This window comes from Sphingomonas sp. ID1715 (genome assembly GCF_013044515.1).
GTDB lineage: Bacteria > Pseudomonadota > Alphaproteobacteria > Sphingomonadales > Sphingomonadaceae > Sphingomonas_B.
Genome location: NZ_JABEPR010000003.1, coordinates 327,563 through 436,565 on the forward strand (window position 1 = coordinate 327,563; position 109,003 = coordinate 436,565).

Sequence of the window (109,003 nt, forward strand, 5' to 3'; positions counted from 1 at the left end):
ACCCGCTCCTCGCCTCGCTGGAACGCAACCGGCTCGCCAATTATCTGCGCGTGATCGAGTTGCAGGACAGCGCCGCGCTCAAGGTGGCTGCCTGACCGGCGCTTCCCGGACAGGGTCCGGAAGCGCCGAGTCCGACCACGTTCAGCTTTGCTTGGAGCGCATCGCCGCACGAGTTAAGAGGGGCGCCATGGCCAGAGGTGCGCTCGACCAATTGACCGAAGCTCAGCGCGAATGCCTGCGCCTCGTCTACGCGCACCATAACTCCAAGGAGATCGCCGAAATCGTCGGCATCTCGCCATCGGCCGTCGACAAGCGGATCGAGCGCGCCGTCCAGATCCTCGGCGTCACGACGCGCTTCGTCGCCGCCCGGATGCTGGCCGCCGAGGAAGGCGTATCCGCATACGAACAGACCACATCCGAACCAATCGACCTTCCCACCGAGCGTTCCTCCAGTCGAACTGCCGCTGACGAGCCGTGGTGGCTCGTTCGCCGGCTGTTGGGCATTGCCCCTGCGACCGGGGGCGGTGACGAAGCGCGGAACCCGCTCACCAAGGCGCAGCGCCTGGGGGTGATCGTGGCACTGATCTTCCTCATCTCGATGTCGTCGATGGCGTTGCTGAACCTTGGGCAAACCCTGTCCAGCCTCGCCCACGCGCAACGGACCGCTCCCGCCCGGTGACGCCAAGGCGCCCGGCGCCGCGACGAGGGAGTGACGAGCATGCTGAAGCAACGACGCGAGGCGGTCGAACGGGTGGCCGCGGATTTCCGTAAGCTTGAGGCGGCAGCGGATATGGCTGCGTTCTTGGGCGCAGAGTGCCTGCGCACGATGATTGATGCGCGTGCCAAGGCCAATTTGCCGATCAACACCGGACTGTCGGAAATCCAGATGGTGATGGATGCGACGGCCGATCTGGTCCGCGTGCGTCAGAAGCTGATCGAGGCGCATGCGGCCCTGGCCCAGCTGCCGGCGAGCATTGGCGTGCGCAGCTTCGGCGACGAATCGGAATGCCCGCCCATGGCTTCGGCGGAACCGGCGCGTCCGGTGCATCTCAAGGTGGTGGCGTAAGGCAAAGGGGCAGGAGCGCGAGCGTGGAACGGGTTATCATCTTCAACCTCCTGCTCCTGCTCGCCTCCGGCTATGCCGTGTGGCGCGGCGGCGTGCCGGAGCGGATCGTCGGCATCTCGTTGCTGCTGGCGGGGCTGCTGACGCGGCTGGCCTATCAGCCGTTCGCGGAGCGGTTCGTCTCGGTCGACTGGGGTGTACTGGCGATCGACGTCGCGCTGCTGACGGTGTTGATCGCGGTGGCGCTCTACGCGGATCGGTTCTGGCCGCTCTGGCTCGCCGCGTTCCATGTGCTGGGCACCGGTGCGCATCTGGTGCGCGGCATGGACCACGGGATCGAGCCGGTCGCCTATGCGATCCTGCTGGCCGCCTGGAGCTATCCGATGATCGTGCTGCTTGTCCTCGGCACGGCGCGTCACGCGCGCCGCAGGCGCGTCGGGCCAGTCCGCGACTGGAGCGGGAGCCCGCCCTTGTCCTCCTAATCGGGAGATGACGCCATGAAACGGGAGACAAGGGGCTGGTCGGCGGTGGTGCGTCCGGGCGCGGTGCCAAAACTGATCGTTCGGGGCGAGGTATGCACCCATCCCTATGCGCAGGCTTTCCTGAAGGAAGGCCGGTCACGGGCGGGCGAGCCAGACATCCTGTGCCTCACACTGGCGGTTCTCGCAGACACGCCGCGCGCAGAGCTGAAGGAGTGGACGCGGGTGCGCTTCGAAAAGCCGCTGCTGGCGCGCGATTATGGGCAGGTGCGCATCGCCGGCACCGGCGCCTCGTTGCTGATCGACGTCCGGCAGCCGGTGGCGAATGATTGAGCTTCCCCTCACGTCGAGGGGCGGGCGTGGGTAGCGACTGCACTTAATAAGGGGGGCGAAACATCTGGTCCGCAGACGTCCGCTCGCAGCGCTACCCACCCCGATAGGTCAGGCCCGCTTCTTGGCGGCGATCCAGCTGTCGATCTTCTTTTCCAGCACCGCCATCGGCAGCGCCCCGGTCATCAGCACCTGAGCGTGGAACTCGCGCGGGTCGAACTTCGCGCCCAGCTCCTTCTGCGCCTTCGCCTTCAGCCGCGAAATGGTAAGCTGTCCGACCTTGTAGGCGAGCGCCTGGCCGGGGATGGCTATGTAGCGTTCGACCTCGGCGGTCGCTTCCGTGCGGCTCATCGACGAGTTGGCGAGCATATATTCGATCGCCTGATCGCGCGTCCAACCCTTGGCATGGATGCCGCTGTCGACGACCAGCCGCATCGCGCGCAGCATCTCGTCCTGCAGGCCGCCCATCCGCTGATAAGGGTCGGTCTCCATGCCGAGCTCCTTGTAGAGCGACTCGGCATAAAGGCCCCAGCCTTCGGCATAGGCGGTGTTGCCGCCGAAGCGCATGAACGCCGGCAGCTCGGTATTCTCGAAAGCCAACGCGATCTGGAAGTGATGGCCCGGCGCGCCTTCGTGCAGGTAGAGCGTCTCCATGCCGTTCAGTGAGCGCGACGGCAGGTCATAGGCGTTGAAATAGAAAACGCCCGGCCGCTTGCCGTCGGGCGAACCCGGCTCGTAGCTGCCGCCCGCCGAAGTCTTCTCGCGATAGGGCTCGTAATAGCGAATCTCGAGCGGCGTCTTGGGGATGGTCGAGAATTGCTCGCGGATGCGCGCGTCGACCCGCTTGCCGATGTCGTAATAGCCCTGGAGGTAGGACTCGCGGTCCTTCGGCTTGAACTTGGCATCGGTGCGCAGATATTCGAAGAACTGCGGCAGCGCGCCCTGGAAGCCGACCTTCGTCTTGATCGCTTCCATTTCGCCCTTGATCCGCGCGACCTCGGACAGGCCGAGGTTGTGGATCTGGTCGGCGGTCATCGGCAGCGTCGTGTTGCTCTCGATCAGATAGGCATAGAGCCGGTCGCCGCCCTTCATATGAACGAGCCCCTGGCCTTCGCGCGCGACGGGCAGATATTCGTTCTTCAGGAAATCGCGCAGGCGCACATAGGCGGGCAGGATCCCGTCGCGAATGATCGCGGCATATTCGGTCTTCAGCCGCGCCTGGTCGGCGGCTGAGATGGCGTCGGGGAAGTTCTTGGCCGGCAGGTAGAAGGTCGATCCCTCGACGCCTTGATTGATCTGCAGGTTCAGCTGATCGATGACATTGTTCACGATCAGCTTGGGCTGGGTGACGCCACTCGCCATGCCCTCCCGGAAGCGGACGATCGCCTGGTCGATACCGCGGATGTAATCGCGGTGCCGCTTCAGGTTGTTCTCGTAATCGGTGAGCGTCTTGAACGGCGCCGCGCTCTTGCCCGAGGCAAGGCCCGGATAGAAGACGTGGAAGCCGAAGAAATGGTCGATCGGCCGCACCGCGGTCAGCGGCAGGATTTCGGGCGACAGCCCCTTCAGCGTGTCCTTGGTCTGCCACTCGAACACGTCATAGGCGATCTGGTTGGTCGGGGTGAGCTTGGCGCGGTCGATCGCATGCAGCCGCTTCAGGTCGCTTTCGGCTGCGGCGCGTGACTGGTTGTAGTAATTGTCGGTGCCGAACTCGCCGAGCCGATCGGCATAGCGCATGTCGCCGCGGAACAGCGCCGACACGGGGTTCAGCTTCAGCTGGGCTTCGTCACTGTCGTGAAAAAGGGTCTTCAGCGCGACATTGGCGTCGGTTTGAGCGGCAGCCGCGGGTTGGGCGGGAGCGGCGGTCAGAGGCAGGGCAAGGGCAACGGAAGCGAGCAGCAGGGCAAGGCGCATCAGGGACTCCGAAATGAGGCTGTGTTGCACCTATAGGACAGCTTCGCTCCCGCCGAAACAAAATCTTCGTCACCCCCGCGAAAGCGGGGGCCCAGCTTGCCCGGAGAACGACTGGGTTCCCGCTTTCGCGGGAATGACGAAGAGAAAGGGTATCAGTAGAAGAAGTTCGGAATCACCTGCAGCACGCGGCCGTTGCGGGTGTTCACCAGCAATACGTCATTGCCATAGCGCACCCAGCGCTGCACGCCGGCGGCGGCAGGCAGACGATAGCGATACGGATTGGCGATCAGATAGCGCTGCCCGTAAAAGCCGCGGTTCAGCACCACCCCGACCCGGGCCGGGCGATAGGTCAGGCCGCGCGGCGCATAGTAGCGGGGCAGGGTGTAAACCTGGCGATTGTTGCGACGATAGTCGCGCCAATCCTCGCGCGCCTCACGACGGGCGTCGCGCAGGTCTTCACGCTGCTCGCGCACGTCCCGGCGATCGCCGTAACGCTGCGCCTCGCGAAGATCCTGGCGCTCCTGGCGGACACGCTCCTGGCTGCGGCGCGCTTCGCCATAGGTCTGCGCCCCGGCGCCGGCTGCGGGCATGACGGTTGCGGCGATCAGGGCCGACAGAAGAAACTTACGCATATTGTCCTCCTTTGCGATCTGGACGGCGTCGCTCTGACCGATTCGGCCTGAACGGGCCGCGAATCGCTTGGTCAGGCAACAGCAAGGTGCGAAGACGCTTTGCTTGCGCCCCCCGTTCCCTTTTGCTTTGGGAGCGAGCGATGACGGATATCGACCAGATCAAGGCCGAAGCGCTGAGCGCGATCGGGGCCGCGACCACGCTTGAGGCGCTGGATGCAGAGCGCGTGCGCCTGCTCGGCAAGCAGGGGCAGGTCACCGCCCTGCTCAAATCCCTGGGCGGAATGTCGCCGGAACAGCGGCAGAGCGAGGGGCCGCGGATCAACGGCCTGCGGGAAGCGGTCTCCGACGCGATCGCCTCGCGCAAGGCGGCGCTGGAGGGTGCGGCTTTGGAAGCACGGCTTGCGTCGGAGCGGATAGACCTCAGCCTGCCGGCGCCCGAACGGCCGCGCGGCTCCGTTCACCCGGTCAGCCAGGTGATGGACGAGCTGGCCGAGATCTTCGCCGACATGGGCTTCGCCGTCGCGACCGGGCCCGAGATCGAGGACGACTGGCACAATTTCACCGCGCTCAACATTCCGGAGACGCACCCGGCGCGGGCGATGCACGACACCTTTTATTTCCCCGGCCAGATGGACCGTGATGGAAGGCGGATGCTGCTGCGCACGCACACCTCGCCGGTGCAGATCCGCACGATGACCTCACAGCAGCCGCCGATCCGGGTCATCGCGCCGGGCCGCGTCTATCGCTCCGATAGCGATGCGACCCACACGCCGATGTTCCACCAGATCGAAGGGCTGGTCATCGATCGGGGCATTCACCTCGGCCATCTGAAATGGACGCTCGAGACGTTCCTCAAGGCCTTTTTCGAGCGCGACGACGTCGTGCTGCGGCTGCGGCCGAGCTATTTCCCCTTCACCGAGCCCTCGGCCGAAGTCGACGTCGGCTACAGCCTCAAGGACGGCAAGCGCGTGATCGGCGGCTCGGAAGGCTGGATGGAAGTGCTCGGCTCCGGCGTCGTCCACCCGCGCGTGATCCGCGCCTGCGGGCTCGACCCGGACGAATATAGCGGCTTCGCCTTCGGCACCGGCGTCGACCGGCTGGCGATGCTCAAATATGGCATGGACGATCTGCGCGCCTTCTTCGATGGCGACCTGCGCTGGCTCAGACATTACGGCTTCCAGGCGCTGGACGTGCCGACCTTGAGCGGCGGAGTGGGCGCATGAAGTTCACCCTCTCCTGGCTGAAGGACCATCTCGACACGGACGCGAGCCTCGACGAGATCGTCGCCACCCTGACCCGGATCGGGCTGGAGGTCGAGGGCGTCGAGAACCCGGCCGAAAAGCTCGCTGCCTTCCGCATCGCGAAGGTGTTGACCGCCGAGCGGCACCCGCAGGCGGACAAACTGCAGGTGCTCTCGGTCGATGCCGGCGACGGGCCGATGCAGGTCGTCTGCGGCGCCCCGAATGCGCGCGCCGGGCTGGTCGGCGTGTTCGGTGCGCCCGGCGCCTATGTCCCGGGCTCCGGCATCACGCTGAAGGTCGCGGCGATCCGCGGCGTCGAAAGCCGCGGCATGATGTGCTCCGCGCGCGAGCTGGAGCTCGGCGAGGATCATGACGGCATCATCGAACTTGCCGCCGACGCGCCGGTCGGCGCGAGTTTCGCCGCCTGGTCGGGCTTCGATGATCCCGTCATCGACATCGCCGTCACGCCCAATCGGCAGGATTGCATGGGCGTTCGCGGCATCGCGCGCGACCTGGCCGCGGCCGGGCTGGGCACGCTCAAGCCGCTCCGGGTGCCGGACGTCGACGGCGGCTTCGCTCCTCCTATCGAGGTGCGCACCGACGATCCCGAAGGCTGCCCCGCCTTCTACGGTCGCGTGATCCGAGGCGTGCGCAACGGGGCATCGCCCGACTGGCTGCAGCGGCGGCTCAAGACCGTCGGGCAACGGCCGATCTCGGCCATTGTCGACGTGACCAATTATGTGATGCTCGACCATGGCCGGCCGAGCCACGCTTATGATCTGGCGAAGCTGACCGGCGCCGTGGTGGCGCGGCGCGCCATGGCCGGCGAAACCGTGACCGCGCTCAACGGCAAGGACTATGCGCTGACGCCCGAAATGACCGTGATCGCGGACGATGCCGGCGTGCACGACATTGGCGGAATCATGGGCGGCGAGCATTCGGGTGTGGCGGACGACACCACCGACATTCTGCTCGAAGTCGCCTATTTCAGGCCGGAACGGATCGCGCGCACGGGCCAGGCGCTGGCGCTCACCTCGGACGCGCGCGCCCGTTTCGAACGCGGCGTCGATCCCGCTTTCCTCGACGATGCGGTCGCGATCCTGACCGGATATATTCTCGACATCTGCGGCGGCGAAGCGTCGGAAGTCGTGCGCGCGGGGAGCCCGCCGGCCGAGCCGAAGCTGCTGCGCTACGACCCGGCGTTGTGCGTTGCGCTCGGCGGGTTGAACGTGCCGGCCGAGGAGCAGCGCGCGATCCTCGAGCGGCTGGGCTTCGTCGTCTCGCCCGACTGGGACGTGACCGTGCCGACGTGGCGGCGCGATGTGGACGGCCCGGCCGATCTCGTCGAGGAAGTGGTTCGGATCGTCGGCATCGATCTGGTGCCCTCTACCCCGCTGCCGCGTGCCGATGGCGTCGCCAAGCCGACCGCCACGCCCCAGCAGCTGACCGAACGCCGCGTGCGGCGCACCGCTGCCGCGCGCGGGCTGAACGAGGCGATTACCTGGAGCTTCGTGTCCGAGCGACAGGCCGCGGCGCTGGGCGGCGGCGCCTGGACGCTGGACAATCCGATCAGCGAGGACATGAAGGTCATGCGCCCGTCGCTGCTGATCGGCCTGCTTAGTGCGGCGCAGCGCAATCTCGATCGCGGCGCCAAATCGGTGCGGCTGTTCGAGGTCGGTCGCCGCTACCTGGCCGATGCCGAGCGGCCCACGGTCGGCTTCGTTCTGGCCGGTGAACGCGGCGCCCGCGGCTGGCAGACGGGCAAGGCGCAAGCGTTCGACGCCTTTGACGGCAAGGCCGAAGTGATGGCGCTGCTGGACGCCGCCGGCGCGCCGGTCGACAATTTGCAGGTGATGGGCGACGCCTCGTCCGCCTATCACCCGGGCCAATCGGCGACCCTGCGGCTTGGTCCGAAGACCGTGCTGGCGGAGTTCGGCACCCTCCACCCCACGCTCGCGCGCGCCTTCGATCTAGAGGGCAGCGTCGTTGCCGGCGAGATTTTCCTCGACGCCATTCCGGCCAGGCGGGGTGCCGGGCGGATGCGGACACCCTATACGCCGCCGGCGCTGCAGCCGGTCACTCGGGACTATGCCTTTCTGGTGCCGGCAGAGCTGGCGGCCGGTGATCTGGTTCGCGCCATTCGGGGTGCGGACAAGGCGACCATCACGGCCGCACGGCTGTTCGATCTCTTCACCGGATCCGGCGTGCCAGAGGGGCAGAAGTCGCTCGCCGTCGAGGTGACGCTGCAGCCGGGCGAGAAGAGCTTCAACGAGGAGGAGCTCTCCGCGATTTCCGCGAAGATCGTGGCCGCTGCGGCGAAGCTCGGCGCGACCTTGCGCGGCTGACCCCTCTTTCGTCATCCCCGCGAAAGCGCGGACCCAGCCTTATTCCTTCACCACTGGGTTCCCGCTTGTGCGGGAATGACGAGGTAGTTCTTCAGGTTCGGGCAGCCCGCAGCGCGGCTCCGGCGGCGAAGGGGGCGCCGGCCACCAGCAGCAGCGACACTGCGGCCAGCAGCTTGAGCGCGCTGCCGCTGCCATCGGTCAGCGCGCCGGCGCCGAAGATCAGGACCGGCACGGCCAGCGGCAGCATCAGCAGTCCGCCGAGCGCGCCCGCACCGCGCAGACCTGCCGTCAGCGCCGCCGTGGTCAGCGCCAGCGCTGCCAGTGCCGGCGTGCCGATCGCGAGACCCAGTTCGAGACGGATCAGGGTGGGCGTGTCGACCCGCAGGAGCGCAGCGGCGGGCAGCACCGAGATCATCAGCGGCGGTCCGAAGCTCAGCCAGTGCGCGGCGAGCTTGGCGACGGCGATCGTTTCGTCGGAATGGCCCCGAACGGCGAGCTGATCGAGCACCCCGCTCAGCCGGTCAGGCTCGACGAGCCGATCGACGGGCAACAGGGCGGCGAGCAGCGCCGCCATCCACAGCACGCCCCCGCCCGTGCGCGCGAGCAGCTGCGCATCGGGTCCGACTGCAAAGGCGAACAGCGTGGCCACGAGGAGGAAGAACACCACCGGCAGCATCACGCCCCCAGCCCGCCAGGCCTGGCCCAGATCGCGGCGGACCAGCGCGATCATCAGCCCACCTCATGCCCGTTCGTATCGAGCGAAGTCGAGATACGCTTCTCGACTTCGCTCGAAGCGAACGGTTGTAGTGGGACGTTGTGAGAGTTGTTGAGTGATAGTGCCTGGTGCGTGGCCGCCAGCACGATCCCACCCTCCGCCTGATGCGCCGCGCAGGCCCGCTCCAGCCGCTCCACGGCTTCGGCGTCGAGGCCGTTGGTCGGTTCATCGAGCAGCCAGATCGGTGCGCCGCTGGCGATCACGCGCACCAGCGCGGCGCGCTTGCGCTGGCCGGTCGAGAGCATCCGCACCGGGACGGGAGCCAGATGGGCCAGGCCCATGGTCGTCATCGCGCCGGAGAGATGATGGCGTCGTCCATCCAATCCGGCCCAGAAACCCAGCGCATGCTCGAGCGGCCATTCGCGATCGAGCGCCAGATTCTCGTCGGCCAGCGCGACGGCTCCGCTCCGTTCGACCCGCCCCGCGAAGGCGTCCAGCAATCCTGCCGCGATCCGCAACAGGCTTGACTTGCCCGTGCCGTTGGGCCCGGTGACGATCGCCGCTTCACCCGCTGCCAGCGCAAAGCTGACCCCTTCGAACAGCAGCCGGCCGCCGCGCAGGCACGCGACATCGTCAAAGGCGAGCCGTGTCACCCGGCGGCTTCTTCCAGCGCGTGCATGTCCGCGTCCGACAGGCCGAAATGATGGCCCACCTCATGCACCAGCACATGGGTGACGAGGGCTTCCAGCGACACGCCGGTATCCACCCACTCGTCGAGCAGCGGGCGGCGATAGAGGTGGATCATGTCGGGCAAGGTGCCGCTATCGCTCGACGATTTGTCGCCCAGCGGACGCCCCGAATAAAGGCCGGTCAGTTCGAACGGATCTTCGATGCCGAGTTCGTCGAGCACCGCATCCTCGGCAAACTCCTCGACGCGCAGGACCACGTCGCCCAGATGCGCGCGGAACGCTTCGGGCAGCCGCTCCAGTGCGGCGCGGGCGAGCCGTTCGATCTGGTCCGCGTCCGGTGCGTAGCTTGCCTGCTCGGCCATGGCCGCTGCATAGGCGAGGCAGGAGGATGCGGACAATGGTCGAGCAGTTGAACGAGGCGGAGCGGGCAGCAGCGCTCGATGCACTGGGCGAATGGGACTATGACGAAGCGCGCGACGCGCTCACCCGCAGCTTCCTGTTCGCGGATTTCTCCGAAGCCTTTGCGTTCATGACCCGCGTCGCGTTGCTCGCGGAGAAATTGGACCATCATCCCGAATGGTCGAACGTGTGGAACCGCGTCGATATGCTGCTCACCACCCATGACGCCGGCGGCCTGTCGGAGCGCGACGTTCGGATGGCCAAGTCAGTGGAAATGCTGCTGCGTTCTTAAGGCTTTACTGACTCTTTGGCGGCAGTCTCGGCGACAATGAAAAAGGTCGCCCAAGTTCAAATCATGTGCGCGCAGCATCAGGAGTTGCGCGATGTCGCCCAGAAATATCGTCACGCCCTGGCCCAGGCCAGGCCGGAGCCACAGGCGCTCGCGGATTGTCGCTGGCGGCTGATGCGGCTGATCACCGGCCACATCGCCTATGAGAATGCCCATCTCTACCCGGCGCTGCCGGAGTGCGGCGCTCGCGCGGAGGCGCTCGGCAAGGAGATGGCGGCCGAACTCGGACAGTTGACCGCTCAGCTTCATGCCCATGTCCGGGAATGGACAGCGGAACGCATCGCGGCCGATTGGTCCGGCTATCGGGCAGCCGCAGAGGCGTTGATCGTCGCGCTCACCAAGCGGATCGATCGCGAAGAGCAGGAGCTTTATCCGCTCCTCACCTTCGCAAGGGCCGCCTAGCTTTAGCGAGTTTCACGCCGCATTGGCGATTCGCGCCACGGCGTTTCAGGCCAATGCGCTTTTCTCTCTCGCGAATGCGACTTGGCACGCCTCATGCAATCTCTCTGACATAGCCGGGCGGATGGTCCGACCGGCCGATCAGGGAGTTCTCAAATGTCCTATTTCGCTTCCAAGTTCGACACGGTCGCTTCGGTCGTCGCCGCGGTTGCCGTTGGTGTCATGTTCGTCGTCGCCGCAGTCGGCCCTGCCGCCGTCCCGATGGTTGCCTAAGCCCTCTCGTTCAGGAGTTAAGATCATGTCCGCATTCCGCCTCGATCGCGGCAACGCCAAGCTGATGGGCGTGTGCGCGGGAGTGGGAAATGCAACCGGGATCGACCCGCTACTGGTCCGCCTCGCGCTGTTCATGGCGCTGCTGATCCTTGGTCCGATCACCATCCTTGGCTATCTCGTCACCGCCTGGGCGGCGAGCTGAGGCTGGCGCGGCAAGCTCGGGGCGCTTAAGGTCGAGGCGCCCCGAAGCTTCCAAGGAGCCGCCCATGTTCCGTTCGATCCTCGGCCTGTCGCTGCTTCTGGTGACCAGTTCCGCGCCCGCGGCGCTCGCGCCCGGCGCTCCCGCACCCGATTTCACCACCCAGGGCGCGCTCGCCGGCAAGCCCTTCTTCTTCACGCTGAAGCAGGCGCTGAAGAAGGGGCCGGTGGTGCTCTATTTCTTCCCCGCCGCCTTCACCCCCGGCTGCACCGTCGAAGCGCACGACTTCGCCGAGGCCACGCCCGAGTTCAACAAGCTGGGCGCGACCGTGATCGGCATGTCGGCCGACACGCTCGACAAGCTGCAGCGCTTCTCGGTCGAGGAATGCCGCAACAAATTCGCGGTCGCGACCGCCACGCCGGCCGTGATCAAGGGCTATGACGTGGCGCTGCCGGTCCGTCCCGGCATGACCAACCGCACATCGTACGTGATCGCACCCAACGGCAAGATCGTCTTCGCCTACTCGGCGATGAGCCCGCAGGGCCATGTCTCCGGCACGCTGGACGCGGTCAAGAAGTGGCGGATCGCCCGGAAATAGGTTCAGCCGGCGGGACGATAGACGAGATGGGGGCGATGGCGCGCGATCATTGGGAAGATGCGGCCACCATGATAAGCGACCGTTCCGCACATCATCGTGCCTCCTTCGACGAGCTGACCGGTGAAGGTCACGTCCGCTTCGCGCGAAGCGACCACCAGCTTTACCGCCGTGCCGTCGACGGTCACGCTGCGGATCGCAAGGCTGTTGTTGGAATAGGGCGTCAAAGATCCGGCCCAGCCACCATCGATCGGCCCTATGGCCATATAGCCGCGCGACAGCTGCGGACCCGCGTCCATCACGAAATCCCAGAGCCCCTGCAGGTCCGGCGCCTTGGTGGGGGCAAAGGCAGCAAAACGCGCGCAGGGTTGGGCTGGCGCTTCCTGCCCAAGGGCTGGAGCGGTGACCAGGGAGGCGGCAAGAACAAGGAAACGCATCATCACTCCTTCATTTCAGTGCAGCCTTTGGTGATCGCCGGCGGGGCGTGCCGACAAGGTGCGCTTTCGTGAGCTGGAGAGTGTCTTTCGCGAACGGCGGCTGGATGCAGTTGGCGAAGCGCCAACGGCCCCAGTGGCTCCATCAGCTTGGCGCGGCCTTGCTGATCGGCATCATATTGGGGGTTTTGGGACCATTTGGTTCGTCGGCCGCAATGTCGCTGATCGAACGCTACGCCTTCTGGATCGCCAGCACGCTCGCTGGCCTGCTCAGTCTGCGGGGCGCGGAAGCTCTGCTCGGCCGGCGATTGTTCGCAGCGCGCTTGTGGCGGCCGGTAGTCTTGGCGGCCCTATCGGCGTTGCCGATGACCTTCTTCGTCGCCTGGATGTTCACGCTGCTGCAGCCGGGCCGCGTCTTTCCACCCGGCCGCCTGCTCGCCCTCTATCTCTGCGTGACGCTGGTGCAGTTCATTATCGCCCAGGCACTGAAGAGCGGTATGACTGCTCGTGCAGAGCCAGAACTGCCAACGCAGTCGCTGTTACACTCGCGCCTGCCACGAATGCTTGGAGATAAGGTGATCGCGTTGGAGGCGGAGGACCATTATCTCCGGGTGCACCGCCCGACGGGGTCGGAGCTCATGCTGATGCGCCTTGCCGACGCCGTTGCGGCGGATGACGGGCAGCAGGGAATGCAGGTCCATCGCAGCTGGTGGGTCAGTCGGGACGCCGTGCAGCGGTGGGAAGGCGGTCGGCTGCACCTGTCGAACGGCCTTGCCGTGCCGGTGGGCCGGACCTTTGCCGCCAGGGTGAGGGCCAGCTTCCCGCGTTAGTTCTTGACCGCCACCACGGCGTCGACCTCCACCGCGACGCCGAGCGGGAGGCTCGGGACGCCCACCGCGCTGCGGGCATGCTTGCCGAGGTCGCCGAACACCTCGGCCATCAGCAGCGAGCAGCCATCCGCCACCTTCGGCTGGTCGGTGAAGTCGCCGGTCGAGTTGACGAAGACGCCGAGCTTCACCACCCGCGCGACCCGATCGAGCGAACCGAGCGCCGCCTTCATCTGCGCGAGCAGCATGATGCCGCAGCTCCGCGCGGCATCGCGGCCGGCGTCCAGGTCCATGTCTTCGCCCAGGCGGCCGGTGATACGCTGGCCGTCTCGCTGCGACACCTGGCCCGAAATATAGAGAAGGCCGCCGGCTTCCACTGCCGGCACATAGGCCGCGACGGGGGCGGCGGGTTCGGGAAGGGTGATGCCGAGTTCGGCGAGACGCTGGTCGATGCTCATGCCGCCGTCCCAATCACCGGCATCGCGCTCCCGTCAAGCCCGGAGGTCAGCCGCGCGGCGATCCAGTGCCTGGCCTCCGCCCAGTCGTCGATGCGGACATGGGCGTCCGGCGCGGGCGGCATGATCGCGGCGAGCTCGGGTTCGGCGATCATGTGCAGCCGAAAGACCTGCGGCGCCGCCCGGGCGACCGAGTTGTGATGCAGCGCCAGATCGTCGACGAACACTGCGGCGCTAGGGCGATATTCCTCCAGTAGGGCGGTGACCGGCGTGCCCTTGCCGCCCTGGTTGCACAGCACCCGGTGCTGGATGCCGACCGCCTCCAGCTGAGCGATGCGCCGTTCCTGATGTTGGTCGAGCAGGTTGGTGAGCACGACGACATCGGCGATCTCCGCCAGATCGGCGAGCGCCTCGCGCGCGTGCGGCACCAGCGTCTGGCGGTGCATCTCCGTTTCAAAAAAGCCGTTCAGGAGCGGCCAGGTGCGGTCCCGCGCCAATATGTCACCGGTCTTGCGGTCGCGCACCGCGCGCGAATAGTCGCCGGCCGACAGGTCGAAGTCGACCTCATGCACTTCGTCGAGCCAGGTGCGGAAATGGCTGACCATGTGCAGCAGCACTTCGTCGCAATCGGTGATCAGCAGCGGTCGGTTCATTGCTCTAACTCCGCGCGCGCTGCGACCAGCGCGGCTGGGGTGCTGCCGATCGCCTCTGCGCAGGCGACCAGGTCGGGTTCATGCGCTTCGAGGAAGCCCAGGATGGCCGCCTGCACCTCAGGACGGTCGATACGGGCGCGCAGGTCATTCGTGGTTAACCCTGTCAGCCCAAGCAACCGCTCGGCGCGCCGCGAGTCTTCCAGGCACCAGGCGAGCGCCATCAGGGCCAGCGTGGCCGCGTCGTGATTTGGTCCGGGAGTTTGCATGGGCTATGTGGATAAGTTCGGGGGAAAGTTGTGAGGTGCTTGTGAGTAAGAAAGTGCTCGTTGTCGAGGACAACGAACTGAACCTCAAGCTCTTCTGCGACCTGTTGCGCGCGCACGATTATGTCGCCGAGCCGGTGCGCGACGGCCGCGAAGCCGTCGAGCGCGCACGCGAGTTTTCGCCCGACCTGGTAATCATGGACATCCAGCTGCCCAATGTCAGCGGGCTGGAACTGATCGAGACGCTGAAGGCCGACGAGCAGCTGAAGCCGATCCCGATCATGGCGGTCACGGCCTATGCCGGCAAAGGCGACGAGGAACGCATCCGCGCGGCGGGGGCGGAGGCCTATGTGTCGAAACCGATTTCCGTGAACCGGTTCGTCGAAAGCGTCGAGGCTTTGGTCTGATGATGTGCCCCTGCGGAAGCAGGGACCCAGAGTCCTTGTCCGCTGGGTCCCCGCCTTCGCGGGGATGACGAGCCTAAAGGCTCGTCACTTGATCTTGGCTTCCTTGAACTCGACGTGCTTGCGCGCGACCGGATCGTATTTGCGGAAGCTCAGCTTCTCGGTCTGGGTGCGCGGGTTCTTCTTGGTGACGTAGAAAAAGCCCGTGTCCGCGGAGCTGACGAGCTTGATCTTGACGGTGGTCGGCTTGGCCATGGCCCAACTCTCTTGATTTCGCGAAAAAGAAAAAGCGGCGTCGCCGCCGCTCTGTCAGCCGCGCCCCATGCCGCCAAGCGGGCGTCGAGTCAAGCCGCACGGCCTTAACGCAGCTTTCATCAAGCCGTGGCTAGGCTGCGCCGGCAGAGAGCTGGAGGGCCGGATGCAGCAGGATGGGATGAAGCAGGTGCGTGCCGATTTGTGCGAGCGCATCGACGGCCTGCGCGCCGCGGTGCCGTTCGGAACGGTCGCGGGGCTGTGCGACAAGGCGTCGGATCTTCGCCACCTCGCGCAACGCTACCAACTGCGCCCGATCGCCGATCTCGCCTGGAAGCTCGAAGGCCGCCTGGCGCGCGGCGAACGCGGCCCCGCCGTGATCGACATGCTGTCGCTGATGCGGGAAGCGAGCGAGTGCGGCCGCACCGACGCGCAGGCGGCCACCGCCTGGGCCGCCGCCGCATCCGTCCGACTCTCCTGATCCCTCTATTGAGCCGGCGCATTTCTTCTTCCATGGGAGGCGCATAGGCGCCGGGCAGGGGCCCGGCGCGCCGATAAGAGGCTGACCCATGCGCCGCCCATTGCTCGCTCTCGCTTTCGTCCTCGCCGCCGCTCCCCTCCACGCCCAGCCCGCCGAGGGTCCCAGCCGCACGCTGCAGGGCCGCGATCTGTTCAGCCTGGAAGTCGCATCGGACCCGCAGATCAGCCCGGACGGCTCGGTGATCGCCTATGTGCGGCGATCGAACGACATCATGACCGATCGCGCCCGGCCGAGCATCTGGCTGGTGGACACGCGCACGGGGAGCCAGTCCCCGCTGGTCGCGGGCGCCGGCTCACACTCCAGCCCGCGCTGGTCGCCGGACGGCAAGCGCCTTGCCTATGTCTCGACCGCCGAAGGTGGTGCGCCGCAGCTTTTCGTACGATGGATGGCGACCGGCCAGACCGCCCGTGTGACGGGCCTGCCGACATCGCCCGGCCAGATCGTCTGGTCGCCGGATGGAACGCGACTCGCCTATACGATGCTGGTGCCCGCCGACGCCCCGACGCTCGGCAAGCCGCTCAAGAAGCCCGAGGGTGCCGAATGGGCCAAGCCGCTCGAAGTCTATGACCGGGTCGTCTACCGCACCGACAATGGCGGTTATCTGAAGCCGGGTCTCACCCAGATCTTCCTGGTTTCGGCGGACGGCGGCGCGCCCCGCCAGCTGACCTTCGCCAAGGCGCCGATCGATGGCGGCATCGAATGGTCGGCTGATGGCCGCCGCATCCTGTTCAGCGCCAATCTGACCGACAAGTGGCAGCTGGAACCCACCGACAGCGAGTTGCAGGAGTTGGATGTCGACAGTGGCGCGATCCGGCCGCTGACCGACCGCCGCGGTCCTGACCAGAATCCGCTCGTCTCCCCGGACGGCAAGTGGATCGCCTTCACCGGCTACGACGATAGCGGCCGCGCCTATGAGGTGGACGAGCTTTATGTGATGCCGGCGGGCGGCGGTGCGGCGCGGGCCCTGACGCCGCGGCTCGACCGCTCGATCGGCTCGCCGGTCTGGGCAGCGGACAGCCGCTCCATCTTTGCCCTGCAGGACGACAAGGGCACGATGAAGGTCGTGCGCATCGGCCTCGACGGCTCGATCCGCACCGTGGCCGAGGGGCTGACCGGTTCGGGGCTCGACCGGCCCTATGCCGGCGGCGAGTTCAGCGTCGCGCGCGACGGCACGCTGGCGATCACGGCCGGCAATCCGCAGCGACCGTCCGACATCGCGGTTGTCCGTGGCGGCGGCACACGGGTGCTGACGCGGCTGAACCAGGAGCTGTTCGCCGGCAAGACGCTCGGTGAGGTGCGCAAGGTCAATGCCACCGCGTTCGACGGCAAGCCGATCGACGCCTGGCTGACGCTGCCGCCCACGCCCGCGGCGGGCGGCAAGCATCCGCTGATTCTCGAGATTCACGGTGGACCGCACCAGGCCTATGGCCCGGCCTTCTCGACCGACAATCAGCTCTACGCCAGCGCCGGCTATGCGGTGCTGTCGGTCAATCCGCGCGGTTCGACCTCCTATGGTGAAGCCTTCGCCAACGAAATCGACAAGACCTATCCGGCGCGCGACTTTGACGACCTGATGAGCGCCGTCGATGCGGCGATCGCGACCGGCCAGATCGATCCGAACAACCTGTTCGTGACCGGCGGCTCCGGCGGCGGTGTGCTCACCGCCTGGATCGTGGGCAAGACCGACCGGTTCAAGGCGGCCGCAACGCAAAAGCCGGTGATCGACTGGGCGAGCTTCTCGCTCACCGCCGACAATCCGGCCTATTTCACCCGCTACTGGTTCGGCAAGAAGCCGTGGGAAGACCCCCAGCTCTACTGGTCGCGCTCGCCGCTGTCGCTGGTCGGCAATGTGCATACGCCGACCTTGGTCGTTGTCGGCTCGGAGGATTACCGCACGCCCGTCAGCGAGGCTGAGCAATATTATTCCGCGCTCCAGCTGCAGGGCGTGCCGACCATGCTGGTCAAGGTGCCGGGCGCCAGCCATGGCGGCATCGCGGCCCGCCCGTCCCAGTCCGCAGCCAAGGCGGCGACGATCACCGCTTGGTTCGACCGCTACCGCAAGCCCGCTGCCGCAATGGCGCCCACCAACTAAAGCCGTTCGTATCGAGCGAAGTCGAGATACGCTTCTCGACTTCGCTCGAACTAAACGGAGGAGAGGGACGATGGACGAGAGCATCCGCCAACGCGCGATCGAGCTGTACGACGCCTATACCCATGAGGGTCGGGACCGCCGGAGCTTCATGCGCGACATGACCTTGCTGGCGGGAAGCGTCGCCGCGGCCGAGGCGCTGATCGCGGGCATTGCTGCCTCTCCGGCGGCAGCGGCGATCTTGGCTCCCGACGACAAGCGGCTGAAGACGCGCACAGAGCGCTGGGAAACCGCACCGGGTCGGCCGATGAGCGGCTATGTGGCCGAGCCGGCGGGCCGCAAGGCGGGCCCGCTGGTCGTCGTCATTCACGAGAATCGCGGGCTCAATGATCATATCCGCGACGTCGCGCGGCGGGTGGCATTGGAAGGTTATCTTGCCGTCGCACCGGACCTGCTTGCGCCGCTGGGTGGCACGCCTTCGGACGAGAACAACGCGCGCGAGATGATCGGTGCGCTCGATCTTGCCGCAACGGTCAAGGACGCGCAGTCGGCGTTCGCCCGCTTCTCCGGCGGACGAAAGTCGGGCCTCACTGGCTTCTGCTGGGGCGGCGCGATGGTTGACCGACTGGCGGTTTCCGGTGCGCCCGGCCTGGCCGCGGCCGTCAGCTATTACGGGCCGGCACCCGATCCCAGGGAAGCGGCGAAGCTCGCCGTGCCGCTGATGATCCACCTGCCCGAACTGGACGCGCGCGTCGCCGGCACGGTGCGGCCCTTCGTCGCCGCGCTCAAGGCTGCAGGCAAGCCGGTGACGCTGCATGAATATGCCGGCGCCAATCATGCCTTCAACAATGATACGTCCGCCGAGCGCTACAATGAAGCGGCGGCAAAGCTCGCCTGGCAGCGGACCATGGCCTTCTTCAAAACCCATCTGGTCTGATCGTTCGTTCCTGCTATGTTCTGATCGCGACTCGAACAGGGGAGAGCCGAGATGGCCGAGCTGACTTTCTACACCAACCCGATGTCCCGCGGCGCGATCGTGCGCTGGATGCTGGAGGAAGTCGGGCAGCCCTATGAGACGGTGCTGCTCGATTACGGCACGACGATGAAGGCGCCGGACTATCTGGCGATCAATCCCATGGGCAAGGTGCCGGCGATCAAGCATGGCGATGTGGTCGTCACCGAGGGCGCGGCGATCTGCGCCTATCTCGCGGATGCCTTTCCGGACGCGGGGCTGGCGCCGGCGCCAGGCTCGCCGGAGCGGGGGCCCTATTATCGCTGGCTCTTCTACGGTGCCGGCCCGGTGGAAGCCGCGGTGATCAACCATTCGCTCGGCGTGCAGATCGCACCGGAGAAGAAGATGATGGTCGGCTATGGCGATTACGACACGGTGGTCGATGTGCTGGACCGCCATTTCTCCGAACATGAGTGGGCGGCTGGCGATCGGTTCACGGCCGCCGACGTCTATCTGGGTTCGCAGGTCCTTTGGGGCACGCAATTCGGCACGCTGCCGAAGCGGGACAGCTTCGATGCCTATGCCGCGCGCCTGACCGGCCGCCCGGCGGCAGTGCGTGCGAAGGAGATCGACGCAAAGCTCCGCGAGCAGCCAGAGGGCTAGATCATCGCCCATCTGCTCCTATAGGCTAGGCCAAACAGCCAAAGGGGCATGGAGATGGAAAGCCTAGAACTGCGCTCGCTCGTCACCGAGGACGGCCAGCTGCGCATCAGCCTCGAACCGCAGGAGCTGGGGGAACCCGGTCCGGGCGAATTGCTGGTCCGGGTCGAGGCGGCGCCGATCAATCCGTCCGATCTCGGCCTGCTGCTCGGGCCAGCCGACATCGCGACGCTCAGGCTGGAGGGCGATGTCCTGACCGCGCAGGTGCCGCCGGAGCGCCTGGCCGGCGTCGCGTCGCGGCTTGGCCAGTCGCTGCCGGTCGGCAATGAAGGCGCTGGAACGGTCATCGCCGCCGGTCCCGACCAGCAGCAGCTGATCGGCCGCATGGTCGGCATGATCGGCGGCGCCATGTATGCGCAGCACCGCCGCATCGCCGCGCGCGACTGCATCGTGCTGCCCGAAGGCGCGACCGCTGCAGAGGGCGCGTCCCTGTTCGTCAATCCGCTGACGGCGCTCGGCTTCGTCGAGACGATGCGCAAGGAAGGGCACAAGGCGATCGTCCACACCGCCGCCGCTTCGAACCTCGGTCAGATGCTGGTGCGCATCTGCCTTGCCGACGGCGTGCCGCTGGTGAACATCGTCCGCAGCGCCGAGCAGGAGCAGCTGCTGCGCGGACTGGGCGCCGAGCATGTCGTCGACAGCAGCCGCGACGACTTCACCGCGCAATTGGAAGCGGCGATCGACGCCACCGGCGCGACCATCGCCTTCGACGCGATCGGCGGCGGCAAGCTCGGCAGCCACATCATGTCGGCCATGGAACGCGTCGCCGCGCGCAAGATGGGAAGCTATAGCCGCTATGGCTCGGACAGCTTCAAGCAGCTCTACATCTACGGCGCTCTCGATCTCGGCCCGACCGTCCTGAACCGCCTCTCCTTCGGCTTCTCCTGGAGCGTCGGCGGCTGGCTGCTGACACCGTTTCTGCAAAAGGCGGGCATGGAGACCAACATTCGCCTGCGCGAGCGCGTCGCCCGCGAATATAAGACGACGTTCGCCAGCCACTATACCGACACGATCAGTCTGCGGGACGCGCTCAAGCCGGAGATCGTCCGCGCCTATGAGCAGAAGCGCACGGGCTCGAAATATCTGATCGATCCGAGCCGCTGACCTTCCCGTGCCCCGGCGAGAGCCGGGGCACGCTCACTCTTCGCCTTGCTCCTGATCGCCGGCGCCGCCGTCTTTGGCAGTGCCGGCGGGCGCGGCGGGAAGTGCGCGGCGTTCGATCGGCCTCAGGCCGGCCGATTTCAGCCGCTGGTTGAGCGCCGGCAACTCGCCGAGCGCGCGGTCCAGTTCTGCCAATTGTGCGTCGAGCTGCCGCGAAAGGTCGGCAAACACCTGCTCGGTCGCGTCGGTCGGCCCGGCTTCGGCGCTTTCGACGGTGCCGATCAGCCCGGCCAGCTTGTCGTTCAGCATGATCGGGTAGTTGAGCGGGTCCTGGCGGCTGCGGTTCTGCACCTGGTACAGTCGCCCCTCGACCGCGCTCAGCTTGGCGTCGAAGGCGCCAAGGTCGCGCTTGAGTCCGGCATCATCGGCCTTTGCCGCCGCCGCTGCCGTCTGTTCCTTTACGCCGCGGATCAGCAGCACTGCCCGGTTCGCCTCGCCGACGCGCGCGGTAATGCGGCTGGCGAGGTCGAAGCGCCGCTGCAGGTCCGCCGGCGTCGTACCCGACACGCGCGGATCGGTGCGAACCTCGAACGGCTGGGTCTGCGTCGTCCCGTCGACCGTCAGGCGCGCCTGATACCGGCCCGGCAACGCCGCAAAGCCCCGGTTGCGGCTGGTCCACAGGATCATGCCCGGGAACTCGGTAAAGCCGGGATGGCGCATATTCCACACGAAGCGGTTCAGGCCCGGCTTCATCCCCGCCGTCGGTACCGGCGTGGGGCCATCGTCGTCATCATCGTCGTCCGGCTTCTTGGCCTCCTTCAGGTTGCCGGCAAAGCTCTGGATCGACTTGCCGTCCGGGCCGATAATGTCGAGCGCCAGCTTGCGCGGCGTCCTTGGCAGGAAATAGTCGATCGCGACGCCCTCATCGACGCCGCGCACCGCCGCCGACGGGGCGAACAGCCGCAGCCGCCGGTCATTGCCCGAGGCGAGCTGCCGCAGCACCCCGATATCGTCCATTACCCAGAAGGACCGGCCATGCGTCGCAATCACCAGGTCGCGATCTGTAACGGCCAGGTCGGAGACCTGCACGGCGGGCAGGTTGCGCTGCAGTTTGTGCCAGCGCGCGCCCGCATCGAACGACACCCACACGCCCCGCTCGGTGCCGAGGTAGAGCAGGCCCGGCCGCTTCACGTCCTCGCGGATGCTGCGGGCCATCTCATCGGCGGGAACCCCTTTCGAAATGTCCTGCCAGCTGCGGCCATAGTCGCTCGTCTTCAGCACATAGGGGCGAAAGTCGCCCAGCAGGAAGCGGTGGCCGGTCAGATAGGCGGTCCCGGCCTTGTGCGGCGAGTCCTCGACGGTCGTGATCTTCACATTAGCCGGTAGCGCGGCGGGGGTGACATCGGTCCAGTTCGCGCCGCCGTCGCGGGTCACATGCACCATGCCATCATCGGAGCCGGCCCAGATCACACCGCGTTCCAGGCGCGAGGGCTGCAGCGCGAACACGGTCGCATAGGTTTCGACGCCGGTCTGGTCGCGGGTGATCGGTCCGCCCGACGGGCCAAGGGTCGCCGGATCGTGCCGGGTCAGGTCCGGGCTGATCTTCTCCCAGCTCTGGCCCTGGTTGCGGGATCGCCAGACATGCTGCGAGGCGACGTACAGCGTGCCCGGCTCATGCGGATCGAACACGATCGGATAGGTCCATTGAAAACGCTCGGCAATGTCGCCGGCCGAATATCCCATCGGATTGTCCGGCAGCACGTTGACGCGGCGTTCCTGCCCGGTCGCATAATCGAACCGGTCGAGCGTGCCGCCATAGCTTCCCGCGTAAAAGATGTTCGGGTTCTGCGGGTCGTTGGCGACATAGCCGCTCTCGCCGCCGCCCGCGGCAAAGCCGTACAGCCCGCCGCCGAGCACGTTGATGTGCTTCCAGTCGCGCGACGGCACGCAGATCGTGGTGTTGTCCTGCTGTCCGCCGCAGGCGAAATAGGGGAAGTGGCTGCTGATCGCGACGCGGTAGATCTGCGCGGTCGGGTAGGTCTGCTTGGTCCAGCTGGTGCCGCCATTCACGCTCACATTGGCGCCGCCGTCGTTGGACTGGATCATGCGCTGGTTGTCGTTGGCGGCGATCCACAGGTCATGGTTGTCGCCGTGCGGCACCTTGATCTTGGTCTTGAACGTCTTGCCGCCATCGTCGGAGCGGTAAAAGTCGACGTTCAGCACATAGGCGCGGTCCTTGAGCTTCGGATCGGCGACGATGCGGGTGTAGTAGAATGCGCGCTGGCGCAGGTCGCGGCTGTCGTTGGTGCGGGTCCAGCTGGCGCCGCCATCGTCGGAGACGAACACGCCGCCATCCTGATGCTCGACGATCGCGTAGACGCGCTTGGCATCGGCGGGTGAGACGCTGACGCCGATCTTTCCGACCAGGCCGGTCTGCGGCATGCCCTTGGCGCGCGTCAGCTCGGTCCAGGTCGCGCCGCCGTCAGTCGTCTTGAACAGTCCACTGCCCGGCCCGCCCGAACTCATCCCCCACGGCTTGCGCCAGGCCTCCCACAGCGCTGCATAGACGGTGTCCGGGTTGTTCGGATCGATGGAGATGTCGACCGCGCCGCTGCGCGGATCGCGGTACAGTATTTTCTTCCAGCTCTTGCCGCCATCGACGGTCTTGAAGACGCCGCGCTCCTCGTTCGGCTCACCATAATGGCCGAAGCCGCCGACATAGACGATGTCGCAATCCTTGGGATGGATGCGCACGCGCGAAAAATTCTGGACGTCGGAGAGGCCGATCTTCTTCCAGGTCTTCCCGGCGTCCACCGTCTTCCACACGCCGTTGCCGGGCAGGATGTTGCCGCGCAGCTGGGTCTCGCCGGTGGTTGCATAGACCACGTCCGGATTGGCCTCGCACACCGCGACTCCGCCCATCGCCGCGGTATCGAGCTGGCCGTCCGTCACCGGCGACCAGCTATTGCCGCCATCTGTCGTCTTCCAGATGCCGCCGCCCGTCGCCGCGAAATAATATTCGTTCGGTCGCGCGACGCTGCCAGCGGACGAGATCGAGCGGCCGCCGCGGTTGGGGCCGATGTTCCGCCACTTGAGCGCGGTGAAATAGGCCTCTTCGCCCTTCGGCAGCGGCTCGGGCTTGGTCGCGGGATCGGCCGGCTTGGCGCCGGCGTCGACCGCCTTGGCCGGGTCCTGTGCTGCGACGGGTGCGGCGAGCAGCGCCAGTCCAACTATGACGAAACCGCTGCGCATTCACCTGCTCCCATTTATTTTCTCGTGGCGCCAATAGCATGCACCAAGTCGGCCGCAATGCTGCTTGCCCGCGATTGACTCGGGCGGAGCCGCATTCCAGCGTCTTCGAATGGCCGACCTTCCCCCGATTGCGCAAAACCCCGATATCCGCTTCCTGGGCAAGCTGCTCGGGGACGTGATCCGCCATTATGGTGGCGAGCGGCTGTACCGGCGCACCGAATATATCCGCAGCGCCTCGGTCGACCGGCACCGCGGGGCGGCGGAGGCGATCGACACCGGCCTCGAGGCCCTGACGCTCGATGACACGCTCGCCTTCGTGCGCGGCTTCATGCTGTTCTCGATGCTCGCCAACCTTGCGGAGGATCGGCAGGGCATCGCGTCCGAGCCTGATGCGGACGTGGTCAATACCGTCGCCCGCCTGCGTGAGCATGGCATTGGCAACGAGGCATTGTTGAGCCTGCTCGAGACGGCCCTGGTGGCGCCCGTGCTGACCGCGCACCCGACCGAAGTGCGGCGCAAGAGCATGATCGATCACCGCAACCGCATCGCCGAGCTGATGCGCCGGCGCGATGGCGGGGCGAGCGAAACTGCGACCGGCGATCCGATCGAGCAGGCGATCGCCCGCCAGATCGCCCTGCTCTGGCAGACCCGTCCGCTCCGGCGCGAGCGGCTTTATGTCGCGGACGAGATCGAGACCACGCGCGCCTATTTCCGCGATACCTTCCTGCCCGTGCTTCCCGCCCTTTATGCGCGATGGGAGCGCGAGCTGGGGCTGGTATTGCCGAGTTTCGTGCGCCCCGGCAGCTGGATCGGCGGCGACCGCGACGGCAACCCTTTCGTCACCGCCGACTCGCTGCGGCTGGCGATGGCGAGCGGTGCCGAGACCGCGCTCGGCCATTATCTCGACGCGGTGCACGCTCTGGGCGCCGAATTGTCGATTTCTTCGGCGCTCGCCGACGTCGAGCCGGCGGTGCAGATGCTGGCCGAAGCGAGCCACGACGATTCGCCCGCCCGCGCCGACGAGCCCTATCGCCGCGCCCTGTCCGGGATCTATGCCCGGCTGAGCGCCACCTATCGCGACCTGACCGGCAAGCTGCCACCGCGCGCGACCAGCCTGTCCGCCGAGCCATATGCCGCGCCTGCCGAGCTGCAGGCGGACCTGACAGCCATCGATCGCTCGATCTCCAAGGATGGCGGCGTGCTGGCCGGGACGGGCGCGCTCAGCCGGCTGATCCGCGCCGTCGACACGTTCGGCTTTCACATGGCGACGCTCGACCTTCGCCAGAACAGTGCCGTGCATGAGCGCGTCGTCGCCGAACTCCTGCACGCGGCCGGCGCCCATCAGGATTATGCCGCGCTCGGCGAGTCCGAGCGCATCGCCTTGCTGCAGCGCGAGCTGGCGACGCCGCGGCTGCTGGCGACGCCGTTCGCCACCTATTCCGACGAGACCCAGAGCGAGCTGGCGATCGTCCGCGCAGCCGCCGAAGCGCATCGCCGCTACGGCCCGGCCTGCATCCGCCAATATATCGTGTCGATGTGCAAGTCGGTCTCCGACCTGCTCGAAGTGCAGCTGCTGCTGAAGGAGGCAGGCCTGTACCGCCCGGGCGCGGCTCCCGCGATCATGGCAGTGCCGCTGTTCGAAACGATCGGCGATCTGGAGGCGGCGCCGGCGATCATGCGCGACTGGCTGGCCTTGCCCGGCGTCGCCGATTGGGGCCGGGCGCGCGGACGCCAGGAAGTGATGCTCGGCTATTCGGATTCGAACAAGGATGGCGGCTATCTGACCTCCGTCTGGTCGCTGCACCGCGCCAGCGAATCGCTGCGCGACGTGTTCGCCGAAGCCGGTGTCGGCATGCAGCTCTTCCACGGACGGGGCGGCGCGGTCGGACGCGGGGGCGGATCGTCGTTCACCGCCATCAAGGGGCAACCGCCCGGCACGGTGCAGGGCCGCATCCGCATCACCGAACAGGGCGAAGTGATCGCCGCTAAATATGGCACGCCGGAAAGCGCTGCCACGAACCTCGAGGCGATCGCCGCCGCGACCCTGTTGGCCTCGCTCGAACCCCCCACGCTCAGCAATGCCGACGCCGAGCGGTTCGAGGGTGCGGCCGAGCAGTTGTCGGGCGCAGCCTTCCAAGCCTATCGCGGCCTCGTCTACGAGACCGAAGGCTTCCGCACCTTCTTCCGCCAGATGACGCCGATCGCCGAGATCGCGACGCTCAAGATCGGCTCGCGTCCCGCCAGCCGCACCAAGTCCGACGCAATCGAAGATCTGCGCGCCATCCCCTGGGTGTTCAGCTGGGCGCAGGCGCGGGTGATGCTGCCTGGCTGGTACGGAGTCGGCAGCGCGCTTGAAGCGTTCTCGGATCGCACCCTGCTCCGCGACATGGCGGCGAGTTGGCCGTTCCTGTCGACCACGCTCGACAATCTTGAAATGGTGCTCGCCAAATCGGACATGGAGATTGCCGGCCGCTATGCCGGGCTGGTCGAAGACCGGGTGCGCGGCGACGCGCTGTTCGGCCGCATCCGCGACGAGTGGCGCCGCACCCATGACCAGCTGCTTGAGATCACCGGCCAGTCGCGGCTGCTGGCGCGCAATCCCTCGCTCGACACTTCGATCCGCCTCCGCCTGCCCTATATCGAGCCGCTCAACCTGCTGCAGGTCGAGCTGCTGAAGCGTCACCGCGCGGGCGAGCAGGACGAACGGATCGCCGAGGGCATCCAGCTGTCGATCAACGCCATCGCCACGGCGCTTCGGAACAGCGGTTAACCACCTACTCACCTTCGTCGGTCGAGCGATCCGGTTTACCGATGCGCGGCCGGAACAAACGTGCAGGCTGCGCGCTATGGCGGCGGGGAGCTATTAGATGCTGTGGATCGTCCTTCTGTCATCCATCCTGCTTGTCGCCGGATTGTTGCTGGTGGTTCGGTCGCGGCAGCGGAGGCCGGTGGTGCTTCCCGAGGCGCAGCCGATGCGGGCGACGCTCGAACGCCGCCTGCGCGAGGGACGCGGGTTCGATCTTTAGGATCGATGCCGGACGATCTGTTCGGGCCGGCCATTCCTGGCTTGGCGATCGCACCTGACCTGGTTGGCCGGGACGAAGAACGGCAGCTGATCCAGGCGATCGATGCGGCCCCGCTCGAACCTTTTCGTTTCCAGGGCTGGACGGGCAAGCGGCTGACTGCCTCTTATGGCTGGCGCTATGACTTCGACGATCGGAAGTTCGCTGAAACCGAGCCGCTGCCGGCGTGGCTGCTACCCGTGCGGGATCGCGCCGCGGCCGTTGCCGGCCTCGCCCCGCACGAACTGCCGCACGCATTGCTGATCCGCTACGATCCCGATGCCGGCATCGGCTGGCATCGCGACCGGCCGGTTTTCGAGCAGGTGGTCGGCATATCGCTGGGCGCGGCCGACACGATGCGCTTCCGCCGACGCGCGGGCACCAGGTTCGAGCGCCACATGCTCACGCTCGAACCACGCTCGGCCTATCTGCTGAGCGGGCCGGCGCGTTGGGAATGGGAGCACAGCATCACCCCCGCCGACCGCACCCGCTGGTCGATCACCTTCCGCAGCCTCAGGCGCTAGGTCGTCTTCCGTTCGTCATCCCCGCGAAAGCGGGGACCCAGAAGGTAAGAGAAGAAGCTGGGTTCCCGCGTGCGCGGGAATGACGAGGGTTTAGGTTCAGGCGCTAGCGATCCAATTGCCGTGAAAGCCGGGCGGCACCCGGTGAGGCACGCGGACGCTGGCCCGCGGCTCGCCTTCGAAATCCTGTGCATCGAGGATGACCAAGTCGGTCGTTTCGCCGGGGTAGTTGACGACGAGGCCGATCAGCCAGCCTTCGTCCTCGCCGGCCTCGGGGTGCGCCGGCACGAACACGAACTCGCCCGGATAGCGGCCCTCGCCAAAGTCGTGGACCTGCCGCGTGCCGCTTTCCAGATCATGCTTGTACAGCTTGGTCGAGCCCAGGAATTGGTCGGCCCGGCCCTCCGGCAGCGCCATCGTATAGGCATAGCGATAGGTCTGGCCGAAGCGCCGCTCGTCGGGACGCGGGAACTCCTGCGGGCTCGCGTCCACCACCCTGCGCTCGACGCGGTGCGCCGCCGGGTCGATGGTCCAGCGCTCGAAGCTGCTGGCGATGCTGTCCGGACCCTGGGTCGATCGGTCGAACATCGACTCGTGCGCCACGACGTCGACCACCACTCGCCCTTCCGGCAGGTCATAGGCATTGCAGGGATGGAAGACGTAGCAGGGATCCACGTCGCACCAGATGATGTCGTCCGCCGTTCCCTGCCGCGGCATCAGCCCCACGCGCGCGGGATGATCGGGGTTCCACGCATAGGGAAAGCTGTGCCCGGCGATCAGCTTCTTCATCGAAAAGGTGACCGGCAGGTCGAACACCAGCACATAGCGGGCTGTGATCGCGCAATCGTGGATGGAAGGTCCGTGCTGCACGGGGATCGGCTCGTCGCGCACCACCTTGCCCTCGGCGGAGACCACGACATGGCGAACGCGACCCGGATCGGTGCTCTCGTAGCAGATGGCGTGGTTCTCGCCGGTCAGCGGATCGAAATGCGGGTGGGCCGTGAAGCTGCCCGTCAGCGTGCCGTCGAACGGATTATAGGCCTGCTCGTCCAGGCCGGCGCCAAGCTCGACCGGGTAGCTGCCCGCCTCGACCAGCGCCCAGATGCGTCCGGCAATGCCGACGACGTTGGTGTTCACCGTATCGAAGCTGCCGTGGCGCGGTCCCGGTGCCGGCTCTACCCCGCGCAGCGCCGCCACCTGCTTCGAGCGGATCCAGCGATTGCGGTACCAGAGCGCACGACCGCCCTGCAGCGCCACGCCGTGCACCATGCCGTCGCCGGTGAACCAGTGATGGCTGCGCGCGTCGGGGGCGATCGGATTCGGGCCGATGCGCAGATATTGTCCGTCCAGCGCCGGCGGGATGGTGCCGGTGACCGCCAGTTCGGTGATTGTCTCTTCCCCCGTCATCGGCGTGTGAATACCGGTCAGGAATGGATGATCGTCGACGGGCGGCAGCCGCTTGCGGTTGAAGTCGGCCAGCGCGGTCACGCCTTTGGTCACGGTCGAGCGGATCAGTGTTTCTACGGAGCTTGCCACGGCGACTCTCCTGCGACAGATGTTGACGGCATCAACATACACCCAATGATAACAGTGTCAACATGACGAAAAGCAGCTACCATCACGGCGATCTCAGGCGCGCCTTGCTTGATGCGGGACTCGAGCTTCTGCAGACGCGGGAGGCTCATGACCTCTCCTTGCGAGAGGTCGCGCGCGCGGTCGGGGTCAGCGCCACGGCGGTCTATCGCCATTTCCCCGACAAAGACGCCTTGCTCGATGCGCTCGCGGCTGAAGGGCTCGGCCGTCTGGGCGCTGCGCAGTTCGAAGCGGCGCAGGCGGCGGGCGGCGGAGAGAAGGGCTTCGTCGCCACCGGCATCGCCTATGTCCGCTTCGCGCTCGCCAACCCGGCGCTGTTTCGCCTGACCTTCAGCGCCACTGCGGCGCGCAACATCCTCGCCCAACCGCCCGAGCATGTGCCGGATGCAATGGCGTTCCTGCGCCAGAATGCGCGACTAGCGGCCGAGCAGACCGGTCTCGACCCCCATGTGATCGCGGTGCGCGCCTGGTCGATCGCGCACGGCCTCGCGCTGCTGATGCTCGAACGTCAGGTCGAGGCCGACGAGGATCTGATTGAAGCGGTGATCAGCGCGGAGGTTCTGAAGCCGCGTCCCTCAGCCAGTCGCTGAACGTCGTCATTTCGGGCGTCGGCGTCCGCGACTTGAGGTAAGTCAGCCAATAGCTGCCGATATCGGCTTCGATATCGAAGGGGCGGACGAGCCGTCCCAAATCCAGTTCGCGCGCGAACATCGATGCGGGCGCCAGCGCGACACCAAGCCCCTCGAGCGCCGCATCGACCATCAGCCGCGAGGAATCGAACACGGGTCCGCGCAGCACCGGCGCCTGCAGACCGGCCGCGGCGAACCAGCGCGTCCAATCGTCGGCGCGATAGGACCGGAACAAAGTGCACGAGAGCAGGTCGGCGGGCTGGTTCAGTCTCTCCAACAATGCCGCGGCGCAGAGCGGCGTGACCGGAGCCGCCATGATCGGGTCGGCGGTGGTGCCGTGCCAGGCGCCGTCGCCGAAGCGGATCGCCAGATCCAGCCCTTCCTCTGCCAGGTCGACACGGTTGTTGTTGGTCGAAAGCCGCAGGTCGATATCGGGATGGACAGCACGAAAGCTGTCGAGGCGCGGCAGCAGCCAGCCGACCGCGAAGGTGCCGACCACCCCGACGCTCAGCACCGCGCGCGAGCTGCCGGTCAGGCGCTCGATCACTGCCGCGACCTCGTCGAGCGACCGGCTGAGCACCGGCAGCAAGGCGCGGCCCTCGTCGGTGAGCGCGAGCCCGCGCGGCAGCCGGTGGAACAACGCCAGGCCGAGCCGCTCTTCCAGCGCCTTGACCTGGTGGCTGAGCGCGGCCGGAGTCACGCGCAGCTCGATCGACGCATTGGTGAAGCTCAGATGCCGCGCCGCTGCCTCGAAGGCGCGGAGATTGTTGAGCGGCAGATAGGGTCGGATCATTCGGTCGTCGCCGTCTCCTTGGCCGCCTGGACGCGGAGCCTCGCCTCCGACCTGCTCAGGAATGCGCGACAGCCCTGTGGGTCGAAGAACGGGTTCGGCTTGCCCGGCTCCATCTGCGCGCGCTTTTCGGCCATGCCGTAATAGGAGGCATGGGCACCCAGGAACAGATCGCATGGCAGGGACCGCCAGGTCTCGAAGGAGCGGCGGAAATCCTCCATGATCCATGGATAGGCACGGTTGTCGGTCAGGCGATAGCCCGGCGCGCTCGCTCCGCAGATGAACAGCGCCTGCCGCACGTGGCCATCGGCCCGCACCGGCAACGTCCAGCTGGTGCAACCGCGCGTGTGTCCCGGCGTCAGGCGTGCCGTCATGCGGATGCGGCCGAGCGACAGCACTGCCTTGTCGCGCAGCAGCCCGTCAGCCTTGACCGGCGGGTAGGTCAGCCGGTCGCCGAACGCGAAGTCACCAGTGCCGCCCCGCTCCAGCAGCGCCGCATCCGGGGCGGAGGCGAGCAGCTTCGCGCCGGTTGCCCGCTTCAGCTCGGCCAGCCCCCCGGCATGATCGCGATGCGCCTGGCTGTTGATCAGGTAGCGAACGTGCTTCGGATCGAAACCGAGCTGCCGGATGCTGTCGAGGATCAGGGGCGCGCTCTGCGGCAGGCCTCCGTCCAGCAGGATCATGCCGGCCGGATCGACGACCAGATAGGCGGCAAGATCGGCGGTGCCGACATAATAGAGATTGTCCGCGATCCGGAACGGCGCGACGGGCGCGTTCCAGGCGCGCTCCTCCTCGCTGAGCGCGACGGGAGCAGCGGCGAGCAGCAGGGCGGCAAGCATCAGCGCACCGCCGTGTAGAAGCGCGCCGATTCTTCGAAGTCGATGATCGGCGCGCGGATGATCCCGTCGGCGAGCCGCTCGCCGCGGAGCGGATCGACGGCCTTGATGTCGTAATCGGGAGCGCCCGGATCGAGGCCGGAAATCACCACGTCGAAGGTGGTGGCGGGGCCGCTCTGCGGCACGAACCAGTGAATATTGTCGCGCTCCGAACACATGGTCGAGACTTGCCCGGCGCTCGCCACATAGTCGCGCGTCGGGCGGAGCAGCATCGCACCGTCTTCGTCGCCGACGCGGTCGAAGTTGCGGATGCGGACGGCGCCTTTGACGACCATATGCGCGGAGACCATGTGCCGGTGGCCATGCGGCGTGATCACATTGTGCGGCGCGAAGTCGAACAGGGCGACACCATAGGACAGTTGCCGCGGCTGCCCGTCATCGTCGAGGAACCGCACCACGCGCTTCGCCGGATCATTGGCCGATCCCTTGCCGCCGGGCATCATCCTCGACCGGGCGATCACAGCTGCCAGTTCGTCAGGGTCGACCGTATGCGCCAGCCGCTCCACACCCAAGCTCCAATCGGAGCCGGCGATGCGGCCCGCGGCGAGATCCTCGGCAAGCGCCTGCTGCTCGTCGATCCACCGCCCGATGCTGCCGGTCGCGGCGCGCGCTTCTCCCACCAGCGCGTAGACGGCAAAGCTCGACAGGATCGAAGCCAGTCCTTCGCGTCGCGTCAGCGGGTTCATCGCTTGTCTCCTTCGCCGCACAGTCTCGGCGAGGGCAGGCGGCCAGGCAAATGAGAAAAGCTCAGCGCAGCTTTTAGTGCGCGGCCTCCTTGTGTGGGATCAGATGCAGCACGCCGACGACGATGCCGCCGACCACCAGCCCAATGATGCCCGAGCCGATCGCGGTCACCAGCCACTCCACCAGTCCCTGCGCAACGGGAACGGCATGGCCCGCGCGCGCGGCGATCTCATGCAAGGCATGGGGCAGTGCCTCTAGCCCGAACTCCTCGAGGCCATGCACGATGATGCCGCCGCCGACCCAGATCATCGCCGCGACACCGACCACCGACAGGAAGTTCATCAGGATCGGCATGGCTTTCACCAGGCCTCGGCCCAGCGCCCGCATCGCGCCCATCCTGCCCTTGGAAAGGTGCAGGCCGATATCGTCCATCTTCACGATCAGGCCGACGGCGCCATAAACCGCGACCGTGATGCCGACGCCGACCAGCGCCAGCGCGGCGCCTTGTGTGACGAGCGGCTGGTCCGAGACTTGGGCGAGCGCGATCGCCATGATCTCCGCCGACAGGATGAAGTCGGTGCGCACCGCGCCCGAGACCATCTGCTTTTCGAGCTCGCTCGATTCGGTGCAGAGCGGATCGTCGACATCGCCGCCGCCATCGCCGCGCACCGCCCCGATCAATTTCTCCACGCCTTCGAAGCACAGATAGGTACCGCCGAGCATCAGCAGCGGCGTGATCGCCCATGGCAGGAACGCGGTCAGCAGCAGCGCGGCGGGCAGCAGGATGATCAGCTTGTTGAACAGCGAGCCCTTGGCGATCCGCGCGATAATCGGCAGCTCGCGATCGGGCGTGAAGCCATGGACGTAGCGCGGCGTCACCGCGGTGTCGTCGACGACGACGCCAGCGGCCTTGATCCCCGCCTTGCCGGCCGCCGCGCCGACATCGTCGATCGAGGCGGCCGCGATCTTGGTGATGGTCGCGACATCGTCGAGCAGGGCAAACAGACCGGATGCCATCAGAACAGCCCTTCCACGCGGCCATCGGCATCGAGGTGGATATGCTCGGCGGCTGGATGGCGCGGCAGGCCCGGCATGGTCATGATCTCTCCACAAATCGCGACGACGAACCCGGCGCCGGCGGCCAGCCGCACTTCCCGCACCGGCAGCACATGGCCAGTCGGCGCGCCGAGCAGGTGCGGGTCGGCGGAAAAGCTGTAGGCGGTCTTCGCGATGCAGACGGGAAGGTCGCCAAAGCCTGCCGTTTCCCAGCGCTTCAGCTGCGCCACTACGGACGGCTCCGCGACGACATCCTGGGCCCGATAGATCCGTGTCGCGACGGTCCTGATCTTCTCAAGCAGCGGTAGGTGGCTTTGGTAGAGCGGCGCGAACTGGGCTGCACCCTTGTCCGCGAGATCGGCGACCGCCTCCGCCAGCTCTGCCGCGCCGGCTCCGCCTTCGGCCCAGTGTCGGCAAAGAAAGGCATTCACGCCCTGGGCCGCGGCGGCATCGCGGATAACTTCAATCTCGGCGTCCGAGTCGGTGCCGAAGTGGTTGATGGCGACGACCAGGGGGACGCCGAACGCGTGCACATTCTCGATGTGCCGCACCAGATTGGCCGCGCCGGCGCGCACCGCAGCGACGTTCTCCTGCGCCAGATCGGCCTTGGCGACGCCGCCGTTCATCTTGAGCGCGCGTACCGTCGCCACGATCACCGCCGCGTCCGGCGCAAGTCGGGCCTGGCGACACTTGATGTTCATGAACTTCTCGGCGCCGAGATCCGCGCCGAAGCCCGCTTCGGTCACCACATAGTCGCTGAGCGCCAGCGCCGCGCGCGTCGCGATCACGGAGTTGCAGCCATGGGCGATGTTCGCGAACGGCCCGCCGTGGAGCAGCGCCGGCGTGCCCTCCAGCGACTGGACGAGGTTGGGCTTGATCGCCTCGGCGAGCAACGCGGCCATCGCCCCGTCCGCCTTCAGGTCGTGGGCGGTGACCGGCTGCTGGTCTCGGGTATAGGCGACAATGATGCGCCCGAGCCGCTGCCGCATGTCGTCCGCATCGCTGGCCAGGCACAGGATCGCCATCACTTCCGACGCGACCGTGATGTCGAAGCCGGACTCCCGCGGATAGCCGTTGCCGGCCCCGCCGAGCGACTGAACGATCTGGCGCAGCGCGCGATCGTTCATGTCCATCACGCGCCGCCACACCACGCGCCGCACGTCGATGCCGAGCGCGTTGCCCCAATAGATGTGGTTGTCGATCATCGCCGCGAGCAGGTTGTGCGCCGAGGTGATCGCGTGGAAATCGTCGGTGAAATGGAGGTTGATGTCGTCCATCGGCGCGACCTGCGCATGGCCGCCGCCCGTCGCCCCGCCCTTCATCCCGAAACAGGGGCCGAGCGACGGCTCGCGCAGGCAAAGGGCCGTCTTCCGGCCGGAGCGGTTCAGGGCATCGGCCAGCCCCACCGAGGTCGTCGTCTTGCCCTCGCCGGCGGGGGTCGGATTGATGGCGGTGACGAGGATCAGCTTGCCGCGCGGCTCCCGCGGCAGTGCATTCAGGTCGAGCTTCGCCTTGAACCTGCCATAGGGTTCGACCGCATCGGCCGCGACCCCTAGGCGGTCGGCGATGCTGCCGATTGGCTGAAGCTGCGCCGCCCGCGCGATCGCAATGTCCGACATCTGCATGAAAGGCGGGTTAGCGGCTCCGCCCCAAAAGAAAAGCGGAGGCTATTCCTCGCCGGTCTCGAGATCGCGCGCGACTTCGGGGCGGCGCAGGATCGCGTCGATATGGCTCGCCTCGTCGAAGCTCTCGTCCGCCAGGAACTTGAGCTGGGCGGAGAATTTCAGGTTCACCCGCTTCGCGACTTCGCCGCGCAGATATTTGACGTTGCGCTTGAGTGCGGCGAGCACTTCGCCTTCGTCGGCGCCCAGCAGCGGTTTCACGAATACCGTCGCGTGGCGCAGGTCCGGCGACATCCGCACCTCGGTCACCGACACGCTATGCGACGCCAGCACCGGATCATGCACCTCGCCGCGCATCAGCACGTCGCTGAGCACATGCCGCACCTGCTCGCCGACACGGAGCAGGCGAACGGATCGAGTTTCGGGGGTGGTGTGAGCGGGCATGCGAACCTTGAACAAATGGCCATGTTTTGCTATGTGCACTGTGTCACGATGTTGCTCTCTCAAGCATCATCTCCTGAGCCCGGGCGTTGCAGCGTCCGGGCTCAAATCGTTTAGGAGCCCGGCGTTGCAGCGCCGAGCTCCCCTGGTTACCTGCGCACGAGCTTGATCAGCTCGACCACAAGCGCGATCAAAGCAACGACAAACGTCATTGCCGCGATCACCAGTGTCACAATGTCATTTTCTCTCAATCATATCACCTCCTTTGGACGCGCAGTGGCGCGCCCGCTGGAGGTGATAGACCAGATCCTTGCTGTTGCTACAGCGTCCGCTCGCGCATCTCGACTTCGAAGGTTTCGAGATAGTCGCCGGCCTTGATGTCGGTGAAGTTCTGGCTGAACGTCACGCCGCATTCCAGGCCCGCGCGCACTTCGGCGACATCGTCCTTGAACCGCCGCAGCGAGGCGATCTCGCCATTGTAGATGATGACGTCGGCGCGCGTGATGCGAGCCTTGAGCGCCTTGCGGATGACGCCTTCGGTGACGAGCAGACCCGCCGCCTTGCCATGCTTGCCCGCCGAGAAGACCTCGCGGATTTCGGCGCGCCCGACGACATGTTCGATCGCCTCCGGTCCGAGCTGCCCCGCCATGCCGGCGCGGATCTCGTCCGTGAGGTTGTAGATCACGTCATAATATTTGAACGCGACGCCATCGCGGTTGGCGATCTCGCGCGCCTTGGCGTTGGGGCGGACGTTGAAGCCGATGATCGGCGCGCGGCTGGCCGATGCCAGGATCACGTCGCTCTCGGTGATGCCGCCGACACCCGAGGACAGCACCCGCACGCGAATATCGTCGGTGCCAAGCTTGCCGAGCGCACCGATGATCGCCTCGACCGACCCTTGCGTGTCGGCCTTCACGACCACCGGATATTCGATCGCCTGCTTCTCACGCAGCGCCGAGAACATCGACTCGAGCGAGGCCGGTGCTGACGTGGTCCGCTTCTGCTGGATCACGCCGGCGCGATAGGCCGCGACTTCGCGCGCCCGCGCTTCGTTCTCGACCACCGTCAGCTTGTCGCCCGCACCCGGCACGCCCGAGATGCCGAGCACCTCGACCGGAACCGACGGACCGGCTTCCTTCACATTTCGACCCTTATCGTCGATCAGCGCGCGCACCTTGCCGCTTTCCGCGCCAACGACGAAGATGTCGCCGACCTTGAGCGTGCCGCGATTGACGAGGATCGTCGCGACCGGGCCGCGGCCCTTGTCGAGCTTGGCTTCGACCACCGTGCCTTCGGCCTCGCGGTCCGGGTTGGCGCGCAGCTCGAGCAGCTCGGCCTGCAGCTGGATCTTTTCGATCAGTTCGTCGAGATTTTCCCGCTTCAGCGCCGACACCTCGACGTCCTGCACGTCGCCGCCAAGCTGCTCGACGATGACTTCATGCTGCAGCAGCTCCTCGCGGACGCGCTGCGGCTTGGCTTCCGGCTTGTCGATCTTGTTGATCGCCACGATCATCGGCACGCCGGCCGCCTTGGTGTGGTTGATCGCCTCGATCGTCTGCGGCTTCAGCCCGTCGTCGGCCGCCACCACCAGGATGACGATGTCGGTGATGTTGGCGCCGCGCGCCCGCATCTCCGAGAATGCCTCGTGGCCCGGCGTGTCGAGGAAGGTGACGCGGTCACCCGATGGCACCGTCACCTGATAGGCGCCGATATGCTGGGTGATGCCGCCGGCTTCGCCCGCGACCACGTCGGTGCCGCGCAGCGCATCGAGCAGCGAGGTCTTGCCGTGGTCGACATGGCCCATGATCGTCACGACCGGCGGACGCGGCTGCAGCGTTTCCGGTGCATCGACATCGTCGGTCGACTGGATGTCGATGTCGGATTCGGACACGCGCTTGATGCGGTGACCGAACTCGGTCACGAGCAGCTCGGCCGTGTCCTGGTCGATTGTCTGGGTCAGCGTGACGGGCATGCCCATCTTGAACAGCGCCTTGACCAGGTCGGCGCCGCGCTCTGCCATGCGGTTGGCGAGCTCGCCGACCGTGATCGCGTCCGGCACCACCACGTCGCGGACCTGCTTGGCCTGGGGCTGGCCATAGCCCGACATATGGGCGCGCTTTTCTTTCTCGCGCGCCCGCTTGAGGGCGGCGAGCGAACGGGCGCGGGCGCCTTCATCGTCAGACAGGGCGCGCGTAACGGTCAGCTTGCCCGACTGGCGGCGATCGTCGCCGCCACGCGGGCCAGGCCGGGCCGGACGGGCCGGCGGCTCGGGCCGGCGCGGCGCCACGACCGGGGTGAAGCGGCGCGGCGCGGGCGTGGTGCTGGCGCGCTCTTCGGGCTTCTGCTCGGCAGGTGCAGGCTCCGCCGCGGCCGGGGCCTCGGCAGCCGTGCTCGCCTCTGCGGCGGCGCGGCGTTGGTCTTCCTCCGCCTGGCGGCGCGCTTCCTCTTCGGCGCGGCGATTGTCTTCGGCGCGTTTGCGCTCTTCCTCGGTCTGCTGCTGGCGCTGCTGCTCGTCGCGGCGGCGTGCTTCTTCCAGCGCGTGCTGGCGGGCTTCCTCGGCTTCGCGCAGCAGCCGTTCCTGCTGCTCGCGCCGCTCGAGCGCCGTCATCGGACGCGCGGGCGCCGCCGGTGCGGGAGCGGCCGGCTTCGGCGCAGCGGCAGCAGGCGCGGGCGCTGCCGGAGCCTTGGCGACTTCGGGTTCCGGCGTCGGCGTCGGTTCCGCCTCGCCCGGACGGCCGAGCACGCGGCGGCGCTTCACTTCGACCACGACGGTGTTCGACCGACCGTGGCTGAAGCTCTGCTTGACCTTGCCGGTCTCGACCGTGCGCTTCAGGCCCAGAGGAGCCCGCGCGCCCAGTTTCGGCTTTTCCTTGTTGTCGATATCACTCATGAACCGTCGTCAGCCCTTCATCCGCAGCATCTGCCGCAGCGCCCGCGGGCGCAGCAGCGGCGATTGAACCTTGCGACACGCTTTCGCAAGGCCGATCGCCTGAACCAAATCCGATAAACCCGTGCCAGCGCGCGAGAACCTCGCCCACGCGCCTGGCAGCACCCTGATCGATCACCGCGATATGTACCACATTCTCGCGCCCCAGGGCAGACGACAATATGGTGCGCGGCGCCGCGATTACGAGCCCCTTGAGGCCGCTGCCTTCCGCGTCCCTGCCCATGCGCAAGGCCTGGTCGAGCTTGCGATTGCCGTCCTCGCCTGCATCGGCGGCGTGCAGCAGCAGATGGACCTGGCCTGAGCGCGCAGCATTGTCGATCCGGTCGGAGCCGGTGACGAGCGTGCTCGCCCGCGCCTCGAGCCCCAGCCGGTCGAGCGCGGCGCGTTCGAGCTGCTGCTCGATCTGATCGGGCAGATCGGCGGGGATCGTCAGGTCGCGCCGGCGAAAGCCGCGAAACAGCGCCGCCTTCAGCTTGCCATTGTCGAGCGCGGTGCGCAGCTCCGCCCGGCCGACGCCGATCCACGCGCCGCGTCCCGGCGCCTTGGCGCGCACGTCGGGCAGCACTTCGCCGTCGGGCGAGACGACCAGCCGGATCAGCGCCGCCCGGTCGGACTTGCCGCCGGTCAGCACGCATTTGCGTTCAGGGCCATCCTTGTCCGCCTTGACGGGCTTGGGCGGCAGCGCCGCCTTCACCCGCGCTTCCGCGGCGGACGGATGCTTCAGGCCGAGCTTCGGCCGCTCATTGGGAGGTTTCCGCAACGGCGTCCTCCCCTTCGAACCAATGGGCGCGCGCGGCCATGATGATCTCGTTGCCCTGCTCTTCGCTCAGGCCATAGTCGGCAAGGATGCCGCCCTTGTCCTCCTGGCGCTTGGGCGCGTCCTCGTTGCGGCGGCGCGGCTCCTGCCGCTTCTTGGCGACCAGCTCGTCGGTCGCGAGGTCGGCCAAGTCGTCGAGCGTCTTGATCCCTGCCTTGCCGAGCGTGACCAGCATCGCTTCGGTCATGTACGGAATGGTGGCGAGCTCGTCCTCGACGCCCAGGGCGCGACGCTCTTCGCGGTTCGCCTCATCGCGCCGCTCAAGCGCTTCCTGCGCGCGGCTCTGCAGCTCGGCGGCAAGCTCCTCGTCAAAGCCTTCGATCGAGGCGATCTCGTCCGTCTCGATATAGGCGACTTCCTCCAGGCTGGTGAAGCCTTCGGCGACCAGCAGCTGCGACAGCGTCTCGTCGACGTCCAGCTCGTTCTGGAACATCTCGGACCGCTCAGCGAATTCGCGCTGGCGCTTCTCGGACGCGTCGGTCTCGGTCAGGATGTCGATCGCCTTGCCGGTCAGCTGCGAAGCGAGGCGGACATTCTGGCCGCGGCGGCCGATGGCGAGGCTCAGCTGATCGTCGGGGACGACCACCTCGATCCGGTCCTCTTCCTCGTCGATGACGACGCGGCTGACATTGGCCGGCTGCAGCGCATTGACGACGAAGGTCGCGGTGTCCGGCGACCAGGGAATGATGTCGATCTTCTCGCCCTGCATTTCCTGCACGACCGCCTGCACGCGGCTGCCCTTCATGCCGACACAGGCGCCGACCGGGTCGATCGATGAATCGCGGCTGATCACCCCGATCTTGGCGCGGCTCCCCGGATCGCGGGCGGCCGCCTGGATGGTGATGATGCCGTCGTAAATCTCCGGCACTTCCTGCGCGAACAGCTTCTTCATGAAGTCCGGGTGCGCGCGGCTGAGGAAGATCTGCGGGCCGCGATTCTCGCGGATCACGCGCAGGATCAGCGCGCGGATGCGGTCGCCGACGCGCACCACTTCGCGCGGGATCTGCGCGTCGCGGCGGATGACGCCTTCGGCGCGGCCCAGATCGACGACGATATGGCCGAACTCGACGCGCTTGACGACGCCGGTGATGATCTCGCCGACGCGGTCCTTGAACTCTTCATACTGGCGCTCGCGCTCGGCCTCGCGGACTTTCTGGAAGATGATCTGCTTCGACGCCTGGGCCTGGATGCGGCCGAACTCGATCGGCGGCAGCGGATCGACGATAAAGTCGCCGAGCTTCGCATCCTTCTGCAGCCGCTGGGCGTCGGCGACGGACACCTGCTTGTAGATGTCGTCGACCTGCTCCACCACTTCGACGACACGCCACAGGCGCAGGTCGCCGTTCGACGGGTCCAGCTTGGCGCGGATTTCCATCTCGGCGCCGTAGCGGTTCTTCGCGGCGCGCTGAATCGCGTCTTCCATCGCCTCGATGACGATGGCGCGGTCGATCAGCTTTTCCTTCGCGACCGAGTCCGCGATCGCAATCAATTCGGCCTTGTTGGCGGAAACAGCGGCAGTTGCCATTCCAGTCTACCCTTCCACGTCGATCTTGTCGGCACCCTCGGCAGTGAGGGGCGCAGTTGCAGCGATAAGCTTGTTGGTGAGCGTCAGCTTGGCGGTCTTGATGCCGGCAAAGGGCAGGCGCGCCTCGCGCCCGTCCTTGGTCGCGACCAGCACTTCGTCGTCTTCGGTGCCGATCAGCTCGCCGGTGAATTGCTTGCGGTCGCCCATCGGCTCGGCGAGGGTGATCCGCGCTTCATGCCCGGCCCAGTCGCTGAAATCCTTGAGGCGGGTCAGCGGCCGGTCGATGCCGGGCGAGCTGACCTCGAGCCGATAGGCGGTCTCGATCGGGTCGGCGCTGTCGAGCACGTCGGACAGCCGGCGCGACAGATCGGCGCAATCGTCGATCGTCAGCTGCCGCGTGTCGGGCCGCTCGGCCATCACCTGCAGCGTCGGGTCCGACACGCCGCCGATCATCTGCACGCGCACCAGGTCGAAGCCGAGCGCTTTCGCCTCGGGTTCGATCAGTTGCGTCAGGGCAGCGATATCGGTCAACGACCAGTCCTTCATATGCACGAGCGTTCCGCGCCGGCGCCGCGTGGCACCAGCCTCAACTCCGTTACCGATGTCGAGGGAATAAGGGCGATATAGACCCTGGGGCGAAGAGTCACAAGGCCCGATTGGCGGGAACGCGACACGGCGCTGGGCCGTTGCCGACAGATCCAAGGTTCGGGAGAAGATAATGCGCCTGATGCTTGCTTCGGCACTGGCATCCACCCTGCTGATCGCCTGTTCCAGCCAGGCCCAGCCCGGCCCGGTGCAGGTCAGCGCGATCAGGCCGTTCACGGCCGAACCGATCGCCGACTTCGAGGCGCCCTGGGCGATGACCTTCCTGCCCGACGGCCGCATGCTGGTGACCGAGAAGAAGGGCGAGCTGCTGCTCGTCAGCGCCGACGGCAAGGAGCGCAGCACGATCGCCACCGTGCCGGTCGATTCGGCCGGGCAGGGCGGGCTGATGGACGTGGTGCTGCACCCGCGGTTCGCCCAGAACCGCCTCGTCTATTTGAGCGCCTCGCGCGCCGGTGAAGGCGGCAAGGGCGTGGTGCTGATGCGCGCCCGCCTGGTCGAGGATCCGAACATCCGCTGCGTGCGCGCGCCGTGCAACAATGCGCGGCTGGAAGGGCTGGAGACGATCTTCACCGCGACGCCGTTCGTCGAAGGAAACGGCCATTATTCCGGCCGCATCGCCTTTTCACCCGACGGCAAGCTGTTCTTCACCAATGGGGAGCGGCAGAAATTCACGCCCGCTCAGGACCCGAAGGCGACGCTCGGCAAGGTGCTGCGGCTGAACGACGACGGCACGCCCGCCGCCGGCAATCCGCTCGCGGCCAAGGGCTTTCACCCGGCGATATGGTCCTATGGCCATCGCAACCTGCTGGGCATCGCCTTCGACGCCAAAGGCAATCTCTGGGAGCAGGAGATGGGGCCGAAGGGCGGGGACGAGGTCAATCTGATCCTGCCCGGCCGCAACTACGGCTATCCGCGCGCATCCAATGGCAGCCATTACGACAATGAGCCGGTCGCCAATCACGACATCCCCGATCATCGGCCGGGCGACGGCTATGAAGCACCGAAGGTCTGGTGGAACCCGTCCATCTCGCCGGCTGGGCTGATGGTTTATTCGGGCAAGCTCTTCCCGCAGTGGAACGGCGACATCTTCATCGGCGCGATGAACAAGCCTGGCCTGATCCGCGTCGACGTGACCGGCACTAGCGCCAGGAAGGGCGACTTCTGGGACATGGACGGCGCCCGAATCCGCGAAGTGGAGCAAGGGCCTGACGGCGCGATCTATGTGCTGGAGGACGCGCGCGGCAGCTCGCAGGGAAGGCTGCTGCGGCTTACACCAACCCGGCGCTGAAAGAGGATTGCGCTTTTCGCGGAACCTTGGCCAAATCGCAGGCGTAATGAAGAGGAGGAGGTGACCGGACCGTGACGGCATCCAATGCCAAGTACACCATTGCGGAAATGCAGGAATTCGCGTCCTTCCCCGCCCGGACGCAGCGTTATATCCGAAGGTCGATCGGCATTGTCAGGGAACCCGATGCGGTCGACCGCTATTCGCGCGATCCCATCGAGCGGGTCTCCATCACCGTCCAGCTGCGCAATTATCAGCGCTTGCCGGAACTGCGGGAACGCGTGCCGGAGCGCACCGGACTCGAGGACGTTGAGAGCTTCATGGCGCCCCTGGTCGGCATCAGCGCCTTCGACCTGTCGCAGGACCGGCTGGAAAGCTTCCAGGCCTATCGCTTCCTTTATGAGCGGCTGATCGGCGCGACCGCCCGGCCCTGGCTGCTCGGCGCCTTCTGCGCCGCCGCGTCGCTGCCCCATATCCCGGGAGAGCGCCGCCGCGACCTGTTCCTGACGATCACCGAGAGCGCCGCCACCGCCCCCGGCTGGTCGCGCCGCGAACCGAGCTTCTACCCCGACTGGATCGACGCCGACGAGGCGGACCCGGACGAGGCGTAACAGTCCCTCCATCGTCATCCCCGCGAAAGCGGGGACCCAGCTTCTTCTGCCTTCTGTCCTGCCTTCTGGGTTCCCGCTTTCGCGGGAATGACGAGTGGACGTGGCGGGCCTACCGCCTCGACAGGGTCTCCAACCAGGCAAGCATCGGCACAAGCAGCGCGTCGCGGCTGATCTGTCCTCCTTCGTCCCGATAGGCAGCATAGGCCGACGCATGGCGCGAAAGGCCGTGATCGATGCCGGGCATCTCCACGAACGTCGCGGTGCCGGGGCGCAGCGCATTGACGGCATCGACGATCATCCGGTGCCCGTGGCGCGGCTCGAACTGCTCATGCTCGCCCCACAGCACGAGGATCGGCGCATCGATCCGGGTCCAGGCCGCGAGGAAGTTCTTTTCGGCCACCTGCCAGTGCCATTGATGCGGGCGGCCATAATGCGGCGGGTCCTCGACCGTTCCGCGCATCGATACCCAGACGCCTTTCAGGTCCGGCTGTTCGCGCTCGACCTGCTCCGGCAGCTTGCGGCCCAGCAGATAGGCCTGGTTGAAGCGGACGCTCTTGAGCACCCGGTCGTGCACCTCTTCCGCGGCGAACTTGCCCGACCGCTCGAAATAGAAGCGGTCGAAGTTGATCATGCGCTCGAGGTAGGTCAGCGCGCCGCCGCCTTGCACGACGACCCCGGCCACCCGCTTGCCCTGCGCCACCAGCGGCGCGGTGGTGGCGCCGAGGCTCGATCCGTAGATCACGATCCGCGTCGGATCGATCCACGGATGCCGGCTCAACTGGTCGAATGCCTCGCGATAGTGACGGACTTCCGTGTCGTAATCGAGCGCGGAGCAAGCCGGCCCTTCACTGTCCCCCGTCCCGGCGCGCTCCACCCGTATGAACGCATAGCCCGACCGCAGCGGCAATTGCCGCATCACCGATTGCGACTCCGGCGGAAGCTCGAGGCTGCCGCAGGACACGGCCTGGGTCATGAATATGGCCGGCAGCTTGCCCTTGGCGCCGGCCGGCCGGGTCAAGATGGTCCGCAGGCGATAGCCGTCCGAGACCTGGACCGCACCATATTCCGTTTCCAGGCCGGGCGTGGCCTCGAGCGGCTGGGCTTGCTTGCGCGGCAAGTCTCCTACGACCAGCGTCTGCGCGCCCGCTCCGCTCGCGATCAGCATCGCCAAAATAAGAAACCGCATCACCACCTCCGCCGCCGGTGCTGCACGGAGCAGGAGATGGACGCCAAGCCTCCCGTGACGAAGGGACGAAAATCAGGCGGTGAGTTCGGCGCGAAAGCGGGGGCCGAGCTTCAGCGAATGGCCGGTGTCGAGGATCAGGTCCGCCGTCCGCACCCGCGCCACTCGCCGGCGATTGACCAGAGTCGAGCGGTGGATGCGGACGAAGCCGTGCGGCTTCAGCGTCGCTTCGACTGCAGTCAGGGGCGCGCGCAGCAGCAGCGGCCGGTCGCCGCCATGCAGCTCGACATAATTGCCGGCCGCCGCCACCCAGGCGATGCGTTCGGGCGGGAGCGGCAGCGCGACCGCGCCGCCTGCGGTGCGCACCTCGTGCCGTCGCACCAGTATCAGCAGGGCAAAGGTGAGCGCCGCGCCCGGCAGCCGCCGCGCCAGCTCGAATGCGCCGAACTCACCCGCCAGCAGCAGCGACAAGACCGAACCGCCCAGCACCGCCAGCAGCGGCCGCCGCGACCTCTTGCCCGCCTCGAAGGCGAGCAGCCACGGCGCCAGGTTCACGACGCTCCACCAGATCGCCTGCCAAACCGATTCCGTCCGACCAGCCAGGAAGGTGTAGAGCAGGCAGTAGAGTGCATTGCCCGCGATCAGCGCCGCCATTGCCAAGGCAAGCCGGCGGGGCGACCAGGGAGAAGCGAGCGACTCGATCACGGCGGAACCCTAGCAGACATCGCACGCGTTATGATCGTTCGAGGAGACATGCATGCCGCTGACCAGTGACGCCGACATTGCCGAGCTGCTGGCCGGCACCCGTACCATCGCGCTGATCGGCGCGTCCGACCGGCCCAACCGGCCAAGCTGGGGCGTGATGAAGGCGCTGGTCGATCACGGCTATCGGGTGCTGCCGGTCAATCCGCAGATCACCGGCGAGCATGTGCACGGCGAATATGTCTGGCGCGAGCTCAGCCAGATCGGCGAGCCGATCGACATGGTCGACATCTTCCGCCGGCCCCAGGCCGCAGGCGAAGCGGTCGACGAAGCGATCGCTGCCGGCGCCAAGTCGGTCTGGCTGCAGATCGGCGTGATCAACCACGAGGCTGCCGCCCGCGCCGAAGCCGCGGGTTTGAAGGTCGTCATGGACCGCTGCCCCAAGATCGAACTTGCCCGACTCCGCGTGCCGCGGATCGCGGATTAAACTCAAGCTAGAAGGCAGAGAAGAAGCTCTCCTTCGCCCGCCGCAATTGGCGCCGGCATAGTCGCGCCATGGGGAAGAGCGTCTGGCTATTGCTGAGCATGATGGTTGCGGCACCGGCGGCCGCGCTACCGGTCGAGCTTTCGGGCAATATGCGGCACCGTGTCGAAGGCATTGCCAATCAGGTGCGGCCCGGCTTCGAACGCGACGAAGCGCTGTGGAACATCCGCACGACGCTGAGCGCCACTGCGGGTGACGGGCCGATCAAGGCGCAAGCCGAATTGGTCGACAGCCGGGTCTATGATGCCGGGCCGCGCACCGCCGCCGGCACCAATGAAGTCAACGCCGTCGAGCTGGTCCAGGCGTGGATCGTGGCCGATCTCGACAACCCCTTCGGCGCCGGCACCAAGGGCCGCGTCCAGGCCGGCCGCTTCCTGATCGACATCGGCTCGCGCCGGCTCGTCGCCAACGAGGATTACCGCAACACCACCAACGGCTTCACCGGCCTGCGCTCCGACCTGAGCGGCCGCGGCTGGTCGGCGACCCTGTTCTACACCCTGCCCCAGGTGCGCCTGCCCGCCGACCTGCCCTCGATCCGCCGCAACCGGGTCGAACTGGATCGCGAGAGTTTCGATCTGCGCTTTGCCGGCGCACTGCTCGGCACAGATGCGCTCGGCGGCGGCCTGAAGGCGGATGCCGGCCTGTACCGGCTCGACGAACGCGACCGCGCCGACCTGCCGACCCGCAACCGGCACCTGACCACGCTCAGCGCCCGTGTCTTCCGCGCGCCGGCGCCCGCGACCTGGCATTTCGAGGTGGAAGGCATCCGCCAGACCGGCCGCATCCGCGCGAGCGCCGCGCCGACGGCCGCGCAACTGCCGGTCCGCGCCTGGTTCGCCCACGCGAGTCTCGGCTACACCTTCGCGCATCCCTGGCAGCCGCGCCTGACGTTCGAATATGATCATGCGAGCGGCGACCGGCCCGGCGGCGCGTACAATCGCTTCGACAGCCTGTTCGGCATGCGTCGCCCGGACCTGGGCCCCGCCGGCCTCTATTTCGCGATCGGCCGCACCAACATCATCTCGCCGGCGCTGCGGCTGGAGGCGACGCCCAGCAAGCGGCTCGACGCCTTTATCGCCTGGCGCGAACTCTGGCTCGCCTCCCGCACCGACATCTTCTCGACCACGGGCGTCCGCGATCCTGCCGGGCGCTCGGGCCGCTATGCCGGCAGCGAGTTTGACGGCCGCGTCCGTTGGTGGGCCATCCCGCAGCGGCTGCGGCTGGAAGCCAACGCCACCTATCTGCGCAAGGGCCGCTTCCTCATCGCCGCGCCGAATGCACCTGTGGGCGGCGACACCCGTTATTATTCGCTGAACGGCTCGATCTTCTTCTGAAGACTTAGGCGGGCTGCAGCAGCCGCTCCCGGGCGATCTTGTCGCGCCAGACGAGCGGCGCGGTGTGGTGGACGCTCTCGCCCGTCGCATCGACGGCGACCGTCACCGGCATGTCCTTCACCTCGAACTCGTAGATCGCTTCCATGCCCAGGTCTTCAAAGCCGACCACGCGCGAGCCCTTGATCGCCCGCGCCACCAGATAGGCCGCACCGCCGACCGCCATCAGATAGGCCGCTTTGTGGTTCCGGATCGCCTCGATCGCGACCGGGCCGCGCTCGGCCTTGCCTACCATCGCCAGCAGCCCCTGCTGCAGCATCATCTCGGTGAACTTGTCCATGCGCGTGGCGGTGGTGGGGCCGGCGGGGCCGACCACCTCGTCGCGCACCGGGTCGACCGGCCCGACATAGTAGATGACGCGGCCCTGGAACTCGACGGGCAGCGGCTCGCCCCGGCTCAGCATGTCCTGGATGCGCTTGTGCGCGGCGTCGCGGCCGGTCAGCATCTTCCCGTTGAGCAGCAGCCGGTCGCCCGGCTTCCAGCTCGCCACCACTTCCGGCGTCAGCGTGTCGAGGTCGACCTTGATCGCTTCCTTGGAAGGCGTCCATTCGACCTTGGGCCATTCATCGAGGTTCGGCGGATCGAGATAGGCCGGGCCGGAGCCATCGAGATGGAAGTGCGCGTGACGCGTCGCCGCGCAGTTCGGGATCATCGCCACCGGCTTCGAGGCCGCGTGCGTCGGCCAGTCCATGATCTTGACGTCGAGGATGGTGGCGAGGCCGCCCAACCCCTGCGCGCCGATGCCCAGCGCATTGACCTTGTCGAAAATCTCGATGCGCAGCTCCTCGATCCGGTTCTGCGGCCCGCGTGCCTTCAGCTGGGCCATGTCGATATCGCCCATCAGCGATTCCTTGGCGAGCAGCATCGCCTTTTCCGCCGTGCCGCCGATGCCGATGCCGAGCATGCCCGGCGGGCACCAGCCCGCGCCCATTTGCGGCACCATCTCCAGCACCCAGTCGACGATCGAATCGTTGGGCAGCATCATCTTGAACTTGGATTTGTTCTCGGACCCGCCGCCCTTCGCCGCGACGGTCACGTCGACATGGGCGCCCGGCACCATCTCGACGCTCATCACCGACGGCGTGTTGTCGCGCGTGTTGGTGCGGCCGAACGCCGGATCGGCGACGATCGAGGCGCGCAGCCGGTTCTCCGGATGTAGATAGGCGCGCCACACGCCTTCATCGATCACTTCCTGCAGCGACCGGGAGGAATCGAGCACGCATTGCTGGCCCCATTTCACGAACACGGTGACGATGCCCGTATCCTGGCAGATCGGCCGATGCCCTTCCGCGCACATGCGACTGTTGGTCAGGATCTGCGCAATGGCGTCCTTGGCGGCCGGCGACTGCTCGGCCTCATAGGCCGCGCCCAGCGCCCGAATATAATCCATCGGGTGATAATAGGAGATGTACTGGAGCGCGTCGGCGACGCTCTCGATCAGATCGGCTTCGCGGATGATGGTCGTCATGGGCGTGCCCCCTCGCACAGGTCTCGCCCGCTTTTCTAGTGCGCCGAGCCGTTCAAGGGAATGCGAGCAAGATCCCGCTACGCCGCGGGACGATTGCCTTGATGTTGAGCGACCGGCAGCGGCGCCAGCCACGGCTCCCGCCGCGTGATCCACAGCTCATATTCGGGCGTGAACAGCCCCGGCTCGTCGAAGCTGCCGAGCGAGACCTCGACTTCCTCGCCGCCGCCGTCGCGGGCAATCACGCGGGCACCGCATGCTGGGCAGAAGAGCCGCTCATAGCCGGGCGAGCTGCGCCAGCCCTTCAGCTCTCCGGAGACGGACACCTGCTCCGATCGAAAGACCAGGAACGGATTGCACGCCGCGGCATGCGCCTTGCGGCAGGTCATGCAGTGGCACAGTCCTGCGCGGAGCGGCGCGCCCGTCGCGACGAACCGGACGGCGCCGCAGGCGCAGCCGCCGCTTGCTTCCGAATCCGCCATCGAGCCTCCGTCTTTGCGCTGCCGACACTTGGCCGAACGCAATCTCTGTAACGAGGTTGCGTCGAAAGGTGTCGGTCGGCGTTGAGCGGTGATGACCTCGCCCGTCCTCACCGGCATCCTCGCCAGCCTGATCGCCGGAGCAGCGACGGGCCTGGGCGGGCTCGCCCTCTGGTTCACCGGCAAGGCGACGGCCGAGCAGCAAAAGCTGATGCTGGGCTTTGCCGCGGGCGTGATGCTCGCCGCGTCCTTCTTCTCGCTGATCATCCCCGGCATCGAACAGGCGCAGCATCTGGGCGCGTCGCGTTGGGCGGCGGCGGCGACGGTGGTAGCGGCCGTTCTGTTCGGCGCCTTCACGCTCTCCTCCCTGCATCGGCATCTGCCGGTCGATCATCTGAAGCTGCTCGGCACTCCGGGCGTCGACCCGTTCGACCTGAAGCGCATCGGCCTGTTCGTCGTGGCGATCACCCTCCACAACTTCCCCGAGGGGATGGCGGTCGGCGTCAGCTTCGGCACCGGCGATTTCGGGGCTGGGCTGACCACCGCGACCGGCATCGGGGTGCAGAACATCCCCGAGGGACTGGCCGTCGCCGTCGCCGTGCTGACGCTCGGCCATTCGCGCCGCACCGCTTTCCTGATCGCGCTCGCGACCGGGCTGGTGGAGCCGGTCGGCGGCGTATTCGGCGCCGGGCTGGCGGCGGTGTCGGCCGCGCTGCTCCCATGGGGGCTGGGCTTCGCCGCCGGGGCGATGATCTACGTCGTTGCGACCGAGATCATCCCCGACACGCAGCGCCCGCAGCCCAGCGCCCGCGCCAGCCACGGCCTGATGATCGGCCTGGCGGCGATGATGTTCCTGGACGTGACGCTCGGCTAGCGACCGCGCCCGCGACGCCAAGGCCATAGGCCATCCGGCCTACTGTTATCGCCGTGTCGCTGGGCATAAACCGCACGCGGGCGCTTCGATCAGGATGACGTGGGGCCAGGCACTTATGCGCCGGGCTGGGGCCAAGTCATTGAAGGCGCGCCGATAAGGTCCACCGCCGCAGCTTTGCGGCCGATGTGAATAGGGGGAAATCCAATGCTGAAGTTCCGCAATGCCGCTTTTGCGGCAGGGGCTCTTTTTGTGTCCGTCAGCGCTCCGGCGATCGCGCAGGATGATGATGGCGGCCGCTGGTCGGTGACGGTGACGCCGCGCTACCAGCAGCTCTTCTTCTCGCCGTCGCCGGAGAATGGCGAAGTCAAGTCGATCCCCACCTATGGCGGGTCGATTGCCGTGCGCAATCCGGACGGCCGCTTCGGCGTCATGGGCACATTCATGACCGGCAAGAAGAACAACGGCTTCTACAATTACGAGGACGATGGCTTCTCGGGCCGCTACCGGTTCAATGTGAAGCGTGAGGAATATGCGCTCACATTCGAATACACGCCGTCCGAAACCGGCGTTTCGCTGCTCGCCGGCTACCACAACTTCCTGGCCCGCGAGAATGAGGCGCGGGTCGATGCGCCGGTCGGCGACTCAGAGGTCAACTCGTATCGCTACAAGATCGGTGCGGCCGAGGCGGGGTTCCGGCTGTCGAGCCGCCTGGGCGCGAACAGCCGCCAGTCCTTGTCGGCCCAGTTCCTCGTCGGCGTGGGCAGCGGCCGCTACCGCGTCAATGAAAAGGAAGTGATCGGCGGTCAGACCAGCACCAATGTCGGCAGCCGCAAGGGCACCGGCTATCTCGGCGACATCGCAATCGGCTACAACATCTTCCTGACCGACAATATCTCGCTGGGCGCGCGGGCACGCGGCTATGTGTTCTTCGTGGATGCAAAGGGTGCCGATCCGATCTTCGCGGCGGCGCCGGAGGCCAACCTCTCCGTCCGGTTCTGAGTACGGACCCTAGCCCGGAACTTGAAACGGAACCTTGGCCGGGTTCTTCTGCTTGGGAGGCCCGGCCAGGTAGATCGGTACGCCGATCGAGCCTTGCGACCATGGCGACTGCCTGCCGGCCGTCGCGCTGACCACGTCGCCCGTAGCGAGCGAAATGGCGTCATCCAGGCTGCGTCGTTCCGCGATTCGCTTTGCGAGCGACGACGCGAACGGGCTGTTGAGGTCGCTCTCGGCGACCGAGTCCGCCGCCACGTTCTGCGGATCGGTGGCGAACACGACCTTCACGCCGGTTCCCTGCAGGGAGAATGGCCGGACCGGCTGGGCAGCGGCCTGGGAGAGGTCGGCGACAGGCGTTGCCGTCAGGCTTTCCGATACGCGCCGGGCGGCTTCGGGGCTCAAGGCCCGGAAGGCGCGCGCTCCGTTCGGCGCTGCCTTGAGCGGTGAGCTCCGGCACGCGTCCAGAAAGAAGATCGACATGCGGGTGTTGCGGCGCACCGTGTCGACAAGGGACGAGAGGCTGAAGAAACTCTGGCCATCCGCGAGCAGGATGTAATTTTCTCCGCCGATCTCGAAGCCGTGCGCCGCGACATAGACCACGACGATGCTGTCCTCGCTCAACGAAGTGAGGAGCGCGGCGACGGCGGACTGCAGCCTGTCCAGCCGTGGATTTTCGACCAGGTTGACGGTGTTGAATTTCAGCTTTTCCAGCACAGTCTTGATGAGCCTGCCGTCCCCGGCCGTGTTCGGCAGAAACAGGCCCGGCTGATCGAAATAGTTCAGGCTGACGATCAATGCCCGCCGATCCTTCACGGTCTGCGACGTCGCCTGCGCGAGCGGCATGAGCGCGCCAAGACCCGCCGCAATCATCCCCCGTCTCGACAGCAGCAAAGCGACTCCCCCTCGATCGCGCATCCGGCACCTCGCAATGACCAGACCGCTCACCGCTATACTGCCTGATTCTCTTAGATAAAGATAACCTGCCGACCGCCAGGGCGGGGCGAGGCGCAGCATGTCCGGTCAGGCTTCCAGCAGGTGCCGAAGGTTGCCACCTGTTTGCCCGCGGCGAGGAATATCCACAGGAATCTTGGCGGCATTGTACGGCCTGCGTTCGCCCCATGCCGACCGCTCCGCCGCCATTTGCCAGACCTCGGAACAGCGGCGAAACGAATCTTTTCGGCGACGAACGGTTCGGCGCATCGGCCACTTAGCATCTTGCGTCGAATCCCGGGTTGGAACACAATCTGTAGCGTTCACGACGGGGGCTCACACAAGACGTGGTATTCACGTCCGCGCGACACCATATTGCGCGGGACGGCGGAGCCATGCCCTGTGGAACACGGGGACGGCTGCAAAGCGCTGCTCCGGACGAGCCCGCGAAGTGATAGAGATGGTGGCTTGCCCGAATCGAACAGATCGGGAACATGAGGGGCGCATTATGGATTTCAGGGATACGCAGGAGTCGAGCATGGGCACGACCACTCTCGAGGCGCCGGCCACCGCCGGAACCGGCAGCGGCAGCAGCGAAGTGCGCGCGCGCCCCTATGCGGTCGAGGTCGATCACAGCCGCGACGCGCTGCTCACCGATTTCGGCAAGGAGACGCTGAAGGACCGCTATCTGCTGCCGGGCGAATCCTATCAGGACCTGTTCGTGCGCGTCGCCTCGGCCTATGCCGATGACGCCGCCCACGCGCAGCGGCTTTACGACTATATCTCGAAGCTCTGGTTCATGCCGGCGACGCCCGTGCTGTCGAACGGCGGCACCGGCCGCGGCCTGCCGATCTCCTGCTACCTCAACTCGGTCGACGACAGCCTCGAAGGCATCGTCAACACCTGGAACGAGAATGTCTGGCTCGCCTCGCGCGGCGGCGGCATCGGCACCTATTGGGGCAGCGTGCGCGGCATCGGCGAGCCGGTCGGCCTGAACGGCAAGACCAGCGGCATCATCCCCTTCGTCCGCGTGATGGACTCGCTGACGCTGGCCATCTCGCAGGGCTCGCTGCGCCGCGGTTCGGCTGCCTGCTATCTCGACATCTCGCACCCGGAGATCGAGGAGTTCCTCGAAATCCGCAAGCCGTCCGGCGACTTCAATCGCAAGGCGCTGAACCTGCACCATGGCGTCCTTATCCCCGACGCCTTCATGGAGGCGGTGCGCGACGGCAGTGAATGGGTGCTGCGCAGCCCCAAGGACGGGTCGGAGCGCGGCAAGGTCGATGCCCGCGCATTGTTCCAGAAGCTGGTCGAGACCCGGCTGGCGACCGGCGAGCCGTACATCGTCTTCTCCGACCATGTGAACAAGGCGATGCCGCGCCACCATCAGGAGCTCGGGTTGAAGGTCTCGACCTCCAATCTCTGCTCGGAGATCACGCTACCGACCGGCCGCGATCACTTGGGCAACGACCGCACGGCGGTGTGCTGCCTGTCGTCGCTGAACCTCGAGACCTGGGACGAGTGGAACGGCGACAAGCAGTTCATCGAGGACGTGATGCGCGCGCTCGACAATGTGCTGCAGGACTATATCGACCGCGCTCCGCCCGAAATGGCGCGAGCCAAATATAGCGCGTCACGCGAGCGTTCGGTCGGCCTGGGCGTGATGGGCTTCCATTCCTTCCTGCAGGCGCGCGGCATCCCGTTCGAAAGCGCGATGGCGAAGAGCTGGAACCTCAAGATGTTCCGCCACATCCGCGCCAGGGCGGACGAGGCGTCGATGCTCCTCGCGACCGAGCGCGGGCCGTGCCCGGACGCGGCCGAGCGCGGCGTGATGGAGCGATTCTCTTGCAAGATGGCGATCGCGCCGACCGCGTCGATCTCGATCATCTGCGGCGGCACCTCGGCCTGCATCGAGCCGATCCCGGCCAATATCTACACCCACAAGACGCTGTCGGGCAGCTTCTCTATCCGCAATCCGTATCTGGAGAAACTGCTCGCCGAAAAGGCGAAGAACTCCGACGCGGTGTGGAACTCGATCCTGGAGAAGGGCGGCTCGGTCCAGCACCTCGACTTCCTCACCCAGGAGGAGAAGGACTGCTACAAGACCAGCTTCGAGATCGACCAGCGGTGGCTGCTCGAGCTCGCGGCCGACCGCACGCCCTATATCGACCAGTCGGCGTCGCTGAACCTGTTCATCCCGGCGGATGTCGAGAAATGGGACCTGCTGATGCTCCATTTCCGCGCCTGGGAGCTGGGCATCAAGTCGCTTTATTATCTCCGCTCGAAGTCCGTGCAGCGCGCGGGCTTTGCCGGCGGCGTCGAGGCCGACAACACGCCCGACCTGCGCCAGATCGAGGTCGAGGCCAAGGACTATGACGAGTGCCTGGCCTGCCAATGATCCCCCGGATCATTGGCCGCTCGGTCAGGCACTCTGGCCTGTCAGTGAGCGCGCCTGGCGCCTCTGATGCCAACGCCATAAGCCCGGTTCGGGCTGAGCTTGTCGAAGCCCTCCCTTTCTTCACCGCGAAGGTAAGGACCAAGAGAGGCCTTCGACGGGCCCAGGCCAAGCCGGGCGGAAAGTGTGGCGGTAAAGCCTTACAGCGCCGCGCCGCTCTCTTCTTCCTCGAACGTCACCGCGACGTCGGCGTTGGCGGAGAGGCGCACCTTGTCGCCTTCAACCTCGGCGACCAGCCCGCCCGAGATGAAGTGGTGGTGGCCGGCATGCTGCCCGCCCTGCGCGCCTTCGATGTCCGCGCTCGAATCCTTCTTGGTCAGCTTGATGCGGCCGCCTTCGACCTTGTCGACGGTGCCGACATGAACGCCGTCGGCGCCGATGACTTCCATATGTTCGCGGATCTGGCTGAGGTCGGTCATTCGCAGTCTCCTTCGTTTCGCACCCACAACGCACGACTCAAAAAATGGTCGCGCGCCCACCATATCGCATTCCAGCCGGAGTAACGCCGATGCCCCTCCTGTCCGCCTCCAAATCCTACAAGCCGTTCGAATACCCCTGGGCGTTCGAGTTCTGGAAGCGGCAGCAGCAGATCCACTGGATGCCGGAGGAAGTGCCGCTGGGCGAGGATTGCCGCGATTGGGCGCAGAAGCTGACCGATCACGAGCGCAACCTGCTCACCCAGATTTTCCGCTTCTTCACTCAGGCCGATGTCGAGGTGCAGGATTGCTATCACGACAAATATGGCCGCGTGTTCAAGCCGACCGAGATCAAGATGATGCTGACCGCCTTCTCCAACATGGAGACGGTGCACATCGCCGCTTACTCGCACCTGCTCGACACGATCGGCATGCCGGAGAGCGAATACAGCGCCTTCCTCCAGTATAAGGAGATGAAGGACAAGCACGACTATCTCAGCACCTTCGGCGTCGATACCGATGAGGATATCGCGAAGACGCTCGCCATGTTCGGCGGCTTCACCGAGGGGCTGCAGCTCTTCGCGAGTTTCGCGATGCTGATGAACTTCCCGCGCTTCAACAAGATGAAGGGCATGGGCCAGATCGTCAGCTGGTCGGTGCGCGACGAGAGCCTCCACTGCGAAGGCATCACCCGGCTCTTTCATGCCTTCGTCAAGGAACGCGACTGCCTGACCAAGTCGGTCAAGGAAGAGATTCTCGACGTCTGCCAGAAGACGGTGCGGCTGGAAGACGCCTTCATCGACCTGGCGTTCGAAATGGGCCCGGTCCCCGGCATGACGCCGAAGGAGATCAAGAAGTATATCCGCTACATCGCCGACTGGCGCCTGGGCCAGCTCGGCTTCGCGCCGATCTACATGATCGACGAACACCCCCTCCCCTGGCTCGCCCCGCTGCTGAACGGCGTCGAACACGCCAATTTCTTCGAGACGAGGGCGACCGAATATTCCAAGGCCGCAACGCGCGGGAATTGGAACGAAGTCTGGGATAATTTCGACCGGCGCAAGGCGGCGAAACTATCCGTGGTCGCGAACGAGGACGACGGCGGCGAAGACATGTTCGCGCGGGCGGGCGTGGCGGCGGAATAAGCCGTGACGAAGGGCATCGTACTCGAGCTACAACAAGAATGCCTCGACGCGAACGTTCGCGCGAGCGCCATTCTCCGTAAGGCGAAGGTCATAGCCGTGAAGCTGGAGCTGGACGATCTTTCTCACTGGATCGACCAAGAGCTGAATGGGTACGAGTGCTCCTTGAAAGAGCTTCCAGGCCATAGAAAGCTTGGGGGTTCACCAAAATTCTGGAATCCCTACAACGGCTGGTGTCCCATCATTCCACAAGACGAGTTTCTGTCAGAGCAACTGACAACAGCGTACGTTACCAATCCGATAGCTCAGCTGGAGGAATGGGTAGAAAAAGAGGGCGGAACATTACACTATAGGTTTCCCCACTTCATACAGGAGTTCCTGAGAAAGCATAGCGACTTCCCTTTCGAAGCCGTCATGCATATGTCCACGAGTCAGGTCGCATCGTCATTGGATTTTGTTCGGAACAAGGTTCTATCGTGGACGCTTGAACTTGAACGTATGGGAATAACCGGCATTGGTTACACCTTCAAGAACGAGCAGAAGCTTGAGGCCTTAGCTGTGACCAATCATATTTATGGTGGAAACATAGGCGTCCTGGGGAATGTGTCGGGAGACGCCAATAACTCGCATTTCATAAACTCCTCGGGTGTTGACGTGTGTCGTCTCAGAACCTTTCTGGACCAGATGACTCCTGCTGCGGCGGGGCTTGATGCAGATACACGCAAACAGGTTGAGCCGCTCTTGGGTGATCTACGGACTGAGGCCGACCGAGGACCCGAACGCGGCCGCGTCTCTAAACTCTTGGGCTCACTCAAAGCAGTTCTCGAAGGAGCGTCGGGTAACTTAGTCGCATCTGCCATGTTAGGAGCACTCAACGGCGGCATGGCCGGTTGACCAGACGCTTGGCGACCCCTAAAGATCTCGTTATGTTCTCCCAAGCCGACCCGCTCTCCGAAGCCGCAATCGACCTGCTCGCTTCGGCGCGGGGAAGGAAGTTCGGCACGATCCTCGCCGATCCGCCGTGGCAGTTTCAGAACCGTACGGGCAAGGTTGCGCCGGAGCATAAGCGGCTGTCGCGCTATGGCACGATGACGCTGGACGAGATTTGCGCGCTGCCGGTCGCCGACATCGCCGCCGATCCCTCCCACCTCTATCTTTGGGTGCCGAACGCGCTGCTGCCCGAAGGGCTGAAGGTGATGGACGCCTGGGGCTTTCGCTACATTTCCAACATCGTCTGGCACAAGGTGCGCAAGGACGGCGGATCGGACGGGCGCGGCGTCGGCTTCTATTTCCGCAACGTCACCGAGCTGCTGCTGTTCGGCGTGCGCGGCAAGAACGCCCGCACTCTCCCGCCCGGCCGCAGCCAGGTCAACCTGCTCGCCACCCGCAAGCGCGAACACAGCCGCAAGCCCGACGAGCAATACCAGATCATCGAGGATTGCAGCTGGGGCCCCCGCCTCGAAATGTTCAGCCGCGGCAAGCGCCGAGGCTGGACCGTATGGGGCAACCAGGCGGACGACGACTATAAACCGACCTGGGACACCTACAGCTACAATAGCGCGGTGGCGGACATTGCGGCTGAATAAGCCGTCTTCGTCACCCCGCACTTGATGCGGGTGCAGCTTCTACCCGCCAGTCGGCAAGGTAGAAGGATTCCGGATTAGGTCCGGCATCACGGCTAAGTGTAAGGTAGGCCGTCCCATGTTGCTTCCGTGGCGGCGACGATAAGGACCGGGCAGGACCCCATCACGCCTCGGCGCATCCGCATCTGCGCTTTGTCAAACGCAGTCACCGTAGAAGTAGTGAGATCAATCGGAAGCCTCGCCGACCTTTGTTCTGCCGGAAGGGTGCTCTGGTAATCTGACCAGATCCGCCGCGCCAAGTTCAACAGCGCCAAGCGATCCTTGGTGATGATCACGCCGGCGGAGATCACCCCAGCCTCAAACCATGAACGATAGGACGCCAAATCCCGATCCAGATTGCCATCCTTGGCATTCCATTCGACGTCGAGAACGATACGATTCTTGAAGTTGTCGACGAGATAACCCTCTTGGTAGACGGGCGGTAGCTCGCCAAGCTTCTCACCGCTTTTGAGGTAGAGAATGCCTCTCGTTTCTAGGTCGAGCCGAGTCTCACGCCATCCACGTTTTGCGAACTCCTCATCAATCTGTTCGGCTATATCGCCGCGGTTGCCACCTGCCTTCAGCCAGGAACTTGGGTTCAACCGATACGTCGAGAGCACATGGACAATGTCGGCCCATTCCTCCGGGCAGACTGCCTGCATGACCGCGGCGGCGGAGTTGGACTCCATGAATGCCCAATGGTCGCGCGCAGCTTGCGGGAGGACTGCGGGCAAATCGTAGGTGAATGTCTCGAACATGCGCGACGTGTAGCATAGGCCTGCGCGGCGGAAACCGGCTCCGCGCCAGGCTGTTCTGGCATCGTGCCCCACGTCACCTCCGAGGCGATCGCGCAGATCGAGTATGACGCGGCGTCTTCCACCCTGTTCGTGCGGTTCACCAGTGGCGAATGGTATGGCTATTCGGGCGTGCCGGCGCGGCTCGCCGCCGAGTTCCTCGCCGCCGGGTCGAAGGGGCGCTTCTTCCAGGAGCATGTCCGCGACCGCTTCGCGCACCAGGGCCCGCTCGACCCCGTGCGCTAACCGGACTGCCCCGAAAGCCAGGGGACCCGCCAAGCCCCTCCGCGTCTCCGCGCCTCCGCGCGAACCAACAAATCCCTGTCCTACACCGAACCAAACAGGTTAGCTCCCGACTCCCTACATCTACCGGAGAAGCGACATGGGCAGGCGGCGTGCGGCGCGGGATATGACCAATGAGGAGTTCGACGAATGGGCGCGGGCGACCGAGCGGATGGAGTCGATCGCCAAGGCCGCCGACGAGCCTGGCGGGCCGCGCCTCTCGCTGGTGCCGGCACCCGAACAGAATATCGCCTGGCCGACCGACCTGCTGCCCCCCGCCGGCAACGGGCAGGACGGCGCTCCGCCGGTCGCCGCCAAGCCGTTCGACGGCGTGCCGCTGGAGGACAGCCGGAAACGCCTCATGGGCTGGAGCGCGGAGCGGCAGCGCATCTTCCTTTCCTATCTGGCGGAAACCGGATCGGTTCATCTGGCGAGCGATGCCGCCCGGCTGTCGGCGCGGTCGGCCTATCGGCTGCGCGTGCGCTCGCCCGCCTTTGCCGCGGCCTGGGACCTGGCCGAGCGGCTCGCCGTTGGGCGGCTGTCGGCGCTCGCCTTCGACCGCGCGATCAACGGCCGCATGGAGCAGGTGTGGCATGAAGGCACGCTCGTCGCCGAAAAACGGACGCCCAGCGACCGCCTCCTGATGTGGCTGCTCGCCCGGCTCGATCCCAAGCGCTATGGTGCGCCATGGGAACAGCGTACCGACATAGATGTCGATCCGCAGGCCGAAGCGCGCGCCAGCTTTGCCGGTCATCTCGACGCGCTTACCGACGCGGTATCGACCGGCTGACGCGCACGCCATGGCCAGTGCGACCTTTTGTGACCATTCGCGGCGCCGCCGGCTCGAGCACCTCGAACATTCCGATTCCGTGCTAGGCTGGCCCGATGTTCGCGGTGGAAGACGTGCGGGCGCTGCTGGTCGCCGCGGCGCGAGAGGGGCGGGCGGTCTCCTATGCCGAGGCGCTTGCCTGCCTCGGCCACCGTTTCACCCGGCCGAAGATGCGCAGCCTCTGCAAGGCGCTCGATGCGGTCGACCAGGCGGGCGCGGCGGCGGGGGAGCCGGAACTCGCCGTGCTGGTGGTGCGCGAATCGGACGGCCTGCCGGGCCAGGGCTGGTGGGTCGGCTCGTCGCTGCGCTACGGTCATGACGGCGATTGGACCGGGCCGCAGGCGAAAGCGCTGGTGCGCGAACTGCAGGGCAGGGCGTTCGATTATTGGAGAGAGGGCTGATGTTCGAAGGCAAGAGGGTGTGGATCACGGGTGCGTCGTCGGGCATCGGCGCGGCGCTGGCGGCGGCGTTCGCCGGACGCGGCGCCCGGCTGGTGTTGTCCGGGCGCCGGCGCGACGCGCTCGCGGAGGTGGCGGCGGCGGTCCAGCCCGACGCGCTGCTGCTGCCCTTTGAGGCGACCGACTGGGCGGCACTGCCGGAGGCGGTCGCTGCGGCGGGCGATGTCGACGTGCTGGTCAACAATGCCGGTATCAGCCAGCGCAGCCTCGCCGTCGATACGCGGCCCGAGGTCTACAAGGCACTGGTCGAGACCGACCTGTTGGCGCCCATCTGGCTCACGCAATTGGTGTTGCCCGCCATGGTCTCGCGCGGGGAGGGCGGGCATATCGTCGGCATCAGCTCGGTCGCCGGACGGCTCGGGACGGTGCTGCGGACCGGCTATTGCGCGGCCAAGCACGGGCTGATCGGCTATCTCGATGCGCTCCGCGCGGAGGTCGAGCAGGCCTATGGGATCAAGGTGACGACGGTGCTGCCCGGATCGGTACGGACGCAGGTCGCGGCCAACGCGTTGCAGGCCGACGGTTCGGCGCGCGGCGATTCGGACGCGAATATCGATGCCGGCATGGACCCGGCCGAATGCGCGCGGCGCATCCTTGTGGGGCTGACGTCAGGCGCGCGCGAAATCATCGTGGCGGAAGGCGGCGAAGCCTTCGCGGCGCGGCTGCGCTTCACCGATCCGGAGCGGCTGTTCGATATGCTGGCGAAGGAAGGCGCCCGCCTGGCCGACGAGCGGGCCAGGGGTGCGCGGCCCGATCCAGCGCCGATCAGGCAGACTTTGGCTGCGGCGGATTGACCAGCACCGGCTCGCCACCCGCCGGCAGCAGCGCCACCTTGCGGGACCCGGACCAGAGCTCGCAGCTCACCGCCGGGTCTATCTTGCGGCCGATCGCCACCGCCGCGGCATCGTCTTCAGCGACGATGTCGTGCCGGCGCGCAATCCGGCCGTTCCGGTCCAGGCAATATAATTTGTAATCGGCCAAGGGCCAAACCCCCACTATCACCGGACCGTAACATCTCTCCGGCCGCCCGTCTGTCCTGCACCCGACATAGCTGTGACGCTCGCCACTGCGCCGCCGCTGCGATAGGCTAGGCGCAGGGCAACAGGGAGGACGGGATGATTGCACTCTTCGCCATCGGGCTGATGGCGGCCGCGGCGCCGCCGATGCCGCGCTGGACGCCGGCCGGGATGGACCATGCCGGGCGGAAGATCGAGATCGATCGGGCGTCGCTCAATTGGCGGTCGCTGCAGCGCGCCTGGTGGCGGGTCGCCTATCCGGAGCCGCGGCGGGACGGCACCGTCGAGGAACGGCATCTGGACCTGGTCGATTGCCGCGACGGCATCGCGGCGGTGATCCGCATCGTCTCGCTGGGCGCGGGCGGGCAGGTGCTCAACGAACAGGTCGATGGCGAGGATCTGGCCCTGCAGCGCCTGAGCCCGCCGACTCCCGATACCGCGGGCGAGACCGTCGCTCGCGAAGCCTGCCGGCTCCGCCCGCCGCCGCCGCCCCCGCGTAAGCCCGCTTCGCCGAGGCGGAAATAATCGGTCCCGATTTGGAACAAGGGTGCGTGCCGCGCATTTTCCATTCGAGAGCTTGAAGAACCCCCTTCCCCAAGCTCGATACCGCCCCGCTCAGGCCCTTCCCCCCGGTGCCTGGCGGGGCATTTTCGTTGTGCAGCCTTGAACGTGCCTAATGTCGGGAACCCGACATAAGGCGGAGCGTTGACGGGGCGTGATCAACGATGTCGTCTATCTCCGGCAGCAGGCCGAACGATGCCAGCGCCTCGCCTCCGGATGCACGGACGTGCAGACCGCCTATTCGTTGCGGATGATGGCAGAGGACTATGCGCAGCGTGCGCGCGAGGCGGAGGCGACTAAGCCGGCCGAGCTGATGCTGGTTCTGCCGACGCAAAGCTGAACTCAGATCGTCGAAACGTGCCGCGCCGGCGCGCTGCTCAAGTCCCACAACTCGCGCGCGCCGTCGCGTCGGAGGGCCGATGCGCGGCGCAGCGCCTCGCGATCGTCGCGCGCCTCGAAGTCGCGATGGCGCACGATCTCGCCATGTTTGACCGTGTACAGCCGGTACAGCCGATGCGCGTCTGCCAAGTCGCGGAACCCCTTCCCGCGTGGCTTTTCGCCGATCCAGCCTGAACCGCGGCTTGCTGCGCTGAATGCACCGCCGCCGATAAGGTTGTCGCCCTTTTGGTTGAAGCTATTGCGCCGTGCGGCCCGGCCCGATCGACGCGAGTCGCCGGGCACCTTCCCAGATTTCGGCGCCGAAGCCGTCGGGGCAGATCTCCGCCGAAGCCAGCGCCGCACGATCATCGGCCGCCAGAAAATCGTGCCGGTCCTTGATGCGGCCGTTGGGCCGCAGGCAGTACAGCCTGTACTCGCGCATTGCTTTAACCCCTGTCCGAACAGCGGGTTAGCCGATTCTTCGAATTGGGTCGTTGATGAGGATCAAGCTGCCCGACCTTGCGGACTCTACGGTGTGGGCGGCAATGAAAAAAGGGCTCCGCCGAATGGTCGGCGGAGCCCTCTCTCATTCAGGCCGTCGTTCAGGCGGTAACTTGAACGCGGCGATTGCTGCGGCGCGCGACGGCACCGAGTAGACCGAAGCCGCCCAGCATCATGGCCCAGCTCGCCGGCTCCGGCACCCCGGTGGGTACGGACACGTTGCCGAGCGTGAAGACCGGCGTGTTGGAGCCACCGGGCGCGCCAGTGGGGTTGTTCTTCGTGGTCAGGGTGAAGAACGCGTCCACGCCCAGGCCGCTGAAGGTCGAGCGCGCCGACAGGCCGTTGAAGTCGAGCGGCGCGAACGGGCCATCGACGTTGCGGAAGTCGGGGCCCACATAGGTGAAGACGAGGTTCACGAGATTGGGATCGTCGTTGTAGCCCGGCGTCACCGGATCGCTGGAGGTCAACTCGGTCGAGGCGACCACATTGGCCGACGGCGAGGTGATCGAACCGGCGATGTAGCCGGCGAAATCATAGATGACGAGCCGATCGCCGCTGCGCAGCCCTTCATCCGGGCCGAGCGTGCCCTGATAGCTGAAGGTCGTATTGTTCGGGCCATTGTTGGTGGTGCCCTGCAACGTGATCACCGCCGCATTGCCTGCACCCGCAAAGCCGACCGCAGCGGCTGCGGCCAAAAGGATTCTCTTCAAGACATTCACTCCCTGAGCAGAAACGCCACCCCAGCGGGAGCCAACCCACGGCCCCTTGCTCCACGCGTCCGAACGGAGCGAAGAAGGTCCGGTTGCATTGAAGACAAAGGATTTTTTCCGCCCGTCCCGGATTGGGACGGACGTATGAGTGCAAGCGGATCGGTCAGTTGATTGAGGTTAAGCGTCGCGCCGGAGAGAGCGGAAGGCAGCGACGCACGCAGGAAAGAGCGCGGAAACAAGGCCCGCGCCCCCTGGTCCCATTTGGGCTCGCACCAGCTGGCGCTTGCCGGCTCTCTGCCTAAGCTGCGCTCAGGCGCTGCGGCTCACTCGTAATCGCCGCCCATATTCTGGTTGCGCGGCGGCGCCGCGGCCGTGAGGCGCAGCGCCTCGGCCTGCTGCGCCAGCGAGCCGAGCTCGTCCACCGCATCGTCGTCGTCGACCTGCACGCGTTGCAGGCTGCCGACCAGCGTGTCGCGCAGGTTTTCGGGCTGGATCGTCTCTTCGGCGATCTCGCGCAGCGCGACGACCGGGTTCTTGTCCCGGTCGCGGTCAATGGTCAGTTCGGCGCCGCCCGACACCTGGCGTGCGCGCTGCGCGGCCAGCAGCACCAGATCGAACCGGTTCGGGACCTTGTCGACGCAATCCTCGACGGTAACGCGCGCCATTGAACGAGCCTTTGCTTTGTGCGGAAGTTCGGGAAGGCGGCGGACATAGGTGGCGCTGGCCGCCGAGTCAACTTGCGCGGACCGAGCAGCGGGCGCATGAGCGGTGGGTGGGCGGGTCAGGCGAGCAGTTCGAAGTCGAAGGCAATCGCCTGACCTTACTGATCGAGCCGGATGAGCGGCTGTTCGGCCTCATGTCGCTGATCGACGGCGCCAGCACCACACTTCGCCTGCTCTATTACACCTTTGCCGACGATCGCGCCGGCGGGCGGGTGCGCAACGCGCTGATCGCGGCGTGCGAGCGGGGCGTCCAGGTCAGCCTGATCATTGACGGGTTCGGCAGCGATACCGACGAAGGATTTTTGCAGCCGCTACGCGACGCCGGTGCCGATATCTGCCGCTTCCTGCCGCGCTGGGGCCGGCGTTACCTGCTGCGCAATCACCAGAAGCTGGCACTGGCGGACGGCACGCGGCTGATCGTCGGCGGGTTCAACATCGCCGATGGCTATTTCGCCGGTCCTGAGTCGGAGGGCTGGCGCGACCTGGGGCTGCTGGTCGAAGGGCCGGCGGCGCAGCGGCTGACCGGCTATGTCGACGCGCTGCTCGCCTGGACCAAGCGTCCGCAGCCGCGGATGCGCGAGCTGCGGCGCGCGCTGTCCCGCTGGAGCGAACCGGCGGGGCGCGTGCGCTGGCTCATGGGCGGGCCCACGCGGCGGCTGAGCCCCTGGGCGCGCACCGTGCGCCATGACATGCGGCGCGCGCGCCTGGTCTACCTGATCGCCGCCTATTTCGCGCCGAGCCCCGCGATGCTGCGCCGGCTCGACCGCGTCGGCAGGCGGGGCGACGCGCAGGTGATCACCGCCGCCAAATCGGACAACAGCACGACGATCGCCGCCGCGCGCTTCACCTATCCCGGGCTGCTGCGCAAAGGCGTCCGCATCTTCGAGTATCAGCCCTCGAAGCTGCACACGAAGCTCTTCATCATCGACGATGCGGTGCATATCGGCTCCGCCAATTTCGACATGCGCAGCCTGTTCCTCAACATGGAGCTGATGCTGCGGATCGAGGACAAAGCTTTCGCCGACGAGCTTCGCCGGCTATTCGCGCACGAGCGGGAGCAGAGCCGGGAAGTGACGCTCGCCGACATGACCGGCCTGGGCAGCGGCATCGCCCGCGCCCGCCAGGCGCTTGCCTATTTTCTCGTGTCCGTCGTCGACTTCACCGTGTCGCGCCGGCTCAACTTGCGGGGCGATTAGACCGGCGGTCGGTCAGGAGGAGAGGGAGCCGCCGCAGGAGCGTCTGGACAAGCTGACGTCGCCGCCGCCACGCGCCCCCGATCGCGGCGAAGCCCAGGATCATCATCGCCCAGCTCTGCGCTTCCGGAATTGCCGGCGGGCGGACGGGCGGCACCACGCCCCCGCCCCCACCCCCAATGCCGAAAATCAGACCGGCGCCGCGCTCCGGCGGCAGCTGGACATATTCGACCGGTGGCGACAGGTCGTACCGGGGAAAGTCCCCGATCGCGACCGGGCCGGGAGGAGCGATCTCATTCTCCAGAAAGGCGAGCGGCACGGCGCTCGGCGGGGGCGTAAGCAGCCGGGGCAGCGGCGCCGGCGCCGGGGCGCGCACGGCCGGCCGCCGTACGCGCGGCGCGGCGCGCACCACCGGGCGGCGCACGACCACGCCCTTGATCATCTCCGTCCGCACACGACGGCCGGGTGAACGCATCGCGATCCAGTCGGCGCCCTTTGCCGCCGCGGCGAACGCCGAAGCGCGCAGCGCCTGGAAGCTGCTTTCGACCGGTCCGGCCGGTGTGACGAGCGTCGCGGCCAGCACTGCTGCCGCAGTCAGGCTGGAGGCGCGCAGCCGCGCCCGCAACGTCGCATCCAGCGCCCGGCCGCGCCGGTCAACGAGGATCACGTCAGTCTTGTCGAGGCGATAGGCAAAGCTGCGCAACATAAGGCGTGTCTCGGGTGAAAACCGCACCACCCCCACAACGCCTCAGTCGCAGCCGCGTTGCGTCATTCGTTGCGCGCCCAAAATAGTCGCATCGGCGGAATGTTCACCCACTCGAAGCCGCGGTCGATCTCGGCGAAATGCGGCGCGATATAGTCGGCGACCTTAGCCGAGAATTGGTAGATCAGGAACAGGCCGCCGGGTTTGAGCACCGCCGCCGTCTCGGCAGCGATGCGGTCCCCGACGCCGTCCGGCAGGGTCGAGAAGGGCAGGCCGGACAGCACGTAATCCGCCTTTTCGTGACCGAAGTCGGCGACGATCCGCCCGACATCGGCCGCCGAGCCGCGGACCAGATGCAGCCTTGGATCGGCGATCTCCTGGCGCAGATGATCGATGAAATCGGGGTTGAGGTCGATCGCGATCAGCTCGGCCTCGGGGCCCAGCCGGTCCAGGATCGGACGCGTGAAGGTGCCGACGCCCGGACCATATTCGACGAACAATTTGACCTGCGACCAGTCCACCGGCCGCAGCACATGGTTCACCATCGTCCGGGACGACGGGATGACCGACCCGACCATCGCCGGATGCTTGACGAACCCCTTGAAGAAGAGCGCCAGCGGGTGGGTCGGCCGGCGGGGGCGGATGGCGCCGGCCTGTTCGCCGGCGGATGAGACGGGCATTCGGACCCTTTCTGTTGGTCGTTGCGGTTCCGTCGCAAATCCGACCGATGCTTGCAACGCTTTCAGCAGCGCCCAGTCTCTTCTATCGGCCGGTCATGGCCGAGGAGAATCCGCGCACGCTCAACCCGCCGACAACGCCGGCAGGCGGGGTTGGTGCCGCGCCGCCGTTCAAGCTGCTCTTCCTCGTCATGCTGACCATCGCCGCCGGCAACACCGCGCTGCAGTCGGTGCTGCCCGCGATCGGCCGTTCGCTGAAAGTACCCGACTCGGCCGTGGCGGCGGCATTTTCGGTGTCGGCGCTGGTCTGGGTCATCGCCGCGCCGATCTGGGCGCGCCGCTCCGACCGACAGGGGCGCAAGCAGATGGTGCTGCTGGGCCTGTTCGGCTTCTGCTCGTCCGTTTTTCTGTGCGGCGTGTTTCTCGCGGCGGGAATCGTCGGCTGGATCGCGCCGCTGCCTGCCTTTCTCTGCTTCATCGTCGCGCGGATGCTCTACGGCACGTTCGGCGCCGCCGCGCCGCCGGCCGCCCAGGCGATCGTCGCGATGGGGACGACGCGCGACGATCGTACCCGCGCGCTGTCGTTGCTTGGCTCCGCTTTCGGCCTGGGTACGATCCTGGGGCCGGCGCTGGCGCCCTTCTTCGTGCTGCCGATGGTCGGGCTCGCCGGCCCGGCCTTCGTCTTCTCGATCTTCGGCGTCGGCGTGCTGGTGGTCGCCTATCGCCTGCTGCCGAACGACGTGCCTGGCGGCATCGGACGCGGCGCGGCGACCAGCTACCCCTCGATCGGCGGCGAGCCGACCGGCGCCAGCGTGCGCGCGGCGACCGCCGAAGACCGCGGCAAGCTGCCGCTCACCGAAGCACGCATCTGGCCGTGGATGCTGGTGGGCCTGGTCACCGGCCATGCCCAGGCCATGGCCGGTCAGGCGATCGGCTTCCTGATCATCGACCAGCTCCACATCTCGGCAGCCCAGGCAGCGGCGGAGACCGGCATCGTGCTGATGACCGGCGCCTTCGCCGCGCTGCTCGCGCAATGGGGGATCATCCCCAATCTGCGCCTCACCCCGCGCCAGCTCGCCATCTGGGGGGCGCTGCTCGCGGCCGCCGGATGCGCCGCGATCGGCTTTTCCCATTCACTGCACATGCTCGCGGTCAGCTACGGCCTGTCGTCGCTCGGCTTCGGCTTTCTGCGGCCGGGCTTCACCGCCGGCGCGTCGCTCGCCGTGGGCATGAGCGAACAGGGCGCGGTCGCCGGCCGCACCACGTCGGTCAACGGCGCCTGCTTCGTCCTCGGGCCCTCGATCGGCGTCGGCCTCTACCAGTTCTGGGGTCCGCTGCCCTATGTGACTTCGGCCGCCGCCTTGCTGCTGCTCCTCCCCTATCTGGTGTTGCGGCTGAAGCGTTAGCCGCTATCGCCTCCATCGAACGGAGGACAGCGACATGGCACGGATCGGTTTCATCGGGCTCGGCAATATGGGCGGCGGCATGGCCGCGAACCTGGCGAAGGCGGGACACGACGTGCATGCCTTCGATCTGTCGGCAGACGCGCTCGACAAGGCGAAGACCGCCGGCTGCCTGCCCGTCGACAGCGCCGCCGCCGCCGCACAGGGCGCGGACGCGGTCGTCACCATGCTCCCTGCCGGCCGCCATGTCGCGCAGGTCTATGAGGAAGCGGTGTTCCCGGCGGCCGCGCCCGGCACCCTGCTGCTCGACTGCTCGACGATCGATGTGACCACCGCCAAGAAGGTGGCGGAGGCAGCCGTCGCCAAGGGGCTGGCGGCAGTGGACGCGCCCGTCTCGGGCGGCATTGCGGCCGCGGCGGGCGGCACGCTCACCTTCATGGTCGGCGGCTCGGCCGAAGCCTTTGCGCGCGCCGAGCCGATCCTGGCGCGGATGGGCAAGGCGGTGATCCATGCGGGCCCGAGCGGCGCCGGCCAGGCGGCCAAGATCTGTAACAACATGCTGCTCGGCGCGACGATGGTGGCCACCTGCGAAGCGTTCCTCCTCGCGCAGAAGCTCGGCCTTGATCCGCAGACCTTCTACGACATCAGCTCGGTGTCATCGGGGCAGAGCTGGTCGATGACGAGCTATTGTCCGCTGCCCGGCGTCGGCCCGGAGACGCCCGCGGACCGCGACTATCAGGGCGGCTTTGCGGCCGGTCTGATGCTCAAGGACCTGAAGCTCGCGGTGCAGGCGGCGGCCGATGCGGATGCGTCGGTGCCGATGGGTGCGGAGGCGATGGCGCTCTACCAGGCCTTCGCCAATGGCGGCGATGGCGGCCTCGATTTTTCCGGCATCATCCGCATGCTTGGCGGCATGCGCTGACCGGAACAGGCCGGGCGGCTCCCTCGTTGACGCCGAAACGAAGGAGCACGCCATGGCCAAGAAGCAGAAGAGCAAGAAACCGCAAGACAACAGCACGCTGATCGCCGGCATCGCGGCGGGTGGCATCGGCCTGTTGCTGGGCCTGTTCGTGCTCGGCAAGCGCGGGCGCGACAACACGCTGGGTGCGATCGACCGCGCTCTCGGACTGCCGAGCAACGCGGCCGGCGATGGCGGCAGCACCGCCGCCGACCTGTCGCTCGACCAGCCGCATCACGGCCCGGGCGACCGCGCGCCGACCGATTTCCGCCCCGACATGAGCGCCGGTGTCGATCCGCGCAAACGCGACGCCTTCGCCCCCGCGACCCTGCCCAACCCGAACAGCGCCGAACCGGCGATGTAGGGGGAGTAGGGAAGCGTCGAGAGGCGATTCGGCCGCGCTATTTGCGGCGGGCAGCGAGGATCAGCACGGCGATCTCGTCGTTCCGCGGGTTGATGAAGTCCAGCCGCACGCGCCCGTCGTCGAGCAGGCTGACGGTCGCCGGGACCGAGCTGTCGGTGAGCGCCCAGCCGGCGGGAAGCACCACGGCATTCATCGGCCGTCCGAACGAGCGATCCCAGATCAGCGTGTCGCCCTCGCGCCGGTAGCGCTCCGGATCGGTATAGGTCTCTGAGATGCGCAGGCGGCGGGTCTCGCCCGCCGCTGGGGCCTTGAAGTGGAACAGCACGGCTTCGGTGTTGGCGTCGGCATCGCGGGCATCGCCGCCTGCCTTCGCGATCGCCGCCGCTCCCTTCAGCGTTTCCGCGCGCAGCTGCTCGCCAGTGTCGAGATCGCGTGCCGAAGGGTTCGACACCCGGCTGCCGGCGCGCACGACGTTCGTGTACACGCCGACTCCCGGCCGGCTCTCGGTATAGTCATGGGTCAGGTCGAAGCTGTGCGTATCGGGATCGCGCAGATAATAGACGATCTCACGGCTTTGGGTCGCGCGTTCCTGCAAGCGCCCGGCGAGCCCTTCCTGCACCGGCGGAGCCAGCCTCGCTGGCCGCGCCTTGACGATCAGCGGCGCGGCCGCCGGACTGGTGTTCCAGAAACTCAGCTTGATGCGCCCGTCCGCCTCCTGCAGCACTTGCGAGGGATAATTGACCGAGATCGGTTCATAGCCGCGCGGCAGCACCACGGCGTTGCGCTTGATCCCGAGCGACCGGTCGAAAACGATCGTGTCGCCATCCATCCGATAGCTGTTCGGGTCGGTATAGGTCTTGTCGATCAGGATGCGCGCCTCGCCGTCCTGAGGGACCGGGCGCGCGAGCGTCACCCGGATATATTGCCCGTCGGCCCCGGCGTTCGGGACACCAGCTTGCCGCGCCACGTCGCCGCCGACGATATCGAAGCGCAGCGGCTTGCCCGTCGATCGGTCGATCACCCGCTCGTCCGTCGCGATGCTGCCCTTGCGGATCGGATTGAAGTAATGGCGGGCGCCGGCCGTCGTCGCGCTCACTTCATAGAGGATGCGGAACTGCCCTGAGCCCGGCGCGAGCAGTTCGTACCGGCTATAGGCGTCGCTCTCGGTCTGCCGAGGAGGTGCGGCAGCGCCGGTCAGGGCTGCCCAGAGCAGCAGGGGCAGGAAATGAACAGTGCGGAGAGCGGAAGCTGCGGTCATTGCCTGATTATTCAGGCGTGACCGCGAAAGTCCATCGTCGTTCCAGCCCCTCGACTTCGCTCGGGTCGAGCGCCACTGTGCGCCCATGATCCTGTGGCGCGACTTGCCGGACCGGCGTTACGACGTGATCCTCGCCGATCCGCCCTGGTCCTATTACGGCCAGCAGAACAAATGGGGCGCCGCGGCAAAATTCTACGCGACTGCGCCGGACGAGGCGATCGTGTCCCTGCCGGTGCCGGACCTGCTTTCCGATCGCGGCGTGCTCTTCCTCTGGGCGACGTCCCCGCGGCTTGATGTCGCGATGGCGTGCCTGGCGGCGTGGCAGCTGCACTTTCGCGGCGTCGCGTTCGTCTGGGTCAAGGCGCGCAAGGATGGCGGACCGATCGGCGCGCAGGGCGTGCGCCCGTCGATCGTCAAGCCGACCGCCGAATATGTGCTCGCCGCCAGCCGCATCGCCAAGGGGCGGCCGATGCCGCTCGGCGACGAAGGCGTGCCGAACGTGATCCTCGCCCCCAAGCGCGCCCACTCGCAAAAGCCGGAGCAAGTGCGCGACGCGATCGACCGGCTTTACCCCGCCGCGTCGAAACTCGAACTCTTCGCCCGCAGCGAGCGCCCCGGCTGGGACGCCTGGGGCAACGAAGTCGGCAAGCTCGACCGCGCGGCGGAGTAAGGCTCAGGCGGTTTGCACGGAAGAAGCGCGCCGCCGCAGCGTCACCCCCACCGAGGCGAAGCCTGCAATCAACAACGCCCAGCTAGCCGGCTCCGGCACCGCCAGCGGGTTGAGCAGCACGTCGACCCGCATACCGCCCTTTAGACCCCAGGCGATGATCTGGCCGCGATCATTGATGTCGAAGGCATTCTGAAAGGCGATGTCGGGCCGATCCGTCAGGGTGTTGAGATCGAGGACCGTGCCGCCGCCGAGCCACACCCACGCGGTTCTCCGCTCGATGAAGCTACCGTCGGGAAATCCTTTTAGATCATTGGCCGATCCGACCACGTCTCCGGCCCCGTTGAGGCCGCTTGCGATGACGCCAAGGTAATCCTCAAACGCGGCGCGCCGGATCAGACGATTGTCGGTCCCCCACACAGCGACTTCGGTTCGGTCGAAGAAGTCATCGTCGGCATAGCCGACCACGCCTGCGATCTGCCCCGCATCGTTGATGTCAACGGCAGTGACGTACACGCTTGTGGGATTGCTTCCGTCTACCTTCTCGAGCGGAAGGATGGCACCGTCGGCCGTCCAGCGGAACGCGGTGTCGATGTCGGCCAACACGGCATCGCCAGCGGCGTTCACGGCACGCGCGTCGCGGATGAAGCCGTCGCTGTTCACTTCCATGCCGGTCGCCGCCGACCAGCGAAAGGCGACGTTGCGACGGCTGTTGCCATTAGGCACCTGAAACGTGCCGACAACCACACCGCTGTCGTTCACGTCATTGCTGGCTGCGGCGCTACCATTCGCCGGCAGTGCGATAGTCGTGAGCGTGCCACCCGGCGGGATGATGAAGGGCAGGCTGGTGGCGCCGGTGCTGCCGCTGCGCGCCTGGCCGGCAATGGTGCCGTTGTTCGAAATGCTGCCGGCGGTCGACCGTGTGCCGCCCAGCCCGCCGAGCGCGCGATAGTCGCCCGCACTGGACCGATAATAGGCTTGGTAAGCATCGCCCTCGTCGCTGCCTCCGACAATCTCGCCAGCGTTGTTGAGCCCGAACGCCTGCATGTTCAGGCCCTCGGGCGTGGTGAGGACGGTCGCCGTGTAGCGCACCGCCGCGTCCGCCGGCAGGGCAAACGCCGCCAGCGCAAGGCCAAACCAAAGCTTCACTTGTGCAACCCCCCTGTTCTTTGCTCGCGACGCTAGCCAGCTTCACAGGCGTTCACAACAGGTTAGGCATTGGGCGCTGTACCGAAACGGGGCAGCGACCGACTAGGCGGCCTGATCCATACCGCCTAGGAACCCGCCTTTCGGGGCGGCGGTGATCCTCGCCCAAAGGGCGGCCATGTCGGGCGCCTCGACGCCGAAGCGTTCGCGGGCGACGCGGGCATAGGCGGCGGGGTCGGCGATCTCGCGCTCGCGCTTGCCGTTCGCGTCGATGATCGTGTGCACGCGGCCGACCACCACTTCCGTCGCCTCGGCGAAATGGCGTTGCAGGATGGCGTGGCGGACGAAGGGCGAGTTGCCGTCGGTCTGCAGAAACCCGCAGCGATCCTCCAGCAGCTCCGGATCGGTCACGTCGAGGTTGAAGTCCATCGATGGCGGCGGGGCGTCGGGATGGTTGCGGAATCGCCACCAGCCGCCGTCCAGCCGCTCGAAGGCGAAGCGGCGCCAGCCATGCTCGATCGGGCTCTCGACAACCGGCACGGGGGACATCAGCCCCATGGAAGGATCGGCGACATAGGGCTGGTCCAGTTCGACCACCGGCACCAGGTGATTGCCGATCGTCATGTCACCGGCCGCCTCGCGCATCACCGCGCCGGCCAGATGCCGCACGGTGAAGCCGATGCCCGCCAGCATCCAGGCGAACAGCCCGTTATATTCGTAGCACCAGCCACCCCGCGCGCGCCCGACGAGCTTGGCAAAGGCAGCGATGGGATCGCGCGTGACCGGCACGCCCAGTTGCACGTCGAAATTCTCGTACGGCATCGCCTCGGCGTGCAGCCGATTGAGTGCGGCGAGGGTCACGAAGTCGGCGCGGACCGGGCCGGAATAGCCGATCCGGCCCAAATAGGCGGAGATTTCGCTTTCGGTGGGCAGTCGAGGATCGGTCATAATGCCCAAGGGAGTGCCGCCGGTCGCGCGCCATGGCGAGCGGCGCGCGACCAAGCCTCACCCTGTCGAGACGGAGGCTATGCCTTGCGCCGGGCGGCGATCCATTCGTCCACCTGCCGCTCCATGATCGACAGCGGCAGCGAGCCCGAGCCGATCAGCAGGTCGTGAAAGCCCTTGATGTCGAACTTCGGGCCAAGCTCGCGCTCCGCCTTGCGCCGCATCTCCATGATCTTGAGCATGCCGATCTTGTAGCCGGTCGCCTGGCCGGGCAGCGTGATGTAGCGGCGCACTTCGGAACGGCCCTGGTCGGGCGAGGCGCGCCCGGTGTTGACCATGTAGTCGACGGCCTGGTCCTCGGTCCAACCCTTGGCGTGGATGCCGGTGTCGACGACCAGCCGCGCGGCGCGGAACAGCTCCGCCTCCAGCCGCATGAAGTCGCTGGCGACATCGGGATAGGCGCCCATTTCCTTGCACAAGGCCTCGGCATAGAGCGCCCAGCCTTCGCCGAACGCGACATAGCGCGCCGACTGGCGGAACTTCGGCCCGACGCTCTGCCGAACCTGGATGTCGCCCTGCATGACATGGCCCGGCACGCCTTCGTGGCACATCAGGTCCACGGTCGCGTCGGGGGACGGGTCGCTGGTGACGCCCAGCAGGTGGACATAGACGCGGCCCGGCCGCGAACCGTCGGGGCTGGGCGCCGCGGCGTGGGCGGCGCCGCCGGCGACTTCGCTGAACGAGGGCTCGCGCACCACTTCCATCCGGTGCTGCGGCAGCTGGTTGAAATATTTGGGCAGCAGCGTGCGGTTGCGCGCGATCGCCGCATTGGCGTTGCGCAGATATTCGGCGCGCAGTTCGTCCGTCCAGGGCACGGGGGGATTGCGACGCTCGCGATCCGCATAATAGGCGATGCGGTCCTTGAACCCGGCCTGCCTGGCGAGCGCATCCTGCTCGGCCTCGATCCGCGCCACCTCCTTCAGGCCGATCTGGTGGATCTGTTCGGCCGTCAGGTCGGTGGTGGTGTTGAGCTTGAGCGCGGCGGCATAATAGTCCGCGCCGCCCTTCAGCGACACGGCGCCCACCCGGCCGCTCGGCGCTGCGGCGAGATCGCCCTCCGCCCAGGCGATCACGCGCTGATAGGCGGGCTTGAGCGTCAGCAGCGCGGCGCGCGTATCGGCGAGCAGTGACTGCGCCTCGGCTTCGGTCACCTTGCCGCCGGACTGAAGCTTCGCGACCTTTGCCTGCGCGTCGGCCCAGAGCGGGGAGGGCGCGCCTTCGTCGAACGGCGCGCCGGTCGTGATCGCCTTGCTGCCGGCGATCACCCGTTCGATCTGGAACCTCGGCGCACGCACGCCGGCCGCGTCGGAGGTGCGGCTCTGCGCGATGGCCTCGTCGAGCACCGCTGGGATCGCCCGCACGCGCGCGGCATAGGCGCGCATGTCGTTCGCGTCCTGAACCGTGTGCGTGTTGATCAGGAAATCGGGCAGCCGCGCATGCGCCGAATAGAGGAAGGAATAGAAGGGCGGCGCATATTGCCGATAGCGGTAGGAAAGTTCGGCCCGGTCCAGTTCCAGGGCCCAGATGTCGTAATTGGTCTGCGCGGCTGGTGACAACTTCGCGCGGTCGAACTGCGCCTTCATCCGGGCGACGCTCGCCCGGCGCCATTCCAGCCGGCGCAGCGCCGCGGCGTCGCTGATGTCGTCGAGCCTGTCGCGCCCCTCCTTAAGCCCCAGCTGCGTCGCCAGTTGCGGCCGCTCGCGCAGCTCTTCGGCGAATTGCTGGTCGAGAAAGGCGTAGAGGCGGGCGTCCTCGGCGGCGGCCGGAGCGGCTGGTGCCGGCGCTTGCGCGGACAGGCTGAAGGGAGCGGCAAGCGACAGGGCAACGGCGCAGAGCAAGCTGGATTTCGGCATGGATTTTCCTCTCTCGCCCGGCTCTTAGCCGGCCCGGCGAGCAGGTAAAGCCGGGTTTTGGACCCTGCCGGGCTTCAGTGCATCTGCGCGCGGACCTTCTGACCGATGCCGTGGACCGGCACCTGGTGCAGGGTGCGGAAGCGCGCCTCGATCAGGCTGAACAGGCCGAAGGCGAGCAGGCCGATCGCGACGAGGACATCCCAGGGGTTGGTCAGCCAGGCCAGCGCCTCGGCCATGCCGCCCGCTTCGCTCGCCTTTTCGTCAAGGCCGGCGCGGACCAGGAAGAAGCCGCTGATCAGGAACACGAGACCGCGCGCCGCATAGCCTGCCCGGCCGGTCCAGCGGACCCAGTCCTGCCGCGCAACCTGTGGTTCGAGATGGTCGAGGAAGCTGCCCTTCCGCGCGCGATAGAGCTGGAACAGTCCGACGCCCAGCAGCACCAAGCCGCCAAGGACCAGCAGCACGCCGCCGCCGGGCAGCTGGAGCGCGGATTGCGCGCCCTGCTCCGCCCCGCTGCCGCCCTGGTCCGCGGTGCCCTGCATCAGCCTGATCGCCTGCCAGGCAAGGAACAGATGGACGATGCCGCTCGCACCCGCGCCGAGCCGCTCGCGCAGGCCCTTCCCGTCGCTGCCGTGCCGCTCGATGTCGAACGCCGCGTCCGACAGGCGCCAGATGCCGTAAGCGACGAAGCCTGCCGCCATCAGGCCGAGCAGGATGCGCCCGCCGCCTTCGCCCAGGGTCTGCAGCGCGCCGCTCGGGTCCTCGGCGCGACCGGTGGTCAGCACGAGCAGGGCGATAACGATGTAGAGCAGCCCGCGGGCGGCAAAGCCCAGGCGGGTGAGCGTCGTCAGGCGAGCGGCGATGTCGGCCATGATGTTCCTCCTGGCCGGTAGAGCGCGCGCGACGAGAGTTTCGTTCCCGTGATGACACAGGCAGCCTTGGTGGGCATCAATCCTCGACGAAGCTGAAGGCGCTCAGGCCCCGCTCGCGGTCGTTGAAGAGGAGCGCGCGGCCTGCCGGCGGTGCGCTGCGTTGCGGGCATTGCGGCCGCGTGCAGGCGCGGCAGCCAAGGCCGATCGGCGTCGCGGCGCCGCTCAGGTCCATGCCGCGGGCGAGAGCCAGGCTGCCGGCCAGGTCGGCGGCGAGGCCGAGACCGACGACGAACTCGGCGCCGACATCGCCGGCGCGGCGGCCCTGCGGATGGACCGTCCGCGCGAAGCTGAACCAGCGCGAGCCGTCGGTCAGTTCGACCAGATCGCGCTCGATCCGTCCGGGCCGGTCGAACGCATTGTGCAGTCGCCACAGCGGGCAGCGCGCGTCGGCCTCCGCCAATGGCGATGCACTCGCCCCGGCATAGCGCTTGCTCGCCTGGCCGGCGCGGTCGATCCGGATCATGAAGAAGGGCAGGCCGCGCGCGCCGACGCGCTGCAGCGTGGTCAGCCGGTGGGCGACCTGCTCGAACCCCGCGCCGAAGCGCCGCTGTAGCAGCTCGATGTCATAGCCGGTCGCCTCGCAGGCGCGCAGGAAGCGCGCATAGGGCATCATCAGCGCGGCCGCGAAATAGCCCGTCAGGTGGCGGCGATAGAGCCGCTCCGCCGCCCGCTCGGCAAAGGCCGCACCCTTGGCGAGCGCGTCGATCTCGGCGCGCGCTTCGATCGCGCCGAGCTGATAGGCGGCCTGAAAGGTGCGCGAGGCCGGGTCGAGCATCTCGGACAGCTGCAGCTGGCGCGCGTGCAGGTCGAGCCGACGCAGCGTATCCGGCATCACGTCGACCGGCAGGATGCGCAGGGTGAGGCTGTGCTTGACGCGCAGCCGCTCGGCGATCGCGGCGTAGAGCTCGCCCGCCGACTGGCGCAGTTCGTCGGCGAGCGCTTCGGCGGCAGCATCCAGGTCGGCGAAATGATTGCGCCACCGCTCGATCTCCGCGCGCGCAAGCGCGGTCGGATCGCTCGTGTCGGCGGCAATGCCGGGGCCGCCGCCCAATCGGTCATAGGCGCGAGCAAAGGCTTCGGCACCGCCCGGCGCGCCGGCCAGCCATTCCTCCAGTTCGGCGCGGTCGATCTCCAGATCCTGGAACATGGGATCGTTGAGGCGCCGCCGAATGGCTTCCGGTCCACCGCCAGGGCTGCCGGCGCTCAGGGTGCGGGGATCGAAATCGTAGAGTTCGGTGAGCTGCACCAGCACCTGCGCCGTCAACGGCCGCTGGTTGCGCTCGATCAGGTTCAGATAGCTGGCCGAGATGCCGAGCTGCTCCGCCATCGCCGCCTGCGACAGCCCGGCCTGGCGGCGGAGACGCCGCACCTGATGCCCCGCGATCAGCTTCGCCATAGGGGTACGTTAGGGGCGGACCGGCCGGCTGTGAAGAGTTTACAGGCGCACAGCGACTTTGGCTTATGGCGCTGGGACGGCCATCACTTCGCAGCCACGCCCATAGTCGACGCTGGCGCAGTTGGTAAAATAGATGGTCCGCCCGTCCGGTGACCAGTGCGGCGCCGTCGCCCGCCCTTCCGTGTTCGCGGTGAGACGGACATTGCCTCCATCCGCGTCCATCACGAAAATTTGGTAGTTGGAGCGGCGATTGCCGGCAAAGGCGATCCGCTTCCCATCCGGAGACCAGGCCGGCCAGCCCTCCCAGGCCGGATCGTTGGTCAGGTTGCGCAGGTTCGCGCCGTTCGCGTCGGCGACATAGACTTCGGAGTTCAGCTCGCCCGTGATCTTGCGGAAGGCGATATGCCGTCCGTCCGGGGACATCACCGGATAGGTGTTGATGCCGCCCGCGATCAGCGTCTTGACCGCGCCGCTCGCCACGTCGACCGAATAGATGGCGGCCTCGTTCTTGGCCGGCGGGCGGAGATCGTCGTCGGTGCAATAGAGGATGCGAGTGCCGTCCGGCGTCCAGCTGGGATGGATCGCATGCTGGGCCGGTGGCGTAATCGGCCGGCTTCCGCTTCCATCCGGACGCGTGACATGAACGATCTTGCGACCGCCCTCGATGCGAATGAAGGCGATCAGCCTGCTGTCAGGCGACCAGGCCGGGTCCTCGTGATCGGCGGCGCCATGCGTGATCTGCCGCTCATTGCCGCCGCCAGCGTCCATCGTGAACAGCTGCTCGCGCCCTTCCACGATCCGGATGAAGACCAATGCGCGGCCGTCGGGCGACGGCACCGCGTCCATGTTGACCGAATAGGTCACCTGATAGGCAAGGCCCGGACGCGGCTCCGCGGCGAGCAGTGCCAGCAAGAGGGCGATCATCGGCTCGCCTCTGCCGGAATGCGGGCGATATGGCCAAGCTGGGTGCGCGCATCCTCCTTCAGCTCGAAGACATAGATGCTCCCGTCTGCGGCGACGCTGGGCTGGGCGCGCGACCAGCCGTCATCGGGGGTCAGGCGCTCGACCGGACCGCCCTGCGGCGACACGCGGAAGATCTGGCCGCTGCTCGGCCGCCCGTCCCGCGCCGAGGCAAAGATGACGTGCCTGCCGTCGCGAGACCAGGTCGGCCAGCCGTCGAAACCGGGATCATTGGCCAGGTTGCGCTGCCCGCTACCGTCCATGCGGACGACGAACACTTCCGAATTGCGCGGGATCGGCTGCTGTTCCCAGTTGCGCCCGGACTGCGGCACGACCTTGCGAAAGGCGATCCAGCGGCCGTCCGGCGACGGGCTCGGATAGGTGCAGAGATCGTCGCACGCGAGGTGCAGGCGCAGGTCGGAGCCGTCGGGCCGGGCGCTGTAGATGGCGGTCGCCTCGCCGCCCTGCCGGGCGGGCAGCGGCGATGGCGCGTTGAAGAAGATGCGCCCGCCGTCCGCGCTCCAGTGCGGATGCGCCCAGTCGCCGGGCTGGAGCGTGATGCGGCGCGGGTCCTTGCCGTCGCTGCCCATCACATGGACCGCGGCGCCGCCTTCGGCCGTTCGCATGACGAAGGCGAGTTGCGTACCGTCGGGCGACCAGACGGCGCTGCCGGGATCGCCCTGGCCAGGATCGAAGAAGAGGCGCGGATTGCTGCCGTCCGCATCGGCCAGCCACAGGGCGGTGCGGCCGGAGCGGTTCGATGCGAAGACGAGGGTCCGGCCGTTTGGCGACAATGACGGGTAGGAGTCGGACACCGCCGTGACGGATATCGGCGCAGCGGCGAGCAGGAGCATCAGGCTGATCATCGGCCTGATGCTGGGTCGCGCCGGCTCCGCCAGTAAAGCGCTAAGGGACGAAGTGGCGAAGCGTCTCGCGGTAGCGGCTGCCGGTCGGCAGGCGGGTGCCGTCGTCGAGCAGCAGGGTCGGCGCCCGGCCCGGCTCGATGCGGCACACCCAACGTGGATGAACGAGGATAGAGCGGTGCACACGCACGAACCCCCGCCCGCTCAGCCGCGCCTCGAGCCGGGCCAGCGTCTCCCGCTCCATCCGCATATGCCCGCTATAGTGGAGCTCGACATAATTGTCGGCAGCGCGGGCGTAGCGCAGCCCGACGGCTTCGGCATCTGAGGCAGTTCGTGCCGCCGTCATATCCGGACGCTGTTCCCCGCGTCGAAGCAGCAGCAGGACGCCGAGCAGCAGCAATGCCGGGACTCGCCGCAGCATCTGCAGCGGCAGCGGCGCGGTCGCGGAACCCCAGATCAGCCGGTCCACGGCTTCCTCGATGCCGAGCGACACGAGCGCGGTCGCGGCCAGCAGCACGGCGAGGCTCCGCCAGCCCAGCGGAGCGCCGCGCCGCGCTTCTACCCGTTTCACTGCTTCGAACATCAGGAACCAGGGCAGCACGGCGCCCGCCGACCAGCCGAGCGCGCGTGCCCAGGCATTGGTGCCGCCCGACAGCAGCGCATAGCCCATGCAATAGGCCGCGCCGGCACCGAGCAGGATCGAGGCCGCCGCGAGCAGGGCTGTACCGCGCAGCGGCACGCGCCAAAGGCCTCCAATCTCTCCTGCAGCCATCCGTTCCGGCCCTTCAGCGATAATCAGTTGCACGCTTGCGATTAGCGTCTAGTTTCCGGCGCCATAAGAGCGCTCCTGCGCAGCGCTGGAAAGAGGATCGACACAGGCATGATTTTCGGGCGTATCAAGCCACTCGACGCCATCCTTGCCACCGCCGAGAAGAAATCGCTGCACCGCTCCCTGGGCGCGTTCCAGCTGACCATGCTCGGCATCGGCGCGGTGATCGGCACCGGCATCTTCGTGCTCACCGCCGAGGCCGCGCAAAAGGCCGGTCCCGGCATGATGCTGTCCTTCGTGATCGCCGGCCTGGTCTGCGCGGTCGCGGCGCTCTGCTATGCGGAAATGGCCGCCATGGTGCCGGTGTCCGGCTCCGCCTACACCTACAGCTATGCCGTGATGGGCGAGCTGGTTGCCTGGATGGTCGGCTGGGCGCTGATCCTCGAATATGCGATTGCGGCCGGCGCCGTGTCGGTCGGCTGGTCTGGATATTTCATCGGCTGGCTGCAGACGAGCTTCAACATCACGATACCGCTCGACCTCGTGCGCGGGCCGTTCGACGGCGGCATGATCAACGTGCCCGCCATGCTGATCGCGACCGCGGTCACGCTGCTGCTCGTCAAGGGCACGAAGGAAAGCGCGACCGTGAACGCGGTGCTCGTCGGCGTGAAGATCATCGCACTGACGATGTTCATCCTGCTGACCCTGCCGGTGATCAAGACCGGCCAATTCACCCCCTTCGCCCCGCTCGGTTTCGGCGGCATTTCGGCCGCGGCCGCCTCCATCTTCTTCGCCTATGTCGGCTTCGATGCCGTCTCGACGGCGGCCGAAGAGACCAAGAATCCGCAGCGCAACATGCCGATCGGACTGATCGGCTCGCTTGCCGTCTGCACCATCTTCTACATGCTGGTTGCTTCCGGCGTGATCGGCACGGTCGGCGCGCAGCCGGTCTATGGTCCGGGCGGTGAAGTGCTGTCGCCGGGTACTCCGGCATTGTCGCAGGCCTGCGCCGCGATCCAGGAACAGGCGGTCGTCTGTTCGAAGGAAGCGCTGGCCTGGACGCTGAAGTCGATCGGCTGGCCCTTCATCGGTTGGCTGGTGGGCGCCGCCGCGATCATCGCGCTGCCGTCGGTCATCCTGATGATGATGTTCGGCCAGACCCGCATCTTCTTCGTGATGAGCCGCGACGGCCTGTTGCCGGAGATGTTCTCGCGCGTGCACCCACGCTTCAAGACGCCGCACGTCATCACGCTGCTGACCGGGCTGTTCGTGATCCTGTTCGCGGCCTTCTTCCCGGTCGGCCTGCTCGCGGACGTGTCCAACTCCGGCACGCTGTTCGCCTTCGCCGCGGTCTCGATCGCGGTGCTGGTGCTCCGGCGGACCGATCCGAACCGGGCGCGGCCGTTCAGGACGCCGGCGGTGGCGATCATCGCGCCGCTGTCGATCATCGGCTGCGTCTATTTGTTCTTCAGCCTGTCGGCGGTGACGATCCAGCTGTTCATCGGCTGGGCGCTGGCCGGCCTCGTCGTCTACTTCCTCTACAGCCGCAACCGCAGCCACGTCGGCCGCGGCCTGACCGAAGTGCACGAGCCGGAGATCCACGACATCAACCCGCCGGTGCCGGGCACGCACTAAGGTCTTGTGCCCCGGCGAAAGCCGGGGCCCAGGAGTCACTTACGCGAGGCTGGACCCCGGCCCTCGCCGGGGAGCTCGTCAGGAACGAAGATCCGGCGGCACCGCTTCGCCGGTCAGGCGCGCGATCACCTCATCCAGCGGCAGCACTTCCTGCCGAGCGTCGGCGCCGAGCGGGCGGAGCGCAACGGTGCGCTCCTCGGCCTCGCGCTTGCCGACCACCAGCAGGTACGGGACCTTGGCCAGCGAGTGCTCGCGCACTTTGTAATTGATCTTCTCGTTGCGGAGATCGACCTCGGCGCGGATGCCGGCCTTGGCAAGGGCGGTGATCACGTCCTGCGCATAGCCGTCGGCGTCCGACACGATCGTCGCGACCACCGCCTGCACCGGCGCCAGCCAGAGCGGGAATTTGCCCGCATAATGCTCGATCAGGATGCCGATGAAGCGCTCGAAGCTGCCCAGGATCGCGCGGTGCAGCATGATCGGACGGTGCCGCTCGCCGTCCGCCCCGACATAGGAGGCGTCCAATCGCTCCGGCAGCACCGTGTCGGTCTGGATCGTGCCAACCTGCCAGGTGCGGCCGATCGCGTCGGTCAGGTGGAACTCGAGCTTCGGCGCGTAGAAGGCGCCTTCGCCGGGGAGCTCTTCCCAGCCAAATTCCGCCGTATTGCGCCCGGTCGCCGCCACTGCGTCACGCAGCGACTGTTCCGACCAGTCCCACATCTCGTCCGTGCCGAACCTTTTCTCCGGCCGCAGCGCGAGCTTGATCGCATATTTGTCGAAGCCGAGATCCTTGTAGACCCGATCGAGCAGGTCGCAGAACAAGGCCACTTCCTCGACCAGCTGGTCCTGGCGGCAGAAGATGTGCGCGTCGTCCTGGGTGAACTGGCGAACGCGCATCAGCCCGTGCAGCGCGCCGTGCGGCTCGTTGCGATGGCAGCAGCCGAACTCGGCCATGCGCAAGGGCAGGTCGCGATAGGATTTGATGCCCTGGCGGAAGATCAGCACGTGCGCCGGGCAGTTCATCGGCTTCAGCGCCATCCAGTCGGCGTCGTTCGACACGACCGGGCCGTCATCCTCGGTGTTCGGCACCTCGTCGGGGATGACGAACATATTCTCGCGATATTTGCCCCAATGTCCGGACTGCTCCCACTGGCGCGCGTCCATGATCTGCGGCGTCTTCACTTCCTCATAGCCGCCCGCATCCAGGCGCCGGCGCATATAGGCTTCGAGCTGCCGCCAGATCAGATAGCCCTTCGGGTGCCAGAAGATCGAGCCATGCGCCTCCTGCTGCAGGTGGAACAGGTCCATTTCCTGACCCAGCTTGCGGTGGTCGCGCTTGGCCGCTTCCTCCAGCCGCGTGAGATGCTCGGCCAGCTGCTTCTTGTTCAGCCAGCCGGTGCCGTAGATGCGGCTGAGCATCGCGTTCTTCTGGTCGCCCCGCCAGTAAGCGCCGGAAACGCGCGTCAGCTTGAAGGCTTGTGGGTCAAGCTTGCCGGTCGAGGCCAAGTGCGGGCCGCGGCACATGTCGAGCCAGTCGCCCGACCGATAGACAGTTAGCTCCTCATCACCGGGCAGTTCGCCCGCCCATTCGGCCTTGAACGTCTCGCCATGTGCGCGGAAATGCGCGATCAGCTGGTCGCGCGTCCACACCTCGCGGACCAGCGCCTCGTCCTTGGCGATGATGCGCCGCATCTCTTCTTCGATCGCCGGCAGGTCTTCCTCGGTGAACGGCCGGTCCTTGGGCGCGAAGTCGTAATAGAAGCCGTCGTCCGTCGCCGGGCCGAAGGTGATCTGCGTGCCGGGGAACAGGTTCTGCACCGCCTCGGCCAGCACATGGGCGTAGTCGTGGCGGACGAGCTCCAGCGCATCCGCCTCGTCGCGCGCCGTGATCAGCGCCAGTTCGGCGTCGCGCTCGATCGGCCGGGCAAGATCGCGCACTTCGCCATCGACGCGCGCCGCCAGCGCCGCCTTGGCCAGACCCGGCCCGATCGCCGCGGCGATCTCGGCCGCAGTGGTTCCGCTCGCCACCTCGCGCGCGGAGCCATCGGGAAGGGTGATGCGGATCATCTCGGACATGGGCGGGGCATGTAGCGGCCGCATCCGCCCGCCTCAAGGCGGCGCTCGCTTTAACCCGTTGTCAGGTCTCCCGGCCTTAGCCACAATGACGAAAGCGGGGGAAAGCCATGAATGATCAAAGCCATGAGTTCGCGATGGCTGCCCCGGCGAGCGCGTTTCGCTTCACCGGCACGTGGCGGGAATATCTGCCGATCGCGCTCACCAACCTGCTGCTGACGCTCGTCACCTTGGGCGTGTACCGTTTCTGGGCGCGTGCTCGGGAGCGGCGCTATCTGTGGAGTCGGACCGAGTTCATCGACGATACGCTCGAATGGACCGGCACCGGTCGCGAGATGTTCATCGGCTTCCTGATCGTGATGGCGCTACTGCTGCCCGCGCTCCTGTTCCTGCAGTTCGGCTTCCAGGCGCTGATCGTGCGGCAGCGCTTCGTGCTCGCCTTTTCGACCATGTTCCTGATCTATGGCGGCATCTTCTTCCTAACGGGCGTCGCGCGCTACCGGGCCCTGCGCTACCGCCTGTCGCATAGCTGGTGGCACGGCATTCGTGGCGGCGGCGAGCCCGGCGGCTGGCGCTACGGCTTCACCTATCTCTGGAAGATGGCGGCGGGCGCGAGTGCGGCCGGCATGCTGATCCCCTGGGCGATGACAAGCCTGTGGAACCAGCGTTGGCGGGCGATGAGCTTCGGGCCTTGGCGGTTCGAGGCGGATACGGACTTCAGCCCGCTGATGGGCCGGTGGATACTGATGCTGGTCAGCCCTTTCCTGCTGCTGTTCGCGGCCGCGCTGCTCGGCTTCATGGCTGTCGGTCTTGGCGCGGCGTCGGGAGCGAGCGGACAGACAGGCCAGGTGCTTGGCGTCATCATGGTCGTGCTTATGGTGCTCGGCATCTATATCGGCTTCGCCATCCTCGGGGTCGGCTATTGGGCGAAGTTCCTGCGCGAGGCGATCGGTCACACCCGGCTCGGCGGCCTGGAGTTCTCCTTCCACGCACGCTCCTGGGATTGGCTGAAGCTGTTCCTCGGCAATGTCGGGCTGGTGGTGGTGACGCTCGGCATCGGCATCGCCTTTCTCGGCTATCGCAACTGGGCCTTCTTCATCCGCCATCTGGAGGCGACGGGTACGGTCGAGCTGGACGATTTCACCCAATCGCAGACCGATGCGAGTGGGGACGCGGAAGGCCTCGCCAGTGCCTTCGACATCGGCGCGATCTGAGCGGATGACGCGCGCCTGGCTCTATGACGGCAGCTCCGGCGTGCGGCATGAAGTTGAGGTCGTGCAGGACGGGCCGGTGCTGCGCATCGACTACGCCGGTGCGCCGCTCGAGGATGTGATGCTCGACGAGCTGTCGGTTGCCGACCGCGGCTCGGCCGGCCTGACGCTGCGCCGCAGCGGCAATGCGGGCTGGCGGCTGAAGCTGCCGGCGCCGGTCGATCCCGAGCTGGACCGGCTCTTCCCTCGCGGCGGCGGCTATGGCGGCTGGATCGACCGGGTCGGGCTGCCGCGGGCGCTCGCCGTCTTCGTCGCGGGCTCGGCGCTCGTGCTGGCCGGCGGCTATTTCGCGCCGACCCTACTCGCTCCGCTGGTGCCGCCGTCCGTGGAGAAGGCCTATGGTGAGGCGCTGGTCGGGGATTTCGGCGGCAAATATTGCTCGACGCCGCTCGGCGATGCGGCGCTCAAGCGGCTGGTCGCCAGCCTGGATCCAAAGCCCGGAGAGCTGAACGTCCGCGTCGTCGATGCGCCGATCGTCAATGCCGCGGCACTCCCTGCCGGCAACATCGTGCTGTTCGACAAGCTTTTCGAAGTGGTCGAGAGTCCAGAGGAGCTGGCGGGCATATTGGCGCACGAAATCGCCCATGTCCGTCGGCGCCACATCACCGCCGCCCTGATCCGCGAGTTCGGCGTCGGCATCTTCGCTTCTGCACTCGGCGGCACGACCGCGGGCCGTGTGGACGGCTTCGTCGCCCTGACCTTCACCCGCAGGGCGGAGCAGGACGCCGACGCGACCGCGATCGCGACCCTGAACCGCGCCCATATCAGCCCGGCACCCACCGCGAACTTCTTCAGGCGGCTGAAGAAGGCGGAGACGGATCTCGGCCGGTTCGAGCCGGCCATGGCCTATCTGTCGTCACACCCGCTGTCCGGGGATCGTGCGCAGCGCTTCACGGAGGCGGCGCATAAGGGTGAGGCCTATCGGCCCGCGCTCAGCAGCCGGGAATGGACCGAGCTGCGCGCGATCTGCTCGAGCAGGCCGCCGTCGTAAAACTGAGGTGGCGTCAAAGGCCGATCGCATGACCGACCGCCGCGGCGGCCGCATGAATCCGGTCGCGCGCGTCCTCGCCCAGCATCTCGCAGGTAAGCGCATCGAATACCGGGCGCGAATGCCGGTGTGCGGCGATCACCATGCCGAGCAAGGTCGCTTCGTCATGGGTGAGGGCGGGGCAACAGGGCGGGGCGACGGCCACCGGATCGGGCCAGCTGGCGCCGACATGGGCGAGCAGCAGGTGCAGCGACCGCGCCGCCTGCAACGCGCCGAGCTGGTTCGCCGCGGCGTGGAGTGGACACATGCGGCCATGGCGCTGCGCCATCACCCATTTGCGCGTGGCGGAGATCAGGGCCGCCTCCTCGGGGGCGAGGTCGGCGAGGCGCGGCGGCGGCACGAACATCTGCTTGAGCATGGATGGGTCGTGCCATGTTCGCTTATTGCGATCAAGTCGCATTAGCAAAAACGGGACTGAGAGGCGGGTGCTGTCCTACACGGTCGAGCTGTGCTAGCAGTCACCGTGACTGTGCGCCGTCTCGGGCAGGGCGGTCGCGCAGGCATTCACGAGTCCAGTTTCTCTTCCGCGGGCGGGATCACATGTTCGGTAAACTTTTCCAGGACCATCCAAGCGAAGTCGGCGAAACCTATGGCGAGCATTTCGCTGCTGCCGGCGGTTTTGGGCTCCGCATGATTGCCGGCGGCATCGCATGCGTCGTGCATGCCATCGTCCCCGGCGTCTTCATCACTACCGGCAGCGGCACGGTGAAAAAGCTCTACGATCAGATGGTCGCCAAGCGCGCCGCCAAGCGCGATGCCAATATTGAGATGCGCTCGATCGAATATGTGATCTGACGGCCTCTTGGCCAGTGCGACCTTTCGTGACCATTCGCGCTCTATGACCGCATTCTTCGATCGGCCTCGAGGGGCCAAGCTCGCTTACTCGCTGCGGAGCGGCAGTACCCCGACCATCGTGTTCCTGCCCGGCTATGCGTCGGACATGCAGGGCGCCAAGGCGCTTGCCCTGGACGCCTGGGCGGCCGAGCATGGGCAGGCGATGCTGCGCTTCGACTATGCCGGATGCGGCGAAAGCGAGGGTCGGTTCGAGGATGGCACGCTGACAAGCTGGCGCGACGATGCGCTGGCGCTGGTCGACGGGCTCACGCAAGGACCGATCTTGCTCGTCGGATCGTCGATGGGCGGGTGGATCGGGCTGCTGGTCGCCGAGGCGCGGCCGGAGCGTGTCGCCGCTTTCGTCGGCATCGCCGCCGCGCCGGACTTTACCGACTGGGGCTTCACCCAGGACGAGAAGATGGCACTGCTCTCCAAAGGCCGGCTGGAGCGGCCATCGGACTATGGCGCACCACTGGTCACCACCCGTGCGCTCTGGCAGTCGGGCGAAGCGTTGCGGATGCTGCACCGGGAGATTGCCGTCGACTGTCCGGTGCGGCTGCTCCATGGCCAGCGCGACTCCGACGTGCCGTGGCACCACTCGCCGCATCTCGCCGGCAAGCTGCGTTCAGCCGATGTGCAGACGATCCTCGTCAAGGACGGTGATCACCGGCTGTCGCGACCGCAGGATCTGGACCTGCTCATCGCGACGGTCGCTTCCCTGATCGGGTGACCTCAATGCTCCTTTTCCTTCTCGCCCAGGCCGCGCAGCCCAGCTGCACGGATCAGATCGCCGCCGATCCGGTCAAGGCGGCGGAGACCGCCAATGGCTGGCATGAGCGAGGCGGCGGTGCGCTCGCCCGGCAATGCGCCGCGCTCGCCTATGTGGCGCAGGAACGTTGGGCCGAAGCCGCCACGGCGTTCGAGCAGGCGGCGCGGGAAACTAGGCCTGAGGAGCAACTGGCGTCCGCCAATCTCTGGGTGCAGGCCGGCAACGCCCGTCTCGCGGGCGCCGATCCGCACGCGGCGGTGACGGCCTTCGATCGGGCACTGGTTGCTGGTCAGCTGAGCGGCCCGGCCAAGGGCGAGATCCGGCTGGACCGCGCGCGCGCCAATGTCGCCGCCGGTGACACGGCGGCCGCCCGTGCCGATCTCGAAGAAGCGCTGCGGCTGGTGCCGGAAGACCCGCTCGCCTGGCTGCTTTCCGCGTCGCTTGCGCGGCGGATGGACCAGCTCGACCGGGCTCAGGCCGATATTGCCGAAGCGGCCAAACGTTCACCGGACGATGCGAGCGTCGCGCTGGAGGCGGGACGGATCGCGCTGGCGGCGGGCTCCCTTCCGGCGGCGCGGCTGGCATTCGCAGCCGCGATCAAGAACCAGCCCGGCAGCGAAGCCGCCAAGGCAGCACAGGCGGAGCTTGACCGACTCGGCGCCGGAGCGGCAGCGCCTGGCAGATGACCAAATATCTCCACACCATGATCCGGGTCACCGATCCGGAGGCCACCATTCGCTTCTTCGAGCTGATCGGGCTCAAGGAAGTGCGCCGCTTCGACAATGAAGCGGGGCGGTTCACGCTGATCTTCCTCGCCGCGCCGGGACAGGAGGGCGTCGCCGAAGTCGAGTTGACGCACAACTGGGACGACCAGGAATATGGCGGCGGGCGGAACTTCGGCCATCTCGCCTACCGCGTCGACGACATCTACGAGACGTGCCAGCGGCTGATGGACGCGGGCGTGACCATCAACCGCCCGCCGCGCGACGGCCATATGGCGTTCGTGCGGACGCCGGACGGCATTTCGATCGAACTGCTACAGGACGGCCGACTGGAACCGGCCGAACCCTGGGCGTCGATGCCGAACACCGGCAGCTGGTAGGTCACCGCAGATAGAAGTCGATCGTCGTCACGACCCGCACCTTCTGGAACGGCGAGGAGCCCGCATTGCCGCCGCCCTCGCCATCGACATCGCCGTCGCGCGCGCCGATCGAGAAATAGCCTTGGGTCGCCGACTTGATGCCGCCGACATCGGTGCCGCTGTCCTTGGCGAATTGCTCCGCGCTCTGCCGGGCGCTGCGCGTTCCTTCCGCGATCATTTGCGGCTTGATCGCGTTCAGCTTGGTGAAGCTGTAGACAATGCCGCTGCCTTCCTCGAGCGCGACGCCGGCGCGGATCAGGTCGGCCTGGCGGGCGAATGCGGCGCGGGCGCGCATCACGTCGGTGGTGCGCAGCTGCAGGCGGCGGCGCACGGTCACGACATTCTGCTGGCGATTGGAATCGAAGAACTGGTTCACGCTGGCGCCGGTGTCGCTGACCGCATTGGCCGGAAAGCCGGCGCGGGCGAAGAAGGCGCGTACTGCGCGGCTCTTCTCGTCGATCGCGCCTTGCACCGGCCCGAGTTCGGTACCTGTCTCCGAAAAGGCGATGGTCCAGGTCGCGAGATCGGCGGTGACATTGCGTTCGGCGAGACCGCGGACGGTCACCGATCGTTCCGCCATCCTGGCGCGGCGGAGTCCATCGCCGAGCAGATAGCCGCCGCCGACCAGGCCGGTCGACAGCAAGGCGGCGGAAACAAGCAGGACCGTCGGACGGCTGACCGTTGCGGCGGCGTTCATGATGTGCGTTCCTCCGGGCTCGACAGCAAGTGCGCGCAGTCTGCGATGGGTACGATGAACCGTGGCTTTACGACGACGAACGGAATTTTTTGATGATCGAAGTGGTGCGCGTGCCGGCGCTCAGCGACAATTATATCTGGCTGGTGCACGAGCCGGCCTCGGGCGAGACGATGGTCGTCGACCCGGCGGAGGCCGCGCCGGCGCTGGCCGCAGCCGACGCGCGGGGCTGGCGCATCACCCAGATCTGGAACACCCATTGGCACCCGGATCACACCGGCGGCAACGCCACGATCAAGGAAGCGACCGGCTGCCTGATCACCGGTCCGGCCGCTGAAGCCGGGCGTATCCCGACGCTCGACCGAATGGTGGCAGGAGGGGATCGCGTGCGGCTGGGCGCGGTGGAAGCCGAAGTGATCGAAGTGCCCGCGCACACCGCGGGGCATATCGCCTATCATTTCCCGACGGAAGCCAAGGCGTTCGTCGGCGACACGCTCTTCGCCATGGGATGTGGACGCCTGTTCGAAGGCACGGCCGAGCAGATGTTCGCCAATATGCAGCGGCTCGCGGCGCTGCCCGAGGACACGCAGGTCTATTGCGCGCACGAATATACGCTGTCGAACGGCCGCTATGCGCTCGTGGCCGAGCCCGACAATCAGGACATCGTGCGCCGTATGGCGGAAGTCGAGGCGGCGCGAGCGCGCGGCGAAGCGACGGTCCCGACCAGCATCGCTCTCGAAAAGGCGACCAACCCGTTCATGCGTGCACGCGACGCAGGCCAGCTCGCGGAAAGACGTGCCGCCAAAGACACTTTCAAGGGGTGAAAGCGTTCAGCCGCAAGGAAGGACCCGAGACGATGCGCAACAGCCTGAGCATTTCCCTGATCGGCCTCGCCGCCGCCCTGATCGGCACCGCGGCGATCAGCCAGACCGGAGACCGCGCCACCGAGCGCGACCTGAAGCTGATGGACACCTGGCTCGCGGGCAAGCAGCCGGGCCGCCCGACCAGCTGCATCCCCAGCAGCCAGATCCGCTCGACCTATTATGTCGGAGGCCGCACCATCCTCTACCGGATGCGCAACGGGACCGTGTACCGCAACGAGCCGCCCGGCGGCTGCCCGGGCCTCAACAGCAACCTGGCGCTGGAGACGCGGAACCCGACCGGCCTGCTGTGCAGCGGTGAGATCGCCCATGTTCGCGACTACAGCCAGGGCTATTCGCCGGGCAGCTGCGCGCTGGGTGAGTTCGTGCCGTTCCGGAAGGTGCGCTAGCCCTTGTAGAGCGCGTCCAGCCGCGCGCCATATACCTGCTTCAGCACGTGCCGCCTGATCTTGAGTGACGGCGTCATCTGCTCGTTCTCGATCGAGAAGGGCTCGTCGGCGACGATGATACGGCGCACCTTTTCGATGACCGACAGGTCCTTGTTGACGCGGTCGACGGCAGTCATCAGCGCGGCCTTGTACATCGGATTGTCGGCGAGCGCGGCAAAGTCGCATTTATAGTCGTTGGCGATCGCCCATTCCGCCGTCCATTCCGGGTCGGGCACGATCAGGCCGACCAGATACGGCCGGCGGTCGCCATGAATCATCGCCTGCAGGATCTCGGGCTGCAGCGTCAGCATGCCCTCGACCTTTTGCGGCGACACATTGTCGCCCTTGTCGTTGACGATCAGGTCCTTCTTGCGATCAGTGATGACGATCCGGCCCTTCTCGTCGATATGGCCGATGTCGCCGGTGTGCAGCCAGCCCTCCTGCAGCACGCGCTGCGTCTCGGCATCATTCTGCCAATAGCCGTGCATCACCAGCTCGCCGCGGCAGAGGATTTCGCCATCTTCGGCGATCTTCACTTCGACGTCCTTCAGCGGCGGACCCACCGTATGCATGGCGATGCCGGCGGCGGGCCGGTTGCAGCTGATCACCGGCCCCGCCTCGGTCTGGCCATAGCCCTGGAGCAGCGTCAGCCCGAGGGAGTGAAAGAAGATGCCGATCTCCGGGTTGAGCGGCGCGCCGCCCGAGACCATCGCCTTCATCCGCCCCCCGAACCGCTGGCGGATCTTGGGCCGGAATAGCGCATCGAGCAGCAGATCGACCGGCTTGTCGCGCCAGCTCTTGCGGCCCTCCAGATCCTTGGCGCCGATGCTGAGCGCCTGGTCGAGCAGCTTGGGCGCGAGGCCGCCCTGCTTCTCGATATTCTTGACAATGCGCGCGCGCAGCACCTCGAACAGGCGCGGCACGACGACCATGATCGTGGGCCGCGTTTCCTCGATATTGGCGGCGAGCTTCTCCAACCCTTCCGCATAATAGATCTGCCCGCCCAGCCCGATCGGCAGATACTGGCCGCCCGAATGCTCATAGGCGTGGGATAGCGGCAGGAAGCTCAGGAAGACTTCCTCGCCCCAGCCGAAGTCGTCGCGGATGATCTCCACGCAGCCTTCAACGTTCTTGAGGATGGCGCCGTGATGCTGCTGCACGCCGCGGGGCGCACCGCCGGTGCCGCTGGTGTAGATGATGCAGGCGAGGTCGCCGCGCTGCATCCGCGCCGCCGATTCTTCGATCTCGGCGACACTCGCGGTGGCGGCGAGCAGGTCGTCCCAGCGGTGGAAGGACACGTCGCCGCCCTGGGGCAGCTTGACCGAGTCCAGCGAGATCACATGGCGAGTCGTGTCGCAGCGGAGCACCGCCGGCAGCAGGGTCCTGGCGAGCTTTTCGGTCGAGACGATCACGGCGGCCGAACCGCTATTCTCCAGAATGTGGAGATGATCGCGCTCGGTATTGGTCGTGTAGGTCGGCACGGTGACGCAGCCGGCAGCCATGATGCCCAGGTCCGCGATGCACCATTCGGGCCGATTCTCGGACACCAGCATCACACGGTTGCCGGCCTGCAGGCCCAGTTTCCTCAAGCCCGCCGCCAGCGCCGAGACGCGCCGGGCGGTCTCGGCCCAGCTGATCGATTGCCATTGCCCGTCCTGCTTGCGCCACAGGAAAGGCTTGTCGCCTTCCTCGCGCGCTCGCCTGAAGAACATGGTGACCAGGTTCGGATATTGCTCGAACTGGCGCATCGTTTCCCCTCCTGCCGCTTTTGCGGCTTATTCCTTCAGCGCCGCGCCTTCGCTGCGGCGGTCGGCCCCGCCGATCCACTGGCCATCGCGCCATTCGACGGCATTGCCCTTGAGCGGCAGCGCGCGCGCGGCAACCTTGTGTCCCCTGGCCTGCAGCGCCGGGATCATCGCTTCGAGCGCCGTGCCCTGCTCGACCGCGACGCCGTCGCCCATCGCGACCAGCTGCGGCGAGATGATCGCCTCTTCGACCGGCAGGTCCCAGTCGATTACCGCAATGATCGTCTTGGCAACCTGCGCGATGATGGTCGCGCCGCCGGCCGCGCCGAGCGCGAGACGAACATGCCCGTCGGGCGCATAGACGATGGTCGGCGACATCGCGCTGCGCGGCCGCTTGCCCGCCTCCACGCGGTTGGCAACCGGCGCGCCATTCTGTTCGGGCGCGAAGCTGAAATCGGTCAGTTCGTTGTTGAGATAAAAGCCGCCGACGGTCAGCCCCGATCCGAACGGACCTTCGATCGTGGACGTCATTGTCGCCACGTTGCCTGCGTGATCGACCGCGACCATGTGCGAGGTTCCGGCAGGCTCAGGCGACAGGGCCGGCGTGACCGCACGCGCGCCGGGCGGCGTACCGGCGACAGCCTTGGCGATGCGGCCATCTTTGCTGATCAGGGCGGAGCGCGAAGCGAGATAGGAATCGCTCATCAGCCCTTCGGCCGGCACGGGCGTGAAGTCGGGATCGGCCATGTACGCGTCGCGATCGGCGTAAGCGAGCCGCTGCGACTCCGCGATCAGGTGCCAGGCCTCGGGATTGTCACGGCCGAGCGCGCGCAGATCGAAGCGTTCGAGCTGCTTCAGTATCTCGAACATGGTGACGAAGCCGGAGGGCGGACCCATGCCGCAGATGCGGTGACGGCGATAGGTTCCGCACAGCACCGGGCGCTCTTTGGCCTCATAGCTGGCAAGGTCGCCGGCAGTCATTTGCGACGGATTCTTGGCCGCACTGCGGACCGTTTGCACCAGCGCCTGCGCGGCGGGCCCGACATAGAAGCTGTCGGGTCCCCGCGCGGCAATGGCTTGAAGGCTTGCCGCGAGATCGGGATTGCGCACCGTCTCGCCCGCCTTGCGCGGCTCACCGTTCGGCCCGAAGAAATAGCTGCGGCCCCAAGGCGTGAAGCCGGCGCCCCGGCCCCGCGTGTCGAGGAACTCGGCCATGCGCGGCGTGATCTCGAAACCATCGCGCGCGAGGCGAATAGCGGGCTCGAACAGCCTGGCCCAGGGCAGCTTGCCGTGCACGCGATGCGCCATCGCCCACATGCGGATATTCCCCGGCACACCGACGCTCTTGCCGCCCGGCACCGCCTCGCCAAAGGGCAGCGGCTTGCCGCTGGCGTCGAGGAACAGCGCCGGCGTCGCTGCCCCCGGCGCGACCTCGCGGCCGTCATAGCTCGTGAGCCGGCCCGTCGTGCCGTCATGCACGACGAGAAAGCCGCCGCCGCCAATGCCCGAGGATTGCGGCTCGACGACGGTGAGCGCGATGCCGGTGGCGATCGCCGCATCGACCGCGCTGCCGCCCTGCCGCAGCATCTCCTGGCCTGCCGCCGCGGCGCGCGGATCGGCTGCCGAGACGGCACCGCCCCCAGTCGCACCGGATGCGCTTGGCGGAGGAGATGAGGCAGTGGCGCAGCCGGCGAGCAGGGCCAGCGGCAACAGCGACTTGAGCAGGCGGGCGATCATCGCGGCGACACTAGAGCGCTCGCGCCGAACCTCAAGCGCCGACCGCTTCGGCGACATTGGCAAAGCCGTCGCGGCGCAACCGTTCCGCCAGCCCGCGCGCGATGCGGCGCGCCAATCCCGGTCCTTGATAGACGAGCGCCGAATAGAGCTGCACCAGCGACGCGCCGGCGCGGATACGGGCATAGGCCTCGTCCGCGCTCCCGATGCCGCCCGCCGAGACGAGCGGCAGCTTGCCGCCCGTCGCCGTGCGAAAGTCGCGCAGGCGCTGGACCGAGAGGCTCGCCAGCGGCGCGCCCGACAGGCCGCCGGCCTCTTTGGCATGCGGCGATCGCAGCGGCGGGCGCGAGATGGTCGTGTTGGCGACGATCAAGGCGTCGACTCCGCCGTCGATGGCGACACGAGCGATCTCGTCGATCTCGGCCGGTTCGAGATCGGGCGCGACCTTCAGGAACACGGGCCTGGGCACCGGCAGCGCCGACATGACGCCGTCCAGCAGTTCCTTGAGCGCGGCGCCGGTCTGCAGCGTGCGCAGCCCCGGCGTGTTCGGCGAACTGATGTTGATGGTCAGATAGTCGGCCAATACCGCCATGGCGCGGGCGCCGGATGCATAGTCGGCGATGCGATCGGCCGAATCCTTGTTCGCGCCGATATTGACGCCGATCGGTCCTGCGCGGCGGGCTAGCCGCTTCAGGCGATCGAGCGCCTGCGCCTGGCCGCCATTATTGAAGCCCATGCGGTTGATGACGGCGGCATCTTCGGCGAGCCGGAACAGGCGCGGGCGCGGATTGCCCGCCTGGGGCAGCGGCGTCAGCGTGCCGACCTCGACGAAGCCGAAGCCGAAGCCCAGCATCTGCGCCGGCACCTCCGCATCCTTGTCGAAGCCGGCCGCGAGCCCGACCGGATTAGGAAAGCTCAGACCGGCGAGTTGGGTGTGCAGCAGGGGATCGGTTTCGGGCCGACCAAGCGGCGGCGTCATTTTCAACGCCGCGATTGCCAATCGGTGCGCGCGCTCGGCATCGATCTGGAACACGAATGGGCGGAGCAGCGGATAGAGCGTCACGCCGCCGCACTAGCATGCGCGCGCGGGGTGGAAAGCCTCGCGCTCCGCCTCTAGGGTCGAGATGAACGAGATCGAGGGGCCCTGATGAGCGAGAACGCGAACGTCCAGTTTTCGGAGCGCGAGGCGCTGCTGTTCCACTCGGCGGGGCGGCCCGGGAAGATCGAGATCGTCGCGTCGAAGCCGATGGCCACGCAGCGCGACCTGTCGCTCGCCTATTCGCCGGGCGTGGCCGTGCCGGTGCGGGCGATCGCCGACAATCCCGGCTGCGCCTATGATTATACGGCCAAGGGCAATCTCGTCGCGGTGATCTCGAACGGCACCGCCATCCTGGGCTTGGGCAATCTCGGCGCGCTCGCGTCAAAGCCGGTGATGGAAGGCAAAGCGGTGCTGTTCAAGCGCTTCGCCGATGTCGACTCGATTGATTTGGAGCTGAACACCGAGGACCCGGAAGCCTTTATCAACGCGGTGGCGCTGCTGGAGCCGAGCTTTGGCGGCATCAACCTGGAGGACATCGCCGCGCCGGCCTGCTTCATCATCGAGCAGGCGCTGAAGGAGCGGATGAACATTCCGGTCATGCATGACGACCAGCATGGCACGGCGATCATTACCGCCGCCGGCCTGATCAACGCCTGCTATCTGACCGGGCGCGAGTTGAAGGACGTGAAAGTGGTGGTGAACGGCGCCGGCGCGGCGGCGATCGCCTGCACCGAGCTGATCAAGGCGATGGGCGTGCGCCACGACAATGTGCTGATGTGCGACCGCAAGGGCGTGATCTATCAGGGCCGTACCGAAGGCATGGACCAGTGGAAGTCCGCCCATGCCGCCGTCACCGATCGGCGTACGCTCACCGAAGCGCTGGAGGGGGCCGACGTGTTCCTGGGCCTTTCCGCCGCCGGCGCGCTGAAGCCCGACATGGTGATGAAGATGGCGGCGCGGCCGATCATCTTCGCCATGGCCAATCCGGACCCGGAGATCACGCCGCCCGACGCGAAGGCCGCGCGGCCGGATGCGATCGTCGCCACCGGACGGTCGGACTATCCGAACCAGGTCAACAACGTGCTGGGCTTCCCCTTCATCTTCCGCGGTGCGCTGGATGTGCGCGCCACCGCGATCAACGACGAGATGAAGATCGCGGCTGCCGAAGCGCTGGCGGAGCTCGCCCGGCAGCAGGTGCCGGAGGAAGTGGCGGCGGCTTATGGTGGGCGCGCGCACAGCTTCGGCGCCGATTACATCATCCCGGCGCCCTTCGACCCGCGGCTGATGGAGATCGTGCCCGCGGCCGTCGCGAAGGCGGCGATGGATACCGGGGTTGCGACCAAGCCGATCCTCGACCTGACCGCGTATCGCCAGTCGCTGAAGGCACGGCTCAATCCGACCACGTCCGTGCTGACGCTCGCCTATGAGGCGGCGCGCGACAACCCCAAGCGCGTGCTGTTCGCGGAAGGCGAAGAAGAGCCGGTCCTGCGTGCGGCCATCCAGTTCCGTGATGGCGGTTATGGCACGCCGGTGCTGGTCGGCCGCGAGGATGTCTATGACAGGCTGAAGGCGCTGGGCGTCGACGATCCGCACAGCTTCGAAGTGCATAACAGCCGCAACTCGCCCCTGGTGCCGCAGATGGCCGAGCGGCTCTACGAGCGGCTGCAGCGGCGCGGCTATCTGATGCGCGAATGCGAGCGGATGGTGAACCAGGACCGCAACGTCTTCGCGTCCCTGCTGCTCGATCTCGGCGAAGCGGATGCTATGCTGACCGGCACGACGCGCACCTACGCCCAGTCGCTGCGGGAGATCCGCCGCGTGCTCGATCCGGAAGAGGGGCGGACGCCGTTCGGCATTCACATCCTCGTCGGTCAACACCACACGGTGTTCATGGCGGACACCACCGTCAACGAACGTCCGACCGCGTCCGAGCTGGCCGACATTGCCGAGCAGACCGCCGCCGTCGCGCGCCGCATGGGGCATGAACCGCGCGTCGCCTTCCTCAGCTATTCGACGTTCGGCAATCCGGCGGGCGAGTTCCTCGAGAATATTCGTGCCGCCGTCGCCTTGCTCGACCAGCGTGGCGTGGGCTTCGAATATGAGGGCGAGATGTCACCCGATGTCGCGCTCAACCCGCGCGTGCTGGCCAATTATCCGTTTGCGCGGCTGTCCGGCCCGGCCAATGTGCTGATCATGCCGGGCCTACAATCGGCGAACATCTCGGCCAAGCTGCTCCGCGAACTGGGCGGGGATTCGGTGATCGGACCGATGCTGGTAGGCATGGAAAAGCCGGTGCAGATCGCGACGATGGCGACCCGCGCGTCGGAACTGGTGACGCTCGCGGTGCTCGCCGCCAGCGGCATCGCGCGGTAGCTTCTGTTCTCCTGCGAAGGCAGGAGTCCAGGAGTCGTGGGCCCCTGCTTTCGCAGGGGAACTGCTGTCCTTCAAAAGTCCGGAAGCACCTGGTCGGCGACGCCCCAGCCGGTCAGCGCCTTGCTGTTCGCTCGCTCGAGCAGTTCGGGGCCGTCCAGGACGGTCCAGCGCGCGGCGGTGTCGAGGTCCTTCAGTTCCTCCCAACTGACGGGCGCGGCGACGGGGGCGTTCGGCCGGGCACGGGCGGCATAGGGCAGGATGGCGGTCGCGCCGCGCTGGTTGCGCAGATAGTCGATGAAGATGCGGCCCTTGCGCTTGGCCTTTGACATATTGGCGAGGAACCGGTCGGGCTCGGCCTCCGACAGCGCCAGCGCAAAGCGGTGTGTGAAATCCTTGACCTGCGGCCATTCCGCCCTGGGGGTGAGGGGGGCGATGACATGCACGCCCTTGCCGCCCGACAGCATCGCGAACGTGACGAGGCCGAGGTCGCCGAGATAGCGCTTGAGGTCGAGTGCCGCCTTCTTGACCTGCTCGAAGCCCAGATCCTCATCCGGGTCGAGATCGAACACCATCCGATCGGGCTTTTCGTAATCGGTGACCAGGCTGCCCCATCCATGGAACTCGATCGTCCCCATCTGCACGCAGGTGAGCAGGCCTTCGGCTGAATCGACATAGAGATAATCCTCGGTCGATCCGTTCTTCTCGCGGACGGGAACATGATGGACATGCGCGCCGAAGCTGCCAGCGTCGTGCTTCTGGAAGAAGCATTTCCTGGCGCGGCCTTGCGGGCAGCGCACCAGGCTGATCGGACGATTGGCGAGCCACGGCATCATGATGCCGGAGACCTGCGCATAGTAGGTGGCGAGCTGGCCTTTGGTGATACCGGAATCGGGATAGATGACGCGTTCGGGATTGCTGATCTTGACCGATAGCTCAGGCGCGGGGGGCGGGCTCTTCGGCTTCTCGGGCACGACCTCTGCCGGCTTCTTGTCCTCGCGCAAGGCGATGAAGCTGCCGTGCCGCACGACATTGTCCGCAGTAAATTCGGTGAAGGCAACTTCCGCGACCAGCTCGGGCTTGACCCAGCGTGCGCCGCGTACGGCCGCGCGCGGCGCCTGGACCGGCGGCCTGTCGGTCGCGAGCTTTTCCAGCCTGGCGCTGATCTCCTCGATCAGCCTTGCATTGAAACCGGTGCCGACCTTGCCCGCATAGCGCAGTTCCCCGCCTTGATGGAGACCGAGCAGCAGCGAACGAAAGCCGCGGCCGCGCGCCTCGCTCGGCGTCCAGCCGACGATCACGAACTCCTGCCGCTGGATGCATTTGACCTTGAGCCAGTTCTGCGCGCGCTTGCCGAGATAGGGGGCATCCGCGCGCTTGGAGACCACGCCTTCATAGCCTTCGCGGCACATCGTCTCGAACAGCTTCTCCCCTTGGCCGATCACATGTTCGGCATAGGCGATCGGCCCGTCGGAGGGGATGATCGGGCGCAGCAGCTCCTTCCGCTCCAGATTGGTCAGGCGCGTCAGGTCCTCGCCGTCGAGCGACAGCAGGTCGAAGGCGAACATGACGAGGTTCTTGCCGCCCCGCTTCAGCGCATCCTGAAGCGCGGAAAAGCTGGGCTTGCCCGCCTGATCGAGCGCAACGACCTCGCCGTCGATCAGCGCGGAACCGACATCCAGTGCCGCACCTGCTTCGGCGACGCCGGGGAATTTGTCGGTCCAGTCCAGGCCGGAGCGCGTGAAGACCTTCACCTTGCCGCCGCCAATGGCGAGCAGCACGCGATAGCCATCATATTTGACCTCGTGCAGCCAGGCGGAGCCGGTGGGGACGGTGTCGACCAGGGTGGCGAGCTGGGGGGATTGGAAGGGGGGCAGTTTTCCCGATCCTCCCCGGGACGGGGAGGGGGACCGCGAGGCGGAGCCTCGTGGTGGAGGGGGCCCCGCGCTCTGCGGCCGGCGCCGAGGGCCCCCTCCACCAGGCTTCGCCTGGTCCCCCTCCCCGTTCCGGGGAGGATCTTTGCCCGCAGCAATCTCTTCCATCGTGCGGCCGGTGGACACCGAGGTCAGGCAGCGATCGACCAAGTCGCCCGAGCCGCCGGCATAATCGTCGTCGATCTTGCGGAGCAGCCAGTTTTCGGTGCGCTCCTTCGGCCGCGGCTTGAGGCGGATCAGCAGCCATTCGCCTTTCATCCGCTCGCCGTGGAGGATGAAGTGGAGATGGCCCTTCTCCAGGTCCCTGGCGCTCTTGCCCTTGATCGGTTCCCAGGTGCCGCGATCCCAGAGCATCACGGTGCCGCCGCCATATTCCCCCTTTGGGATCGTGCCTTCGAAGGTCGCGTAGGAGAGCGGGTGATCTTCCGTGCGGACGGCGAGGCGCTTGTCGTCGGGATCGAGGCTCGGGCCGCGCGTCACCGCCCAGCTTTTCAACACGCCGTCCACTTCCAGGCGCAAATCCCAGTGCAGACGCGTCGCGTCATGCTTCTGCACCATGAAGCTGTTGCCCGCGGCCTTGGCGACCTTGCCGGCCGGTTCGGCGGTCTTGGTGAAGTCCCGCTTGGCATTGTAGCGGGCGAGCGGATCGCGGGCGTTCGTCGCCATTCAGCGCCTCATCCCGACGCCCGCTTCTTCGCGGGCGCGCGGCGCGGCGGCGGCTTCGCGGCAGGCGACTTGGCGGCGGGCTTGCGCGCTGGTTTCTTCTCTTCCGCCTCGCCGCTCTGGGCGCCGGGCTTCTCGAGCGATTTCTTGAGCGCCGCCATCAGGTCGACGACGTTCGAACCGCGCTTGGGCGTATCGTCCTCGGGCTCCGGCTTCACCTTGCCGCCCTTGGCCTTCAGCTTCTTCTGCACCAGATCCTTCAGCGCATCGACATAGCGGTCGTGGAACTGGTCGGGTTTGAAAGGCGCCGTCTTCTTGGCGATCAGCGTTTCCGCGAGGTCGAGCAATTCCTCGTCGGGCTGGGCGTCGCCAATGTCCCGGAAATAGCCCTGCGCCTTGTTGACCTCGTCGGAATAGCGCAGCGTTTCCAGCACGATGCCGCGTCCGCACGGCTTCAGGCTGACGATATATTCGCGGCCCCGCAGCGCCAGTTGGCCGAGCCCCACTTTCTTCGTCCGCTTCAATGCCTCGCGCAGCACGATGAACGCCTCTTCGGCCAAGTCGTCGGCTGGAACGACATAATAGGGCTTTTCGAAATAGAGCACGTCGATCTCGTTGGCGTCGACAAATTGCGTCAGCTCCAAAGTCTTCTTGGAGTCGAGCTTGACCGCCTCGATTTCCTCGTCCTCGAGCAGGACATAGGAGCCCTTCTCATATTCGAAGCCGCGCTTGATCTCTTCCGGATCGACCGGCCCGATGCCGGGCGCGACCTTCTCATATTTGATCCGCTTGCCGGACGGCTCGTGGATCTGGTTGAACGAGATCTGCGCGCCGCTCTTCGTCGCCGAATAGATCTCGACGGGGATCGAGACGAGCGCGAGGCGGATCTGTCCCTGCCAATAGGCGCGTGCGGCCATGTGTCACCTTCGTTGCGAGGCCGATTCAAATCTCCAGCACGAGAGTCGTTCCCTTGGATCGGCGCGGGCCCTAAAGCCCTTTCATGACCGACCCGTTCGACCTGTTTCGTGCCTGGTATGACGAAGCCCGCGGCACCGAGCCCAACGACTCGAACGCGATGGCTCTGGCGACCGCCGATGCTGAGGGGCGGCCATCGGTGCGGATGGTGCTGCTGAAAGGCCATGATGCGCGCGGCTTCGTTTTCTACACCAACCGCGAAGGCCGCAAGGCGGCCGAGCTTGCGGCGAACCCGCACGCCGCCTTGCTGTTTCACTGGAAGTCGCTGCGCCGGCAGATCAGGATCGAAGGCGCGGTCGCCCATGTCTCCGACGAAGAGTCCGACGCCTATTTTGCATCGCGCAGCCGGGACTCGCAGCTGGGCGCCTGGGCGTCCGACCAGTCGCGGCCGCTGGACGAACGCGCGACCTTCGAACGGCGCTTCGACGAAGTGTCGCGGCGGTTCGAGGGCAAGACCGTGCCGCGGCCCCCGCATTGGGGCGGCTATCGCGTCGTGCCGGAGCGGATCGAGTTCTGGCTGGATCGCGCGCACCGGCTGCACGAGCGGCGCTTGTTCGTCCGCGACGGCAGCGGCTGGCGCGAAGGCCTGCTCTATCCGTGACCGACGCGCGGCTGAAAGAGCATGGCGACCAGACCACGCGCGCCGCGCTGGCGAGCGTGTCGATGGCGCTCTTCCTGCTCGCGCTTAAAGGCTATGCGGCTTGGCGCACGGGATCGGTGGCGATGCTCGGTTCGCTGGCCGACACGGCGATCGACCTCATGGCGTCATTGCTGACGCTTTATGGCGTCCGGCTGGCTGCGACTCCGCCCGACCACCATCATCGCTTCGGCCATGGCAAGGCGGAGGCGCTCGTCGCGCTGGCACAGGTGGCGCTGATTGCGGTGTCGGCGACCGGCATCATGTGGCGGGCGGTCGAGCGGCTGCGAACCGGCGGCGAGACGGCGCAAGCGGAGCTCGGCGTGGGCGTGTCGCTGCTGGCCATCGCGGCGACCTTCCTGCTCCTCGCCTATCAGCGCCGCGTGATCGCGCGGACCGGATCGGTCGCGATCAAGGCCGACAACATCCACTATCAGTCGGACCTGGCGTTGAACGGCAGCGTGATTGCGGCGCTCGCCCTCGATCATTGGGCCGGGCTGCGCGGCGCCGATCCGCTGTTCGGCATCGGCATCGCCTTATGGCTTGCTTATGGCGCCTGGCGCGCCTCTGCGCACGCGCTCGACCAGCTGATGGATCGCGAATGGCCGGAGGAGAAGCGCCAGCGCTTCGTCGAACTGGCCAATGCCCAGGCGGGATTTCGCGGCATTCACGATCTGCGCACGCGGACCAGCGGCAGCCATGATTTCGCCCAGTTCCACGCCTGGGTCGACCCGTCGATGACGATCGCTGAGGCGCATGAGATCGTCGAAGCGGCGGAAGCCGCGCTGGAGCGCGCCTTCCCAGGTGCCGAGGTGCTTATCCACCTCGATCCGGAGGGGCAGGTCGATCGCGCGGGCGCGCATGACGAGGAATTGAGGGAGACACCCGAGACATGAAGCTGCCGTTCGTCCAGATCGATGCCTTTGCAGACCGGCCCTTTGGCGGCAATCCGGCGGCGGTGATACCGCTGGAGGAGTGGCTGCCCGACGCCGTGCTGCAGTCGATCGCGCTCGAGAACAACCTGTCCGAAACGGCCTTCACCGTCCCGGCCGAGGGCGACGCCGATTATGAGCTGCGCTGGTTCACCCCGGCCTGCGAAGTCGCGCTCTGTGGTCACGCGACCTTTGCCTCGGGCCATTATCTGCTCGGCGATCGGGACGCGGTGCGGTTCCGCACGCGCAAGGCGGGCGTGTTGACGGTCAGGCGTGCCGGCGACGGCTATGCGATGGACCTGCCGGTTACCGCCATGTCTGCACAGCCCCGGCCGGAGATCGCGGCGGCGCTCGGCGTACCGGATGCGCCGACTTGGGCCTCTGCGACCGATGCAGCGGAAGAAACAGTCATCGTGTTGCTCGAAGACGAGACGGCGGTGCGAGCCCTGCAGCCCGATTTTCGCGCGCTCGGCCGGCACCATGTCATGGCCGTGCCGACTGCGCCTGGCACGGACACCGATGTAGTCAGCCGCGTGTTCGTGCCGAGCTTCGGCATCGACGAGGACCCGGTGACCGGCTCCGCCCATGCAGCGCTGGTGCATTTCTGGGCCGCCCGGCTCGGACGCCCCAGCTTCACCGCCTTTCAGGCGAGCGCAAGGGGCGGTCGGATCGACTGCACGCTCGACGGCGGCCGGGCCGTGCTGGGCGGCCGCTGCGTCACTGTGATCGAGGGCAGCTTCCTGCTTTGAATGACCAGCCGGCAGAAGAGCCGCTCAAGCGCGACATCGGCTTTCTCGGTTCAGCCTTCCTGTCGTTCAATGGCCTGGTGGGCGCCGGCATCTTCGTGCTGCCGGGAACGCTGTTCGACCGGTTCGGCGGCTTCAGTCCCTTGCTCTTCCCGCTGTTCGGGCTGCTGTTCCTGGTCATCGCCGTCCCGTTCGCGCGAGTGACGGCGCATCATGCGAAATCGGGCGGTCCGGTCGCCTATGCCGCACCCTTCGGACCCTTTGTCTCGTTTCAGGCCGGCTGGCTCTATTATGTCGCGCGCGTGGCGGCCCTGGCGGCCAATGCGACCGTGTTCGCGACCTATCTCGCCAGCTTCTGGCCCTGGATCGGAAGCGGCCCCGGCCGCGCGAGCGCGATCGTGGCGATGGTGGCGGTTACCAGCTGGATCAATGTCATCGGGGTCAGGCGCGCGATCCGCTGGCTGGACCTGCTGACCTTGCTGAAAGCCGCGCCGCTGCTGCTGCTCGCGCTCGCCGCGCTGGCCAGCCGCCCGCCGTCGGTCGCGATCGTCTCGCCTGCGCTGTCCGAGCTGGAAGCGGCTGCCTTGCTGATCCTCTATGCTTTCGTCGGGTTCGAAAACAGCGTTGTTTCGGCCGGTGAAACCCGCGAGCCTCGCCGGACCATTCCGCGTGCGCTGGTGACGACCGTCATCGCAACCGCCGCGCTCTACACCCTGGTCCAGCTTGCCTATGCCACCTGGATGGCGCCCGGTGCGGGCGGAGAGGCTCCGCTGGTCGCGCTTGCCGGGCGTGTGGCGGGGCCCGCCGGGGCAGCGATTCTCACCGCCACCGTCGTGTTTTCGCTGATGGGCAATATCAGCGGCGGCATCACGAGTGCGACGCGGGTCACCTACGCGCTTGGGCGTGACGGCCTCGCGCCGGCATGGTTCGCGCGCGTGGGGCGGCATGCGACGCCGGTCAACTCGATCCTGTTCATGGGGTTGCTAACGACGCTGCTCGCGCTCAGCGGCAGCTTCGTGTGGCTCGCGGTCGTGTCCACTCTCGCGCGGATGTTCGTCTACGGCCTCGCGATCGCGTCTCTGCCGAAGCTGGAGGGGTTCCGCCCTCCCATATTGGCGCTTGCCGGCGCTGGCCTCGCGGTCTGCGCCTGGGCGGCCGCCCAGTCGAGCGCGCAATCCTGGCTGACGCTGCTCGCCCTGACAGGTTCGGGCATCGTCCTGTTCCTGATCAGGCGACGCTGACGGCGCTGCTGTTCATTTAGGGTTAAACAAATTTTTGCCGCGCGTGAACCGGACGCAGGGGCGCGTGTTGTGACGCTCGGGTGATCTGCCACGTCAGTCAGGCAGAGGCTCGGGTCGAAACTGCGGGAAGCGTCCCGTGCAGGGAGTGTAGCTTATGAAAAAATGGGTCTTGGCCGCGGCGGCGGCCGTCGGTCTGGCGGGTTCCGCCAACGCCGCGGTGATCACGCTGGAGAGCATCAGCACCAATGGCGCCAACGATTACACCTTCAATTATCAGGGTACTTTGGGTCCTGATGAAGGTCTGCGCACCGGCGACCGGCTCGTGATTTTCGACTTTGCCGGCTATATCGCGGGGTCGGTCTTCGCGCCGAGCCCCGGCGTGACGGCCTCGGTTGAGTTCACCAGCCCGACCGCGCTCGTTACCCCGGGCTTCGACGACGATCCCAACGTCGTCAATCTTGTCTTCACCTATACGGGGCCGGACATCCGCAATACCGGCGGACCGTTCGTACCGCTGGACTTCAACGGCCTGGGTGCCCGTTCGACGCTCGGCGGTCGCGCACGTGACGCGTTCTTCACGCTGACGACGAAGAACAACCCGGACGGTATTCCGGGCGGGTCCAATACGCCGGTTTATACGCTCGGCAACGTTTCGGTACCGGCGCTGGGCAACAACCCGGACGCAATCCCGGAACCGGCGACCTGGGCGATGCTACTCGGCGGCTTTGGCCTGCTGGGTGCGGCGAGCCGCCGTCGCCGGCGCATGGCAGTCACGCTGGCCTGATCGGACCGTAGATCGGAGCCGCCGGAGACATTCGGCGGCTCCGCTTCTGCAATCCAATCTTAACGGTCTTCGGCTAGCCTGCCGGACATGAGACGGGCTTTGCAACTGACGATCGCGCTGTCGCTGACCCTCGTCTGCGACAAGGCCTTCAACCATGGCGAACTGGCAACCAAGCTGTTTGCCCAGACGTCGGACGCCGAATATTGGGTGGTCCGCGCCAGCGAACACGCGGCGCACAGCGTCAGCGGCTTCTGAGGGCTTCCCGCCCTATTGAAGCCCCGCAGAAGCGGCCATTTCGCTTTTGTTTCGGGGTTCCCCTGCCTATATAATCGGCATGGCAACTCCTCCCAATTCGAACTCCTACGGCGCTGAATCGATCAAGGTGCTGAAGGGCCTGGACGCAGTGCGCAAGCGGCCGGGCATGTATATCGGCGATACCGACGACGGCTCCGGCCTCCACCACATGGTGTTCGAGGTGTCGGACAATGCGATCGACGAAGCGTTGGCCGGCCATTGCGACCTGATCCTCATCCAGCTGAACCCGGACGGCTCCGTCTCGGTCGAGGATAATGGCCGCGGCATCCCGACCGACATCCATCCGGAAGAAGGCGTGTCGGCGGCTGAAGTCATCATGACGCAGCTTCATGCCGGCGGTAAGTTCGAGAACACGTCCGACGACAATGCGTACAAGGTGTCGGGCGGGCTGCACGGCGTCGGCGTCTCGGTGGTGAATGCACTCAGCGAGTGGCTGGAGCTGACCGTGTGGCGCGACGGCAAGGAACATTGGATGCGCTTCCGCCACGGCGATGCCGAGGCGCCGCTCAAGATCGTCGGCGATGCGCCGGAGGGGAAGAAGGGCACGCGCGTGACCTTCCTGCCGAGCCCCGAGACGTTCAAGATCACCGAGTTCGACTTCGACAAGCTCGAGCATCGCTATCGCGAGCTCGCCTTCCTGAACTCGGGCGTGCGGCTCCGCCTGGCCGATGCCCGGCACGAGGAACGGGTGGAGCACGACCTTTTCTACGAAGGCGGCATCGCGGCGTTCGTGAAGTATCTGGATCGCGCCAAGACGCCGCTTTTCCCCGATCCGATCGCCATTTCGGGCCAGCGCGACGCGATCGGCATCGACATCGCGCTCGAATGGAACGACTCCTATTACGAGAACGTCCTCGCCTTCACGAACAACATCCCGCAGCGCGATGGCGGCACGCACATGGCGGCGTTCCGCGCGGCGCTGACGCGCACGCTCAACGGCTATGCGGAACGCTCCGGGCTGCTGAAGAAGGAGAAGGTCAGCCTCACCGGCGACGACATGCGCGAGGGGCTGACCGCGATCGTGTCGGTGAAACTGCCCGATCCGAAATTCAGCTCACAGACCAAGGACAAGCTCGTTTCATCGGAAGTGCGCCAGCCGATGGAACAACTGATGGCCGACAAAATGGACGAGTGGCTGGAGGAGAATCCGCAGCACGCCCGTGCCATCGTGCAAAAGATCATCGACGCGGCGGCCGCCCGCGAAGCGGCCCGCAAGGCGCGCGAGCTGACCCGGCGCAAGGGCGTGATGGACATCGCCTCGCTGCCCGGCAAGCTCGCCGACTGCCAGGAACGCGATCCGGCGAAGTCGGAGCTGTTCCTGGTCGAGGGTGACTCGGCCGGTGGTTCGGCCAAGCAGGGCCGCGACCGACATTACCAGGCGATCCTGCCGCTGAAGGGCAAGATCCTGAACGTCGAGCGCGCGCGCTTCGACCGGATGCTTTCGTCGAAGGAGATCGGTACGCTCATCCAGGCGATGGGCACCGGGATCGGCCGCGACGATTTCAACATCGAGAAGCTGCGTTATCACAAGATCATCATCATGACGGACGCGGACGTGGACGGCGCCCATATCCGCACGCTGCTGCTGACCTTCTTCTACCGGCAAATGCCGGAGATCATCGCCAACGGTCACCTCTACATCGCCCAGCCGCCGCTCTACAAAGTCGCGCGCGGCCGGTCCGAGACTTACCTCAAGGACCAGGCGGCAATGGACGAGTATCTGATCGGCGCCGGCGTCGAGGCGATGCGGCTGGAGACGGCGGAAGGCACGCGCTTCGGCGACGATCTGCGCGCAGTGGTCGATCACGCCCGCCGCATGCGTGCGCTGATGGCCTATGTGCCGCGCCGCTACGACCCGACCATCATCGAGGCGCTGGCGATCGGCGGTGCGCTTGCGCCGGACACGAGCCCCGAGGCAAAGGCTGCGGCGATTACGAAAGTCTCGGCCTGGCTCGACGCCAGCGACCCCGACGCGCGCTGGACCGGACGGGTCGCGGCCGAAGGCGGCTATCACCTCGAGCGACTGTGGCGCGGCGTGACCGACCATCACATCGTCGAGGCCGCATTCCTCGGCTCGGCCGAAGCGCGCAAGCTCCACACGCTGTCGCAGGAACAGGCCGAGACCTATGCGTCACCGTCGCGGCTCGTGTCAGTCAAATCGGCTGCTGCCGAAGACGGAGAAGACGCGCCGGCCGATCCGAAGGGAACTGCCGTGAACCGTCCGTCCGAGCTGCTGGAGGCGATCTTCGCCGCTGGCCGCAAGGGCCTGTCGGTGCAGCGGTACAAGGGGCTGGGCGAGATGAATGCCGAGCAGCTGTGGGAGACCACGCTCGACCCCGATGTGCGCTCGCTGCTCAAGGTGGAGATCGCGCAAGCCGATGTCGCTGACGAGATCTTCACGCGGCTGATGGGCGATGTGGTCGAGCCGCGCCGCGAGTTCATTCAGGAAAATGCCCTGAGTGTTGCCAATCTGGACGTATGACGAGGAGAGCGACAATGCGGTGGGCATTGAGCATTGCAGCGGGTGCGGCGCTGGCCGCCTGCACACCATCGGCTGACGACCTGAACGCCAACAACCAGGCGGCTGCCGCGGCTCCAGCGAAGGACGGCACGGACTATGTGGCGCAGGTCCGCGGCATGACGCCCAAGCTGCGCCAGGCGACGTTCCTCAGGGCGATCCGAGATGCGCAGCAAGCCTGTCAGCAAGTGGTCGCCGAGCAGCCCGTGGACGATGCCGAGGGCGATCCCGCCTGGACCGCGGTGTGCGAGGACGGCCGCGGCTGGCTGATCGCGATCGCACCAAACGGCAATGCGAAGGTGACGGGGCCGGTCCCCGCGAAAGCGCCCGCCCCGACCCGCTGATCGGAAGATCGACTAGGCGGCCTGCGCCTGGTTGGCAGCTTCGATCTCGGCGGCCTTCGCCTCGACCAGGCGCACGATATGGTCGATCATCCCTTCATCGCTGACGTGATGATCGGTGACGCCGGACAGATAGACCATGTGCTTGCCCGCGCCGCCGCCGGTCAGGCCAATATCGGTCTCGCGCGCTTCCCCAGGTCCGTTCACGACGCAGCCGAGCACCGATAGCGACATCGGCGTGCGGATGTGCTGCAGCCGCTCCTCGAGCTTCTCGACGGTGCGGATCACGTCGAAGCCCTGGCGCGCACAGCTGGGGCAGGACACGATACGTACCCCGCGGTTGCGGATTCCCATCGCCTTCAAGATTTCGAAGCCGACGCGGACTTCCTCCTCCGGCTCGGCCGAGAGCGAGACGCGGATCGTGTCGCCGATGCCGAACCAGAGCAGCGAGCCGATGCCGATCGCGCTCTTGACCGTGCCCCCGATCAGCCCGCCCGCTTCGGTGATGCCGAGGTGAAGCGGACAGTCCACCGCTTCGGCCAGCTGCTGATAGGCGGCGACGGCCAGGAACACGTCCGACGCCTTCACCGCCACCTTATATTCATAGAAATCATGGTCTTGGAGCAGCTTGATATGGTCGAGCGCGCTTTCGACCAGTGCTTCAGGGCAGGGCTCGCCATATTTTTCGAGCAGGTCCTTCTCGAGGCTGCCGGCATTGACCCCGATGCGGATCGCACAGCCATTGGCCTTGGCGGCGCGCACCACCTCTGCCACGCGCTCGGACGATCCGATATTGCCCGGATTGATGCGCAGGCAGGCCGCTCCGGCGTCGGCGGCTTCGAGCGCGCGCTTATAGTGGAAGTGGATGTCGGCGACGAGCGGGACGCGGGCAGCGCGCGCGATCTGGCGAAAGGCCGTGGTGCTTTCGACGTCGGGGCAGGACACGCGGATGATGTCGGCCCCTGCTTCCTCGCAGCGCCTGATCTGGTCGATCGTCGCGCGCGCGTC

115 protein-coding genes (2 of these 115 cut by a window edge) are annotated in these 109,003 nt (G+C 66.8%); 61 read left to right on the forward strand and 54 right to left on the reverse strand.

The window, feature by feature from the left end; all coding sequences use genetic code 11:
* The 5 genes in view from HJG53_RS10745 to HJG53_RS10765 are tightly spaced (at most 56 nt apart) and all read left to right on the forward strand, a layout consistent with a single transcriptional unit that may run on beyond the window.
* Window positions 1-95: the end of a class I SAM-dependent methyltransferase gene (locus tag HJG53_RS10745; protein ID WP_171130360.1), read on the forward strand. Its footprint begins 724 nt before the window's first position; only the last 95 of its 819 coding nucleotides appear in the window; the start codon falls outside the window, past its left edge; it ends in the stop codon at window positions 93-95.
* A gap of 56 nt (window positions 96-151) precedes the next feature.
* Window positions 152-679: a helix-turn-helix transcriptional regulator gene (locus HJG53_RS10750; protein ID WP_171130362.1), complete on the forward strand. Its 528-nt coding sequence runs from the start codon at window positions 152-154 to the stop codon at window positions 677-679.
* A 39-nt stretch (window positions 680-718) separates the two neighbouring features.
* Window positions 719-1,066 carry a hypothetical protein gene (locus HJG53_RS10755; protein ID WP_171130363.1) on the forward strand — a complete coding sequence of 116 codons (348 nt, stop codon included), beginning with the start codon at window positions 719-721 and terminating at the stop codon, window positions 1,064-1,066.
* Between the two features lie 23 nt (window positions 1,067-1,089).
* The gene (locus HJG53_RS10760; protein WP_171130365.1) at window positions 1,090-1,545 is read left to right on the forward strand and encodes a hypothetical protein; all 456 of its coding nucleotides are present in this window, start codon (window positions 1,090-1,092) and stop codon (window positions 1,543-1,545) included.
* A gap of 15 nt (window positions 1,546-1,560) precedes the next feature.
* Window positions 1,561-1,875: a hypothetical protein gene (locus HJG53_RS10765; protein WP_171130367.1), complete on the forward strand. Its 315-nt coding sequence runs from the start codon at window positions 1,561-1,563 to the stop codon at window positions 1,873-1,875.
* A gap of 108 nt (window positions 1,876-1,983) precedes the next feature.
* Here the strand turns inward: HJG53_RS10765 and HJG53_RS10770 are convergent, their stop codons facing one another.
* Together HJG53_RS10770 and HJG53_RS10775 are read right to left on the reverse strand one after the other, a co-directional pair.
* The gene (locus HJG53_RS10770; RefSeq protein WP_171130369.1) at window positions 1,984-3,786 is read right to left on the reverse strand and encodes a DUF885 family protein; all 1,803 of its coding nucleotides are present in this window, start codon (window positions 3,784-3,786) and stop codon (window positions 1,984-1,986) included.
* 152 nt (window positions 3,787-3,938) lie between these two features.
* Window positions 3,939-4,418 (reverse strand): RcnB family protein, encoded by a 480-nt coding sequence (locus tag HJG53_RS10775; RefSeq protein ID WP_171130371.1) that lies wholly within the window; start codon window positions 4,416-4,418, stop codon window positions 3,939-3,941.
* 140 nt (window positions 4,419-4,558) lie between these two features.
* Between HJG53_RS10775 and pheS the strand changes: the two genes are divergently transcribed.
* Both pheS and pheT read left to right on the forward strand, forming a co-directional pair.
* Window positions 4,559-5,641: a phenylalanine--tRNA ligase subunit alpha gene (pheS, locus tag HJG53_RS10780; protein ID WP_171130373.1), complete on the forward strand. Its 1,083-nt coding sequence runs from the start codon at window positions 4,559-4,561 to the stop codon at window positions 5,639-5,641.
* A complete protein-coding gene (pheT, locus tag HJG53_RS10785; RefSeq protein WP_171130375.1) occupies window positions 5,638-8,004 on the forward strand; it encodes a phenylalanine--tRNA ligase subunit beta in 2,367 nt (788 codons plus the stop codon). Before pheS ends, pheT begins: the two co-directional genes overlap by 4 nt.
* Before the next feature lie 91 nt (window positions 8,005-8,095).
* Here the strand turns inward: pheT and HJG53_RS10790 are convergent, their stop codons facing one another.
* From HJG53_RS10790 to HJG53_RS10800, 3 genes are read right to left on the reverse strand one after another with little or no spacing between them, the layout of a single operon-like run.
* A complete protein-coding gene (locus HJG53_RS10790) occupies window positions 8,096-8,734 on the reverse strand; it encodes a heme exporter protein CcmB (protein ID WP_171130377.1) in 639 nt (212 codons plus the stop codon).
* Window positions 8,734-9,372 (reverse strand): heme ABC exporter ATP-binding protein CcmA, encoded by a 639-nt coding sequence (gene ccmA, locus HJG53_RS10795; protein ID WP_171130380.1) that lies wholly within the window; start codon window positions 9,370-9,372, stop codon window positions 8,734-8,736. Before ccmA ends, HJG53_RS10790 begins: the two co-directional genes overlap by 1 nt.
* The gene (locus HJG53_RS10800; protein ID WP_171130382.1) at window positions 9,369-9,770 is read right to left on the reverse strand and encodes a metallopeptidase family protein; all 402 of its coding nucleotides are present in this window, start codon (window positions 9,768-9,770) and stop codon (window positions 9,369-9,371) included. Before HJG53_RS10800 ends, ccmA begins: the two co-directional genes overlap by 4 nt.
* Window positions 9,771-9,805: 35 nt before the next feature.
* On the opposite strand from HJG53_RS10800, the gene HJG53_RS10805 reads away from it, so the two are divergent.
* The 4 genes from HJG53_RS10805 (at window position 9,806) to HJG53_RS10820 (ending at window position 11,625) form a co-directional block, all read left to right on the forward strand.
* Window positions 9,806-10,099: a 4a-hydroxytetrahydrobiopterin dehydratase gene (locus HJG53_RS10805; protein WP_171130384.1), complete on the forward strand. Its 294-nt coding sequence runs from the start codon at window positions 9,806-9,808 to the stop codon at window positions 10,097-10,099.
* Window positions 10,100-10,135: 36 nt separating this feature from the next.
* Window positions 10,136-10,558 (forward strand): hemerythrin domain-containing protein, encoded by a 423-nt coding sequence (locus HJG53_RS10810; RefSeq protein ID WP_171130386.1) that lies wholly within the window; start codon window positions 10,136-10,138, stop codon window positions 10,556-10,558.
* A gap of 295 nt (window positions 10,559-10,853) precedes the next feature.
* Complete coding sequence (locus HJG53_RS10815) at window positions 10,854-11,030, forward strand: PspC domain-containing protein (protein ID WP_171130388.1); 177 nt, start codon at window positions 10,854-10,856, stop codon at window positions 11,028-11,030.
* A 64-nt stretch (window positions 11,031-11,094) separates the two neighbouring features.
* Window positions 11,095-11,625 (forward strand): peroxiredoxin, encoded by a 531-nt coding sequence (locus HJG53_RS10820; RefSeq protein WP_171130390.1) that lies wholly within the window; start codon window positions 11,095-11,097, stop codon window positions 11,623-11,625.
* A 2-nt stretch (window positions 11,626-11,627) separates the two neighbouring features.
* On the opposite strand, the gene HJG53_RS10825 is transcribed toward HJG53_RS10820, so the two are convergent.
* Entirely contained in the window at window positions 11,628-12,059 is a 432-nt protein-coding gene (locus HJG53_RS10825) for a hypothetical protein (RefSeq protein ID WP_171130392.1), read from the reverse strand.
* A gap of 104 nt (window positions 12,060-12,163) precedes the next feature.
* Between HJG53_RS10825 and HJG53_RS10830 the strand changes: the two genes are divergently transcribed.
* Window positions 12,164-12,886, forward strand: a complete 723-nt coding sequence (locus tag HJG53_RS10830; RefSeq protein WP_217352757.1) for a LytTR family DNA-binding domain-containing protein — start codon at window positions 12,164-12,166, stop codon at window positions 12,884-12,886.
* Here HJG53_RS10830 and HJG53_RS10835 read toward each other — a convergent pair.
* From HJG53_RS10835 to HJG53_RS10845, 3 genes are read right to left on the reverse strand one after another with little or no spacing between them, the layout of a single operon-like run.
* Window positions 12,883-13,341, reverse strand: coding sequence for a RidA family protein (locus HJG53_RS10835; RefSeq protein WP_171130395.1), 459 nt, complete (start codon window positions 13,339-13,341; stop codon window positions 12,883-12,885). The genes HJG53_RS10830 and HJG53_RS10835 overlap by 4 nt on opposite strands.
* Window positions 13,338-13,991 carry an HAD family hydrolase gene (locus HJG53_RS10840; protein ID WP_171130397.1) on the reverse strand — a complete coding sequence of 218 codons (654 nt, stop codon included), beginning with the start codon at window positions 13,989-13,991 and terminating at the stop codon, window positions 13,338-13,340. The genes HJG53_RS10835 and HJG53_RS10840 overlap by 4 nt, the downstream gene beginning before the upstream one ends.
* Window positions 13,988-14,257 carry a DUF3572 family protein gene (locus HJG53_RS10845; RefSeq protein WP_171130399.1) on the reverse strand — a complete coding sequence of 90 codons (270 nt, stop codon included), beginning with the start codon at window positions 14,255-14,257 and terminating at the stop codon, window positions 13,988-13,990. The genes HJG53_RS10840 and HJG53_RS10845 overlap by 4 nt, the downstream gene beginning before the upstream one ends.
* A gap of 41 nt (window positions 14,258-14,298) precedes the next feature.
* Here HJG53_RS10845 and HJG53_RS10850 point away from each other — a divergent pair, with 41 nt between their 5' ends.
* Window positions 14,299-14,661 (forward strand): response regulator, encoded by a 363-nt coding sequence (locus tag HJG53_RS10850; protein ID WP_171130401.1) that lies wholly within the window; start codon window positions 14,299-14,301, stop codon window positions 14,659-14,661.
* An 84-nt stretch (window positions 14,662-14,745) separates the two neighbouring features.
* Here the strand turns inward: HJG53_RS10850 and rpmG are convergent, their stop codons facing one another.
* On the reverse strand, window positions 14,746-14,913 hold the full coding sequence (gene rpmG, locus HJG53_RS10855; protein WP_046348982.1) for a 50S ribosomal protein L33: 168 nt from the start codon (window positions 14,911-14,913) through the stop codon (window positions 14,746-14,748).
* A gap of 163 nt (window positions 14,914-15,076) precedes the next feature.
* On the opposite strand from rpmG, the gene HJG53_RS10860 reads away from it, so the two are divergent.
* The 5 genes from HJG53_RS10860 to HJG53_RS10880 all read left to right on the forward strand — a co-directional run bounded on the left by HJG53_RS10860 (window position 15,077) and on the right by HJG53_RS10880 (window position 20,316).
* Complete coding sequence (locus tag HJG53_RS10860) at window positions 15,077-15,391, forward strand: hypothetical protein (RefSeq protein ID WP_171130403.1); 315 nt, start codon at window positions 15,077-15,079, stop codon at window positions 15,389-15,391.
* A gap of 88 nt (window positions 15,392-15,479) precedes the next feature.
* On the forward strand, window positions 15,480-17,543 hold the full coding sequence (locus HJG53_RS10865; protein ID WP_171130405.1) for a S9 family peptidase: 2,064 nt from the start codon (window positions 15,480-15,482) through the stop codon (window positions 17,541-17,543).
* 70 nt (window positions 17,544-17,613) lie between these two features.
* Window positions 17,614-18,477, forward strand: a complete 864-nt coding sequence (locus tag HJG53_RS10870; protein WP_171130407.1) for a dienelactone hydrolase family protein — start codon at window positions 17,614-17,616, stop codon at window positions 18,475-18,477.
* A 51-nt stretch (window positions 18,478-18,528) separates the two neighbouring features.
* Window positions 18,529-19,155 carry a glutathione S-transferase family protein gene (locus HJG53_RS10875; RefSeq protein ID WP_171130410.1) on the forward strand — a complete coding sequence of 209 codons (627 nt, stop codon included), beginning with the start codon at window positions 18,529-18,531 and terminating at the stop codon, window positions 19,153-19,155.
* 54 nt (window positions 19,156-19,209) lie between these two features.
* Window positions 19,210-20,316 (forward strand): zinc-binding dehydrogenase, encoded by a 1,107-nt coding sequence (locus HJG53_RS10880; protein ID WP_217352759.1) that lies wholly within the window; start codon window positions 19,210-19,212, stop codon window positions 20,314-20,316.
* A 33-nt stretch (window positions 20,317-20,349) separates the two neighbouring features.
* Here HJG53_RS10880 and HJG53_RS10885 read toward each other — a convergent pair whose 3' ends face one another.
* Window positions 20,350-23,565 (reverse strand): glycosyl hydrolase, encoded by a 3,216-nt coding sequence (locus HJG53_RS10885; RefSeq protein ID WP_171130414.1) that lies wholly within the window; start codon window positions 23,563-23,565, stop codon window positions 20,350-20,352.
* Between the two features lie 109 nt (window positions 23,566-23,674).
* On the opposite strand from HJG53_RS10885, the gene ppc reads away from it, so the two are divergent.
* From ppc to HJG53_RS10900, 3 genes are all read left to right on the forward strand, one after another.
* On the forward strand, window positions 23,675-26,335 hold the full coding sequence (gene ppc, locus HJG53_RS10890; protein ID WP_171130416.1) for a phosphoenolpyruvate carboxylase: 2,661 nt from the start codon (window positions 23,675-23,677) through the stop codon (window positions 26,333-26,335).
* Window positions 26,336-26,432: 97 nt separating this feature from the next.
* Window positions 26,433-26,591, forward strand: a complete 159-nt coding sequence (locus HJG53_RS10895) for a hypothetical protein (RefSeq protein ID WP_171130418.1) — start codon at window positions 26,433-26,435, stop codon at window positions 26,589-26,591.
* A 5-nt stretch (window positions 26,592-26,596) separates the two neighbouring features.
* Window positions 26,597-27,151: an alpha-ketoglutarate-dependent dioxygenase AlkB gene (locus HJG53_RS10900; RefSeq protein ID WP_171130420.1), complete on the forward strand. Its 555-nt coding sequence runs from the start codon at window positions 26,597-26,599 to the stop codon at window positions 27,149-27,151.
* A gap of 96 nt (window positions 27,152-27,247) precedes the next feature.
* Here the strand turns inward: HJG53_RS10900 and HJG53_RS10905 are convergent, their stop codons facing one another.
* The gene (locus HJG53_RS10905; RefSeq protein WP_171130422.1) at window positions 27,248-28,684 is read right to left on the reverse strand and encodes a carotenoid oxygenase family protein; all 1,437 of its coding nucleotides are present in this window, start codon (window positions 28,682-28,684) and stop codon (window positions 27,248-27,250) included.
* A 62-nt stretch (window positions 28,685-28,746) separates the two neighbouring features.
* On the opposite strand from HJG53_RS10905, the gene HJG53_RS10910 reads away from it, so the two are divergent.
* Entirely contained in the window at window positions 28,747-29,331 is a 585-nt protein-coding gene (locus HJG53_RS10910) for a TetR/AcrR family transcriptional regulator (protein WP_171130424.1), read from the forward strand.
* On the opposite strand, the gene HJG53_RS10915 is transcribed toward HJG53_RS10910, so the two are convergent.
* The 10 genes from HJG53_RS10915 to rimP all read right to left on the reverse strand — a co-directional run bounded on the left by HJG53_RS10915 (window position 29,288) and on the right by rimP (window position 40,679).
* Window positions 29,288-30,163 (reverse strand): LysR family transcriptional regulator, encoded by an 876-nt coding sequence (locus tag HJG53_RS10915; RefSeq protein ID WP_171130426.1) that lies wholly within the window; start codon window positions 30,161-30,163, stop codon window positions 29,288-29,290. The two genes, HJG53_RS10910 and HJG53_RS10915, sit on opposite strands and share 44 nt — an antisense overlap.
* A complete protein-coding gene (gene bla, locus HJG53_RS10920; protein ID WP_171130428.1) occupies window positions 30,160-30,999 on the reverse strand; it encodes a subclass B3 metallo-beta-lactamase in 840 nt (279 codons plus the stop codon). Before bla ends, HJG53_RS10915 begins: the two co-directional genes overlap by 4 nt.
* Entirely contained in the window at window positions 30,999-31,742 is a 744-nt protein-coding gene (locus HJG53_RS10925; protein ID WP_171130431.1) for a hypothetical protein, read from the reverse strand. Before HJG53_RS10925 ends, bla begins: the two co-directional genes overlap by 1 nt.
* A 73-nt stretch (window positions 31,743-31,815) precedes the next feature.
* Window positions 31,816-32,757, reverse strand: coding sequence for a DUF808 domain-containing protein (locus HJG53_RS10930; RefSeq protein ID WP_171130433.1), 942 nt, complete (start codon window positions 32,755-32,757; stop codon window positions 31,816-31,818).
* Window positions 32,757-34,421 carry a formate--tetrahydrofolate ligase gene (locus HJG53_RS10935; protein WP_254447682.1) on the reverse strand — a complete coding sequence of 555 codons (1,665 nt, stop codon included), beginning with the start codon at window positions 34,419-34,421 and terminating at the stop codon, window positions 32,757-32,759. The genes HJG53_RS10930 and HJG53_RS10935 overlap by 1 nt, the downstream gene beginning before the upstream one ends.
* Before the next feature lie 42 nt (window positions 34,422-34,463).
* The gene (gene rbfA, locus HJG53_RS10940; protein WP_171130435.1) at window positions 34,464-34,862 is read right to left on the reverse strand and encodes a 30S ribosome-binding factor RbfA; all 399 of its coding nucleotides are present in this window, start codon (window positions 34,860-34,862) and stop codon (window positions 34,464-34,466) included.
* Window positions 34,863-35,178: 316 nt separating this feature from the next.
* The gene (infB, locus tag HJG53_RS10945) at window positions 35,179-37,749 is read right to left on the reverse strand and encodes a translation initiation factor IF-2 (protein ID WP_171130437.1); all 2,571 of its coding nucleotides are present in this window, start codon (window positions 37,747-37,749) and stop codon (window positions 35,179-35,181) included.
* Entirely contained in the window at window positions 37,742-38,500 is a 759-nt protein-coding gene (locus HJG53_RS10950; protein ID WP_171130733.1) for a DUF448 domain-containing protein, read from the reverse strand. Before HJG53_RS10950 ends, infB begins: the two co-directional genes overlap by 8 nt.
* Before the next feature lie 46 nt (window positions 38,501-38,546).
* Window positions 38,547-40,148 carry a transcription termination factor NusA gene (gene nusA, locus HJG53_RS10955; RefSeq protein WP_171130439.1) on the reverse strand — a complete coding sequence of 534 codons (1,602 nt, stop codon included), beginning with the start codon at window positions 40,146-40,148 and terminating at the stop codon, window positions 38,547-38,549.
* A 6-nt stretch (window positions 40,149-40,154) separates the two neighbouring features.
* Window positions 40,155-40,679 (reverse strand): ribosome maturation protein RimP, encoded by a 525-nt coding sequence (gene rimP, locus HJG53_RS10960; RefSeq protein WP_171130441.1) that lies wholly within the window; start codon window positions 40,677-40,679, stop codon window positions 40,155-40,157.
* Between the two features lie 187 nt (window positions 40,680-40,866).
* On the opposite strand from rimP, the gene HJG53_RS10965 reads away from it, so the two are divergent.
* Window positions 40,867-42,042, forward strand: a complete 1,176-nt coding sequence (locus HJG53_RS10965; RefSeq protein ID WP_171130443.1) for a PQQ-dependent sugar dehydrogenase — start codon at window positions 40,867-40,869, stop codon at window positions 42,040-42,042.
* Window positions 42,043-42,149: 107 nt separating this feature from the next.
* Window positions 42,150-42,650 carry a hypothetical protein gene (locus HJG53_RS10970; RefSeq protein WP_171130735.1) on the forward strand — a complete coding sequence of 167 codons (501 nt, stop codon included), beginning with the start codon at window positions 42,150-42,152 and terminating at the stop codon, window positions 42,648-42,650.
* Between the two features lie 109 nt (window positions 42,651-42,759).
* Here HJG53_RS10970 and HJG53_RS10975 read toward each other — a convergent pair whose 3' ends face one another.
* Both HJG53_RS10975 and HJG53_RS10980 read right to left on the reverse strand, forming a co-directional pair.
* Window positions 42,760-43,836, reverse strand: a complete 1,077-nt coding sequence (locus HJG53_RS10975; RefSeq protein WP_171130445.1) for an alpha/beta hydrolase — start codon at window positions 43,834-43,836, stop codon at window positions 42,760-42,762.
* A gap of 72 nt (window positions 43,837-43,908) precedes the next feature.
* Window positions 43,909-44,538, reverse strand: coding sequence for a LytTR family DNA-binding domain-containing protein (locus HJG53_RS10980; RefSeq protein ID WP_217352760.1), 630 nt, complete (start codon window positions 44,536-44,538; stop codon window positions 43,909-43,911).
* 52 nt (window positions 44,539-44,590) lie between these two features.
* Between HJG53_RS10980 and HJG53_RS10985 the strand changes: the two genes are divergently transcribed.
* Both HJG53_RS10985 and HJG53_RS10990 read left to right on the forward strand, forming a co-directional pair.
* Window positions 44,591-45,022 carry a CoA-binding protein gene (locus tag HJG53_RS10985; protein ID WP_171130447.1) on the forward strand — a complete coding sequence of 144 codons (432 nt, stop codon included), beginning with the start codon at window positions 44,591-44,593 and terminating at the stop codon, window positions 45,020-45,022.
* A 98-nt stretch (window positions 45,023-45,120) separates the two neighbouring features.
* A complete protein-coding gene (locus tag HJG53_RS10990; RefSeq protein WP_254447683.1) occupies window positions 45,121-46,413 on the forward strand; it encodes an alginate export family protein in 1,293 nt (430 codons plus the stop codon).
* A gap of 4 nt (window positions 46,414-46,417) precedes the next feature.
* On the opposite strand, the gene HJG53_RS10995 is transcribed toward HJG53_RS10990, so the two are convergent.
* Both HJG53_RS10995 and HJG53_RS11000 read right to left on the reverse strand, forming a co-directional pair.
* A complete protein-coding gene (locus HJG53_RS10995; RefSeq protein ID WP_171130451.1) occupies window positions 46,418-47,938 on the reverse strand; it encodes a fumarate hydratase in 1,521 nt (506 codons plus the stop codon).
* Between the two features lie 77 nt (window positions 47,939-48,015).
* Window positions 48,016-48,417: a GFA family protein gene (locus tag HJG53_RS11000; protein ID WP_171130453.1), complete on the reverse strand. Its 402-nt coding sequence runs from the start codon at window positions 48,415-48,417 to the stop codon at window positions 48,016-48,018.
* Between the two features lie 91 nt (window positions 48,418-48,508).
* Here HJG53_RS11000 and HJG53_RS11005 point away from each other — a divergent pair, with 91 nt between their 5' ends.
* Window positions 48,509-49,288, forward strand: coding sequence for a ZIP family metal transporter (locus HJG53_RS11005; RefSeq protein ID WP_171130455.1), 780 nt, complete (start codon window positions 48,509-48,511; stop codon window positions 49,286-49,288).
* 204 nt (window positions 49,289-49,492) lie between these two features.
* Window positions 49,493-50,287: a hypothetical protein gene (locus tag HJG53_RS11010; RefSeq protein ID WP_171130457.1), complete on the forward strand. Its 795-nt coding sequence runs from the start codon at window positions 49,493-49,495 to the stop codon at window positions 50,285-50,287.
* A 9-nt stretch (window positions 50,288-50,296) separates the two neighbouring features.
* Here HJG53_RS11010 and HJG53_RS11015 read toward each other — a convergent pair whose 3' ends face one another.
* Window positions 50,297-51,154: a caspase family protein gene (locus HJG53_RS11015; RefSeq protein ID WP_217352761.1), complete on the reverse strand. Its 858-nt coding sequence runs from the start codon at window positions 51,152-51,154 to the stop codon at window positions 50,297-50,299.
* 598 nt (window positions 51,155-51,752) lie between these two features.
* On the opposite strand from HJG53_RS11015, the gene HJG53_RS11020 reads away from it, so the two are divergent.
* The gene (locus HJG53_RS11020; RefSeq protein WP_254447684.1) at window positions 51,753-53,612 is read left to right on the forward strand and encodes a ribonucleoside-diphosphate reductase subunit alpha; all 1,860 of its coding nucleotides are present in this window, start codon (window positions 51,753-51,755) and stop codon (window positions 53,610-53,612) included.
* A gap of 197 nt (window positions 53,613-53,809) precedes the next feature.
* Here the strand turns inward: HJG53_RS11020 and HJG53_RS11025 are convergent, their stop codons facing one another.
* The gene (locus HJG53_RS11025; protein WP_171130463.1) at window positions 53,810-54,088 is read right to left on the reverse strand and encodes a DUF2171 domain-containing protein; all 279 of its coding nucleotides are present in this window, start codon (window positions 54,086-54,088) and stop codon (window positions 53,810-53,812) included.
* An 89-nt stretch (window positions 54,089-54,177) separates the two neighbouring features.
* Here HJG53_RS11025 and HJG53_RS11030 point away from each other — a divergent pair, with 89 nt between their 5' ends.
* The 3 genes from HJG53_RS11030 to HJG53_RS11040 are packed head-to-tail and all read left to right on the forward strand — an operon-like array spanning window position 54,178 to window position 56,813.
* Window positions 54,178-55,230: a ribonucleotide-diphosphate reductase subunit beta gene (locus HJG53_RS11030; protein WP_171130465.1), complete on the forward strand. Its 1,053-nt coding sequence runs from the start codon at window positions 54,178-54,180 to the stop codon at window positions 55,228-55,230.
* A gap of 3 nt (window positions 55,231-55,233) precedes the next feature.
* Window positions 55,234-56,121 carry a hypothetical protein gene (locus HJG53_RS11035; protein WP_171130467.1) on the forward strand — a complete coding sequence of 296 codons (888 nt, stop codon included), beginning with the start codon at window positions 55,234-55,236 and terminating at the stop codon, window positions 56,119-56,121.
* A 32-nt stretch (window positions 56,122-56,153) separates the two neighbouring features.
* Entirely contained in the window at window positions 56,154-56,813 is a 660-nt protein-coding gene (locus HJG53_RS11040; RefSeq protein ID WP_171130469.1) for an MT-A70 family methyltransferase, read from the forward strand.
* Window positions 56,814-56,905: 92 nt separating this feature from the next.
* On the opposite strand, the gene HJG53_RS11045 is transcribed toward HJG53_RS11040, so the two are convergent.
* Entirely contained in the window at window positions 56,906-57,607 is a 702-nt protein-coding gene (locus HJG53_RS11045) for a BglII/BstYI family type II restriction endonuclease (protein ID WP_171130471.1), read from the reverse strand.
* A 63-nt stretch (window positions 57,608-57,670) separates the two neighbouring features.
* Between HJG53_RS11045 and HJG53_RS11050 the strand changes: the two genes are divergently transcribed.
* The 4 genes from HJG53_RS11050 to HJG53_RS11065 all read left to right on the forward strand — a co-directional run bounded on the left by HJG53_RS11050 (window position 57,671) and on the right by HJG53_RS11065 (window position 60,006).
* Window positions 57,671-57,889 carry a KTSC domain-containing protein gene (locus HJG53_RS11050; protein WP_171130473.1) on the forward strand — a complete coding sequence of 73 codons (219 nt, stop codon included), beginning with the start codon at window positions 57,671-57,673 and terminating at the stop codon, window positions 57,887-57,889.
* A 136-nt stretch (window positions 57,890-58,025) separates the two neighbouring features.
* A complete protein-coding gene (locus tag HJG53_RS11055) occupies window positions 58,026-58,715 on the forward strand; it encodes a hypothetical protein (RefSeq protein WP_171130475.1) in 690 nt (229 codons plus the stop codon).
* Between the two features lie 95 nt (window positions 58,716-58,810).
* A complete protein-coding gene (locus HJG53_RS11060) occupies window positions 58,811-59,155 on the forward strand; it encodes a ribose-phosphate pyrophosphokinase (protein WP_171130478.1) in 345 nt (114 codons plus the stop codon).
* Window positions 59,155-60,006, forward strand: a complete 852-nt coding sequence (locus HJG53_RS11065; RefSeq protein ID WP_171130479.1) for an SDR family NAD(P)-dependent oxidoreductase — start codon at window positions 59,155-59,157, stop codon at window positions 60,004-60,006. Before HJG53_RS11060 ends, HJG53_RS11065 begins: the two co-directional genes overlap by 1 nt.
* Here the strand turns inward: HJG53_RS11065 and HJG53_RS11070 are convergent.
* Window positions 59,978-60,193 carry a hypothetical protein gene (locus HJG53_RS11070; protein WP_171130481.1) on the reverse strand — a complete coding sequence of 72 codons (216 nt, stop codon included), beginning with the start codon at window positions 60,191-60,193 and terminating at the stop codon, window positions 59,978-59,980. The two genes, HJG53_RS11065 and HJG53_RS11070, sit on opposite strands and share 29 nt — an antisense overlap.
* Window positions 60,194-60,327: 134 nt before the next feature.
* On the opposite strand from HJG53_RS11070, the gene HJG53_RS11075 reads away from it, so the two are divergent.
* A complete protein-coding gene (locus HJG53_RS11075) occupies window positions 60,328-60,753 on the forward strand; it encodes a hypothetical protein (RefSeq protein WP_171130483.1) in 426 nt (141 codons plus the stop codon).
* Window positions 60,754-60,943: 190 nt separating this feature from the next.
* Complete coding sequence (locus HJG53_RS11080) at window positions 60,944-61,129, forward strand: hypothetical protein (protein WP_171130485.1); 186 nt, start codon at window positions 60,944-60,946, stop codon at window positions 61,127-61,129.
* A gap of 2 nt (window positions 61,130-61,131) precedes the next feature.
* Here HJG53_RS11080 and HJG53_RS11085 read toward each other — a convergent pair whose 3' ends face one another.
* The 4 genes from HJG53_RS11085 to rpoZ all read right to left on the reverse strand — a co-directional run bounded on the left by HJG53_RS11085 (window position 61,132) and on the right by rpoZ (window position 63,043).
* On the reverse strand, window positions 61,132-61,317 hold the full coding sequence (locus tag HJG53_RS11085) for a hypothetical protein (protein WP_171130487.1): 186 nt from the start codon (window positions 61,315-61,317) through the stop codon (window positions 61,132-61,134).
* 106 nt (window positions 61,318-61,423) lie between these two features.
* On the reverse strand, window positions 61,424-61,609 hold the full coding sequence (locus HJG53_RS11090) for a hypothetical protein (protein WP_171130489.1): 186 nt from the start codon (window positions 61,607-61,609) through the stop codon (window positions 61,424-61,426).
* A gap of 160 nt (window positions 61,610-61,769) precedes the next feature.
* Entirely contained in the window at window positions 61,770-62,378 is a 609-nt protein-coding gene (locus HJG53_RS18730; protein WP_254447685.1) for a PEPxxWA-CTERM sorting domain-containing protein, read from the reverse strand.
* A 323-nt stretch (window positions 62,379-62,701) separates the two neighbouring features.
* Complete coding sequence (rpoZ, locus tag HJG53_RS11100) at window positions 62,702-63,043, reverse strand: DNA-directed RNA polymerase subunit omega (protein WP_171130491.1); 342 nt, start codon at window positions 63,041-63,043, stop codon at window positions 62,702-62,704.
* A gap of 107 nt (window positions 63,044-63,150) precedes the next feature.
* On the opposite strand from rpoZ, the gene HJG53_RS11105 reads away from it, so the two are divergent.
* Window positions 63,151-64,296: a phosphatidylserine/phosphatidylglycerophosphate/cardiolipin synthase family protein gene (locus HJG53_RS11105; protein WP_368039566.1), complete on the forward strand. Its 1,146-nt coding sequence runs from the start codon at window positions 63,151-63,153 to the stop codon at window positions 64,294-64,296.
* Here HJG53_RS11105 and HJG53_RS11110 read toward each other — a convergent pair.
* Complete coding sequence (locus tag HJG53_RS11110; RefSeq protein WP_171130493.1) at window positions 64,277-64,999, reverse strand: PEPxxWA-CTERM sorting domain-containing protein; 723 nt, start codon at window positions 64,997-64,999, stop codon at window positions 64,277-64,279. The genes HJG53_RS11105 and HJG53_RS11110 overlap by 20 nt on opposite strands.
* A 62-nt stretch (window positions 65,000-65,061) precedes the next feature.
* Window positions 65,062-65,676, reverse strand: coding sequence for a class I SAM-dependent methyltransferase (locus HJG53_RS11115; RefSeq protein WP_171130495.1), 615 nt, complete (start codon window positions 65,674-65,676; stop codon window positions 65,062-65,064).
* A 188-nt stretch (window positions 65,677-65,864) separates the two neighbouring features.
* Here HJG53_RS11115 and HJG53_RS11120 point away from each other — a divergent pair, with 188 nt between their 5' ends.
* Genes HJG53_RS11120 through HJG53_RS11130 form a run of 3 tightly spaced genes read left to right on the forward strand, consistent with a single transcriptional unit; the run spans window position 65,865 to window position 68,398 of the window.
* The gene (locus HJG53_RS11120) at window positions 65,865-67,079 is read left to right on the forward strand and encodes an MFS transporter (RefSeq protein ID WP_254447715.1); all 1,215 of its coding nucleotides are present in this window, start codon (window positions 65,865-65,867) and stop codon (window positions 67,077-67,079) included.
* Between the two features lie 34 nt (window positions 67,080-67,113).
* Window positions 67,114-67,998, forward strand: coding sequence for a 3-hydroxyisobutyrate dehydrogenase (mmsB, locus tag HJG53_RS11125; RefSeq protein ID WP_171130499.1), 885 nt, complete (start codon window positions 67,114-67,116; stop codon window positions 67,996-67,998).
* 52 nt (window positions 67,999-68,050) lie between these two features.
* Window positions 68,051-68,398 carry a hypothetical protein gene (locus HJG53_RS11130; RefSeq protein WP_171130501.1) on the forward strand — a complete coding sequence of 116 codons (348 nt, stop codon included), beginning with the start codon at window positions 68,051-68,053 and terminating at the stop codon, window positions 68,396-68,398.
* A gap of 37 nt (window positions 68,399-68,435) precedes the next feature.
* Here HJG53_RS11130 and HJG53_RS11135 read toward each other — a convergent pair whose 3' ends face one another.
* On the reverse strand, window positions 68,436-69,656 hold the full coding sequence (locus HJG53_RS11135) for a hypothetical protein (protein ID WP_171130503.1): 1,221 nt from the start codon (window positions 69,654-69,656) through the stop codon (window positions 68,436-68,438).
* Window positions 69,657-69,741: 85 nt separating this feature from the next.
* Between HJG53_RS11135 and HJG53_RS11140 the strand changes: the two genes are divergently transcribed.
* Window positions 69,742-70,326 carry an MT-A70 family methyltransferase gene (locus tag HJG53_RS11140; RefSeq protein WP_171130504.1) on the forward strand — a complete coding sequence of 195 codons (585 nt, stop codon included), beginning with the start codon at window positions 69,742-69,744 and terminating at the stop codon, window positions 70,324-70,326.
* 3 nt (window positions 70,327-70,329) lie between these two features.
* Here HJG53_RS11140 and HJG53_RS19140 read toward each other — a convergent pair whose 3' ends face one another.
* From HJG53_RS19140 to HJG53_RS11180, 8 genes are all read right to left on the reverse strand, one after another.
* A complete protein-coding gene (locus HJG53_RS19140; protein ID WP_171130506.1) occupies window positions 70,330-71,472 on the reverse strand; it encodes a PEPxxWA-CTERM sorting domain-containing protein in 1,143 nt (380 codons plus the stop codon).
* Window positions 71,473-71,574: 102 nt separating this feature from the next.
* Window positions 71,575-72,417 (reverse strand): arylamine N-acetyltransferase, encoded by an 843-nt coding sequence (locus tag HJG53_RS11150; RefSeq protein WP_171130508.1) that lies wholly within the window; start codon window positions 72,415-72,417, stop codon window positions 71,575-71,577.
* Between the two features lie 77 nt (window positions 72,418-72,494).
* Window positions 72,495-74,327 carry a DUF885 family protein gene (locus HJG53_RS11155; protein WP_171130510.1) on the reverse strand — a complete coding sequence of 611 codons (1,833 nt, stop codon included), beginning with the start codon at window positions 74,325-74,327 and terminating at the stop codon, window positions 72,495-72,497.
* A gap of 74 nt (window positions 74,328-74,401) precedes the next feature.
* Window positions 74,402-75,199, reverse strand: coding sequence for a DUF1206 domain-containing protein (locus HJG53_RS11160; RefSeq protein ID WP_171130512.1), 798 nt, complete (start codon window positions 75,197-75,199; stop codon window positions 74,402-74,404).
* Window positions 75,200-75,275: 76 nt separating this feature from the next.
* A complete protein-coding gene (locus tag HJG53_RS11165) occupies window positions 75,276-76,655 on the reverse strand; it encodes a short-chain fatty acyl-CoA regulator family protein (protein WP_171130513.1) in 1,380 nt (459 codons plus the stop codon).
* Window positions 76,656-76,718: 63 nt separating this feature from the next.
* A complete protein-coding gene (locus tag HJG53_RS11170) occupies window positions 76,719-77,579 on the reverse strand; it encodes a PD40 domain-containing protein (protein WP_171130514.1) in 861 nt (286 codons plus the stop codon).
* Window positions 77,576-78,481, reverse strand: coding sequence for a PD40 domain-containing protein (locus HJG53_RS11175; protein ID WP_171130515.1), 906 nt, complete (start codon window positions 78,479-78,481; stop codon window positions 77,576-77,578). Before HJG53_RS11175 ends, HJG53_RS11170 begins: the two co-directional genes overlap by 4 nt.
* Window positions 78,482-78,521: 40 nt before the next feature.
* Window positions 78,522-79,283 carry a LytTR family DNA-binding domain-containing protein gene (locus tag HJG53_RS11180; protein WP_217352762.1) on the reverse strand — a complete coding sequence of 254 codons (762 nt, stop codon included), beginning with the start codon at window positions 79,281-79,283 and terminating at the stop codon, window positions 78,522-78,524.
* 75 nt (window positions 79,284-79,358) lie between these two features.
* Between HJG53_RS11180 and HJG53_RS11185 the strand changes: the two genes are divergently transcribed.
* On the forward strand, window positions 79,359-80,882 hold the full coding sequence (locus tag HJG53_RS11185; RefSeq protein WP_171130519.1) for an amino acid permease: 1,524 nt from the start codon (window positions 79,359-79,361) through the stop codon (window positions 80,880-80,882).
* A 78-nt stretch (window positions 80,883-80,960) separates the two neighbouring features.
* Here the strand turns inward: HJG53_RS11185 and thrS are convergent, their stop codons facing one another.
* On the reverse strand, window positions 80,961-82,958 hold the full coding sequence (gene thrS, locus HJG53_RS11190; RefSeq protein ID WP_171130521.1) for a threonine--tRNA ligase: 1,998 nt from the start codon (window positions 82,956-82,958) through the stop codon (window positions 80,961-80,963).
* 107 nt (window positions 82,959-83,065) lie between these two features.
* Here thrS and HJG53_RS11195 point away from each other — a divergent pair, with 107 nt between their 5' ends.
* A complete protein-coding gene (locus tag HJG53_RS11195) occupies window positions 83,066-84,169 on the forward strand; it encodes a YjgN family protein (protein ID WP_254447686.1) in 1,104 nt (367 codons plus the stop codon).
* Window positions 84,170-84,173: 4 nt separating this feature from the next.
* Window positions 84,174-85,217: a M48 family metallopeptidase gene (locus HJG53_RS11200; RefSeq protein WP_171130523.1), complete on the forward strand. Its 1,044-nt coding sequence runs from the start codon at window positions 84,174-84,176 to the stop codon at window positions 85,215-85,217.
* Between the two features lie 13 nt (window positions 85,218-85,230).
* On the opposite strand, the gene HJG53_RS11205 is transcribed toward HJG53_RS11200, so the two are convergent.
* Window positions 85,231-85,632: an addiction module antidote protein gene (locus HJG53_RS11205; RefSeq protein ID WP_171130525.1), complete on the reverse strand. Its 402-nt coding sequence runs from the start codon at window positions 85,630-85,632 to the stop codon at window positions 85,231-85,233.
* 182 nt (window positions 85,633-85,814) lie between these two features.
* On the opposite strand from HJG53_RS11205, the gene HJG53_RS11210 reads away from it, so the two are divergent.
* The 4 genes from HJG53_RS11210 to HJG53_RS11225 are packed head-to-tail and all read left to right on the forward strand — an operon-like array spanning window position 85,815 to window position 87,979.
* Entirely contained in the window at window positions 85,815-86,069 is a 255-nt protein-coding gene (locus HJG53_RS11210; protein ID WP_171130527.1) for a DUF6356 family protein, read from the forward strand.
* A 43-nt stretch (window positions 86,070-86,112) separates the two neighbouring features.
* Window positions 86,113-86,838, forward strand: coding sequence for a carboxylesterase (locus HJG53_RS11215; RefSeq protein WP_171130529.1), 726 nt, complete (start codon window positions 86,113-86,115; stop codon window positions 86,836-86,838).
* Window positions 86,839-86,843: 5 nt separating this feature from the next.
* The gene (locus HJG53_RS11220; RefSeq protein ID WP_171130530.1) at window positions 86,844-87,563 is read left to right on the forward strand and encodes a tetratricopeptide repeat protein; all 720 of its coding nucleotides are present in this window, start codon (window positions 86,844-86,846) and stop codon (window positions 87,561-87,563) included.
* The gene (locus HJG53_RS11225; protein WP_171130532.1) at window positions 87,560-87,979 is read left to right on the forward strand and encodes a VOC family protein; all 420 of its coding nucleotides are present in this window, start codon (window positions 87,560-87,562) and stop codon (window positions 87,977-87,979) included. The genes HJG53_RS11220 and HJG53_RS11225 overlap by 4 nt, the downstream gene beginning before the upstream one ends.
* A 1-nt stretch (window position 87,980) precedes the next feature.
* Here the strand turns inward: HJG53_RS11225 and HJG53_RS11230 are convergent, their stop codons facing one another.
* Window positions 87,981-88,715, reverse strand: coding sequence for an SIMPL domain-containing protein (locus tag HJG53_RS11230; RefSeq protein WP_171130534.1), 735 nt, complete (start codon window positions 88,713-88,715; stop codon window positions 87,981-87,983).
* A 92-nt stretch (window positions 88,716-88,807) separates the two neighbouring features.
* Between HJG53_RS11230 and gloB the strand changes: the two genes are divergently transcribed.
* Both gloB and HJG53_RS11240 read left to right on the forward strand, forming a co-directional pair.
* Window positions 88,808-89,536, forward strand: coding sequence for a hydroxyacylglutathione hydrolase (gene gloB, locus HJG53_RS11235; RefSeq protein ID WP_171130536.1), 729 nt, complete (start codon window positions 88,808-88,810; stop codon window positions 89,534-89,536).
* A 32-nt stretch (window positions 89,537-89,568) separates the two neighbouring features.
* Window positions 89,569-89,982, forward strand: a complete 414-nt coding sequence (locus tag HJG53_RS11240) for a hypothetical protein (protein ID WP_171130538.1) — start codon at window positions 89,569-89,571, stop codon at window positions 89,980-89,982.
* Here the strand turns inward: HJG53_RS11240 and HJG53_RS11245 are convergent.
* The 3 genes from HJG53_RS11245 to HJG53_RS11255 are packed head-to-tail and all read right to left on the reverse strand — an operon-like array spanning window position 89,979 to window position 94,563.
* Window positions 89,979-91,769, reverse strand: coding sequence for a long-chain fatty acid--CoA ligase (locus tag HJG53_RS11245; protein ID WP_171130540.1), 1,791 nt, complete (start codon window positions 91,767-91,769; stop codon window positions 89,979-89,981). The genes HJG53_RS11240 and HJG53_RS11245 overlap by 4 nt on opposite strands.
* Window positions 91,770-91,796: 27 nt before the next feature.
* On the reverse strand, window positions 91,797-93,503 hold the full coding sequence (ggt, locus tag HJG53_RS11250; RefSeq protein ID WP_171130744.1) for a gamma-glutamyltransferase: 1,707 nt from the start codon (window positions 93,501-93,503) through the stop codon (window positions 91,797-91,799).
* A 31-nt stretch (window positions 93,504-93,534) separates the two neighbouring features.
* Window positions 93,535-94,563, reverse strand: coding sequence for a quinone-dependent dihydroorotate dehydrogenase (locus tag HJG53_RS11255; protein WP_171130541.1), 1,029 nt, complete (start codon window positions 94,561-94,563; stop codon window positions 93,535-93,537).
* 84 nt (window positions 94,564-94,647) lie between these two features.
* Between HJG53_RS11255 and HJG53_RS11260 the strand changes: the two genes are divergently transcribed.
* Window positions 94,648-96,912: an NADP-dependent malic enzyme gene (locus tag HJG53_RS11260; protein WP_171130544.1), complete on the forward strand. Its 2,265-nt coding sequence runs from the start codon at window positions 94,648-94,650 to the stop codon at window positions 96,910-96,912.
* Window positions 96,913-96,983: 71 nt separating this feature from the next.
* Here the strand turns inward: HJG53_RS11260 and ligD are convergent, their stop codons facing one another.
* Together ligD and HJG53_RS11270 are read right to left on the reverse strand one after the other, a co-directional pair.
* Window positions 96,984-99,509, reverse strand: coding sequence for a DNA ligase D (gene ligD / locus HJG53_RS11265; protein WP_171130546.1), 2,526 nt, complete (start codon window positions 99,507-99,509; stop codon window positions 96,984-96,986).
* A gap of 8 nt (window positions 99,510-99,517) precedes the next feature.
* Complete coding sequence (locus tag HJG53_RS11270; RefSeq protein WP_171130548.1) at window positions 99,518-100,423, reverse strand: Ku protein; 906 nt, start codon at window positions 100,421-100,423, stop codon at window positions 99,518-99,520.
* Window positions 100,424-100,506: 83 nt separating this feature from the next.
* Here HJG53_RS11270 and pdxH point away from each other — a divergent pair, with 83 nt between their 5' ends.
* From pdxH to HJG53_RS11310, 8 genes are all read left to right on the forward strand, one after another.
* Window positions 100,507-101,082: a pyridoxamine 5'-phosphate oxidase gene (gene pdxH / locus HJG53_RS11275; protein WP_171130549.1), complete on the forward strand. Its 576-nt coding sequence runs from the start codon at window positions 100,507-100,509 to the stop codon at window positions 101,080-101,082.
* Window positions 101,079-102,014 (forward strand): cation diffusion facilitator family transporter, encoded by a 936-nt coding sequence (locus tag HJG53_RS11280; protein WP_368039567.1) that lies wholly within the window; start codon window positions 101,079-101,081, stop codon window positions 102,012-102,014. The genes pdxH and HJG53_RS11280 overlap by 4 nt, the downstream gene beginning before the upstream one ends.
* The gene (locus HJG53_RS11285; protein WP_171130551.1) at window positions 102,011-102,799 is read left to right on the forward strand and encodes a PhzF family phenazine biosynthesis protein; all 789 of its coding nucleotides are present in this window, start codon (window positions 102,011-102,013) and stop codon (window positions 102,797-102,799) included. Before HJG53_RS11280 ends, HJG53_RS11285 begins: the two co-directional genes overlap by 4 nt.
* A complete protein-coding gene (locus HJG53_RS11290; protein WP_171130553.1) occupies window positions 102,796-104,037 on the forward strand; it encodes an APC family permease in 1,242 nt (413 codons plus the stop codon). The genes HJG53_RS11285 and HJG53_RS11290 overlap by 4 nt, the downstream gene beginning before the upstream one ends.
* A 154-nt stretch (window positions 104,038-104,191) precedes the next feature.
* Complete coding sequence (locus HJG53_RS11295; RefSeq protein ID WP_171130555.1) at window positions 104,192-104,821, forward strand: PEPxxWA-CTERM sorting domain-containing protein; 630 nt, start codon at window positions 104,192-104,194, stop codon at window positions 104,819-104,821.
* An 87-nt stretch (window positions 104,822-104,908) separates the two neighbouring features.
* On the forward strand, window positions 104,909-105,076 hold the full coding sequence (locus HJG53_RS11300; protein ID WP_217352763.1) for a hypothetical protein: 168 nt from the start codon (window positions 104,909-104,911) through the stop codon (window positions 105,074-105,076).
* Between the two features lie 79 nt (window positions 105,077-105,155).
* Window positions 105,156-107,618, forward strand: coding sequence for a DNA topoisomerase (ATP-hydrolyzing) subunit B (gyrB, locus tag HJG53_RS11305; RefSeq protein ID WP_171130559.1), 2,463 nt, complete (start codon window positions 105,156-105,158; stop codon window positions 107,616-107,618).
* A gap of 14 nt (window positions 107,619-107,632) precedes the next feature.
* Complete coding sequence (locus HJG53_RS11310) at window positions 107,633-107,998, forward strand: hypothetical protein (RefSeq protein ID WP_171130561.1); 366 nt, start codon at window positions 107,633-107,635, stop codon at window positions 107,996-107,998.
* Window positions 107,999-108,010: 12 nt separating this feature from the next.
* Here HJG53_RS11310 and ispG read toward each other — a convergent pair whose 3' ends face one another.
* Window positions 108,011-109,003: the 3' portion of a flavodoxin-dependent (E)-4-hydroxy-3-methylbut-2-enyl-diphosphate synthase gene (ispG, locus tag HJG53_RS11315; RefSeq protein ID WP_171130563.1), read on the reverse strand. 123 nt of this gene lie beyond the right edge of the window; only the last 993 of its 1,116 coding nucleotides appear in the window; its start codon lies beyond the right edge, outside the window — the gene reads right to left on this strand; its stop codon occupies window positions 108,011-108,013.

Excerpts from the sequence above, each read along its gene's own strand:
- HJG53_RS10765 (WP_171130367.1), top strand. The coding sequence starts at position 1,561 with ATGAAACGGGAGACAAGGGGCTGGTCGGCGGTGGTGCGTCCGGGCGCG.
- HJG53_RS11000 (WP_171130453.1), bottom strand. The coding sequence starts at position 48,417 with ATGGCGGATTCGGAAGCAAGCGGCGGCTGCGCCTGCGGCGCCGTCCGG.
- HJG53_RS11165 (WP_171130513.1), bottom strand. The coding sequence starts at position 76,655 with ATGGCGAAGCTGATCGCGGGGCATCAGGTGCGGCGTCTCCGCCGCCAG.
- HJG53_RS11010 (WP_171130457.1), top strand. The coding sequence starts at position 49,493 with ATGCTGAAGTTCCGCAATGCCGCTTTTGCGGCAGGGGCTCTTTTTGTG.
- HJG53_RS11065 (WP_171130479.1), top strand. The coding sequence starts at position 59,155 with ATGTTCGAAGGCAAGAGGGTGTGGATCACGGGTGCGTCGTCGGGCATC.
- HJG53_RS11115 (WP_171130495.1), bottom strand. The coding sequence starts at position 65,676 with ATGCCCGTCTCATCCGCCGGCGAACAGGCCGGCGCCATCCGCCCCCGC.
- mmsB (WP_171130499.1), top strand. The coding sequence starts at position 67,114 with ATGGCACGGATCGGTTTCATCGGGCTCGGCAATATGGGCGGCGGCATG.
- HJG53_RS11270 (WP_171130548.1), bottom strand. The coding sequence starts at position 100,423 with ATGGCCGCACGCGCCTATTGGCAGGGACAGATCCGCCTCGCGCTCGTC.
- HJG53_RS10815 (WP_171130388.1), top strand. The coding sequence starts at position 10,854 with ATGTCCGCATTCCGCCTCGATCGCGGCAACGCCAAGCTGATGGGCGTG.
- HJG53_RS10910 (WP_171130424.1), top strand. The coding sequence starts at position 28,747 with ATGACGAAAAGCAGCTACCATCACGGCGATCTCAGGCGCGCCTTGCTT.
- HJG53_RS11220 (WP_171130530.1), top strand. The coding sequence starts at position 86,844 with ATGCTCCTTTTCCTTCTCGCCCAGGCCGCGCAGCCCAGCTGCACGGAT.
- HJG53_RS11120 (WP_254447715.1), top strand. The coding sequence starts at position 65,865 with ATGCTGACCATCGCCGCCGGCAACACCGCGCTGCAGTCGGTGCTGCCC.
- HJG53_RS10990 (WP_254447683.1), top strand. The coding sequence starts at position 45,121 with ATGATGGTTGCGGCACCGGCGGCCGCGCTACCGGTCGAGCTTTCGGGC.
- HJG53_RS10770 (WP_171130369.1), bottom strand. The coding sequence starts at position 3,786 with ATGCGCCTTGCCCTGCTGCTCGCTTCCGTTGCCCTTGCCCTGCCTCTG.
- HJG53_RS11260 (WP_171130544.1), top strand. The coding sequence starts at position 94,648 with ATGAGCGAGAACGCGAACGTCCAGTTTTCGGAGCGCGAGGCGCTGCTG.
- HJG53_RS10820 (WP_171130390.1), top strand. The coding sequence starts at position 11,095 with ATGTTCCGTTCGATCCTCGGCCTGTCGCTGCTTCTGGTGACCAGTTCC.
- HJG53_RS11240 (WP_171130538.1), top strand. The coding sequence starts at position 89,569 with ATGCGCAACAGCCTGAGCATTTCCCTGATCGGCCTCGCCGCCGCCCTG.
- HJG53_RS11245 (WP_171130540.1), bottom strand. The coding sequence starts at position 91,769 with ATGCGCCAGTTCGAGCAATATCCGAACCTGGTCACCATGTTCTTCAGG.
- HJG53_RS10925 (WP_171130431.1), bottom strand. The coding sequence starts at position 31,742 with ATGAACCCGCTGACGCGACGCGAAGGACTGGCTTCGATCCTGTCGAGC.
- HJG53_RS10935 (WP_254447682.1), bottom strand. The coding sequence starts at position 34,421 with ATGCAGATGTCGGACATTGCGATCGCGCGGGCGGCGCAGCTTCAGCCA.
- gyrB (WP_171130559.1), top strand. The coding sequence starts at position 105,156 with ATGGCAACTCCTCCCAATTCGAACTCCTACGGCGCTGAATCGATCAAG.
- HJG53_RS10845 (WP_171130399.1), bottom strand. The coding sequence starts at position 14,257 with ATGCAAACTCCCGGACCAAATCACGACGCGGCCACGCTGGCCCTGATG.
- HJG53_RS11130 (WP_171130501.1), top strand. The coding sequence starts at position 68,051 with ATGGCCAAGAAGCAGAAGAGCAAGAAACCGCAAGACAACAGCACGCTG.
- HJG53_RS10995 (WP_171130451.1), bottom strand. The coding sequence starts at position 47,938 with ATGACGACCATCATCCGCGAAGCCGATCTGATCGAGAGCGTCGCCGAC.
- HJG53_RS11300 (WP_217352763.1), top strand. The coding sequence starts at position 104,909 with ATGAGACGGGCTTTGCAACTGACGATCGCGCTGTCGCTGACCCTCGTC.
- rpmG (WP_046348982.1), bottom strand. The coding sequence starts at position 14,913 with ATGGCCAAGCCGACCACCGTCAAGATCAAGCTCGTCAGCTCCGCGGAC.
- rpoZ (WP_171130491.1), bottom strand. The coding sequence starts at position 63,043 with ATGGCGCGCGTTACCGTCGAGGATTGCGTCGACAAGGTCCCGAACCGG.
- ligD (WP_171130546.1), bottom strand. The coding sequence starts at position 99,509 with ATGGCGACGAACGCCCGCGATCCGCTCGCCCGCTACAATGCCAAGCGG.
- HJG53_RS11040 (WP_171130469.1), top strand. The coding sequence starts at position 56,154 with ATGTTCTCCCAAGCCGACCCGCTCTCCGAAGCCGCAATCGACCTGCTC.
- HJG53_RS10900 (WP_171130420.1), top strand. The coding sequence starts at position 26,597 with ATGCCGGACGATCTGTTCGGGCCGGCCATTCCTGGCTTGGCGATCGCA.
- HJG53_RS10930 (WP_171130433.1), bottom strand. The coding sequence starts at position 32,757 with ATGGCATCCGGTCTGTTTGCCCTGCTCGACGATGTCGCGACCATCACC.
- HJG53_RS11025 (WP_171130463.1), bottom strand. The coding sequence starts at position 54,088 with ATGACCGACCTCAGCCAGATCCGCGAACATATGGAAGTCATCGGCGCC.
- HJG53_RS10875 (WP_171130410.1), top strand. The coding sequence starts at position 18,529 with ATGGCCGAGCTGACTTTCTACACCAACCCGATGTCCCGCGGCGCGATC.
- HJG53_RS10810 (WP_171130386.1), top strand. The coding sequence starts at position 10,136 with ATGAAAAAGGTCGCCCAAGTTCAAATCATGTGCGCGCAGCATCAGGAG.
- HJG53_RS10895 (WP_171130418.1), top strand. The coding sequence starts at position 26,433 with ATGCTGTGGATCGTCCTTCTGTCATCCATCCTGCTTGTCGCCGGATTG.
- HJG53_RS11285 (WP_171130551.1), top strand. The coding sequence starts at position 102,011 with ATGAAGCTGCCGTTCGTCCAGATCGATGCCTTTGCAGACCGGCCCTTT.
- pheT (WP_171130375.1), top strand. The coding sequence starts at position 5,638 with ATGAAGTTCACCCTCTCCTGGCTGAAGGACCATCTCGACACGGACGCG.
- HJG53_RS11155 (WP_171130510.1), bottom strand. The coding sequence starts at position 74,327 with ATGCCGAAATCCAGCTTGCTCTGCGCCGTTGCCCTGTCGCTTGCCGCT.
- HJG53_RS11110 (WP_171130493.1), bottom strand. The coding sequence starts at position 64,999 with ATGTTGCGCAGCTTTGCCTATCGCCTCGACAAGACTGACGTGATCCTC.
- HJG53_RS11075 (WP_171130483.1), top strand. The coding sequence starts at position 60,328 with ATGATTGCACTCTTCGCCATCGGGCTGATGGCGGCCGCGGCGCCGCCG.
- HJG53_RS10755 (WP_171130363.1), top strand. The coding sequence starts at position 719 with ATGCTGAAGCAACGACGCGAGGCGGTCGAACGGGTGGCCGCGGATTTC.
- HJG53_RS11175 (WP_171130515.1), bottom strand. The coding sequence starts at position 78,481 with ATGATCAGCCTGATGCTCCTGCTCGCCGCTGCGCCGATATCCGTCACG.
- HJG53_RS11160 (WP_171130512.1), bottom strand. The coding sequence starts at position 75,199 with ATGGCCGACATCGCCGCTCGCCTGACGACGCTCACCCGCCTGGGCTTT.
- HJG53_RS10835 (WP_171130395.1), bottom strand. The coding sequence starts at position 13,341 with ATGAGCATCGACCAGCGTCTCGCCGAACTCGGCATCACCCTTCCCGAA.
- HJG53_RS11055 (WP_171130475.1), top strand. The coding sequence starts at position 58,026 with ATGGGCAGGCGGCGTGCGGCGCGGGATATGACCAATGAGGAGTTCGAC.
- HJG53_RS10885 (WP_171130414.1), bottom strand. The coding sequence starts at position 23,565 with ATGCGCAGCGGTTTCGTCATAGTTGGACTGGCGCTGCTCGCCGCACCC.
- HJG53_RS11295 (WP_171130555.1), top strand. The coding sequence starts at position 104,192 with ATGAAAAAATGGGTCTTGGCCGCGGCGGCGGCCGTCGGTCTGGCGGGT.
- HJG53_RS10825 (WP_171130392.1), bottom strand. The coding sequence starts at position 12,059 with ATGCGTTTCCTTGTTCTTGCCGCCTCCCTGGTCACCGCTCCAGCCCTT.
- HJG53_RS11215 (WP_171130529.1), top strand. The coding sequence starts at position 86,113 with ATGACCGCATTCTTCGATCGGCCTCGAGGGGCCAAGCTCGCTTACTCG.
- HJG53_RS10880 (WP_217352759.1), top strand. The coding sequence starts at position 19,210 with ATGGAAAGCCTAGAACTGCGCTCGCTCGTCACCGAGGACGGCCAGCTG.
- HJG53_RS11020 (WP_254447684.1), top strand. The coding sequence starts at position 51,753 with ATGGGCACGACCACTCTCGAGGCGCCGGCCACCGCCGGAACCGGCAGC.
- pdxH (WP_171130549.1), top strand. The coding sequence starts at position 100,507 with ATGACCGACCCGTTCGACCTGTTTCGTGCCTGGTATGACGAAGCCCGC.
- HJG53_RS11060 (WP_171130478.1), top strand. The coding sequence starts at position 58,811 with ATGTTCGCGGTGGAAGACGTGCGGGCGCTGCTGGTCGCCGCGGCGCGA.
- HJG53_RS10860 (WP_171130403.1), top strand. The coding sequence starts at position 15,077 with ATGCAGCAGGATGGGATGAAGCAGGTGCGTGCCGATTTGTGCGAGCGC.
- HJG53_RS11230 (WP_171130534.1), bottom strand. The coding sequence starts at position 88,715 with ATGAACGCCGCCGCAACGGTCAGCCGTCCGACGGTCCTGCTTGTTTCC.
- gloB (WP_171130536.1), top strand. The coding sequence starts at position 88,808 with ATGATCGAAGTGGTGCGCGTGCCGGCGCTCAGCGACAATTATATCTGG.
- nusA (WP_171130439.1), bottom strand. The coding sequence starts at position 40,148 with ATGGCAACTGCCGCTGTTTCCGCCAACAAGGCCGAATTGATTGCGATC.
- ppc (WP_171130416.1), top strand. The coding sequence starts at position 23,675 with ATGGCCGACCTTCCCCCGATTGCGCAAAACCCCGATATCCGCTTCCTG.
- bla (WP_171130428.1), bottom strand. The coding sequence starts at position 30,999 with ATGCTTGCCGCCCTGCTGCTCGCCGCTGCTCCCGTCGCGCTCAGCGAG.
- HJG53_RS11225 (WP_171130532.1), top strand. The coding sequence starts at position 87,560 with ATGACCAAATATCTCCACACCATGATCCGGGTCACCGATCCGGAGGCC.
- ggt (WP_171130744.1), bottom strand. The coding sequence starts at position 93,503 with ATGATCGCCCGCCTGCTCAAGTCGCTGTTGCCGCTGGCCCTGCTCGCC.
- HJG53_RS10870 (WP_171130407.1), top strand. The coding sequence starts at position 17,614 with ATGGACGAGAGCATCCGCCAACGCGCGATCGAGCTGTACGACGCCTAT.
- HJG53_RS10775 (WP_171130371.1), bottom strand. The coding sequence starts at position 4,418 with ATGCGTAAGTTTCTTCTGTCGGCCCTGATCGCCGCAACCGTCATGCCC.
- HJG53_RS10975 (WP_171130445.1), bottom strand. The coding sequence starts at position 43,836 with ATGCGGTTTCTTATTTTGGCGATGCTGATCGCGAGCGGAGCGGGCGCG.
- HJG53_RS10965 (WP_171130443.1), top strand. The coding sequence starts at position 40,867 with ATGCGCCTGATGCTTGCTTCGGCACTGGCATCCACCCTGCTGATCGCC.
- HJG53_RS10970 (WP_171130735.1), top strand. The coding sequence starts at position 42,150 with ATGCAGGAATTCGCGTCCTTCCCCGCCCGGACGCAGCGTTATATCCGA.
- HJG53_RS10915 (WP_171130426.1), bottom strand. The coding sequence starts at position 30,163 with ATGATCCGACCCTATCTGCCGCTCAACAATCTCCGCGCCTTCGAGGCA.
- HJG53_RS10840 (WP_171130397.1), bottom strand. The coding sequence starts at position 13,991 with ATGAACCGACCGCTGCTGATCACCGATTGCGACGAAGTGCTGCTGCAC.
- infB (WP_171130437.1), bottom strand. The coding sequence starts at position 37,749 with ATGAGTGATATCGACAACAAGGAAAAGCCGAAACTGGGCGCGCGGGCT.
- rbfA (WP_171130435.1), bottom strand. The coding sequence starts at position 34,862 with ATGCCCGCTCACACCACCCCCGAAACTCGATCCGTTCGCCTGCTCCGT.
- HJG53_RS11030 (WP_171130465.1), top strand. The coding sequence starts at position 54,178 with ATGCCCCTCCTGTCCGCCTCCAAATCCTACAAGCCGTTCGAATACCCC.
- HJG53_RS11195 (WP_254447686.1), top strand. The coding sequence starts at position 83,066 with ATGAATGATCAAAGCCATGAGTTCGCGATGGCTGCCCCGGCGAGCGCG.
- HJG53_RS10985 (WP_171130447.1), top strand. The coding sequence starts at position 44,591 with ATGCCGCTGACCAGTGACGCCGACATTGCCGAGCTGCTGGCCGGCACC.
- HJG53_RS11015 (WP_217352761.1), bottom strand. The coding sequence starts at position 51,154 with ATGATTGCGGCGGGTCTTGGCGCGCTCATGCCGCTCGCGCAGGCGACG.
- HJG53_RS11310 (WP_171130561.1), top strand. The coding sequence starts at position 107,633 with ATGCGGTGGGCATTGAGCATTGCAGCGGGTGCGGCGCTGGCCGCCTGC.
- HJG53_RS11170 (WP_171130514.1), bottom strand. The coding sequence starts at position 77,579 with ATGATCGCCCTCTTGCTGGCACTGCTCGCCGCGGAGCCGCGTCCGGGC.
- HJG53_RS10865 (WP_171130405.1), top strand. The coding sequence starts at position 15,480 with ATGCGCCGCCCATTGCTCGCTCTCGCTTTCGTCCTCGCCGCCGCTCCC.
- HJG53_RS11090 (WP_171130489.1), bottom strand. The coding sequence starts at position 61,609 with ATGCGCGAGTACAGGCTGTACTGCCTGCGGCCCAACGGCCGCATCAAG.
- thrS (WP_171130521.1), bottom strand. The coding sequence starts at position 82,958 with ATGTCCGAGATGATCCGCATCACCCTTCCCGATGGCTCCGCGCGCGAG.
- HJG53_RS11140 (WP_171130504.1), top strand. The coding sequence starts at position 69,742 with ATGATCCTGTGGCGCGACTTGCCGGACCGGCGTTACGACGTGATCCTC.
- HJG53_RS11005 (WP_171130455.1), top strand. The coding sequence starts at position 48,509 with ATGACCTCGCCCGTCCTCACCGGCATCCTCGCCAGCCTGATCGCCGGA.
- HJG53_RS11045 (WP_171130471.1), bottom strand. The coding sequence starts at position 57,607 with ATGTTCGAGACATTCACCTACGATTTGCCCGCAGTCCTCCCGCAAGCT.
- HJG53_RS10790 (WP_171130377.1), bottom strand. The coding sequence starts at position 8,734 with ATGATCGCGCTGGTCCGCCGCGATCTGGGCCAGGCCTGGCGGGCTGGG.
- HJG53_RS11200 (WP_171130523.1), top strand. The coding sequence starts at position 84,174 with ATGACGCGCGCCTGGCTCTATGACGGCAGCTCCGGCGTGCGGCATGAA.
- HJG53_RS10830 (WP_217352757.1), top strand. The coding sequence starts at position 12,164 with ATGCAGTTGGCGAAGCGCCAACGGCCCCAGTGGCTCCATCAGCTTGGC.
- HJG53_RS11185 (WP_171130519.1), top strand. The coding sequence starts at position 79,359 with ATGATTTTCGGGCGTATCAAGCCACTCGACGCCATCCTTGCCACCGCC.
- HJG53_RS11135 (WP_171130503.1), bottom strand. The coding sequence starts at position 69,656 with ATGACCGCAGCTTCCGCTCTCCGCACTGTTCATTTCCTGCCCCTGCTG.
- HJG53_RS10805 (WP_171130384.1), top strand. The coding sequence starts at position 9,806 with ATGGTCGAGCAGTTGAACGAGGCGGAGCGGGCAGCAGCGCTCGATGCA.
- pheS (WP_171130373.1), top strand. The coding sequence starts at position 4,559 with ATGACGGATATCGACCAGATCAAGGCCGAAGCGCTGAGCGCGATCGGG.
- HJG53_RS11205 (WP_171130525.1), bottom strand. The coding sequence starts at position 85,632 with ATGCTCAAGCAGATGTTCGTGCCGCCGCCGCGCCTCGCCGACCTCGCC.
- HJG53_RS11210 (WP_171130527.1), top strand. The coding sequence starts at position 85,815 with ATGTTCGGTAAACTTTTCCAGGACCATCCAAGCGAAGTCGGCGAAACC.
- HJG53_RS10800 (WP_171130382.1), bottom strand. The coding sequence starts at position 9,770 with ATGGCCGAGCAGGCAAGCTACGCACCGGACGCGGACCAGATCGAACGG.
- HJG53_RS11150 (WP_171130508.1), bottom strand. The coding sequence starts at position 72,417 with ATGACCGATCCTCGACTGCCCACCGAAAGCGAAATCTCCGCCTATTTG.